The organism is Luteibacter aegosomaticola, assembly GCF_023078475.1.
Classification (GTDB): domain Bacteria; phylum Pseudomonadota; class Gammaproteobacteria; order Xanthomonadales; family Rhodanobacteraceae; genus Luteibacter; species Luteibacter aegosomaticola.
The window spans coordinates 2,641,547-2,754,755 of sequence record NZ_CP095741.1 but is presented as its reverse complement, the minus strand read 5'-3'; the positions used below and the strand labels follow the sequence as shown (position 1 = coordinate 2,754,755).

101 protein-coding genes and 1 pseudogene (2 of these 102 cut by a window edge) are annotated in these 113,209 nt (G+C 64.4%); 47 read left to right on the top strand and 55 right to left on the bottom strand.

Annotated features, from left to right (window positions below; all coding sequences use genetic code 11):
- Positions 1–508, bottom strand: partial view of a response regulator transcription factor gene (locus L2Y96_RS12050; protein ID WP_247325889.1) — the 5' portion only. The gene continues 158 nt to the left of window position 1, outside the view; 508 of the gene's 666 nt are visible here — the first part of the coding sequence; the start codon lies at positions 506–508; its stop codon lies beyond the left edge, outside the window.
- A gap of 237 nt (positions 509–745) precedes the next feature.
- On the opposite strand from L2Y96_RS12050, the gene L2Y96_RS12045 reads away from it, so the two are divergent.
- Positions 746–1,621 carry a hypothetical protein gene (locus tag L2Y96_RS12045; protein ID WP_247325887.1) on the top strand — a complete coding sequence of 292 codons (876 nt, stop codon included), beginning with the start codon at positions 746–748 and terminating at the stop codon, positions 1,619–1,621.
- Between the two features lie 40 nt (positions 1,622–1,661).
- Here L2Y96_RS12045 and L2Y96_RS12040 read toward each other — a convergent pair whose 3' ends face one another.
- Together L2Y96_RS12040 and L2Y96_RS12035 are read right to left on the bottom strand one after the other, a co-directional pair.
- A complete protein-coding gene (locus L2Y96_RS12040; protein ID WP_247325885.1) occupies positions 1,662–2,000 on the bottom strand; it encodes a hypothetical protein in 339 nt (112 codons plus the stop codon).
- Positions 1,997–2,362, bottom strand: coding sequence for a hypothetical protein (locus tag L2Y96_RS12035; protein ID WP_247325882.1), 366 nt, complete (start codon positions 2,360–2,362; stop codon positions 1,997–1,999). The genes L2Y96_RS12040 and L2Y96_RS12035 overlap by 4 nt, the downstream gene beginning before the upstream one ends.
- A 547-nt stretch (positions 2,363–2,909) precedes the next feature.
- Here L2Y96_RS12035 and L2Y96_RS12030 point away from each other — a divergent pair.
- Entirely contained in the window at positions 2,910–3,065 is a 156-nt protein-coding gene (locus L2Y96_RS12030; protein ID WP_247325879.1) for a hypothetical protein, read from the top strand.
- A gap of 42 nt (positions 3,066–3,107) precedes the next feature.
- Here the strand turns inward: L2Y96_RS12030 and L2Y96_RS12025 are convergent, their stop codons facing one another.
- The gene (locus tag L2Y96_RS12025) at positions 3,108–4,073 is read right to left on the bottom strand and encodes an MASE1 domain-containing protein (RefSeq protein WP_247325876.1); all 966 of its coding nucleotides are present in this window, start codon (positions 4,071–4,073) and stop codon (positions 3,108–3,110) included.
- Between the two features lie 253 nt (positions 4,074–4,326).
- Here L2Y96_RS12025 and L2Y96_RS12020 point away from each other — a divergent pair, with 253 nt between their 5' ends.
- Complete coding sequence (locus L2Y96_RS12020) at positions 4,327–5,964, top strand: methyl-accepting chemotaxis protein (RefSeq protein WP_247325873.1); 1,638 nt, start codon at positions 4,327–4,329, stop codon at positions 5,962–5,964.
- Here L2Y96_RS12020 and L2Y96_RS12015 read toward each other — a convergent pair.
- Positions 5,855–6,757 (bottom strand): LysR family transcriptional regulator, encoded by a 903-nt coding sequence (locus L2Y96_RS12015; protein WP_247325871.1) that lies wholly within the window; start codon positions 6,755–6,757, stop codon positions 5,855–5,857. The genes L2Y96_RS12020 and L2Y96_RS12015 overlap by 110 nt on opposite strands.
- Before the next feature lie 98 nt (positions 6,758–6,855).
- On the opposite strand from L2Y96_RS12015, the gene L2Y96_RS12010 reads away from it, so the two are divergent.
- The 7 genes from L2Y96_RS12010 to L2Y96_RS11980 all read left to right on the top strand — a co-directional run bounded on the left by L2Y96_RS12010 (position 6,856) and on the right by L2Y96_RS11980 (position 14,551).
- Entirely contained in the window at positions 6,856–7,578 is a 723-nt protein-coding gene (locus L2Y96_RS12010) for an SDR family oxidoreductase (RefSeq protein ID WP_247325869.1), read from the top strand.
- A gap of 69 nt (positions 7,579–7,647) precedes the next feature.
- Positions 7,648–7,827 carry a hypothetical protein gene (locus tag L2Y96_RS12005; RefSeq protein WP_247325866.1) on the top strand — a complete coding sequence of 60 codons (180 nt, stop codon included), beginning with the start codon at positions 7,648–7,650 and terminating at the stop codon, positions 7,825–7,827.
- A 19-nt stretch (positions 7,828–7,846) separates the two neighbouring features.
- Positions 7,847–9,727 (top strand): esterase/lipase family protein, encoded by a 1,881-nt coding sequence (locus tag L2Y96_RS12000; protein WP_247325863.1) that lies wholly within the window; start codon positions 7,847–7,849, stop codon positions 9,725–9,727.
- 81 nt (positions 9,728–9,808) lie between these two features.
- Complete coding sequence (locus tag L2Y96_RS11995; protein WP_247325861.1) at positions 9,809–10,834, top strand: LacI family DNA-binding transcriptional regulator; 1,026 nt, start codon at positions 9,809–9,811, stop codon at positions 10,832–10,834.
- Between the two features lie 170 nt (positions 10,835–11,004).
- Positions 11,005–11,520, top strand: coding sequence for a sorbitol dehydrogenase family protein (locus tag L2Y96_RS11990; protein ID WP_247325858.1), 516 nt, complete (start codon positions 11,005–11,007; stop codon positions 11,518–11,520).
- A 20-nt stretch (positions 11,521–11,540) separates the two neighbouring features.
- On the top strand, positions 11,541–13,127 hold the full coding sequence (locus L2Y96_RS11985) for a GMC family oxidoreductase (protein ID WP_247325856.1): 1,587 nt from the start codon (positions 11,541–11,543) through the stop codon (positions 13,125–13,127).
- Positions 13,127–14,551: a cytochrome c gene (locus tag L2Y96_RS11980; RefSeq protein WP_247325854.1), complete on the top strand. Its 1,425-nt coding sequence runs from the start codon at positions 13,127–13,129 to the stop codon at positions 14,549–14,551. Before L2Y96_RS11985 ends, L2Y96_RS11980 begins: the two co-directional genes overlap by 1 nt.
- A 56-nt stretch (positions 14,552–14,607) precedes the next feature.
- Here L2Y96_RS11980 and L2Y96_RS11975 read toward each other — a convergent pair whose 3' ends face one another.
- The 5 genes from L2Y96_RS11975 to L2Y96_RS11955 all read right to left on the bottom strand — a co-directional run bounded on the left by L2Y96_RS11975 (position 14,608) and on the right by L2Y96_RS11955 (position 19,124).
- Positions 14,608–15,732, bottom strand: a complete 1,125-nt coding sequence (locus L2Y96_RS11975) for a sulfate/molybdate ABC transporter ATP-binding protein (RefSeq protein WP_247325853.1) — start codon at positions 15,730–15,732, stop codon at positions 14,608–14,610.
- 8 nt (positions 15,733–15,740) lie between these two features.
- Entirely contained in the window at positions 15,741–16,604 is an 864-nt protein-coding gene (gene cysW, locus L2Y96_RS11970) for a sulfate ABC transporter permease subunit CysW (protein ID WP_247325851.1), read from the bottom strand.
- Positions 16,601–17,425 carry a sulfate ABC transporter permease subunit CysT gene (cysT, locus tag L2Y96_RS11965; protein ID WP_247325849.1) on the bottom strand — a complete coding sequence of 275 codons (825 nt, stop codon included), beginning with the start codon at positions 17,423–17,425 and terminating at the stop codon, positions 16,601–16,603. Before cysT ends, cysW begins: the two co-directional genes overlap by 4 nt.
- A gap of 2 nt (positions 17,426–17,427) precedes the next feature.
- The gene (locus L2Y96_RS11960) at positions 17,428–18,429 is read right to left on the bottom strand and encodes a sulfate ABC transporter substrate-binding protein (protein WP_247325847.1); all 1,002 of its coding nucleotides are present in this window, start codon (positions 18,427–18,429) and stop codon (positions 17,428–17,430) included.
- A 146-nt stretch (positions 18,430–18,575) separates the two neighbouring features.
- Complete coding sequence (locus L2Y96_RS11955; RefSeq protein ID WP_247325845.1) at positions 18,576–19,124, bottom strand: hypothetical protein; 549 nt, start codon at positions 19,122–19,124, stop codon at positions 18,576–18,578.
- Between the two features lie 245 nt (positions 19,125–19,369).
- Here L2Y96_RS11955 and L2Y96_RS11950 point away from each other — a divergent pair, with 245 nt between their 5' ends.
- The 4 genes from L2Y96_RS11950 to L2Y96_RS11935 all read left to right on the top strand — a co-directional run bounded on the left by L2Y96_RS11950 (position 19,370) and on the right by L2Y96_RS11935 (position 21,692).
- On the top strand, positions 19,370–19,945 hold the full coding sequence (locus L2Y96_RS11950) for a cytochrome b (RefSeq protein WP_247325844.1): 576 nt from the start codon (positions 19,370–19,372) through the stop codon (positions 19,943–19,945).
- Positions 19,946–19,972: 27 nt separating this feature from the next.
- Positions 19,973–20,527, top strand: a complete 555-nt coding sequence (locus L2Y96_RS11945) for a sigma-70 family RNA polymerase sigma factor (RefSeq protein WP_247325842.1) — start codon at positions 19,973–19,975, stop codon at positions 20,525–20,527.
- Positions 20,517–21,290 (top strand): anti-sigma factor family protein, encoded by a 774-nt coding sequence (locus L2Y96_RS11940; RefSeq protein ID WP_247325841.1) that lies wholly within the window; start codon positions 20,517–20,519, stop codon positions 21,288–21,290. Before L2Y96_RS11945 ends, L2Y96_RS11940 begins: the two co-directional genes overlap by 11 nt.
- A 156-nt stretch (positions 21,291–21,446) precedes the next feature.
- Positions 21,447–21,692, top strand: a complete 246-nt coding sequence (locus L2Y96_RS11935) for a hypothetical protein (protein WP_247325840.1) — start codon at positions 21,447–21,449, stop codon at positions 21,690–21,692.
- 2 nt (positions 21,693–21,694) lie between these two features.
- Here the strand turns inward: L2Y96_RS11935 and L2Y96_RS11930 are convergent, their stop codons facing one another.
- From L2Y96_RS11930 to L2Y96_RS11920, 3 genes are all read right to left on the bottom strand, one after another.
- Positions 21,695–21,937 carry a hypothetical protein gene (locus L2Y96_RS11930; RefSeq protein ID WP_247325838.1) on the bottom strand — a complete coding sequence of 81 codons (243 nt, stop codon included), beginning with the start codon at positions 21,935–21,937 and terminating at the stop codon, positions 21,695–21,697.
- Between the two features lie 85 nt (positions 21,938–22,022).
- Positions 22,023–22,955 (bottom strand): helix-turn-helix domain-containing protein, encoded by a 933-nt coding sequence (locus L2Y96_RS11925; protein WP_247325836.1) that lies wholly within the window; start codon positions 22,953–22,955, stop codon positions 22,023–22,025.
- Positions 22,956–23,039: 84 nt separating this feature from the next.
- Complete coding sequence (locus tag L2Y96_RS11920) at positions 23,040–23,660, bottom strand: response regulator transcription factor (RefSeq protein WP_247325834.1); 621 nt, start codon at positions 23,658–23,660, stop codon at positions 23,040–23,042.
- A 148-nt stretch (positions 23,661–23,808) separates the two neighbouring features.
- On the opposite strand from L2Y96_RS11920, the gene L2Y96_RS11915 reads away from it, so the two are divergent.
- Both L2Y96_RS11915 and L2Y96_RS11910 read left to right on the top strand, forming a co-directional pair.
- Positions 23,809–26,778: a sensor histidine kinase gene (locus L2Y96_RS11915; RefSeq protein ID WP_247325832.1), complete on the top strand. Its 2,970-nt coding sequence runs from the start codon at positions 23,809–23,811 to the stop codon at positions 26,776–26,778.
- A 157-nt stretch (positions 26,779–26,935) separates the two neighbouring features.
- Positions 26,936–27,337 carry a PAS domain-containing protein gene (locus L2Y96_RS11910; RefSeq protein WP_247325830.1) on the top strand — a complete coding sequence of 134 codons (402 nt, stop codon included), beginning with the start codon at positions 26,936–26,938 and terminating at the stop codon, positions 27,335–27,337.
- Here L2Y96_RS11910 and L2Y96_RS11905 read toward each other — a convergent pair.
- Positions 27,334–28,608 (bottom strand): phospholipase D-like domain-containing protein, encoded by a 1,275-nt coding sequence (locus L2Y96_RS11905; RefSeq protein WP_247325829.1) that lies wholly within the window; start codon positions 28,606–28,608, stop codon positions 27,334–27,336. The two genes, L2Y96_RS11910 and L2Y96_RS11905, sit on opposite strands and share 4 nt — an antisense overlap.
- 112 nt (positions 28,609–28,720) lie before the next feature.
- Here L2Y96_RS11905 and L2Y96_RS11900 point away from each other — a divergent pair, with 112 nt between their 5' ends.
- The 7 genes from L2Y96_RS11900 to L2Y96_RS11870 all read left to right on the top strand — a co-directional run bounded on the left by L2Y96_RS11900 (position 28,721) and on the right by L2Y96_RS11870 (position 36,438).
- Complete coding sequence (locus L2Y96_RS11900) at positions 28,721–29,245, top strand: ZrgA family zinc uptake protein (protein ID WP_247325826.1); 525 nt, start codon at positions 28,721–28,723, stop codon at positions 29,243–29,245.
- Positions 29,242–29,943: an ABC transporter ATP-binding protein gene (locus L2Y96_RS11895; protein ID WP_247325824.1), complete on the top strand. Its 702-nt coding sequence runs from the start codon at positions 29,242–29,244 to the stop codon at positions 29,941–29,943. The genes L2Y96_RS11900 and L2Y96_RS11895 overlap by 4 nt, the downstream gene beginning before the upstream one ends.
- 3 nt (positions 29,944–29,946) lie before the next feature.
- Entirely contained in the window at positions 29,947–31,203 is a 1,257-nt protein-coding gene (locus tag L2Y96_RS11890; RefSeq protein WP_247325822.1) for an ABC transporter permease, read from the top strand.
- Positions 31,203–31,925, top strand: a complete 723-nt coding sequence (locus tag L2Y96_RS11885) for a DUF3299 domain-containing protein (RefSeq protein WP_247325819.1) — start codon at positions 31,203–31,205, stop codon at positions 31,923–31,925. The genes L2Y96_RS11890 and L2Y96_RS11885 overlap by 1 nt, the downstream gene beginning before the upstream one ends.
- Entirely contained in the window at positions 31,922–32,671 is a 750-nt protein-coding gene (locus tag L2Y96_RS11880; protein ID WP_247325817.1) for a hypothetical protein, read from the top strand. Before L2Y96_RS11885 ends, L2Y96_RS11880 begins: the two co-directional genes overlap by 4 nt.
- Positions 32,672–32,673: 2 nt before the next feature.
- The gene (locus L2Y96_RS11875; protein ID WP_247325815.1) at positions 32,674–33,417 is read left to right on the top strand and encodes a ZIP family metal transporter; all 744 of its coding nucleotides are present in this window, start codon (positions 32,674–32,676) and stop codon (positions 33,415–33,417) included.
- 183 nt (positions 33,418–33,600) lie between these two features.
- Positions 33,601–36,438, top strand: a complete 2,838-nt coding sequence (locus L2Y96_RS11870; protein ID WP_247325812.1) for a sensor histidine kinase — start codon at positions 33,601–33,603, stop codon at positions 36,436–36,438.
- Here the strand turns inward: L2Y96_RS11870 and L2Y96_RS11865 are convergent.
- Both L2Y96_RS11865 and L2Y96_RS11860 read right to left on the bottom strand, forming a co-directional pair.
- Entirely contained in the window at positions 36,435–37,352 is a 918-nt protein-coding gene (locus L2Y96_RS11865) for a JmjC domain-containing protein (RefSeq protein ID WP_247325809.1), read from the bottom strand. The genes L2Y96_RS11870 and L2Y96_RS11865 overlap by 4 nt on opposite strands.
- Positions 37,353–37,805: 453 nt before the next feature.
- Positions 37,806–39,548 (bottom strand): annotated as a pseudogene (locus tag L2Y96_RS11860) (glycoside hydrolase family 76 protein).
- A 534-nt stretch (positions 39,549–40,082) separates the two neighbouring features.
- On the opposite strand from L2Y96_RS11860, the gene L2Y96_RS11855 reads away from it, so the two are divergent.
- The 4 genes from L2Y96_RS11855 to L2Y96_RS11840 all read left to right on the top strand — a co-directional run bounded on the left by L2Y96_RS11855 (position 40,083) and on the right by L2Y96_RS11840 (position 44,762).
- Positions 40,083–40,433 (top strand): hypothetical protein, encoded by a 351-nt coding sequence (locus L2Y96_RS11855; protein WP_247325806.1) that lies wholly within the window; start codon positions 40,083–40,085, stop codon positions 40,431–40,433.
- Between the two features lie 278 nt (positions 40,434–40,711).
- The gene (locus L2Y96_RS11850; protein WP_247325803.1) at positions 40,712–42,898 is read left to right on the top strand and encodes a TonB-dependent siderophore receptor; all 2,187 of its coding nucleotides are present in this window, start codon (positions 40,712–40,714) and stop codon (positions 42,896–42,898) included.
- Positions 42,899–43,012: 114 nt separating this feature from the next.
- A complete protein-coding gene (locus tag L2Y96_RS11845) occupies positions 43,013–43,243 on the top strand; it encodes an AraC family ligand binding domain-containing protein (RefSeq protein WP_247325800.1) in 231 nt (76 codons plus the stop codon).
- Positions 43,244–43,529: 286 nt separating this feature from the next.
- A complete protein-coding gene (locus tag L2Y96_RS11840) occupies positions 43,530–44,762 on the top strand; it encodes an MFS transporter (protein ID WP_247337024.1) in 1,233 nt (410 codons plus the stop codon).
- Here the strand turns inward: L2Y96_RS11840 and L2Y96_RS11835 are convergent.
- Both L2Y96_RS11835 and L2Y96_RS11830 read right to left on the bottom strand, forming a co-directional pair.
- Positions 44,747–45,082 (bottom strand): hypothetical protein, encoded by a 336-nt coding sequence (locus L2Y96_RS11835; protein WP_247325797.1) that lies wholly within the window; start codon positions 45,080–45,082, stop codon positions 44,747–44,749. The two genes, L2Y96_RS11840 and L2Y96_RS11835, sit on opposite strands and share 16 nt — an antisense overlap.
- Before the next feature lie 130 nt (positions 45,083–45,212).
- Positions 45,213–45,785 (bottom strand): TetR/AcrR family transcriptional regulator, encoded by a 573-nt coding sequence (locus L2Y96_RS11830; protein WP_247325795.1) that lies wholly within the window; start codon positions 45,783–45,785, stop codon positions 45,213–45,215.
- Positions 45,786–45,961: 176 nt separating this feature from the next.
- Between L2Y96_RS11830 and L2Y96_RS11825 the strand changes: the two genes are divergently transcribed.
- Positions 45,962–46,516 (top strand): hypothetical protein, encoded by a 555-nt coding sequence (locus L2Y96_RS11825; RefSeq protein WP_247325793.1) that lies wholly within the window; start codon positions 45,962–45,964, stop codon positions 46,514–46,516.
- A gap of 53 nt (positions 46,517–46,569) precedes the next feature.
- Here the strand turns inward: L2Y96_RS11825 and yidA are convergent, their stop codons facing one another.
- Positions 46,570–47,400: a sugar-phosphatase gene (gene yidA / locus L2Y96_RS11820; RefSeq protein ID WP_247325791.1), complete on the bottom strand. Its 831-nt coding sequence runs from the start codon at positions 47,398–47,400 to the stop codon at positions 46,570–46,572.
- A gap of 103 nt (positions 47,401–47,503) precedes the next feature.
- Between yidA and L2Y96_RS11815 the strand changes: the two genes are divergently transcribed.
- Together L2Y96_RS11815 and L2Y96_RS11810 are read left to right on the top strand one after the other, a co-directional pair.
- Complete coding sequence (locus L2Y96_RS11815) at positions 47,504–48,136, top strand: nucleoside/nucleotide kinase family protein (RefSeq protein WP_247325788.1); 633 nt, start codon at positions 47,504–47,506, stop codon at positions 48,134–48,136.
- Positions 48,133–49,548, top strand: coding sequence for a sugar porter family MFS transporter (locus L2Y96_RS11810; RefSeq protein ID WP_247325786.1), 1,416 nt, complete (start codon positions 48,133–48,135; stop codon positions 49,546–49,548). Before L2Y96_RS11815 ends, L2Y96_RS11810 begins: the two co-directional genes overlap by 4 nt.
- A gap of 52 nt (positions 49,549–49,600) precedes the next feature.
- On the opposite strand, the gene L2Y96_RS11805 is transcribed toward L2Y96_RS11810, so the two are convergent.
- From L2Y96_RS11805 to L2Y96_RS11780, 6 genes are all read right to left on the bottom strand, one after another.
- Positions 49,601–50,593, bottom strand: coding sequence for an alpha/beta fold hydrolase (locus L2Y96_RS11805; protein ID WP_425492419.1), 993 nt, complete (start codon positions 50,591–50,593; stop codon positions 49,601–49,603).
- A gap of 145 nt (positions 50,594–50,738) precedes the next feature.
- Entirely contained in the window at positions 50,739–51,974 is a 1,236-nt protein-coding gene (locus L2Y96_RS11800; RefSeq protein WP_247325784.1) for a histidine-type phosphatase, read from the bottom strand.
- A gap of 12 nt (positions 51,975–51,986) precedes the next feature.
- Positions 51,987–54,473, bottom strand: coding sequence for a TonB-dependent receptor (locus tag L2Y96_RS11795; RefSeq protein WP_247325781.1), 2,487 nt, complete (start codon positions 54,471–54,473; stop codon positions 51,987–51,989).
- A gap of 101 nt (positions 54,474–54,574) precedes the next feature.
- Positions 54,575–55,660 carry a FecR family protein gene (locus tag L2Y96_RS11790; RefSeq protein ID WP_247325778.1) on the bottom strand — a complete coding sequence of 362 codons (1,086 nt, stop codon included), beginning with the start codon at positions 55,658–55,660 and terminating at the stop codon, positions 54,575–54,577.
- A complete protein-coding gene (locus tag L2Y96_RS11785; protein WP_247325775.1) occupies positions 55,653–56,159 on the bottom strand; it encodes an RNA polymerase sigma factor in 507 nt (168 codons plus the stop codon). Before L2Y96_RS11785 ends, L2Y96_RS11790 begins: the two co-directional genes overlap by 8 nt.
- A gap of 80 nt (positions 56,160–56,239) precedes the next feature.
- Positions 56,240–56,992 carry a class I SAM-dependent methyltransferase gene (locus L2Y96_RS11780; protein WP_247325773.1) on the bottom strand — a complete coding sequence of 251 codons (753 nt, stop codon included), beginning with the start codon at positions 56,990–56,992 and terminating at the stop codon, positions 56,240–56,242.
- A gap of 152 nt (positions 56,993–57,144) precedes the next feature.
- Between L2Y96_RS11780 and L2Y96_RS11775 the strand changes: the two genes are divergently transcribed.
- Complete coding sequence (locus L2Y96_RS11775) at positions 57,145–57,843, top strand: alpha/beta fold hydrolase (RefSeq protein WP_247325771.1); 699 nt, start codon at positions 57,145–57,147, stop codon at positions 57,841–57,843.
- On the opposite strand, the gene L2Y96_RS11770 is transcribed toward L2Y96_RS11775, so the two are convergent.
- A complete protein-coding gene (locus tag L2Y96_RS11770) occupies positions 57,821–58,423 on the bottom strand; it encodes a phosphatase PAP2 family protein (protein WP_247325768.1) in 603 nt (200 codons plus the stop codon). The two genes, L2Y96_RS11775 and L2Y96_RS11770, sit on opposite strands and share 23 nt — an antisense overlap.
- A gap of 81 nt (positions 58,424–58,504) precedes the next feature.
- Here L2Y96_RS11770 and L2Y96_RS11765 point away from each other — a divergent pair, with 81 nt between their 5' ends.
- The 4 genes from L2Y96_RS11765 (at position 58,505) to L2Y96_RS11750 (ending at position 62,849) form a co-directional block, all read left to right on the top strand.
- Entirely contained in the window at positions 58,505–58,942 is a 438-nt protein-coding gene (locus L2Y96_RS11765; RefSeq protein WP_247325766.1) for a low molecular weight protein-tyrosine-phosphatase, read from the top strand.
- A gap of 243 nt (positions 58,943–59,185) precedes the next feature.
- Positions 59,186–59,809 carry a YjbF family lipoprotein gene (locus L2Y96_RS11760; RefSeq protein ID WP_247325763.1) on the top strand — a complete coding sequence of 208 codons (624 nt, stop codon included), beginning with the start codon at positions 59,186–59,188 and terminating at the stop codon, positions 59,807–59,809.
- Positions 59,806–60,591, top strand: coding sequence for a capsule biosynthesis GfcC family protein (locus tag L2Y96_RS11755; RefSeq protein WP_247325762.1), 786 nt, complete (start codon positions 59,806–59,808; stop codon positions 60,589–60,591). Before L2Y96_RS11760 ends, L2Y96_RS11755 begins: the two co-directional genes overlap by 4 nt.
- Before the next feature lie 89 nt (positions 60,592–60,680).
- Positions 60,681–62,849, top strand: coding sequence for a YjbH domain-containing protein (locus tag L2Y96_RS11750; RefSeq protein ID WP_343218411.1), 2,169 nt, complete (start codon positions 60,681–60,683; stop codon positions 62,847–62,849).
- Between the two features lie 65 nt (positions 62,850–62,914).
- Here the strand turns inward: L2Y96_RS11750 and L2Y96_RS11745 are convergent, their stop codons facing one another.
- From L2Y96_RS11745 to L2Y96_RS11735, 3 genes are all read right to left on the bottom strand, one after another.
- Complete coding sequence (locus L2Y96_RS11745; RefSeq protein ID WP_247325757.1) at positions 62,915–64,252, bottom strand: UDP-glucose dehydrogenase family protein; 1,338 nt, start codon at positions 64,250–64,252, stop codon at positions 62,915–62,917.
- A gap of 44 nt (positions 64,253–64,296) precedes the next feature.
- Positions 64,297–65,412: a polysaccharide biosynthesis/export family protein gene (locus L2Y96_RS11740; protein WP_247325754.1), complete on the bottom strand. Its 1,116-nt coding sequence runs from the start codon at positions 65,410–65,412 to the stop codon at positions 64,297–64,299.
- A gap of 128 nt (positions 65,413–65,540) precedes the next feature.
- On the bottom strand, positions 65,541–65,870 hold the full coding sequence (locus L2Y96_RS11735; RefSeq protein ID WP_247325752.1) for a hypothetical protein: 330 nt from the start codon (positions 65,868–65,870) through the stop codon (positions 65,541–65,543).
- A 422-nt stretch (positions 65,871–66,292) separates the two neighbouring features.
- On the opposite strand from L2Y96_RS11735, the gene L2Y96_RS11730 reads away from it, so the two are divergent.
- Both L2Y96_RS11730 and galE read left to right on the top strand, forming a co-directional pair.
- Positions 66,293–67,744, top strand: coding sequence for an undecaprenyl-phosphate glucose phosphotransferase (locus L2Y96_RS11730; protein ID WP_247325749.1), 1,452 nt, complete (start codon positions 66,293–66,295; stop codon positions 67,742–67,744).
- A 120-nt stretch (positions 67,745–67,864) separates the two neighbouring features.
- A complete protein-coding gene (gene galE / locus L2Y96_RS11725; protein WP_247325746.1) occupies positions 67,865–68,797 on the top strand; it encodes a UDP-glucose 4-epimerase GalE in 933 nt (310 codons plus the stop codon).
- 5 nt (positions 68,798–68,802) lie between these two features.
- On the opposite strand, the gene L2Y96_RS11720 is transcribed toward galE, so the two are convergent.
- The 18 genes from L2Y96_RS11720 to L2Y96_RS11635 form a co-directional block, all read right to left on the bottom strand.
- A complete protein-coding gene (locus tag L2Y96_RS11720) occupies positions 68,803–70,311 on the bottom strand; it encodes a right-handed parallel beta-helix repeat-containing protein (RefSeq protein WP_247325743.1) in 1,509 nt (502 codons plus the stop codon).
- 68 nt (positions 70,312–70,379) lie between these two features.
- Positions 70,380–71,201, bottom strand: coding sequence for a glycosyltransferase family 2 protein (locus L2Y96_RS11715; RefSeq protein ID WP_247325742.1), 822 nt, complete (start codon positions 71,199–71,201; stop codon positions 70,380–70,382).
- On the bottom strand, positions 71,198–71,710 hold the full coding sequence (locus tag L2Y96_RS11710; RefSeq protein ID WP_247325740.1) for a serine O-acetyltransferase: 513 nt from the start codon (positions 71,708–71,710) through the stop codon (positions 71,198–71,200). The genes L2Y96_RS11715 and L2Y96_RS11710 overlap by 4 nt, the downstream gene beginning before the upstream one ends.
- Positions 71,700–72,929 carry an O-antigen ligase family protein gene (locus L2Y96_RS11705; RefSeq protein WP_247325738.1) on the bottom strand — a complete coding sequence of 410 codons (1,230 nt, stop codon included), beginning with the start codon at positions 72,927–72,929 and terminating at the stop codon, positions 71,700–71,702. The genes L2Y96_RS11710 and L2Y96_RS11705 overlap by 11 nt, the downstream gene beginning before the upstream one ends.
- On the bottom strand, positions 72,929–73,801 hold the full coding sequence (locus tag L2Y96_RS11700; RefSeq protein ID WP_247325737.1) for a glycosyltransferase family 2 protein: 873 nt from the start codon (positions 73,799–73,801) through the stop codon (positions 72,929–72,931). The genes L2Y96_RS11705 and L2Y96_RS11700 overlap by 1 nt, the downstream gene beginning before the upstream one ends.
- Positions 73,802–73,820: 19 nt before the next feature.
- Positions 73,821–75,245, bottom strand: coding sequence for an MOP flippase family protein (locus L2Y96_RS11695; RefSeq protein ID WP_247325736.1), 1,425 nt, complete (start codon positions 75,243–75,245; stop codon positions 73,821–73,823).
- Between the two features lie 12 nt (positions 75,246–75,257).
- A complete protein-coding gene (locus L2Y96_RS11690; protein ID WP_247325732.1) occupies positions 75,258–76,490 on the bottom strand; it encodes a glycosyltransferase in 1,233 nt (410 codons plus the stop codon).
- A 2-nt stretch (positions 76,491–76,492) separates the two neighbouring features.
- Positions 76,493–77,722: a colanic acid biosynthesis pyruvyl transferase WcaK gene (gene wcaK, locus L2Y96_RS11685; RefSeq protein ID WP_247325729.1), complete on the bottom strand. Its 1,230-nt coding sequence runs from the start codon at positions 77,720–77,722 to the stop codon at positions 76,493–76,495.
- 2 nt (positions 77,723–77,724) lie between these two features.
- Positions 77,725–79,896 (bottom strand): polysaccharide biosynthesis tyrosine autokinase, encoded by a 2,172-nt coding sequence (locus L2Y96_RS11680; RefSeq protein WP_247325726.1) that lies wholly within the window; start codon positions 79,894–79,896, stop codon positions 77,725–77,727.
- Positions 79,897–80,438: 542 nt separating this feature from the next.
- Complete coding sequence (locus L2Y96_RS11675) at positions 80,439–81,233, bottom strand: c-type cytochrome (protein ID WP_247325724.1); 795 nt, start codon at positions 81,231–81,233, stop codon at positions 80,439–80,441.
- Positions 81,230–82,855: a b(o/a)3-type cytochrome-c oxidase subunit 1 gene (locus L2Y96_RS11670; protein ID WP_247325722.1), complete on the bottom strand. Its 1,626-nt coding sequence runs from the start codon at positions 82,853–82,855 to the stop codon at positions 81,230–81,232. The genes L2Y96_RS11675 and L2Y96_RS11670 overlap by 4 nt, the downstream gene beginning before the upstream one ends.
- Positions 82,845–83,411 (bottom strand): cupredoxin domain-containing protein, encoded by a 567-nt coding sequence (locus L2Y96_RS11665; RefSeq protein ID WP_247325721.1) that lies wholly within the window; start codon positions 83,409–83,411, stop codon positions 82,845–82,847. Before L2Y96_RS11665 ends, L2Y96_RS11670 begins: the two co-directional genes overlap by 11 nt.
- Positions 83,412–83,421: 10 nt before the next feature.
- Positions 83,422–83,595, bottom strand: coding sequence for a hypothetical protein (locus L2Y96_RS11660; protein WP_247325720.1), 174 nt, complete (start codon positions 83,593–83,595; stop codon positions 83,422–83,424).
- A gap of 11 nt (positions 83,596–83,606) precedes the next feature.
- On the bottom strand, positions 83,607–84,845 hold the full coding sequence (locus L2Y96_RS11655) for a cytochrome c (protein WP_247325719.1): 1,239 nt from the start codon (positions 84,843–84,845) through the stop codon (positions 83,607–83,609).
- Between the two features lie 14 nt (positions 84,846–84,859).
- Positions 84,860–85,612: a c-type cytochrome gene (locus tag L2Y96_RS11650; RefSeq protein ID WP_247325718.1), complete on the bottom strand. Its 753-nt coding sequence runs from the start codon at positions 85,610–85,612 to the stop codon at positions 84,860–84,862.
- 204 nt (positions 85,613–85,816) lie between these two features.
- Positions 85,817–86,833 carry an LLM class flavin-dependent oxidoreductase gene (locus L2Y96_RS11645; protein WP_247325717.1) on the bottom strand — a complete coding sequence of 339 codons (1,017 nt, stop codon included), beginning with the start codon at positions 86,831–86,833 and terminating at the stop codon, positions 85,817–85,819.
- 55 nt (positions 86,834–86,888) lie between these two features.
- A complete protein-coding gene (locus L2Y96_RS11640) occupies positions 86,889–87,545 on the bottom strand; it encodes an HD domain-containing protein (protein WP_247325716.1) in 657 nt (218 codons plus the stop codon).
- On the bottom strand, positions 87,542–87,730 hold the full coding sequence (locus tag L2Y96_RS11635; protein ID WP_247325715.1) for an alpha/beta fold hydrolase: 189 nt from the start codon (positions 87,728–87,730) through the stop codon (positions 87,542–87,544). The genes L2Y96_RS11640 and L2Y96_RS11635 overlap by 4 nt, the downstream gene beginning before the upstream one ends.
- Positions 87,731–87,829: 99 nt before the next feature.
- Between L2Y96_RS11635 and L2Y96_RS11630 the strand changes: the two genes are divergently transcribed.
- On the top strand, positions 87,830–88,732 hold the full coding sequence (locus tag L2Y96_RS11630) for a LysR family transcriptional regulator (protein ID WP_247325713.1): 903 nt from the start codon (positions 87,830–87,832) through the stop codon (positions 88,730–88,732).
- On the opposite strand, the gene L2Y96_RS11625 is transcribed toward L2Y96_RS11630, so the two are convergent.
- Positions 88,719–89,849, bottom strand: coding sequence for an FAD-dependent oxidoreductase (locus L2Y96_RS11625; RefSeq protein WP_247325712.1), 1,131 nt, complete (start codon positions 89,847–89,849; stop codon positions 88,719–88,721). The genes L2Y96_RS11630 and L2Y96_RS11625 overlap by 14 nt on opposite strands.
- A gap of 70 nt (positions 89,850–89,919) precedes the next feature.
- On the opposite strand from L2Y96_RS11625, the gene L2Y96_RS11620 reads away from it, so the two are divergent.
- The 7 genes from L2Y96_RS11620 (at position 89,920) to L2Y96_RS11590 (ending at position 99,379) form a co-directional block, all read left to right on the top strand.
- Positions 89,920–90,588, top strand: a complete 669-nt coding sequence (locus tag L2Y96_RS11620) for a TetR/AcrR family transcriptional regulator (protein WP_247325710.1) — start codon at positions 89,920–89,922, stop codon at positions 90,586–90,588.
- Positions 90,589–90,771: 183 nt separating this feature from the next.
- Complete coding sequence (locus tag L2Y96_RS11615) at positions 90,772–92,166, top strand: thiol-activated cytolysin family protein (RefSeq protein ID WP_247325708.1); 1,395 nt, start codon at positions 90,772–90,774, stop codon at positions 92,164–92,166.
- A gap of 18 nt (positions 92,167–92,184) precedes the next feature.
- Entirely contained in the window at positions 92,185–93,174 is a 990-nt protein-coding gene (locus tag L2Y96_RS11610) for an SGNH/GDSL hydrolase family protein (protein ID WP_247325706.1), read from the top strand.
- An 89-nt stretch (positions 93,175–93,263) separates the two neighbouring features.
- A complete protein-coding gene (locus tag L2Y96_RS11605) occupies positions 93,264–96,692 on the top strand; it encodes a response regulator (RefSeq protein ID WP_247325704.1) in 3,429 nt (1,142 codons plus the stop codon).
- Positions 96,693–96,768: 76 nt separating this feature from the next.
- On the top strand, positions 96,769–97,473 hold the full coding sequence (locus L2Y96_RS11600) for a YkgJ family cysteine cluster protein (RefSeq protein WP_247325702.1): 705 nt from the start codon (positions 96,769–96,771) through the stop codon (positions 97,471–97,473).
- Between the two features lie 69 nt (positions 97,474–97,542).
- Positions 97,543–98,586: a Dyp-type peroxidase gene (locus L2Y96_RS11595; protein ID WP_247325701.1), complete on the top strand. Its 1,044-nt coding sequence runs from the start codon at positions 97,543–97,545 to the stop codon at positions 98,584–98,586.
- The gene (locus L2Y96_RS11590; protein WP_247325699.1) at positions 98,579–99,379 is read left to right on the top strand and encodes a family 1 encapsulin nanocompartment shell protein; all 801 of its coding nucleotides are present in this window, start codon (positions 98,579–98,581) and stop codon (positions 99,377–99,379) included. Before L2Y96_RS11595 ends, L2Y96_RS11590 begins: the two co-directional genes overlap by 8 nt.
- Before the next feature lie 75 nt (positions 99,380–99,454).
- Here L2Y96_RS11590 and L2Y96_RS11585 read toward each other — a convergent pair whose 3' ends face one another.
- The 3 genes from L2Y96_RS11585 to L2Y96_RS11575 all read right to left on the bottom strand — a co-directional run bounded on the left by L2Y96_RS11585 (position 99,455) and on the right by L2Y96_RS11575 (position 104,318).
- Positions 99,455–102,511: an efflux RND transporter permease subunit gene (locus L2Y96_RS11585; RefSeq protein ID WP_247325697.1), complete on the bottom strand. Its 3,057-nt coding sequence runs from the start codon at positions 102,509–102,511 to the stop codon at positions 99,455–99,457.
- A complete protein-coding gene (locus tag L2Y96_RS11580; RefSeq protein WP_247325695.1) occupies positions 102,508–103,602 on the bottom strand; it encodes an efflux RND transporter periplasmic adaptor subunit in 1,095 nt (364 codons plus the stop codon). Before L2Y96_RS11580 ends, L2Y96_RS11585 begins: the two co-directional genes overlap by 4 nt.
- A gap of 113 nt (positions 103,603–103,715) precedes the next feature.
- Entirely contained in the window at positions 103,716–104,318 is a 603-nt protein-coding gene (locus L2Y96_RS11575) for a TetR/AcrR family transcriptional regulator (RefSeq protein WP_247325691.1), read from the bottom strand.
- 141 nt (positions 104,319–104,459) lie between these two features.
- On the opposite strand from L2Y96_RS11575, the gene L2Y96_RS11570 reads away from it, so the two are divergent.
- Entirely contained in the window at positions 104,460–106,004 is a 1,545-nt protein-coding gene (locus L2Y96_RS11570) for a DHA2 family efflux MFS transporter permease subunit (protein ID WP_247325688.1), read from the top strand.
- On the opposite strand, the gene L2Y96_RS11565 is transcribed toward L2Y96_RS11570, so the two are convergent.
- From L2Y96_RS11565 to L2Y96_RS11550, 4 genes are all read right to left on the bottom strand, one after another.
- Positions 105,951–107,267, bottom strand: a complete 1,317-nt coding sequence (locus L2Y96_RS11565; RefSeq protein ID WP_247325685.1) for an acetamidase/formamidase family protein — start codon at positions 107,265–107,267, stop codon at positions 105,951–105,953. The two genes, L2Y96_RS11570 and L2Y96_RS11565, sit on opposite strands and share 54 nt — an antisense overlap.
- Positions 107,268–107,344: 77 nt before the next feature.
- Entirely contained in the window at positions 107,345–110,347 is a 3,003-nt protein-coding gene (locus tag L2Y96_RS11560) for a TonB-dependent receptor (RefSeq protein WP_343218410.1), read from the bottom strand.
- 257 nt (positions 110,348–110,604) lie between these two features.
- Positions 110,605–110,991 carry a TraR/DksA family transcriptional regulator gene (locus tag L2Y96_RS11555; RefSeq protein ID WP_247325682.1) on the bottom strand — a complete coding sequence of 129 codons (387 nt, stop codon included), beginning with the start codon at positions 110,989–110,991 and terminating at the stop codon, positions 110,605–110,607.
- A gap of 139 nt (positions 110,992–111,130) precedes the next feature.
- On the bottom strand, positions 111,131–112,177 hold the full coding sequence (locus tag L2Y96_RS11550; protein WP_247325680.1) for a permease: 1,047 nt from the start codon (positions 112,175–112,177) through the stop codon (positions 111,131–111,133).
- Positions 112,178–112,259: 82 nt separating this feature from the next.
- Here L2Y96_RS11550 and selD point away from each other — a divergent pair, with 82 nt between their 5' ends.
- Positions 112,260–113,209, top strand: partial view of a selenide, water dikinase SelD gene (gene selD, locus L2Y96_RS11545; protein ID WP_247325678.1) — the 5' portion only. The gene runs 91 nt beyond the window's last position; only the first 950 of its 1,041 coding nucleotides appear in the window; the start codon lies at positions 112,260–112,262; its stop codon lies beyond the right edge, outside the window.

The window sequence follows — 113,209 nt, the reverse complement described above, 5'->3', positions numbered from 1 at the left end:
GGCGCAGGATTTCCACCTCGCGGTCGGAAAGCGTCGCGTCGCGAGGCGGTTCCGGTGTGGGCGGTACTTCCGTGGGTAGCAGGGCAAGGATGCGTCGCGCGACGAACGGATCGATGAAGGCGCCGCCGCGCTTGATGCTCTGTAGCGAGAGCAGGAGCTCGGTGTCGTCGCGCTCCTTGAGCAGGTAACCCGCCGCGCCGGATCGCAGCGCGGCAACGACGGTGTCTTCGGCGCCGTACGCCGACACCACGACCGTCGTCACCTGAGGGTGGTGCAGCTGAAGCCAGGCGATCAGCTCGATGCCGTTGCCATCGGGGAGGCCGATGTCCACCAATGCGAGCCCTCCCGTGGAGGCATGGAATTGCGTCTTGGCCTGGGCGATATCTTCTGCCGTGGAGAGGTGAGCGTCGTCGCCGAGCGCCTGCAGGATCAGCTGGGACAGGCGCTCCCTTACCGCGGGGTCGTCATCGACAACCCACGCTCGCTTCTCGTGCACCGACTCGTCCATGTACTGCCGCCCCAATACGCTCTGCCAAGCCGACGACATTATGCGTTGGCCGGACTGTTCATGCCTATGCAGAATCGGGTGATATTGGCATAGGGGCATGATTTGTTGTGGTTTTTTTTCATTACTCCTCTCATTGCCGCGGCACTCCATTCAAGATCGCCGCCTATCGGCCGACAACCTTGGTCTGGCCCGATGCTTGGGTTCAAGGCCCCCGTTTGCCGCCACGCAGGAAGCCCCATGACCCCCGTGCTCGTCGTTCTTGCCGCCTTTGGCTCACTGTTTTTCGCCACGAGTATCTACCTGGGCTGGAGACTGGCACGGATTCGCGATTCGGCCGGCGAATGGCAGGAGCGCTGCGAAGTGGCCGAGCGGCGCAGCGCGCTGTTTGGCCGGCATCTGGCGGGATTGGCTGAAGTCATCCACAACCACGGCGGTGGTGTGGTCAACCGCTACTACGAAACGAGTGCATTGCGTTTCGTCCTCGCCAAGCAGGCGCCGGCGGTGGTGGGCAGGGATTCCAGCGTGCCCCAGTGGCTGCGCTCCCAAGCGGAGTTCTTCCACGCCCTGGCCGATCGCGCCTTCGGGGTTGATGCCAATACCGACGCTCGTAAGCGCATCGATGGTATCCGTGCAGCGCACCCGATCGAGCTTTCTGCCTACGAGAACATGGCGATCAACCCGCCAGTGATCCCGCCCGTTCGCTCGGAGGCCGCCTCCGAGCCCGCCGTGGTCGACGGCCTTCTCGGGGCGGAAAAGGATGCATCGCGTTACCTCGCCCAGCTATCGGCTGCACTCGCGTTTGCCGGGCGCCTTGCGCCCGCGGGGGAAGAGGGCGAGCGTGCCCTGTTTGACCTGATCGCACGCCTGTGCGAAGCCGCGGACGATCTCCTCGAGACGTTCGGGGTATCCGGCATGGAGGAGCGCCGGATCAAGGCGGTCCTCGGTGCCGTCGAGCTCCTGCGCGATGCCATGGCCAGCCCGTTGCTTTCCGGTGCGCAGGCCAAGCGGCCGCTTCCGACGGCCACCCAGGTGGCCGCGTTGCGTACGGTAGCGAGGTCGTCCTCGGTCGACGGTGCGGGGCCAACTCGTCAGGCGTCCAGGCTTGGGGTTTGATCATCCGGGGATGTTGGCGTCGGCCCGACGCGACATAGGTTCAAGGCACCACGCTTTTCACTATCTCAGAGGCGATCACGTAGCCCTGAGCGCGCAAAAGCACCGCGATGACAGCCATCGCCGCCACGAAGAGGGAAGCAAACGCGCCGCCACCCCACAGAGCGAGCTGCAACTTCGTAGGAACGCGATCAAGCGCCTCGTTCACCGCTGCGAATCTGGCGTTCGACTCCTGTGTCATCGCTTCAGATTTTGCGTCGGATCGCAGCATGGTCGCCTCGAACCATGTTTTCGACTCCTGTCTGGCTGCCTTAAGTTCGGCCCTCCACTCCTGAGCCATCGCGTCAGATCGTTGCATGGTCGCGTCGAACCATGCTTTCACTCCTGCGTGGCTGCCTTGAGGTCGGCTTTCGACTCCTGCGTGGCTGCCTTGAGATCAGCCTTCGATTCTTGTGTGGCGGCTTTTAGCTGGCCCGTGAAGTCCTGCGCCATCGCTTCGAACTTTGCATCAGACCGCTGCATCATGGCTTCGAACCGTACGTCGAGTTGCCGGTTCGACGCGTCGATCTTTTCGCTTAGTGCATGGAAGCCACTATCCATCTTGATCTCGAGGCCGTCGATCCGTCCGTCGAGCCTGACGACGGCGCATTCAAGTGAGCCAAGGCGATCCTTTACGTCGCGCATGTCGTCATCGACTTTCGCGAGCGCGTGTTCCACGTTGGTAAGTCGGTAGTTCAAGTTCATCGACGAATCATCGAAGTTGCCCATGCGTGACGCAATGCCGCGCGCACTCGTGTGCTCGGACTTCGGGTGATTTACTTGCGGTGCTATCGCCGTCATAGGTGTTCTTGACGCCTTGCCTGATGAGTTTTTCAAGGATAGGTCGGCTCTCGAAGCGATGTGCCCGCGTCGTTACGTAGGCGTCTCTCGACTCCGGATGTCAGGCTTTCCTGCACCTGGTAGAGCGGCGCCTTGGCGAGCAAATACTCAAGATGCGTGCTGCGCGAAACGACAGGCAATAAAAAGCCCGCGGAGGGGGCCGCGGGCTCGGGGTGGATCCATCGATGCAAAGGCAGCAGGGGAACCGCCGGAGATGCGTGGGACTGGTGCCTCTCGGCAACCTTGGGAATAAATATACTGCCCGGTACATGAATGGCCGTTAAGTCCCGGCCGAAAATAGCCTTCGACGCTCAGGTGATGCACCGATCCGGCAGTTCATCGAGCGCACAGGCGGCGGCTGAGAGCCCTCGGCTAGGCTAAAGACTCCTATCACACATGTAAGGAGTTCGCCATGCGCACGATCTATCAGACCCTCGTTGTCGGCTTCCTGCTGGCCGTTTCGTGCGGTGCGACTGCCGCCGCCAACGCACCGACCCCCACCACCACCGGCACAAAGGCGCTGGATCTTCCGTGCAACCCGCTGGTGTGTTCCGTCAAGGGCCCCTGACGGGCTTAAGGCTTGGGGCGGCAGCCTGCCGCCCCAAGGCCGTCAGGTACGGCTGGCTTGATGGGCGGTGCGGGCCACGGGTGCACGCACGCGCACCAGCAAGGTGCCGGAGATGGCCAGCGCCATGATGGCTTCAACCCGGATGGTGCCGGGTTCGGCGAGCAGGCCAGGCGAAGCGATCGAAGCGACGATGGCAAGAGCCATGCTGGCCACCATGCCGCCAATGGCGGTGCCGTGCCATCCGTGACGCCAGGCCATGCCGAGCACGGGCAGGACGAGTGCCAGGCGTGCGGCCTGGCGCAACGTCTCGTCGTGCGTATTGATAGCCACCCAGGTGGTCGCCGCCAGCATGGGCAATAGCCAGCGCACGGTGTCGAGGAACAATGGGCTCCGCGCGATGAGCTGCAAGTTCAACGGGACGCCGCGGAGGTGTCGAAAGCGCTCACGGAGTGCCAGCACCATCGGGGTCAACGTCAGGGCACCGAGGTAGGCACCGAGCGTGTAGGCCATGAAATAGCCCAGTGGCCCGGTATTCGGATCGGGCCAGCTGCCGTCCGGGCCGTTGAGGATCGCTGCCTCGGCCGTGAGCAGGGTGGCAATGGCGGTCACGACGGAGACGCCCAAAGCGGCCACGAGCACCATGGGGATGCGTACATCGCCGCGGCTGTCGTACAGCGACCAACGCGCCCGTAGCGGCGTCATGATCGCCATCCACAACACCACCATAGGCACCGAAGCCGAGATGGCCCAGCCGATGCCGAGGTCCGGCGCGTTCGCGGCCGAGCTTTCGAGGAGGGGGAGGAATTCACCCAGGGCGAGGGCGGGCCAGTAGCGCCGGGGTAGGAGCAGGAGTGCGGCGAGGCGGAGGCCAGCCGTGAGCATCCACTGGGGGAACGAAAGGTAGCGGGCGATCTCGTAGCACGCGCCGTAAGCGGCGGCGACAGCCAGATGCTGCCCCCACTGCCAGGGCGTGTGATCCATGCGCTGCCCGCGCGCGACTCCGTTCACCGTCTTCCAGCTCCCAGCCCTGTGGTGGTGTTTTCGATGGCTAAAGGATGCCACGTTTTCACCCTTGTGTTAGCTGGGTGAATTTCTTAGGACTTGTTGGGGCGCAATATCTTGCGGCGACATCGGCACGTGTCGGGGGCGTGTTGGCGGGCTGTTCCTAGGAAACAAATTAATCAATTTCGGCAAATATGCCCTTAAGCGGCAAATTAGGTGGCCGATACGGACGGGGAAGCCCTCACTTTGGAAGGACCCCATGAAAATACGTGATCGCATCCTCCTTATGCTCGGCCTCGCGGTGGTAGCCGTGTTGGCGGTAGGCGGAGCCGCCTTGTATGCCTTGCAACAGACCGACGCGCGCCTTGCCGCGATGTACCACACGGCGCTGATGCCGATCGTCGATGTCAACGAGGTGCGTGACCTCTTCAATCAGAATCGTACGGCCCTGAATCGCGCACTGCTCAAGGGCACGCCTGAAGGCGCTGCCGAAGGTATTGCTGCCACGAACGCGCTCGTGGCGAAAATGGATAAGCCCTGGAAAGCGTATTACCCGGCCATGGTCAGCTCGCCGCAGGAGCAGGCCGCCGCGGATCGTTTTATCGCCGCACAACAGAAGGCGCGCGGCCTGAAGTTGAAACTCGAAAAGATGATGACCGATGGCCAGCACGAGGCAGCCGTAGCCTTCATGCTTTCTGAGGTGGGTCCGGCGTTTTCGGCGGAAAGTGCGGCCATCGATACCATCGTGTCGGATAACGTCAAGGAAGCCGCTGATAGCTATGCCACGGCACTGGCGATCCAGCGCGGTACCTACATCGTCATCGGCCTGATGGTCGCTTTGGCGACACTGATCCTCGGTGTTGTCGGATTCATCCTGGCGCGCTCCATCCTTCGCCCGCTGGTGCGCGCACGCGACCTTGCTTCCAGCATTCGTGATGGCGAGCTGGGGCACACGCTGCAGGTGAGTGGGCGTGATGAGTTGAGCGAGACGCTTCGTTCGCTGGGCGCAATGGATGAAAACCTCACGGCGATCGTTCGCCAGGTGCGCCAGAACGCCGAACAGGTCGACCACGCCGCACGTGATATCGCCGCGGGCAACGATGAGCTTTCGTCGCGTACGCAGGAGCAAGCGGCAAGCCTGGAAGAAACAGCAGCGTCGATGGAGCAGATGACAGCTTCGGTTCGCCAGAACGCCGACGGCGCCATTGCTGCGCGGGAACTCACCAGATCGCTCGAAGCCGATGCTGCGTTAGCGCGCAGCATGTCGGGGAATGCGGTACTTGCGATGTCGCGGATCCGCGAGGCGAGCGTCGCCGTCGGTGGCATTGTCGAGCTTATCGACGAATTGTCGTTCCAGACCAACCTGCTTGCGCTCAATGCCGCGGTGGAAGCGGCCCGGGCAGGTGAACAGGGCAGGGGTTTTGCCGTGGTTGCCGCGGAAGTGCGCCGCCTCGCGCAGCGGAGCAAAGAGGCCGCGCACGAAATCAAGACGCTGATTGGCACGACGGAAGAACGCGTGGAAGAGGGGGCGGCGCTTGTGCTTCAGACTGGTGAAGCGCTGGAGGCGATGGAACAGATTGCCACGCAGGCGTCTGCCATCGTCGCGCAGATCGCGCAGGCATCGACAGAACAATCGGCCGGCATTGAGCAGGTGAACAACGCCGTGACCGAGCTCGATGCCGTGACGCAGCAAAACGCGGCGCTCGTCGAAGAAGCCAGCGCCGCGAGCCAGCAGGCCAGCGATCTGGCGGGTGCGTTGCTGGAGCAGGTCGCGTTCTTCCGGATACTTACCGCGACGGCTGCGGAAACGCCTTCACATGATCCACGAGTGCCCGCAGCTTGGGCGCAAGATGACGCCTCCCAGGGTAGTAAAGAAAGAATCCTGGAAACGGTGTAAGCCACGGCTCAAGCAGCGACACCAGTTCGCCGCGGTCGATGTATGGGCGAAACGTATCTTCGGTGCCAAAGGTGATGCCACCGCCCGCCAGGGCGGTGCGCAGCATCAGCCATACATCGTTGGTGGTCATGCCGACGCCTGCGGCGACGTCGAAGGGTTCGCCGTCCGCTTCAAATTCCCAGCGGTACGGTGCGACGTGTGGCGCGGGCCGCCAGCCGATGCAGCGATGCGCGGTCAGGTCGCGCGGATGGGCTGGCGCTGCGTGCCGTTCAAGATAATCGGGGCTCGCGACGGCCACCTGTCGCATGGGCCCGGACACCGGGATCGCGATCATGTCCTGCTCGATCACTTCGCCGAGGCGGACACCGGCGTCGTAGCCCTCGGCAACGATGTCGAACTCCTCGTCGGTTACCGTGACATCAAGCTCGATGCCGGGGTTCGCGAGCATGAAGGCCGCGAGCAGTGGCCCGTCGAGAAAGCGTTCGGCGATGGTGGATACCGCAAGGCGTAACTGACCGCGCGCCATGCCGGCCAGGCTCCCGGTGGCTTCCATGGACGCTGCCAGTTCGGCGAGGTTTGGCGCCACGTCCGCGTACAGCCGCGCACCGGCTTCGGTCAGGCTCACGCTGCGCGTGGTCCGGCGGGCGAGGGCAACGCTCAACTGATCCTCCAGCCGGCGCATGGCCTGGCTGACGGCGGACCGGGTCACGCCAAGGCGATCCGCCGCGGCCCGGAAGTTGCCCGTTTCGGCGACGGCTACGAAAGCCTGGAGCAGGTTGAGGTCTAGGTTCATTGGTTAACCATACTAACCAATGAGTCAATGGTTTGCTGGATTGTCCAGTGGGGAGCCGACTCTTACCGTGATGTCCTCTCTCACCAAGGACATCCACCATGGACAAGACCGTACTGATCACCGGCGCATCGAGCGGCATTGGCGAGGGCATCGCCCGCGAACTGGCGGCCGCCGGGGCGCGGGTCTTCCTCGGCGCCCGCCGGACGGACCGGCTGGAGCGCATCGCGACGGAGATCAACGCCGCCGGGGGCACCGCGCTGTACCGCGCGCTCGACGTCACCTCGCGCACGGACGTGCAGGCCTTCGCGGACGCGGCGCGGGCGGCTTGGGGGCATGTCGATGTCATCATCAACAATGCCGGCGTCATGCCGCTCTCACCGCTTGCGGCCCTGCATGTCGACGAATGGGACCAGATGGTCGACGTCAACATCAAGGGCGTGCTTTACGGCATCGCCGCCGTGCTGCCGCATATGCTCGAGCGCAAGCGCGGCCACGTCATCAACATCGCCTCGATCGGCGCCCTCGCGGTATCGCCGACGGCTGCCGTCTATTGCGCCACGAAATTCGCGGTGCGGGCGATTTCCGATGGCCTGCGCCAGGAGTCCCGCGATATCCGCGTCACCTGCATCCACCCCGGTGTGGTGGAAAGTGAGTTGGCCAGCACGATCACCGATGCGGGCGCGGCAGAGGCGATGAAAGCGTGGCGCGCCGTCGCCCTGCAGCCGGACGCCATCGGGCGTGCCGTCCGCTTTGCGATCGAACAGCCTGGCGACGTGGACGTGAGCGAGATCGTGGTGCGGCCCACGGCTTCGGCGCACTAAGGCGCTGGGCCGGGTTGACGGCTGGCGTGGCCTTGGGAGGACAATGCACCCTCGGCCACTGGGACGCGTATGGATAAGAACGACAGCAAGCCCAAGGGTAAGCGGCCGCATGGGAAGGCACCTGCCGTTCCGCCGACGAGTGATGCGACGCTCCCGAAGGCCGTTGGGCCCGGCGCGGAACAGGGTGGCAAGGTCGCGGCAGCGCCCGTCACCCTGATTCGTCGCGCCCGCCTTCGTTCCGGCCAGTAAACCCGGAGTGGCTTGCCGGATGCTCGTCGAGCGGTGGTTCGTCCGGGCCGTGTTGCTCGGTGCCATCGTGCTTTCCGCCGGTTGCGCCATGGTCACCGTGGGCGATGTGTCCCCGCGCGATTACATCGCCCAGCGCCGGGGCGACATCCTTTCCGGCCGCCATCTCAGCGGCCAGACGGCCGAAACCCTCGCCATGGCCGGCCTCGACGACGAGCCGTGCGAACGCGCGCCGTTGCCGTGTATCGATGCGCTTGCAGCGGTTTCACCCATGGCGGAGGAGCGCAGGCAATCGGCCATCGCGGAACTATGGTTGGCGAGGGCGACGCGTGGCGAGTTCGGTGTGGGTGCGCCGGCTGAGCTCGCGCGGGATCAGGCGTATTTCGAGGTGGCCCGCCACGCCTACGCGTATCTGTTCTTCAGCGAGCGCGATGCGTCCGCGCGCGCGTTCGAGGATCGCCAGACCCAGGTGCGTGACTATTACAACTACGCCGTTCAGCAGTTCGCGATCGACCTGGGACATCGGGCACGTGAGCGCCCCGGCGTCGCGCTGGCGACGGACGTGGGGTCTACCCATGTGGTCGTGGACCTCCATAGCCTGTCGTGGGCGAACGAACGGCCGCGCGAAGTCGTTGCGGCATCGGCATTGCGCTTCAACGGCATCCGCAGCACCTACCGGCGTGACGGCCTGGGCGCGGAACTCGTGGTCGATGTCCGGCCCGAGGACGGCGCGACGACCGATCGCGCTTACCAGGCCATGCCTACGCCTTCAGCCACGGCATTCCTCCGATTCTCCGGCGATACCCTCGACGAGGTACTCCACGCACGCGATGCCGTGCTGGAGGGGCATGACCCGTTCCGTGATGCGACCGTTTCGGTAGGCAACACCACGGTGCCGCTGGCGGGCAATTTCACGGCGGGCTACGGACTCTGGCTGGCGCGTTCCGGCTTTGCGACGCAGTCGCTTGCCACGTTGTTCGGGCGATCGCGCGGTATCAGCCAGCCGCGTATCTACCTGATGCAGCCGTATGACCCCAACCGCCGTGTGATCCTGCTGCTACACGGCCTTGCTTCCAGTCCGGAGGCTTGGGTGAACGTGGCGAATGACATCCTGGGCGACGAGCGACTGCGCAGGCATTTCCAGGTGTGGCAGGTCTACTACCCGACCAACATGCCGCTGCCGCTGAATAACCGGGCGATACGTGATGCCTTCGCTCGGACGCTGGCGCATTTCGACCCGGGTGGGCAGGCGGTCGCGTCACAACACATGGTCATCATCGGGCACAGCATGGGCGGCATCCTGGCACGCCTCATGGTGTCCTCGTCGGGCGACCTGATCGTGAATGACATTACCCAGGGCAATGCACGCAAGAAGGCGTATATCGCGCGGCGCGCCAGGGATATCGATCCCTACCTGCGCTTCACGGCGCTCCCCAACTTCGATGAAGCCATCTTCATCGCGGCCCCGCATCGCGGGACGGACTTCGCGACCAACCGGCTTTCGCGCCTGCTCTCGAACCTGATCCGCTTGCCGGCGGCGGTCGTGACCCGCTTCGGCGGCATGCTCGCCGACCTGGCGGGGGATGACGGCGATGCGCAGGGGAAGAAGGTCGCGTTGGTGCCTAACAGTATCGATAACCTGCGGGCGGATGATGCGTTCGTCCGCGCGGCTGCCAAACTGCCTATCGACCCCACCGTGCGTTACCACTCGATCATTGCCCGTCGCAACCCGGAAGGTCCGTTGGAAGATAGCGATGACGGCCTCGTTCCGTACTGGAGTTCGCACCTCGCTGGTGCAGCCAGTGAGAAGGTGATCGTGTTTGGGCACAGCGTGCAGGAGACGCCGCAGGCCGTGCTGGAGGTGCGCCGGATACTTACCGAAAACCTCGATCGGCAGCGATAACCCGTCGCGCGGGAAAGCAGCAGGAAAGGCATGCGCACACAACAGTGCTAGAATTTGTGCACTGCATCAAATTTTAGCGCCATGCCAAAGCAGAAAGCCCGCATCATCGACCTCGCCGCCGCCGCCCATGTCAGCCCGGCCACGGTCGACCGGGTGCTCAACGGGCGCGGCGGAGTCAGTGAGCGTGCGCAATCGCTGGTGCTCGAAGCGGCCAAGCGGCTCAAGATCAACCGGGTGATCGAGACGCCGCCAGCGCGCTGGCTCAATGTGCCGATCCTCATGCAGTCGCCGACCATCCATTTCTACAAGGAGCTGGCGCTACGCTTCGGCGGCCACGAGGTGGCCATGCACCAGCTCAAGGTGCGTTGCGCCGTGCACACCTTCGATAGCATCGAGCCCGCGGCCATCGCGGAGCAGATCGAGGCGCTGGCGCGTGATGCCGATGCCCTGGTGCTGACCACGCACGATCATCCGGTGGTGCGCGATGCGGTGCGGCGCGTGAGCTCGCAGTGTCCCGTGGTGACGCTGGCGTCCGACATTCCTGGTAGTGGTCGCATGGCGTACGTGGGCACGGATACCGAGGCGGCCGGTCGATTGGCTGGCGAATTGATGGGGCGGTTCCTCGGCCCGCAGGGTGGGCCGGTGCTGATCATCAAGGGCTACCACCATTTCCGCAGCCATGAGCAGCGCGAACGCGGTTTTGCCCAGGTGCTGCGCCAGCACTTCCCGAACGTGCGCATCATCGCGCGCGGTGACAGTCGCGAGGATCCTGGCAGCACGGCCGACATCACCCGCGATGTACTGCGCGCCGTGCCGGGGTTGCGTGGCATCTACAACACCTCCGTGGGCGACGAGGGCGTCGCTGAGGTGCTGATGGCCGAGACGAAGCCCCATGATGTGATCTTCATCGGCCACGACCTGACCAGCAGTAACCGACGCTTGCTGGAGCTGGGCCACATGGATGCCGTGCTCGACCAGAACCTTGCCGGACAGGCCGCACGCGCGCTCCAGCACGTGCTGGCACGCTTTGGTCGAGCGGCGGCGCCGTCGCCGATGCTGCAGCCGACGAGCATCGTGATGCGCGAGAACCTGCCTGACGTGGTTTGACGTAAAACCATCAATTTCCCGCATTGACGGTTTTACCTCAGCACCGCTGTTCATACTTTCAGGGTTCTCCCGCTCCTCAGCCGTCGCAAAAGGAAGCCTCATCCATGTCTAAACCCCATGTTCCATCGGGGGCAGGCGACGCTTTGCCTGAAAACCCAGCACGTCGCCGCGTGCTTGTATCCGCCGGCCTCGTGGCCGCCGCCGGTGCACTTCTTCCCTGGGCCCGCATGGCCTACGCCGCATCGCCCGCGCAGGCTAGTCCGGCCGAACTCGATGCCTTCCTCAAGCTCGGCCAGCGCCTCACGGGCCGCGAGCATCTTCCGTCGGATATCTCAGCGCGCCTCTTCGCGGCGCTGGCACGGGGCGATCGCGCCTTTGGCGAAAAGGTTACCGGCCTGGTCCGTGCGATGGATGCCGCGGGCATCACGGATATGCGCCGCTTCAAGGGTTCGGCTGTCGACAACGACGCCGCGCTTAAGGCGCTCGCGGTCAGCATCGTCAGCGGTTGGTATCTCGGCTACACCGGCACCCCGGTGGGCCTTGCCGTCAAGGACGATACCCAGTTCATCACGTACACCGGTGCGCTCATGTTCGAGCCGACCCGCGATGTCACCGTGATCCCCACCTACGCCCGCGCAGGTACCGACTACTGGGCCGCGGCGCCCGCCAGCATCGCGACCGACTGAGCCGCGCAAGGAACACCACCATGACTACCACTTACGACGCCGATGTTGTCGTGATCGGTTCGGGCGCGCTTGGCAGCAACGCCGCCTACGAACTCGCGAAACAGGGCCGCTCCGTCATCCTGCTTGAAGCCGGCTCGCGCATCCCGCGCTGGAAGATCCTCGAGAACTTCCGCACCTCGTCGCGCAAAGCCAACTTCAACGACCCCTATCCGAACGAGCCCTGGGCGCACACGTCGTACGATCCGGAGTACCTGGAAAACACCGGCTCGTTCGACTTCCGCCCCGGCATGCTGAAGCTGGTCGGCGGCACCACGTGGCACTGGGCCGCGGCGTGCTGGCGCTACCTGCCGAACGACATGAAGCTGAAGACGCTCTATGGCGTGGGCCGCGACTGGCCGATCGATTACGACACGCTCGAGCCGTATTACCAGCGCGCCGAAGAGGCGTTGGGCGTGGCGGGCAACGGTGAGGAAGACCAGAGCGGGCAGGGCGGCAAGGCGTGGCCGCCGCGCTCGAAGGGCTACCCGCTGCCGCCCGATGCCACGACCTACATGAACCAGCAGCTCGTGAAGCGCCTCGCGCCCGAGGGTTATCACTATATCCACGAGCCGAACGGCCGCGTGACCAAGCCCTACGACGGCCGCCCGGCCTGCTGTGGCAACAACAACTGCATGCCGGTGTGCCCGATTGGTGCGATGTACAGCGGCGACATGCATGCCACGCATGCGGAGAACGCAGGCGCGAAGCTGATCACCGAGGCCACCGCGTACAAGCTGGAAAAGGGCGCGGGGAACAAGATCGTCGCGGTGCACTACCGCAAGCCGGACGGCAGCGATGTGCGCCTCACGGCGCGCTACTTCGTGGTTGCCGCGCATGGCCTGGAGACGCCGAAACTGCTGCTGATGTCCGACGTGGCCAACTCGTCGGACCAGGTGGGCCGCAACCTCATGGACCACACCGGTATCGGCCTGCTGATGATCGGCGACGAGCCGCTGTGGCCGGGGCGCGGTGCCGTTCAGCAGGGTGGCATTTTCAACTGGCGCGATGGCGATTTCCGCAAGCAGCATTCCGCGGTGAAGCATTCCATGTCGAATGCCGTGCCGAACCGCACGATCACCGAGCGCTTGCTCAAGCAGGGCGTGATCGGTCCGGAACTGGATGAGCGCATCCGCCACGACGCCGCACGCTGGATCGACGTGGGAACCGTGTTCGAAATGCTGCCCAGCCCGACCAACCGGGTGACGCCGAGCGACAAGAAGGATGCCCTTGGCATCCCCATGCTGCGCGTGAACTACGACGTCGACGACTACGTGAAGGCTGGCAAGGAAGTCGCGAAGAAGGATTACGCCCGCTTCGCGAAGATCTTCAACGCCGAGGTCATCGAGGACGAGTCCGGCTGGCAGAACCGCGACCACATCATGGGCTCGGTGATCATGGGCAGCGATCCGAAGGACTCCGTGGTGAACGGCGATTGCCGCACCCACGACCACGACAACCTGTTCCTGGCGACGACCGGCGTCATTCCTGCTTCGGGCGTGATCAACCCCACGCTTACCGGCGTGGCGTTGTCGATCCGCATTGCCGACACGATCAACAAGGAAATCTGATGCGAGTGAACCTCACGTCACATTGGCTGGGCCGCGCGGCCATCGTGGTGGCCGGTGCGCTGGCGCTGGGCGCCCACGCGCAGGACAGCGACCTGATCGCCCGCGGCAAGATGGTCGCCACGGCGGCTGATTGCGCTGCCTGCCATACCTCGGATGCGTCGCATCAGTACGCGGGCGGCCGCGCCATCGGTTCGCCGATGGGCAATATCTATGCGTCCAACATCACGCCGTCGAACAGCCATGGCATTGGCGGGTACAGTGAAGCGCAGTTCGCCGACGCGCTGCGCAAGGGCATCAATGCCAGGGGCGAACACCTCTATCCGGCCATGCCATACACGGCATACGCCGGCCTGACGGATGACGACGTGCACGCGCTGTATGTCTACTTCACCCAGGGAGTGAAGGCTGACGACAACACGGTCCCGGCAACGAAGCTGCCGTTCCCGTACAGCATGCGTTGGACGATGGCAGGCTGGAACCTACTGTACCTGGGCAACGGGATGCACCCGGCGCAAGGCAGTGAAGACGCCCGCGTCGCGCGTGGCCACTACCTCGTGGATACGCTGGGCCACTGCAGCTCGTGCCACTCGCCGCGTACGTTCCTGATGGCCGAAGATGCCAGCGCTTACCTGTCCGGTGCCAAGGTCGATGGCTGGATCGCGCCGAACATCACGTCCGACGCCGTCAGCGGCATCGGTGCGTGGTCGGAGGACGACATCGCGGCCTACCTGAAGAACGGCCACGTCAAGGGCAAGGGTCAGGCGGGCGGTGGCATGGCCGAGGCGGTGGAACAGAGCCTCAGCCATCTGTCGGACGACGATCTGTACGCGATGGCGGCGTACCTGAAGACCGTGAGGGGCATCCGCGACCCGAACGATACGAAGGCTGCTTTCGAGTACGCCGGTGCGCGTGCGATCCCCGCGCTGGGCGAGCGCGAGCCGGTGCGTCCGGATGGTGCGGTGGATCCCGAGGCCCTGCGCGTGGCAACCACCACGGATGGCGCGACGCTCTATGCCGGTGCGTGTGCCAGCTGCCATCAGCCTGATGGCCTGGGTACGCAGAACCAGTACTTCCCGTCGCTGAGCCATAACCGTGCAGTGGGTATGTCGGCACCGGATAACCTGGTCATGGCGATCCTGCATGGCATCGACCGCAAGGGCGCTGACCTGCATGTGGCCATGCCGGCGTTTGCCCGTGACCTAAGCGATGCGCAGGTGGCGGCTGTCGCCACCTATGTAGAGCAGCACTTCGGTAACCCGGATGTGCAGGTGAGTGCGGATACCGTCGCGGGTATTCGGGCCGGTGGGCCGAAACCACTCCTGCTTCGCCTTACGCCGTTCCTGGTGCCTGGCGGTGTACTTGTGGTTGCGCTCGTGCTTTGGCTCGTCGTGGCCATGACGCGGCGGCGGAAGCGTAAGGCCTGATCGCAGTGCGGCGCCGGTGTCTTGTCACCGGCGCCGCGTGGCGGAAGGTGGGACCGTCAGCTCCTCGAATCAATGGCTAACGCGGCGCCCCAGCGTTCGCTGATCACAGGTGCGTCGCTCTGTTCGTCGTCCAGGGGAAAGGCGACAAACCGGGTGGGAGCAACGCGAAGCGCAGCGCCCTGCACGAGTGCCAGGCGGCCAAGATCTTCGCTCGCGACGTCGACTTCGAGCGTCTGGTCAATGTCGGCCACGTGGATGTCGAGATGCGCCACGCTGCCCGCGAGGTAGATGTGCCGTAGCCGTGCCTGCCATGCGGGCTGTCCTTCCGGCACCGTCAGGGCGAGATGCTCGGGCCGGATATAGGCCACGGCCGACGCAAAGCGGCCGCCCGTGGTGCCGGCCGGCGTGGACCATGCGCCCGCCGCCCAGGTGTGGCCCTCGCGCCGCAAGGCAATGCGATTGGTGCGGCCGACGAACTCGCACACGAACGGCGTGGCGGGCTCGTGGTAGATCGCCTCCGGCGTGCCCACCTGTTCGATCCGGCCACGGTTCATGACGACGATCCGGTCGGCGAGTTCAAGCGCCTCTTCCTGGTCGTGCGTGACGAAGACCGTGGTGAGCTTCAGTTCTTCGTGGAGCTCGCGGAGCCAGCGGCGCAGCGCTGTTCGCACCTGTGCATCCAACGCGCCGAACGGCTCGTCGAGCAGCAGTACCTCGGGCTCGACGGCCAACGCACGGGCAAGGGCCACGCGCTGTCGTTGGCCCCCGGAGAGCTGGCTCGGATAACGCTTGGCCAGATCCGATAGCTGCACGCGTGCCAGTAGCGCCTCGACACGCGTACGGATGTCGGCTCGTGAAGGCCGACGCTTGCGTGGACGCACGCGAAGGCCGAAGGCCACGTTCTCGCTGACGGTGAGGTGGCGAAACAAGGCGTAGTGCTGAAAGACGAGGCCGACATTCCGTTCGCGGGCGGTGGCGGCGAGGAAGTCGTCGCCGTTCTGGGTGACGCGCCCCGCGTCGGGGTAGTCGAGCCCGGCGAGGATGCGTAGCAGCGTGGTCTTGCCCGAGCCCGAGGGCCCGACGAGTGCGACGAATTCGCCCGGCGCGATGTCCAGGCTGACATCGTCGAGCGCCGCGGTATCGGTGAATCGGCGGGACAGATGCTTGAGTGCCAGGGTCATGGAGGTTCTCAGCGGCGCTGGCGGGGTGCGCTGTTCGCGTCCCCGTGGTAACGCCACTCCAGGGCGGCTTTCACCGCGAGCGTGAGCAGGGCCAGAAGGGCGAGTAGCGCGGCGATGGCGAAGGCGCCCACGTAGTTGTACTCGTTGTAACGCATCTCGACTTCGAGCGGCATGGTGGTCGTGAGCCCCCGGATATGCCCGGAAACGACCGACACCGCGCCGAACTCGCCCATGGCGCGGGCGTTACAGAGAAGTACGCCGTAGAGGAGCGCCCAGCGGATGTTGGGCAAGGTGACCCGGAAGAACGTCTGCAAGCCACTTGCCCCCAGCACGCGCGCCGCCTCTTCCTCTTCACTGCCCTGGGCTTGCATCAGCGGGATGAGTTCGCGCGCGACGAAGGGCAGGGTGATGAACAGGGTCGCGAGAATAAGCCCCGGCACTGCGAAGATCACCGTTACCCCGTGCGCCGAGAGCCATGGGCCGAACCATCCCTGCGCACCGAACATCAGAACGAAGAGAAGGCCTGAGACCACGGGTGAGACAGAGAGCGGCAGGTCGATGAGCGCGCCGAGCAACGCCTTTCCCCGGAAGGTGAAGCGGGTCATGGCCCACGCGGCGGCTACGCCGAACACGACGTTAAGTGGCACGGTGATCGCGGCGACCAACAAGGTGAGCCGGATCGCCGCCAGGGCGTCGGGGTCGTCGATGCTTTCAAGGAAGGCGTGGGCGCCCTGGCGGAAAGCTTCAACGAACACCGAAGCCAGCGGCACCACCAGGAACAGGCAGAGGAAAGCGCACGCGATGAGGATGAGCATCGCGCGGCCCATGCGCCGCCGGATGCTGATGCCGCGCCCTGTGTGGAAGGTCGTCATGCAGGCACCTCCGCCCATCGGCGCGTCCAGCGCTGCCATGCGGAAAGGGCGACGAGCAAGGTAAGCGAGAAGGCAAGCATGACCACGCCCAGCGCCGCCGCGGTGGCATAGTCGAACTCCTCCAGCCGCTGCACGATGAGGAGGGGTGCGATTTCCGACCGGAGGGGGATATTGCCGGCAATGAAGATCACCGAGCCGTACTCGCCGACGGCGCGCGCCAGTGCCAGGGCGAAGCCTGTGAGCAGCGTGGGCAGCAGTGGCGGCAGGATGACGCGCAGGAACGTCTGGCCGGGTGTCGCGCCGAGGCTCTCGGCGGCGTCTTCGACGTCACGCTCGAGCGACTGCAGTACCGGCTGCAAGGTGCGTACGACGAATGGGAAACCTACGAACACCATCGCGAGAAGCACGCCGAGCGGTGTATACGCGACCTTGATGCCCAGCGGTGCCAACCATTGGCCGATCCACCCATTGGGTGCGTAGATCGCGGTCAGCGCGATGCCCGCCACGGCGGTGGGCAGGGCGAAAGGAAGGTCGATGAGCGCATCGAGGATCCGGCGGCCGGGGAAGCGACAACGTACGAGGGCCCAGGTGACGATAAGACCCATGAAAACGTTGGCAAGGGCGGCCAGGAATGCGCCGCCAAAGCTGAGCTTCAGGGCCGCGAGGGTGCGGGGCGACGTGAATAGCTTGAGGACGCCCGCCGTGCCGATATCCGACGCTTTCCATGCGAGGGCCGCCAGCGGAAGAAGCACCACCAGCCCCAGCCACGTCACGGTATAGCCCAGGCTGAGGCCGAAGCCTGGCAAGACCCTCCGGCGCATACCTAGTTGCCCGGTCCGATCTGGTCGAAAACCGCGCCCTCGGCGAAGAACTTAGCCTGCGCCTTGCGCCAGTCGCCAAAGACCTCGGCGAGCGTGAACGTCTTCACGTCGGGGAACTGCGCGGCATATTTGGCGGCAACATCCGCGGAACGCGGGCGGTAGAAATTACGCGCTTCGATGTCCTGAGCCTGTGGCGTGTACAGGAACTTGAGGTATGCGTCCGCTACTTCTCGTGTCCCGTGGTCGGTAGCGTTCTTGTCGACGACAGCGACGGGGGGCTCCGCGAGGATAGTTACGGAAGGTGTGACGATATCGAACTGGTCGCCACCGGGCTCGCGCTTGGCGAGCAAAGCCTCGTTCTCCCATGCGACCAGCACATCGCCGATACCGCGCTGGGTGAACGTGTTCGTGGCACCGCGTGCGCCGGTGTCGAGCACGGGCACGTGCTGGTAGAGGCTTTTCACAAAGGCCCGGGCCTTGTCGTCGTTGCCGCCGGGCTGTTTGAGGGCATAGCCCCAGGCCGCGAGGAAATTCCAGCGTGCGCCGCCGGATGTCTTCGGGTTCGGCGTAACGACCTGTATCCCGTTTCGGACGAGATCGCCCCAATCGTGGATGCCCTTGGGGTTGCCCTTGCGGACGAGGAAGACGATGGCTGAGGTATAGGGTGAAGCGTTTTCCGGCAATCGGGTCTGCCAGTCCTTGCCGGTCAGGCCCCGGTCGGCGATGGCATCGATGTCGTACGCCAGGGCCAACGTCACCACGTCAGCGGGAAGTCCATCAACGACGGCACGCGCCTGTTTGCCCGAACCCCCGTGCGACATGCGGATCGTGACCGTATCCCCGTGCTTCGCCTTCCAGTCGGCAGCAAAGGCGCTATTGAGCGACTTGTACAGTTCGCGCGTCGGGTCATAGGAGACATTGAGCAGCGTGACGTCCTTTGCGACGACAGGCAGCGACATTGTCGCGGCGGAAAGCGCGAGGAGCGCGATGCGGATCTTCATCATGATGCTCCCTGGCATGCGATCTGGCGCAACGGAATGGTTGCGATGACGATGCCCGCGGTGCGCAGGCAAAGTCAATAAAGACCCATCGCTTGCACGTCTACACGACACATGCGTTGACATCGTCTTAACGTCGCGCGGCGGCATCCCTACTTTCCGCGGAACGTGTCGATAACGTCGGGGGTAAACGTTTCGCCGTGTTGCCGGTAGATCGCCGAGGCCAACCCCATGGCGCCGGACGCGAGTGCAGAAAGCATGATGAAGCCCCAAAGAAATACCTGTAGCTTGGTAGCGCACTGGTCGATACGTTGGGTCAAGAGCGCATTCATGCCGGTGATCTTGTCCGAAAGGCGATCAAAGCCAGCATCCATGCTCTTCTGCATCACGTCCATACGCGTCTCCATCGCGATGAATCGAACGTCGAAAGTTTCACGCAGATCGCTAATGGCCTTTTCCACGGAAGCGAAGCGGACATCAGTGTTCCTCTCCATCGTGGTGAGCCGGCCGTCAGTGCTCTTCTCCATCGTGGTGAGTCGGACATCTAGGCTCTCGCGTAGACCTTTAGTCTCTACGGACACGCTGTTCAATCGTTCGGCTATCGTCAATTCCAACACCGTCACTCGAGTCTCCAGGCGCTGATGATCGACTTGCCGGACCGGTGATGCAAACGATGCGCTTGCTGTTTTGCGTTGGCGCAAGGTTTTGTCTTCTCGAAAAGTTGCTGTCATGAGCCGGAGCGCCGCGTTTGTTGGGGTCATTCGATGCTAAAGCTGTGCGCTTGGCGAAGGGCCCGCGTCTTCTTGTAGGCTTCGGCTGAAAACGATGTAGGCCTACTTTGGCGCCAGATAAATCGGAGAGGGGCAGGGCGGGAATAAAACATGGCCGCGGATGATCTAGGTCTGCATGGGCACCCTGTCGGTGCCGTGCACCCGAGGTCCTTGCCATGTCCACGCCAGCCCAGATCTTGCCCAGCATCGTGACCACTCGGTCGACGTCCTATTCCAGGGTCGCTATCGCGATGCACTGGAGCATCGCCCTGTTGATCTTTCTCAACATCGGCCTGGGATTCTTCATGGAGACGTTCCCGAAGACCGCGCCGGGCCATGACCAGGTGCTTTTCTACCATGCCTCGTTCGGCACTCTGATTTTCGGCCTGGCCGTATTCCGGCTGTTCTGGCGTGCGACGCACCAGCCGCCGGCGCTCCCTGCATCCATTCCCTCCTGGCAGCGACGGGCTGCCCACGGCCTGCATTGGCTGCTTTACACGCTGATGTTCGTCGTGCCGTTGACCGGTTACCTGCATCGGATGGCGGGAGGGCACCCGGTCAGCTTCTTCGGGCTGGGGAACCTTCCTGTGCTGATCGGCAAGGACGAGCCTTTGCGCCTGCTTACCGATACCCTCCATGTCACCCTGGTCTGGGTGCTTTGCATCCTCGTCGTCGGCCATATCGGGGCGGCGTTGAAGCACCGGTTTATCGACCGTGACGGGGTTATCCAGCGGATGCTGGGCGGCGTATAACGGGGTGGCCATGGGAATCCAGCACACATGATGGCGACGGGCAACCGCGCGGTGGTCGACGATCTGGCATTACGCCATCTCGATGCTGCCTACAACCTGGGCCGTTGGCTGCTAGGTAACGAGCAGGATGCGGCGGACGCTGTGCATGACGCCTACCTCCGTGCCGCCCGTGCCTGCGATACCTATGCCGGTGGCAACGCGCGGGCATGGTGGCTGGCCATCGTCCGGAACTGCTGCCTCGCTCGTCTGGCGTTGCGCAACAAGGAAAAGGCCAACGTTGCGATTGATGACAATCCCGTTGCTGCCGAGCGGCTCATGCCGCACGACGAGAGCGGTGGGGTCGAAGACCAGGTGGATGGAGCGATTCGCCGGCGCCAGATGGCGATGCACCTGGATCGCCTGCCGGCCATGTTTCGAGAGGTACTCATCTTGCGTGAAATCGAAGAACTGTCCTATCGCGAGATCGCGGACGTTCTGGAAGCGCCCATCGGCACGGTCATGTCCCGACTCGCGCGTGGGCGCGCGCTGCTGCAGAAAGCGCTGACTGACGATGGCACCGTGGAGGCACCGCATGGACTGTAAGACGGCTGCGGAGCTCGTGCCGCTGTACTTCGATGGGGAACTGGATCGCGCGACAAGCCGCGAGGTGGAGGCGCATCTGGATACGTGCGCGGATTGCCAGGCGGCGCTCATCGAACTCGATGCATTACGCCGGGCGCTTCGCCACGATGTGCCGCGATTCAGCGCGCCCGACACGCTTCGGCGGCGGGTCGCCGAGAGCGCCACCGTCGCGATGCCGCCGTCGAGTGATCGCCGTGGGTCGTCCAGGCGGCGGACCTGGCTGGCCCTGGCCGCCTCATGGGTGCTGGCGTTCACGGCGGGTGGCTTCACGCTGGGTATGTGGAATCAGGTCGCCTCATCCGGCCATGCCGAATCCCAGCTGGATCGTGACCTTTTCGCCAGCCACTGGCGTGCATTGGCTGCGGCATCGCCCATCGATGTCGTGTCGACTGACCAGCACACCGTGAAACCCTGGTTCGCCGGCAAGGTAGCAACGGCGCCCGTCGTGCGCGATTTTGCTGCACAGGGATACGCACTCATGGGGGGGCGGGTGGATTACGTGGGCAATGAACGCGTTCCCGTCCTGGTCTATCGCCACGGGAAACACCTGATCGATGTCTTTGTACTACCCGGACCGGTAACACATGAGGGTCATGAGGCCGTGCAAATGCAGGGATATTCCCTCGAAAACGCTAACCTTGGCGGGCAAAAGGCCATCATCGTGTCCGATATGGATCGTGATGAATTGCTGCATTTCCGCGATCTGCTGAATTCGGTGACGTAAGCCCCATTAGGTGACAGAGCCCGCAAATTCGGCATATTGGTTCCGGTACGATCAGCCCATGTTCAAGTCAACTCCCATGCAAAACATGGCCGCTAGCTTGTGACAACGCGGTCGCCGTCCCGAGTCAGGCAGTTAGGTGCGTTATTGATTGCCTTGATGGGTATCAATCTCGCGGCAGTGGCGCCGACCCGCCCCAACGTCATGGTGATGCTGGGCATGCTTCTGATGTGCTGGAATCTTGCATTCACGCCCGGGGCACCGATCGGCTTGCGGCTGGTTGAGGTGTACGCCATGGCCAAGCGCGGAGAGCTGCGTACCTCGCTCACATCCAAATTGGTGGTGCTCGCAGGCATGGTGCTTGTGGTGGCGGGCGTCTACGGGAACATCATGGCCGGCTTTTGACTTCAGGCCAGTTCACCGTGCGATGCGCGATCCATCCAGTGCGCGGGCCGTTGCATCGCCCACTCGATCTCGCGGGCCAGCGGATCGGAGATCGTTGCGCCGGTGCGGATATCGTCCAGCACGCCAGGGTCGATGCCTAAGGCCTGGGCCAGGGCTTTCCATTGCGTGATGCCGTCCGCCCTTAACTCCGCGACGAGAAGACGAAGGTTTCGGCGTCGAATGACTTGTACGGCGTCGACCGGCATTGCGCTCGTTCCCAAGGGGTCCCGGCACAGCTTTTCCAACCTGCGACGCCGCGGATGCGCAAATTCGGTAGAGGGCAAGCGGCCGTCATGCGGCGGCTTCTTCGACGGGGCCGCGTGCCACCTGGCGGCGCCACGCGCCAGGGCTAACACCGACGTGTTTGCCGAATACCCGGGTGAAGTGCGCCTGGTCGGCAAAACCGGTCGCGACGGCGATATCCGCCAGCGGCCGGTCGGTACCCCGGATGAGCTCCATGGCCAGTTCGATCCGTCGCGTGGAGAGCCAACGGTGCGGGCTGGTGCCCATGGTCGTGGTAAACGCGCGTAATAGGCCGCTTTCGGACAGGCAGCATTCGCGCGCGAGGTCCTTGAGGCTGATGCCGTCGCTGATGTGCGCGTGGAGCAGTTCCTGGGCCCGCCGCCTTTGCCAGGGCGCAAGGCCCAGCCGCGTGCGCGGCTGGATGAGTTGCCCGCCGCCGTAGCGGACGGCCACGTGCGCACGAAGCGCGAGGAGGGCATGGTCTACCAGTAGGCGGTCGTCAGCGTAGCCATCGATCAGCTGGCGATGCATGCATTCTGCGATGGCGCGTGTCACGTGATCAGCGACGAATACCTCGCCCGGGGGAACGAGACGCGTGATGGGCTCGCGGCAGGCTTCATCGCTGAACTCGCGTAGAGCCTCTCGCGGAATGAAGAAATGCATCGCTTCAAACGGATCGGCGAAGTACGCCTGGGGATGCGCAGTGAGATCGACCAGGCAGGTACTGCCGGCCTCGATGGCGCCTGCGTAAATCGTTTGGCCGTCCATCCGTAGCTCATGCCGGGCCAGCGCCCTGAGCTGCACGACCACCATGAACGCATCGGCTGCTGCGTGCGGCTCGCTGAGGCCGAAGCCATGTTGTTCGTGGCGCAGCGACGTCGCTGCCAGCGTATGGCCGCCATGGGTGGTGCTCGCGCGAAACAGGGCGGCGGGTTGCCCGTAGGCGCGGCCGAGAAGCGGCCCATAGACACCGGATGGCATGGCTCGGCTCCCATGGCGAAGCACGTCGGCAGCCAAGCCTAGGGGGCACTTCAGCGGGGGCCAACTACCCGAACGGGTGAATCGTCAGAGGTCGATGAAGCCGTGTTCCATACCGATGCGCACGGCGTGGGCACGATCCTTCGCGGAGAGCTTCTCAAGGATGCGCTTCATGCGTGATTTGATGGCGTCCTCGGAGACATAGAGGGCTTGCGCGATCTCGCGGTTGGTCATGCCTTGGGCAACATGGCGCAGGACACGTGCTTCACGCTCGGTCAGCGGCTCCCGCTGCGTAGCGGTTGGGGTGCCGGTCACCATGGTGCCGGTAGCCATCGCGCGGACGGCTGCGATGATGTCGTCCAGGGGCGCGGATTTAAGCAGGTACGCGGAAGCACCGGCCGCCATCGCGCGTGCGCGGTGGCCATCGCCTTCGAAGGTGGTGAGCACGATGAGCGCCGCGGCCGGTGCGCGGGCGCGCAGTTGCGTGAGCGCCGCGAGGCCATCGGTGCCCGGCATTTGCAGGTCGAGAAGCGTGACATCCGGCGCCAGTGCTTCGTGCAAGCGGAGGCATTCGGCGCCGTCGCAGGCCTCGCCGACGACATCGATATCGGGTTCCCGGTGGAAAGCGGCGCGCAGCCCTTCGCGCATCGCCGGATGGTCATCGGCGATCAGGACGCGGGTGGCGAGCGTGGTGCGGGAGGCATCCATGGCCGCGATGGTCGCATGGGTCCTTGCGCAGGAAAAGGTTCGAGTCTCAAAGAACGCTATTTTCAGGCAAGATCTTTGCGTACCCTTTGCGGTGTCCTATGAAGGGTGGCGCCGCCCGGCGATGGCGGATGGTTTACGGGCGGAGCGCATGCGTTTGAAATCCTGGGTGGCCGGTTGGGTGTTGGTGGCCTCCGCGTGGGCGGCTGGCGCCATGGCGGGGCCTATCCCGCTGTCCCGCTTCGAACATACGGCCTTCACCCGTCGCGACGGCGCGCCGACGGAAGTGGATGGCATCGCCCAGACCCGTGATGGCTATCTCTGGTTCGGCAGCGACCGTGGCCTGTTCTTTTTCGATGGCGTACGGTTCAGGCAGTTCATCCCCGCAAAGGGCGAGCACCTCCTGGCCATCTCGACGAACCGGCTTTTCGCCCGGCCGGATGGGAGCCTCGTCATCGACTATGCCGCGGACCGGCTGTCTATCCTCAAAGATGGCCACCTGACGCATGTCGATGCGTTGCCGGGGTTGCGTGAGGCGGTGACGTCGCAGCTTGCGGCCGGCAAGGGGTCGGATGTCTGGCTTGCGGACCGGCGTGCCCTGGCGGTGCTGCGCGGCACGCAATCCCGGATCGTGTTCCGCTTCACTGGTGGTGCGCCGTTGGATGCGTTCACGGTCGACCGCGATAGCGGCGATGTCTGGATAGCCCGCGCCGGGCGGCTCTGGGTCCTGCGGGCTGGCGAGGGAGAGCCCGTGGACATCGCGCCGGCACCGGCGGAGACCTTCGGGCTGGCCTTGATCCGGCCGGGTTGGTTGTTTGTTCGCGCGCGCGACAAGAAGATCTGGCGCTTTCGCATGGACGGCCCGCACCTGGTGCCGCTCGGTCCGGTCGATGGTTTCGCGGGCGATGTGATCCCCGATCGGTATGGCGGTATATGGCTGCCTGACCTTGGCGATGGCGTGCACCGGCTGGAGGCACCTGACGTGCCGGGGGCGAACGAGGAAACCTTCGGCTCGCGCGACGGCTTCAGTGGCGACTATGCCTATCGCGGCATGGAAGATAGCGAAGGCAACGTCTGGATCTGTACGCAAAGCGGCGTCGACCGGTTCCGTGTCACGCCGTTTGCGCCGCTGCCTGTGCCGCGGGGTGCCCACTCCCTGAGCATCATGCCGGGGCAAGGTCGCGATGTCTGGATAGGCAGCGAGAACAACCCGCTCCTGCGCTGGGATGGCCGGCAACTCTTGCCGACGCCCGCACCACGCTTTGCCATGTCCATGTTCTGGGATGGAAAGGCGGCCTGGACGGCCACGCGCGGTGAGCTGTGGCGGATGGATGGCGAAGGCGCCGTACGCGCCGGCGGACTGGATGGCGGCTTGTTCCCCATCGCCATGGCACGCGAAACCTCCGGGCGCACGTGGTTCGTGGTGCTGAAGGGCAAGGCGTCGGTACAGGTGCTGGATGGCGGTGTTCTGGCGCCGGCTGATCTGTCGATGAAGGCGGCCGCCGTGGCGCTTGCACCGGATGGCGCGATCTGGGTGGGTGGCGCGAACAATGCGCTGGTGCGGATCGATGGCCAGGTGCACCGCGCGTTCGGCGTGGCCGATGGCCTCGCGATCGGCACGGTCCGCGCCCTGGCCTGGCGCGATGGCGAATTGTGGATCGCGGGCCTGGGGGGTGTTCAAGTCCTGCGGCAGGGCCGCTTCCGGACGTTGACCGTGGCGGGCGCTGTGTTGAGCGACGCGACGGGGATCGCGTTCGACGCGGGTGGCAACCTCTGGGTGCATGGGCTGAATGGCCTGGTGCGGCTTTCGCCGCGCCTTCTGGGGCCGCTTGCAAACACGCCGCTCCCGGGCGACATCCGGACATTCGATGCACTCGATGGCGTCGAGGGGCTGCCATCCGATGTTCGCTCGCTACCGTCGTTGAAGGTAGGTGGGGATGGCCGGCTTTGGGTGCAGAACCTTAGTAACGCTGCCAGCATCGATCCCATGCATTTGCCTGCCGAGATGCTTCCGCCGCCCGCGCGGATCCTGTCGGTGCATTCGAAAGGGAGTGATGCCGTGGCCAACGGTGCCGCGAACCTCGGCCCGGGCATGCGCGATCTCGAAATCATGTACACCTCGCCCGTCCTCGGCGTTCCCGAGCGCGCGCGTTTCCGTTATCGCCTGGATGGGTTCGATGACGCCTGGCAGGATGCAGCGAGTCGCCGGGCGGCGTACTACACCAACCTGCCGCCGGGTGAATACACCTTCCACGTGCAGGCGGGTAACGACGCTGGCGATTGGAACACCCGCAGCGCCAGCTTCCATGTGAGCGTGGCGCCCGCCTGGTACCAGACAGGATGGTTCGCGTTGCTCGTTGTCCTGGCCGTGGCCATCGTCGTCTATACCTTGCACCGTTGGCGCGTCGGCCAGGTGGCGCGGCAGTGGCGTATTCGTCTCGATGAGCGGACGGCCGTGGCGCGCGACCTGCACGACACGATCCTGCAGGGCGCGCAGGGTACGGCACTGCAACTGCAGGCGATGGCCGGTGATGTCGCGGACGCTACCTTGCGGGCGCGCCTGGTGCGCGTCGCGGAACTTGCACGCGAGACGGCCAGTGAGAGCCGTGCGCGGCTCGATGACCTGCGCGCCCATGGTGAGGATGACCGGTTTCCGGCTGCTGCGCTCATTGATCTTGGCCAGCGGCTCTCGCGCCAGGAAACGATCGCGTTCGTGTCGTCGGTGAGCGGTACGGTGGTCGAGATGGAAGGTGGCGCGGGTCGCGAAGTTCGTTCCGCGATCGCCGAGATGCTGATCAACGCTTTCACCCATGCGCAGGGAACCCGGGTTGAACTGGCGATCGACTACGGGCGGCGATTCCATGCATCCGTGGCCGATAACGGCGTAGGCATGAAAGATGCCGTGGCGGCCGCGGGGCAGCGTGACGGCCACTTCGGCCTGCCTGGATTACGCGAGCGCACCAGGCGCCTTGGTGGGCGGTTGTCGTGGGTACGGCCCGAGGGCGGAGGTACGCGGGTGTCGCTTTCGGTTCCGCGGCGGCGCCTGTACGCGCGCTCCACCGTTCTGGCGCCCGTCGTGGCGTGGCTAAAACGGTGGGCCGGGGCGTTGCGGCGCCCGTGATCGGCGCAGAATCGGCAACGCCAAACGATCCCGGCGACGTGCCTTGTTATCTTCGCGAGAACGTCAGGGCGCTCGTTCCTGCAATGGTCACGCAGCGCTGACGCCGGCCGGGGTCAGATGACCTGGACAGCGCGACGTGAGGGCGGGATGCATGGGTATGAGCGACACGAAGGCATTCGATGTGGAAGTGGCGGACCTGATTCGCCTGGCGGGACCCTGCGCTCAGCGCGAAGGGGTGGTCATTGCCGATGCGTCAGGCGAGATCGTTTACGCCTGCGAACAGGCGATCGCCATCCTGGGTATCGTGCGTATCGGTGCGGGCGTTGACGACTACAGCGTCATGCATGGCATCTTCACCGAGGAAGGGCGTCCCTACCCATCCTCGGATCTGCCGCTCGCGCGCGCCATCCTCTATCGAAAGACGACGCGCGACGAGCGAATGCTCTTGCGACGGCCCGACGGCATGATCCACCTGATGGGGGTCTCCGCGCGACCGCTCTTCGATGATGCGAGGAAGCAGGTCGGTGCCGCCGCGTTCGTACGCATCCTCGCGCGTTAGCCGCCGGTGTTGGCTGGCGGTACGAACGCGCTTAGTGGCTTGACGTACGGGCCGCTCCAGTCGGTATCGAAGATGCGGCCCAGCGGCTTTGCGAGGGGCCCGTGGATGAAGAGCGACGCGTCGACCGTGCTTTCGAAATAGCTCCAGCTCCAGTTACCGGTGCCGACGAAGCCCAGCTCGTCGTCGACGATGGCGTATTTGGCGTGCTCCACGCGCGCATAGGGGATAGGGCCGGAGGCTGCCTGCGGGACGGTCGAGTACCGCACCTCGATCCCCGGCATCACCGCGAGGCTCCGCAGGTAGGCCAGGTCGTTGCCGCGTAGCGCCCAGTCGGCGACGATGATCTGCACCTTTACGCCACGTGCCGCCGCGGCGCGAATCGCGAGATCAAGCGTGCCCCAGTAGCCCTTTGGTCCAAAGTCCTTGAGCGCGGAAAGCGTCATCACCTGGATGCGGATACGGTCGTGCGCCTGGTCCAGCATTTTGGCGAGTGCGGGCGCTTCGGTGGTTAGCCACGCAGGTTGCATGGCGGCGGGGCTGAAGGCGGGAAAGACGGTGCTCGGCGCGTCGCCGGTGTTGATCACCACCGGAGCCAGCTCCGTCGCGGGCACAAAGGCCGGTGGCGGGACCCGCGGGGCGGCGATGCGCGCATCGGACGGTTTCGCCGCCAGCGCCCAGAGGTGTTCGAATTCCGCCTGGAACGTCGCGCCCATGCGCGGCTCCGTGATGCGCACGCCCACTTCGTGGATGTGCTGGATCGCTCGCCAGTCCCAGTTCTGGCTGCCGACGAAGACGTCGCGCCCATCGACTTCCATGAACTTCACGTGCAGCACGCCACCGGTGATGTCCTTCACCGGCATCTGCCGGATCGTGATGCCTTGCGCGTCTTTCAGCGCATCGATGGCGGGCTGGCTCTCGTGCATGAAGCTGCTGTCGACGAGCAGGTTCACCTTGATGCCTTGCTTTGCCCGTGCGACGAGTGCATCGATGACGGGGGCGAGCGCGCCGCCGGGCGGATTGCTCAGGTAGAACGCGGCGATATCGATATGGTCTTTCGCATCGTGGATCATCGATAGCCACGTGGGTGCCGTGCGTGCGGTATCGGGGAGCCCGTAGTTCGTGCCCTCGGGAACGCTTTCGACCCAGGTGAACGGCGCGGGCGTCACCGGCGTCTTTGCCGCGCTGCCGAGGGGTAGCAGGCTGGCGAGGAGGGCGAATCCAAGTGCTAGCGAGCGTGCGTGCACGTGGGGGCGGGCGAAAAACGAATGCATGGTGCGGATCCTGGCGGATAGGCGTTGAACGCAAGAAAAAACGGGACTAGCAGCGGTCGGTAGGTGTCATGTAACTTATGTTATAACATAACATCAAGACGTCCCCTCCCTGATGAAAGCGCTTCCCCTGGTGTTCCCCTTCCTCCTTGCCGCGCTGCCCATTGCAGCCCACGCCGAAGCCCGGCAACTCGGCCCGCATGTCCACGGCCAGGCCAGCGTCAACATCGCCGTGGAGGCGAGCACGATGGATGTCCAGGTGAGCCTGCCCGGGCACGATGCCGTCGGCTTCGAGCATCCGCCGGGAACGCCGGCAGAGCAAGCAGCGGTGGATAAGGCAACGGCGTCGCTCAACGCGGCTGCCTGGCTGGTGCCTGCGCCCGCGGCGGATTGCACGCTCGCCCTGGCCCGCGTTTCCCCGCACGGGTTCGGCGGTGCGACCGAGGCGGGTGGCCACGCCGATTTCGATGCGAGCTATCACTTTACCTGCCGCCGGATGGATCGGCTCGACCAGCTGGATGTCCGGCTCGCGTCGGCGTTTCCGTCGGTGGCGAAGGTGGTGGTGAGCCTCATCACGGCGGCAGGAAGTAGCCAGCAGGTGCTCGAGGGTGGCGTGAGTCACGTGGGTGTGCCGCAATGAAGAGCGCAGCGGTATCGCCGCTCGTCCGGGTTCGCTCCGCGTCGCATGCCTGGCCGGGTGCCGGCGCGGCGATAGCGCTCCATGACTTCGAGCTGGCCGCCGGTGAGCGCGTGTTCCTGTGCGGGCCGAGCGGGAGTGGCAAAAGCACGGTGCTCGGCATGCTTTCGGGCGTGCTTGCGCCAGCGACCGGTGATGTCAGCATCCTGGGTACGTCGTTCACCGGCATGGGCGCGCGGGCACGCGACCGCTTCCGTGCGAGGCATCTGGGCTACATCTTCCAGCAGTTCAATCTCTTGCCGTTTCTCTCGCCGGTGGAGAATGTCCTGCTTGGTTGCGCATGGTCCGCCGAACGCAGCCGACGTGCCGGCGCCACGCGCACGCTCATGACGGAGGAGGCGATGCGTCTCCTAGGGGCGCTCGGCCTCGGCGAAAAGACCGTGTCGCGTGCGCGTACGGGCGACCTCAGCGTTGGCCAGCAGCAACGTGTGGCTGCCGCGCGCGCGCTTATCGGCGGCCCTGAGCTGTTGCTTGCCGACGAGCCGACCTCGGCGCTTGATGCAGGCAACCGTGACGGCTTTCTTCGCCTGCTCCTGGCAGAGTGCGCGCGGCATGGTACGGGCGTGGTGTTCGTCAGCCATGACCTCGCGCTCGCCGCACATTTCGAGCGAAGCATCACGCTCGGCGCGGTGGAGGCCTGAGCCATGAAGCTGCTCTCCCTCACACTGAAAAGCCTGCGGCAGCGGAAGGCAGGCGTCGCGCTCACGGTATTCACCGTGGCGCTGAGCGTCTTCCTGTTGCTGGGGGTGGAGCGCGTACGCACCGACGCGCGCCAGGGTTTCGCCAGTACCGTCTCTGGCACGGACCTGCTCGTGGGTGCGCGTAGCGGTCCGGTGACGCTGCTGCTGTATTCGATCTTCCACGTGGGCGAAGCCACCAACAACATCACATGGAAAAGCTACCAGGCCATTCGTGCCATGCCGGAGGTGGCCTGGACGGTGCCGCTTTCGTTGGGTGATTCGCATCGTGGCTTCCGCGTAACCGGTACCACGGCGGACTTCTTTACGCATTACCACTACGGGCGTGGCAATGCGCTCGCGTTTACTTCGGGCAAGCCCTTCGCGGATCTCTACGATGCCGTGATCGGCGCTGAGGTGGCGCGGCAGCTCCACTACAAGGTGGGTGACCGCATCGTGCTTTCCCATGGCCTGGGTGGGCCGAATCTCGCTTCGCATGCCGACAAGCCGTTCCGCATCAGTGGGGTCGTGGCGCCCACCGGAACCCCGGTGGACGCGACCATTGCGGTCAGCCTGGAGGCGATCGAAGCGATTCACGTGGACTGGCGCTCCGGTATGCGGCTCCCTGGACTGGAGGCGTCGGCGGACGAGGCGCGGCGCATGGATTTGACGCCGAAGGCCATTACGGCGGCGCTCGTCGGTTTGCATTCGCGACTTTCCGCGTTCGCGGTGCAGGGTGCGATCAATGACTACGACGAGGAGCCGTTGCTGGCCGTGCTGCCCGGCGTGGCACTGGGCGAGTTGTGGCACCTCATTGGTACTGCTGAGAACGCCTTGCGCGTGGTGAGTGGCATGGTGTTGCTGGTGGGCATGTCAGGCATGTTGACGGCGTTGCTGGGCATGCTCGGCGAGCGGCGGCGCGAGATGGCCGTGCTGCGTGCGCTCGGCGCATCGACGCGTACGGTGTTTTCGTTACTGGTGATGGAAAGCACGCTCTTGACGATCGCGGGCATGCTGGCCGGCGTGATCCTGCTGGATGCGACGACGGCGCTGGCCCACGACTACCTGTTGGCGGTGGCCGGGCTGGTGATCGATGAAACGCCGGCGCCTGGTGAAGGGGTGTTGCTCCTTGTGGTGCTCGCGCTGGGTTCCCTCGCTGGTTGCATTCCTGGCTGGGTGGCGTACCGGCGGTCGCTTGCCGACGGCTTGCAGGTGCGGCTGTGATGATCGTCCGCAACGTCATCATCGCGGTGGTCGTCGTTACCCTTGTGGCATGCGGCCAGTCACCCGGGGCACCCGATGCCGCGCCGGCGGCAAGTGCCACAACGGCCCTCGCCAGTGCCCAGGCGAAGGCCGATGCGACCCGCGCGGCGCGTGCGAAAGCGCAGGCCGATGGCATCGTCGCAGCACGTGCGTTCGCTGCGGCGCATGGCTCGCCCAAGGCCGCGGCGCCCAAGGGGGCCGGGTTGCTCGGTGCTGCCGACGCGGACGGCTATGCTGATCTCGACTGGAGCCACATGATGCCCCCTGAGGACATCAAGCTGCTCCGGGATGCGCCCCCCGTGCTGCACGTTGGCAACCAGCGCATGAAGCAGATCGGTACGTTGCATACGGTCGCCGCGCTGGATAACCAGAAAGTCAAACTTTCCGGTTACGTCGTGCCCCTGGAATCCGATAACGACGGCAAGATGATCGAGTTCTTCTTCGTGCCGTTCTACGGGGCGTGCATCCACGTGCCGCCACCGCCGCCGAACATGTTGATCCATGTCAGGCTGGCGCATGGCATCGACACACCCAGCCTCTACGACCCGCTGACGCTGAAGGGTGTGCTGCACACCGAGGTGACGCAGAACGCGATGGCATCATCCGCTTACGCGATGGACGATGCCGCGCTCGGTGCTTACAAGGATCCGGATACGGACCGGCTCCGGCAGGCGTTCGAATGAAGCGCGGGAGGGTATGGGTCGTGCTGGCCGTTGTCGTGGGTGCTGCCGTCTGGTTGGTTGTCGGCATGCGCGCGCCATCGGATCCGGTGACAGCGCCTGCCGCGCGTGTCGATGCGCCGTCGCTTTTGCCGTCGCCGGCTTCGTCCACCGTGCTGGCGTCTGGCGCCGAAGCGCTCCGGCTCGGCCAGCGCATGCGCGATGATGAAGGCGTCGCCAACGATGTCGTCTTCCTCTTCGTGGCAGCGCTTCGTGGGCGCTGCGAGCCGGCGCGTGCCCACGATCTTCCGCGCATGGCCGTGCTGGCGCACGTTCCCGCGCTGTCGGCCGGTGGTGGCGAAGGTGCGTCACCTGGCTTTCGCCGCGATGTGTCACATGTCGTCAACGATCTCGCGCATCGCGCGCCGTGTAGCGGTGCGCTCGTGATCCAGGTGGGCGGCTATACGGTGTCGCTGGTGCCAGCGACGTATGCCGAGGCGTTTCCTGATAGCTACTTCGACCCTGGTCTTTCCCTGGTGCCGCCTGAGTTCAACGGCGCTTCGCTGGCGGATCGCGTCACCGATGCCTGCACCAGTGTCGCTTATGCAGCCTTGCCGCTCGATGCAGCGCGTGCATGGCAATGCGCGGGGCTTCGCGCGGGTGCCCGCAACCACATCCTTGCCGTCTGCCGCAGCGAAGGGGCCAGCCCCGATAAGGCGGCAGCCGATATCCAGCATCTTCTGGGCAGCCTGCCTGCCACGTGCCAGTAATCATGCCCTCCCTGACTCTTGATCTGATCTTTTCCTCCCTTGCGCTGGCGGCGACGTCGCTGTCGTCGCGTGCGGTCGTCTGGTTGCCCTCGGAAGGCCGACAGCGGTGGCTGCCGTGGTTCCAGGCCCTCGCCGTAGGGCTCCTGCTCGGTGACGCCTTCCAGCATGTGCTGCCGCATGCGCTCGAGGGCGGTGGCGAGGTGGAGCGCGCTCTTATGGTGACGGGGCTTGGCGTTGTGAGCCTCCTGCTCGTTGAGTTCGCCATGCGCTCGACCGCGGGAGATCTTTCGCCAGGCCTGCCGGTGGCGCGGGTGACGTTGCTGGGTGATTTCATCCACCACGCCGTGGACGGCATGATCCTGGCGGGAGCGTTCGCGGCGGGCGCCGCACCGGGTTATGCGGCGCTGGTGGCGATCGCTTTGCACGAGGTGCCGCGAGAAATGAGCAGTGCCGGCGTGCTGGTGGCGATGGGGTATACGCCCGCGCGAGCTTTCATGCTTTCGGTGGCCATGGCCGCCGCCGTTCCGTTGGCGGCGCTGGGCGTGATGGCTCTTTCGCTCGATGCTCGCGCATCGTCGCTGGTATCCGCTTTCTCCGCGGGCACCATTATCTACGTCGCACTGGCCGATATCCTTCCAGGCGTGTGGGCCCGCGCGGCGGGCAGGGCGCGCATCGCGCCCGTGCTGGGCGCCTTGGGTGGCATGCTCTTCATGGCCTTGCTTGCGCAGGGCGAGCACCACCACTGACTTGACTGAAACTATCAGGATCGTGCCCTGCATTGACTGATCCTGCGCAGCCTGCAGCGTATTTGTGCAAAACGCTTCGCAGCCGACAGGCGATTTGCTTTACTGCACGCTGAGGTGGCAGGACAGAATTCAGGCGTGGTCAAAGGTTTGGTTTTTCGGTGCGTACCGTTCGTGGCCCTGGTCATGGCGGGACGCCTGCTCGCATCGGGCGCGCCCGTGGAGCCCATCGGTCTTTCCCAATGGCACCATTCGGTGGTCATGCCGGGAGGCGAGCCGGTGGGCTATATCTCGGCGCTGGCGCAGGATCGCGATGGCTTTCTCTGGCTGTCGACCATCGGTGGCAGGCTGCTTCGCTTCGACGGCCAGGAGCTTAACGAGCCCTTCGCCGAGCAACTCAAGCCATTCCAGGCACCCGTGCTGGTCCTGTTGGGGCCGCACGGCGAAAGCTCCGATATATGGGTGGGGCACCGGCGTGGTGGCGCCACGCATATCGTCAATGGCGTCGCGACCCACTACGAGGGAGGCGCGCTCCCCGCCGGCTCGGTGTTCGTCCTGCAGCGTGATCGTCGCGGTGTGGTGTGGGCGGTCACGCCGTTGGGCGTCGCACGTTTCGTAGACGGAAGTTGGCAGCCGCTTCCGGCCTCGTTCGGCTGGAGCAAGCCGCACCCGGAAAGCCTGGTGATCGAATCGGCGACGGGCGATGTGTACGTCAAGGATGCCGAGCAGGGCGCGCTCGTGTCACGCCGCGGGGAGGCGCCATTCCAGCCGGTGTCGCGCAGCGATTTTGACCGTGCGAACGCCGGCCTGCCGCCGGGCGTGCCGTGGAGCCTGGCGCCGGAGGATGATGGCCCGGGCCGGTTCGCCCCTGATGGTGCGTTCTGGTATGGGCCCACCGAAGGCATCGATCACTATCGCTGGTCCACCGGGACGCCAGCGGGGGTGCCGGATATCCGCGAGCACATGGGGTTCGCGGATGGCCTGTCGGGCGTGCAGGTGATGGATATCCTCGCCGATCGCGAGGGCGATGTGTGGCTGGCCACCGAGAAGGGACTCGATCGGTTCCGGCGTACGCACTTCACGCCGGTAGCGTTCGATAGTCCGATGGGCGGTGCGATCCTCCTGCCAATGCCTGATGGCTCGGTGTGGGTCGCGAACAAGCGGCAGCCTCCGTATCTGTACGCCCATGGCAAGCTGACGCGGGTCGATGCGCTGAAGGATGGCGTATCGGCGGTAACCCTGATGTCGGACGGCTCGGTGATGTTTGCCGGGATGAATGGCTTGCGCCGCTGGCATGGCGGCGAGGTGACGTTCCTGCCGGTGCCACCGCTGCTTGAGCACGCTGGTACACGTTTCAAGCAGGTCCTGGAGGACAGTGACGGTAGCCTGTGGATCACCGTGGCGACCTTCGGGCTGTATCACGTGAGCGACGGCAAGTGGGTGCGCATGAACGGCAGCGATGGCTTGCCCGATGCGTCGCCCCTGCTGATGCAGCGCTTGCCGGGTGGGCACGTTGGCTTCGCGTTTGCCGATGGGCAGTTGCTATCGATGGTTGATGGACGCGCCCGGCCCATGCCTGGTAGCGGCCATCTGGATGTCGGCGCGCCGCTCGTTTGGTTGATCGACGGCGAGGATATGTGGCTCGGCGGTAGCAGCGGGCTGGCGCATATCAGCCACGGCGTTCCGCGTATCTTGAGGCGTGCCGGCCAGGCGTCCTACAACGGCGTCACCGGGCTCGCCCGCGACGCGACGGGTTCCGTGTGGGTGTTCGACCACGATGGCGTGGACCGGGTCGTGGCCAGTGCGGATCCCGCGGCGGACGGGCGCAGCCTCCTGCATATCGCGCCGGGCGAGGGCATCAGCGAGAACTCCGGCGTATCGGCGTCGTCGTCACTCGTGCTCGATCGCTCTGGCATGGTGTGGGTCGCGAGCAGTGATAGCGTCGCCACGCTCGATCCTTCGCATCCGGTGACGAATGCCATCAAGCCCAGGGTAGTCGTCGAAGGCTTGTCGACCGATCAGCAGATGCACCCCGTCGGGCCGCATGACGTGGTGCCGGCACTGACCCACACGGTACGCATTGACTACACCGCGGCCATGTTGCGCTGGCCCGAGCGTACCCGCTTCGAGTACTGGATGAGCGGCGTCGATGACACCTGGCAGCGGGCGGGCACGCGACGGAGTGCCTACTACACCAACCTCTCGCCAGGCCGTTATACCTTCCGCGTCCGCGCGTTCAATGAGGATGGCGTAGGAAGCGAGATCGATGCCGTATACGCATTCCGCGTCGCGCCTGCCTGGTATCAGATGGCGTTGTTCCGCGGCCTGGCGGTGCTGCTCATCGTGGCGCTCGCATGGTTCGCTTACGTTTACCGCGTGCGTGAGCTCACGCGTCGCATGCGCATCCGTACCGATGAGAGGGAGCGGATCGCCCGTGATCTGCATGACACCTTACTGCAGGGCTTCCAGGGGCTGGTCCTGCGTTTCCAGGCGATACGTCAGCACGTTGAGTCCGAGAAGGCGCGCGACATGATCGATCGCGCGTTGGCGCGGGCGGACGATGTGCTGATTGAAGGTCGCGACAAGGTGACGGCATTGCGCGGTACCGGCGATGCCTTCGGCTCAAGGGATCTTGTCGAGGCGCTGGAGGCGGTGGGTGCGGAGCGCGCCGACCTGAGTACGGCGGCTTTCCGTGTCGTTCGCTTCGGTCGGGCGCGCGAACTTTCGGCCGATGCGCTTGAGAACGTGCTAGCCATCGGGCGCGAGGCTGCGCTCAACGCGTTCCAGCATGCTGCGGCCAGCACGGTCACGGTCGAAGTGCGTTACGGCTTCACCTCGCTCGCGGTTCGCGTCGTAGATAACGGGCACGGATTCGATCCCGCCAGCGAACGGGATGGCCACTGGGGCCTGCGCGGCATGGGCGAGCGTGCACGTGGCCTGGGTGCCGAGTTCTTCATCCGCTCGGCGCCGGGTGAGGGCGCCGAGGTGAGCGTGCGCGTGAAGGCGGCCCGCGCCTATCTCTAATCGTCGACTGCGTACGCATGGGCGTGTTTCAGCGAGGGACAGGCCGGCGGGTGCCCGCCGGGGCCGCCGCATGCGATCAGTGCGGACGACGCCATCCATGCCGCGGTGTCGAACGCGGTGTGCGAGCCGACGGGTGGCGATTTCAAGCCCATGCGCCGTAACGCATCGCGCAGCACATGGATGCGGCCCATCCGGCGGGTGGCCGTCGTGTTGTACGTGAAGCTGACCGTCCTGGAAGCTTCCTGGCTCGTCTCCACCATGTGTGGGCTGGTCAGCGGCATGTAGACGCCCGTGCCCGGTTTGAGGTGGAACACATGAGCGCGCTCGCGGAAGGCCTCCTGCCAGTGCGCCCGGCTCAGGTCGTGGCGTGCGTGGAAATCATCGCGGACCAGGTCGTCCAGCGTGGCGCGGTCCGTGGGATCCCACACGTAGACGGTTTTCGTGCCGTGGACCTGCAGTAGCAGGACGTGGCTGCGGTCGATATGAAACGGTGTACACGTGTTGGGCGACGCAGAAAAGATCCATCCCGCCCGGTAGTACACGCCGGGATCCACGCGCTCGATCCGGTCGATGATCGGTTCGAACGCCTGATCGACCAGTGTGCGGTACATGGGGTCGGCCTGGATGTGGCGGAGCAGTACCCACGATTTCGCGTCTTCAATGGCGCCGAGTGATGCCACGGCCGACTGGCCCGAGGGATACATGGCCGCGGCGGTATCGAAATCCGTGCCCGGCTGCACGCCGCTGGCAAAGCTGTACCAGCGGTTGGTTCCGCGGCATCGTCGGCCCAGTTCGACCAGCGCGTCGCGTTGCAGGAGCGGATGGTCCGTGAAGGTATGCGTGAGTGGCGTGACACGCATGGGGTCGAACTCATCCCACGCGAGCGAGATCAGTGGAGCATTGGCGGATGTCATGGGCGGTCACCGTTCGGGGCTACGCAACGTGTGCGTATGCACTACCTGCCGAGGACGGTTATACGCTCGGGTTTTGCCGGGAAACGGTCTGCCGTATGGCTTAGGGCGAATGGCTTAAATCGTTGGTGCAGGCCGTGCCTGGCGTCATTACCGTAAGTTCTTTCGATCTATGCCGATGCTGCGAAATGAATTCGTGGAGACTCGCGCGTGCATGCATCGGAATGCCGCTAACAATCATTTCCACCTTGATGATTTGGCGCGGGTTCCGCGGATTCAGCGTGTCGCATAAGCTCACGGCGTCCATCAAATTATTGATGGACGGCCAAATGCCCAGGGCGTGGGATGTGCGACGGGATAGGCCGGACGCACAGGGGGAAAATGTGCCGTTACGAGTGCCGGTGATGTCTTCGCCCCCCCCCCCCCCGGTGAGCGAGGGCGAAGACATCGGCAGGTTTACTCCGTGATGGTCGCCGTCACGTGGTAGACGCGTCCGCCCCAACCATCATTGGGGAAGGAGTCGGATACTTTCAGGTAGACCGGCTTCGAACCATCCGCTGCCGTGCTCAGGAACGGCGTTAGGTCGATCGTCCGATCGGCCTTGTTCGAGCCATCCGTCACAGGGTTGGTTTCCTGTAGCACCGTGGTCCAGGTCTGGTTGTCGGAGCTCACCTGCACCAGGAACTCGGCGTCGATGGTGAGCGTAACCGTCGCGGCCTTGGTATCCGCCGGGAACGGGAAGCGGTACGTGAAGTGCGCATTGCCATCGGCGAAGCGATTCTGCACGCCATTGCTCTGCGAGTTGGCAGGGTCGAACAGCCACGGATTCTCATCGACGGTGCCGGTATCGAAGTTGATCGCGTGGGCGATCAGCACGTCTGCCTGCGTCGTGAAGCGAAGCCCCGCAGCGGTCAGGTTCACGGTCACCATGTGATGGCCGTCCGCGGCCGTCGCCGGTACGGTGACCTTCAACGGAAGCGTCTTGCTCACGGGGTTGGCGTTGCCGCGCGGCTGCAGGGGCAGCAGGCTGGTTCGTGGCGTTGCCGTCCACCCAGCAGGCACATCCACGGCGGTGAGGGCGAGTAGCGGGAAGAAGCCCGTTGCCGAGGCGCTGACCGTGACCGGGATGGTCGTGGTGCCGGTGGCGGCAGGCATCACCACCGGCTGCGCCGGCGACAGGCTGGCGCCGAGCGAAGCCAGCGGGGTGAACTTCGGAACGTCGCCGATGAGGGCGCTAAGTGCGCTGGCCTGGGTGCGCCAGTCGAACACGTTCGGATGGTCGTCGCTGGTGGCGCCCGACCAACGCGTACCAAGCCTTCCAGCCGCATCGCGGTCGTTGGCCCAGATGCCTTCGGCCTGATCTTCCAGGAAGGCGGCGTATTTCGCGTCGTGCGTGGTATCGACCAGGTCGGTCCAGTAGCGCATGAACACGCCCTTGAACTGCTTGGCGTTGTCGTCGCAACTCTGGTCCGTGCTGTCGCAGGTTTCGGAGAGGACGCCGTTGGTCACCAGGGCGTTCGGCCCGATCGCCGCGTCTGCCAGGCGCTTCACGGTGGCGAGGATCTGCGGATCTCGCGTGGCGCGGAACAGTTCCAGGCCGCCGCCGATGGCGAGGCCCTGGTTTTAGCTCCACACGTTCTGGCCATTATTGGTGCACGCGTTGGTCAGGCCGTCGTTCACCAGGCCGTTGGCGTTCACCATGCCGCTGTTCTGGAACCATGTCCACGCGGTCTTGGAGCGGCCGAGCCACAGCGTGTCGCCATGGATGCGGTTGTGCAGTTCAGCGGTCAGGCGAATCCACAGGCCGTTGGTCACGGCGTTCTTATAGGTGCGCTCGCCATCCCACCATACGCCGCCGCCGCAGGTACTGGTGTCCCAGTAGCCGTTGACGTAGTTGGCGATGGTCACCGCCATGTCGAGGTACTTGGGGTTGCCGGTCAGGTCGTAGGCCTGCACCCAGGTGAGGCCCCACCATTCGGAGTCGTCGATGGCCCGGCTGGTGAAGTTACCCAGCAGGGGGTCGCCGGACAGCACGCCGGCAGGGAAGACGCCCTTGTCTTTCTCAAAGGTGTTGTCGAGCTGCCCCACGTAGCGGCGATCGCCCGTCCGCTGCATGTAGTCGCCGATGGTCTGCAGGGCCACGGCGGAGTTCCACCAACTGGCCGGGAACCAGGCCTTGGTGGGGTCGTACGAACTCATCAGTACGTCCGCGGCGACCCGGGCACGCGCCATGGCCGTCGGGCCATCGGCGTACTGTGGGGAAGGGTGGTTTTGTTGCGTCGCGGCGGAAGGGAAGGTGGCCGCGAGGGCCGTCAGGCTGGCGACGGCCAGCAGTGTTTTGATGCGCATGCGTAATGCACAAAGCTTCATGATTGAAGCGCTCCTCTGGGATACCCACGATGGGGGTGGAGACACCGTCTCTTCCCCGCCACTCCCCGGCTGGACCGTGGGCGATGATCCGGCCTGGCACAGTGTGCGCACGCTAAATTTAGACGTCTAAATTCCCCATTTAGATCGTGCGAATTCGCCGAGTGTTGCAGAGCTCGCGGGCCCAAGTGTGAGAACTATGTCAACGCATTTGTCGCCCGAGGCGCCCTGGCTGAATGAATGGCCATCGGCGAAAAATGGGCCGTCAACACGGCGTGGGCTCGGGTCGTTATCCGGGCTGCGTGAATCGCGGCCTGCGGGAGGGCCGGGTTCGACGCATGCTCACTTCCCAGAGGAAAGAACCCCATGAATGCAAAGTCGAAGATGGTCCTGCTTGGCCTGGTGATCGGAGGGGCCGCGGTTTCCGGGCAGGCCATGGCGCAGGCGGCGCCGCAAACGGATGTGCCGGGTCATCCGCGCGTCAACGAAGTGAATAACCGTCTCGATAACCAGCAGAACCGCATCAGCAATGGCGTGGCCAATGGCACGATGACCCAGAAGCAGGCCGCCCGCGATGAAACGCATGACGCGAACATCGCCCGCCGCGAAAGCGTCGACGAGGCCAAGCACAACGGCCACCTGACCAAGGCGGAGCAGAACCACCTCAACCACGCGGAAAATCGCGACAGCAAGCATATCTACAAGCAGAAGCATTAAGCCCGGCGCCCCGGGGGCGCGCCCGAAACTGGCGCGCCCCTACAGGTCTGCAGTTGCTATGGTGGTCGTCGGCTAATCGTTGGTTCGGCGGAAGATATTGATTTTGCGCAGGTTGGGCGTCGCCGACCACGCGCGCGGCACTGCACAAGAAAGTTCTCAACCTGTTAAGATTGGCTTACAAAGCGATGAGCCAGCCTCCAGGCAAGCCCAAGTCGTGACACAGACACGGGCTCCCCGCCGGGGCGCCCAGGGCTTCAACTACCTGGGGTTTTTCCAGCATGACTCACCGTATGCACGGGCGTCCGCGCCTCTCGCTTCTTTGCCTCGCGCTTGCCGCCGCCTTGCCGGCCATGGCCCATGCCCAGCCGGGCCCGAGCGCTGATGATGCCGATAACGACACCAAGGCCAAGAAGGCCACCACCCTCGATGCGGTGAATGTCCAGGGGCAGGCGGTGTCTGCGTATACGACCGACCAGTCCGCGTCCACGACGCGCCTGCCGCTGACGCTGCAGGACACGCCGCAGTCGGTCAGTGTGATCACCGAGCAGCGCATCAAGGACCAGAACCTCACGGACCTGCGTGCCGTGCTGGATAACACCACCGGCATCTGGTCGACGGCCTACGATTCCGAGCGCGTTGTGTTCTGGTCGCGTGGCTTCCAGATCGAGAACATGTCGTACGACGGCGTGCCCATCGCTTCCAGCCTCAACATCAGCTCGGCGGACTCCTCGCTCGATCCGTCCATCTACGAGCGCATTGAAGTGATCCGTGGCGCCACCGGTCTGCTCAGCGGTGCCGGCAGCCCGTCGGCCAACATCAACTTCGTGCGCAAGCATGCGGATAGCCGCACGCCCGAGGCGGACGTATCGGTGAGCTACGGCTCCTGGCATACCCAGCGCGAAACCGTGGATGCATCGACGCCGTTGAACGCGTCGGGCAGCATCCGTGGCCGTTTTGTCGCCGCGCACGAGGACGGCGATTCCTACATCGACCGCTACCACAATCAAAAGAACGTGGCCTATGGCGTGATCGACGCCGACCTCGACGACAACACGACCCTGAGCCTCGGTTACGACTGGCAGAAGACGCGTCCGACCGGTGTGACCTGGGGTTCGTACCCGGTACTCGACCAGGATGGCGCGTTCATCAAGTGGCCGCGGGGGTTCTCCTCTGCCGCGGACTGGACGCACTGGAACAACACCACGCAGACCGCCTTCGCCGACCTGAAGCACAGCTTCGACAATGGCTGGCAGTTGCATGCCATGGCGAGCCACCGCAAGACCGATGCGGATTCCGCCTTGTTCTATGTGTACGGCGCCCCGGACCGCACGACCGGTGAGGGCCTTATCCCGTACGCATACAAGAGCTTCCAGCGCGGTAGCCAGAACAATCTTGACGTCTTCGCTTCGGGCCCGTTCCAGGCCTGGGGGCGTGAACACGAACTCGTCGTGGGCCTCACCGATTCGCACTACCGCACGGACTACTTCGAGTATCCGCACGGTGACTTCCTGCCGGACATCGGCAACTTCCTGCAGTGGAACGGCGATTACCCGTATCCCGATTTCTCCTCGACGGCAGATCGCGTGTCGATCGCGCGGACGGAGCAGAGCGGTGCGTACGCCGCCGCGCGTCTGCAGCTGGCCGATCCGCTGAAGCTCATCGTGGGTGCGCGCTATTCGCGCTGGAAGAACGACACCAACGACAGCACGGCGGGCATCTACCACGAGACCGCCAGCAAGACGATCCCGTACGCGGGACTCATCTACGACATCACCCCGAACTATTCGGCCTTCGCGAGCTACACGCAGATCTTCGATCCGCAGAACAACCGCAAGGAAGATGGTAGCTACCTCGAGCCGGTGCTGGGCACGAGCCGCGAGGTCGGTATCAAGGGCCGTCACTTCGATGGTGCGCTGAACACCTCGCTGGTGTTCTTCGAAACCAAGCAGGACCATGTCGCGGATGCGTTGCCGGGTGTGTACCTTCCGGATGGCATCACCCAGGCCTATCGCTCGGTGGATGGCACGACGTCGCGCGGTTATGAGTTCGAAGCGCAGGGCGCGCTGTCGAGCAACTGGAATGCTACGTTCGGCTGGTCGCACTTCAACGTGAAATCGCCGGATGGCGGCGCACTGCGTCCGTCGCTGCCGCGCACGTTGGTGCGTGTGTTCACCACGTATACGCTACCGGGTGAGTGGAGCGGCCTGACCGTGGGCGGTGGCGTCAACTGGCAGGGCCCGTCGAAGGCGGATATCGATGATGGTTACGGCGTCGTCCGCCTGTACCAGTCGTCGCAGACGCTGGTCAGTGCCATGGCCCGCTACGCGTTCAACGACCATGCCTCGGTCCAGTTCAACGGCGACAACCTGCTGAACCGGAAGTACTTCGTCCTGGATGACTCGAGCGACCTGTACTACGCCCCCGGTTCCACCTGGACGCTCTCCTTCAACTACAAGTTCTTCTAAGCGCCCTTGTAGGAGCGCGCTTGCGCGCGACATCTTTCGCCCCAACGCAACAGGCCCTGTTGCTCCTCGCGAACGGTGTCGCGCGCAAGCGCGCTCCTGCAGTAGTCTTCGGGTATGTCTAAGGCGGCGTCCCCTGCAGGCAACTGGCTCACTATCTATCGCGATGGTGAGACCGGTATCGAGAGTGTGCAGGCACATTTCAGTGGGCATGCCTACGATGCGCATTCCCACGACGAAGTGCTGATCGGCGTGACGCTGGATGGCGTGCAGCGCTTTCGCTGCAACCGCTTCACGCATACCAGCACGCGAGGGCGGATCATCCTGATCGAGTCGACAAGGCCTTGAAGGGCCTGACCCTCCACCGCTGACGAAGCCCCTGTAGGAGCGCGCTTGCGCGCGACATCTTTCGCCCCTGCGCTACAGGCCCTGTTGCTCTTCCGCGAACGGCGTCGCGCCCAAGCGCGCTCCTACAGGTCTGCGGCAGTTGCGGAGGTTTGGCGGGCGATGCTAGCCTTTCACTGCCGCCGCGACGGGGCCGTAAGCGTTTACGTCAGCCAACGCGCATCCTGGACAGTCCGTTTCCTCCCGAATTCGGGGCGGCTGTTCGCTGCGCGGAGTTTGCGACGTGGACATGTTTACCGAGAGCTTCAAAGGGAACCTGCGGTTCCTTTCCTTCCTGCAACGGCCGGCATCGATCGCCGTTCTCCTGTTCTTCTTCGTAGGTATCGCCGACGGCGCCATGCTGCCGTTCTTCGCCCTGTGGGCGCAGCACGATGCCGGCATTCCCGTGGGCTGGATTGGCGTGCTGTTTGGTTGCTACGCCGGGGGCGAGATCCTGGCGACGCCTTTCATCGGCGGGATCGCCGACCGCAAGGGGCGCAGGCCTGTCCTGCTGTGTTCGACGCTGGGCGTTGGCCTTGGTTTTCTGCTGCTGTATTTCGCCCATGGCGTGTGGCAGGCGGCTTGCGTGCTGTTGCTGATCGGCATCAGCGAAAGCGTGCTGCATCCGACGATCATGACGGTGATCGCTGATTCGGTCCCGCACGAGCGGATGCGCTCGCAGGCGGCCCTGGCGCGTACGCTGTCCAGCCTGGGGCGTGCGGCGGGGCCGGCGCTTGGCGCGATCCTGGTCCTTCACTCGCTTGGCAGCGTGTTCCTCGCGTCGTCGGCCGCGATCCTGGTGTGCACGGTGATCGTGGCCTGTTGCCTGCCCGAGACGATGATAGGTGAGGGCGAAGAGGACGACGACGAGGAAGGCCTTTCGTCGCTGCTTCCGGCTTTGCGCGACGGGCGCCTGGCGAGGCTGCTGCTATGGGTCATCCTGCTGGAGATGTGCGGAAGCTGGATCGAGGCCGCGCTGCCGCTCTATGCGCACACGATGGGGACGCTGAGCGCATCCGGCGTGGGTGCGTTGTTTTCGTACGGCGCGCTGCTGGTCGCCGTGCTGCAGTTCCCGCTGACGCACCTGACCCGGCGTGTGTCCGAGGCGAAACTCGTGCTGGCGAGCGGCGCCGTGCTGGTGGCGTCGTTCGCTGCCTTGCTCGTGTCGCCTGGCGTACCTTCGCTCGTGATGGCGATGAGCGGCTTCGCACTGGCCGACATGCTGTTCGGTCCGTTGATTCCTGCGGCGGTGAATGCCCTTGCGTCGTCGTCGAAACGTGCGACCTACATGGCGGCCGTGTCGGTCACTAACGACATCAAGGATACGCTCGGCCCCGCAACGGGCACGGCGCTGTTCGCGCTATCGCTGCAGTTGCCGTGGGTGGCCGGGATCGGTCTGGCCGCGGGTGCGGCCGTGGGCCTTGCGGCAGCTATCGCGCGAGCTCCGCGACAGCGCACGGCGGCGGATCACGGCGCGGCGTGAATGCCGGTCGCGCCACCGTACGGAAGGATGCTCGCCGATGACGCCATGGCCACCTGGTGCATCACGCCGTAAGGCGGGATCGCTTCCGTGGTGGTCGTGGCGGCGGCATTCATCGCGCCATAGGGCAGGATGGCCGCAGTCGCGGGTGCCGCCACGTGGTTCATTGCGCCGTACGGCAGGATGCCCTTGGCGCTATCGGCTGCAACGACCTGCGCGGCAGGGGCGGTGGCGCTAAGGGCGGCGGCGTGAGTATCGGACATGGCCCAGGTGGCGGTGCCGACGAGGGCAAGGCCGAGGGCGATCAGGGCGGCGGTCTTCATGGGGCAGGGCTCTAGGCATTACACCAGATGGTGTCCTAGCCATGATGCACCGCATCATTCTTGTTATCCAATTGTTAATTGCTATGGGCGCGATAGCCTGGGCCAATAACAAAAAGCCGCGTTGAATCGGTTACTTGGGTGCGACAAGCCGCCGAATCCCGCCTTCGGCCACCTCGGCGAACTTCGCGGGGTCGCCGAAGGCGCGGGCCGTCAGCATCGCCCCGTACACGATCGCGATAAAGGCCTCCGCTTCGGCACTGGCGGCGCCACGGAGCTGGAATGCGCCGGACTGCGCGCCCTTGGTCAGGATGATTTCCAGCCAGCGGGAAAGGTCGCGGAAGTGCGCGCGGACATCAGCGGCAAGGCTCTCCGGGAGTGACGGCAGTTCCGCGGCAAGCATGCCAGCCACGCAGAACGGTGCGCTGGCGTCGGTGATGCACTTTTCCCAGTAGCCCACGTAGAAATGGAGCTTTTCGAGCGGGTCGAACGGGCCGTCGGCGAGCAGTTGGGTCTGCGCCACGATACCGGCCCGCGACTGCTCGACGACGGCGTGCGCCAGGTCGGCCTTGGTGGGGAAGTGATGGTGGATGCTGGCCTTGCGGACCTGGACCTCGTCGGCCACATCGGCGTAGCTGAAGCCGTTGTAGCCGCGGGTCTGGATGAGGTAGCGGGCGGAATCGATCAGCTTTTGCTGGGTGCTCATGGTGGGTAGCCTACTACTTGGTAGGCTCAGCGGCAACGCTTCTGTAGGAGCGCGCTTGCGCGCGATGGGGGCTCAGGGCACCGCCGATCGCGCGCAAGCGCGCTCCTACAGGAGGTGGCGTTGACTTGCAGGCCTACCTACTAGTAGGCTGATTGCACCCCTTCAGGATTTCCCCCATGACCTCCCTCCGCCAGTTCTACTACCTCCGTGCCGGCGTCGCCTTCGCCTGGGTTGCCCTCGTTGTCGTCCTTTCGAAGATGGGTGCGCCCGCTGCGGTCGCCTACACGCTGCTCGTCCTCTATCCCCTGTGGGACGCGCTCGCCAACATCATCGATGTCCGCCATAGCGGTGGCCTGCGGGCTAACCCGGGACAGCAGTTCAACGCAGCGGTAAGCATCGCTACCGCCGTCGCCCTGGTGATCGCCCTGATTGCCGCGGGGACCAAGGGCGCCTTGTTCGTCTTCGGGGTGTGGGCCCTGTTGTCGGGCGTGCTGCAGCTGGCGGTCGGTATCCAGCGTCGGAAGCTGGGTGGCCAGGTTTTCATGATGATCAGCGGAGCGCAGTCGGCGCTGGCGGGCGTCATCATGGGCATTCGTGCTTTTGGCGATCCGCGCAGCATCGCGGAACTTGCGCCATATGCGGCATTTGGCGGCTTTTACTTCCTGCTGTCGGCCTTGCGGCTGACGTTCAAGAAGCCGGTGGTTGATCCGTACAGCCGCGCGGCGCGCTAATTTGCGTGGCATGAGCGGCGACGCGATGCGCGGCCGCTCATGCCTGCATCGGCTCAGGCCAGCACGAACATCTCGATGGCCTTGGCTACGCCATCTTCCGCATTGGTCGCTGTTTCATAACGAGCCGCCTGCTTCACGGCGGGGATGGCATTGCCCATCGCCACGCTGGTGCCAGCGAACTCAAGCATGGCGATATCGTTCTCGTGATCGCCGAGCGCCATGACCGCATCCCGGTGGATGCCCAGCTGATCCGCCAGGGTCTTGAGACTCGGGCCCTTGCCCGCGCGCTTGTCGAAGATATCCAGGAAGGTCGCGGAACTCTTCAGGGTGGCGAAGCGCGCCGACATTTCCACGGGCAGCCGCGCGATCGCCGCGTCCAGCACGTCGGCCTGGTCGATCATCATCAGCTTGGGAAAGCGCAGGCCGGCCGGCATGTCCGTCACCGGACGGTAGCTCAACGGCGTATGGGTCAGGTGCGAATCCGACACCGTATAGACGCTGATGTCGCGATCCGGCGTGTACATGCGCTCGCCATCGAGGCCCTGGAAGTGCACGCCCAGTTCGCGGGCCACATCCGCGCAGTAGAGGTAATCCTCCAGCCCCAGGGTGAACTCGACGACACGCTCGCCAGTGCCGATGTTCTGCACCACGGCGCCGTTGAAGGCGATGCAGTAGTCGTCCTTGCCGTGCAGGCCCAGTTCGTTGAGGTAGGGCACCAGGCCGGCGACGGGGCGGCCACTGGCCAGCACCAGCTTGACGCCACGGGCCATGGCGGCGCCGATGGCGGCTTTGACGCGGGGCGAAATGGTGTGGTTGGGGCTGAGGAGCGTGCCGTCCATGTCGATGGCAATGAGCTCAATGGGGCGGCGTCGTTCGATATCCATCAGTGTGCGTGTACCCGGGTTTACATTACTGATCGAATTGTACGACATTACGTAACTGTCACGTTCATCAAATCCTTACACCTGCGCCGGTAGCCTCCGACCGATGATCGAATCCAACGTACGTGCACGGCTCGACGCACTCCTGGCAGGCGGCGGCCGGCACATCCTCGGTATCGCCGGTTCACCGGGCTCGGGGAAGTCAACGTTGGCGGCCCAGATCCTTGCGATCTGCGGCGATACGGCGGTTAACGTACCGATGGATGGCTTCCATCTCGCCAATGCGGAGCTGAAGCGGCTTGGCCGCGCTTCGCGCAAGGGCGCGCCCGATACCTTCGATGCCGCGGGCTACGTGGCCTTGCTGCGGCGCCTGCGTGCGCCCGTGGAAGGCGAGACGGTCTACGCGCCGGCGTTCCATCGTGAGATCGAGGAGCCCATCGCAGGCGAGATCGCGGTGCCCGCGAGTGCGCGGCTCGTTATCACCGAAGGTAACTATCTGCTCATGCAGGAAGGCGCGTGGAGCGGCGTTCGCCCGTTGCTCGATGAGGTGTGGTTCGTCGATGTGGATGACGAGCAGCGCCGCAGGCAATTGCTGGAACGGCACATGCGCTTCGGTCGGTCGCGCGAAGATGCCTTGCACTGGATTGAAACCACCGACGAACCGAATGCCCGGCGTATCGACGCCACGGCACATCTCGCGGATTTCCGCGCGCGCACCCTTCCGATGGAGTCAGCATGAGCGTTGTGTCCTCTTCCTCTGTGCCCGTGGCCGGGGAGGCCACGCCAAAGACCGCCCTGGTCGTAGGCATCGCCGTCATCGCGGCGCTGGGTGGCCTGCTTTTCGGCTACGACACGGGCGTGATCGGCGTCGCGTTGCTCGGTCTCGGCCGCCAGTTCGCGCTGGATGACACCACGAAACAATTGGTGACCGGCGCGATTATCTTCGGTGCGCTGTTCGGCTGCCTGGCGACGGGCCCGTTCTCCGATCGTCTCGGCCGTCGGCGCATGGTGATCTTCGTCGGCGTGCTGTTTGCCGCGGGTTCGATTGCATCGGCCTTCGCGCCGTCGGTCGGCTGGCTGATCGCCGCGCGCTTCCTGCTGGGTCTTTCGGCCGGTAGTTCCACGCAGATCATCCCGGTGTATATCGCCGAAGTATCGCCCTCGAAGCATCGCGGCAAGATGGTGACGCTGTTCCAGTTCATGGTGGTGTTCGGCATCACCGTGGCGTATTTCACCGGCTTCGTGTTGGGTGAGCACTGGCGCTGGATGTTCGGCCTGGGTGTCGTACCCGCAATCATCCTGCTGGGCGGCATGGCCTATCTGCCAGAGAGCCCGCGCTGGCTCGTGGCGGAAAAGCGTATCGACGAAGCGATGAAAGTGCTCGAGCGCGTGCGTGGCAGTGCCGCGGCGGCGCGGGCTGAGATTGCCGAGATCGAGACCGTCGCCGAGCAGGAGCCGACCGGTAGCTGGAAGGACATCACCAAGCCGTGGATCCGGCCTGCCGTGGTCGTGGGCGCGGGTATTTCGATGTTCTCGCAGATCACCGGCAACAACGCACTGATCTATTACGCACCGACCATCCTGACGAAGGCTGGCTTTTCGGATGAAGCGGCGGTGCTTGGCACCGGTGCGAGCACGGTGCTCGTCGTGATCATGACCGTGATCGGCAGCTTCCTGGTCGACCGGTTCGGCCGCCGTACGTACCTGCTGTGGATGATCCCGGGTTCGATCGTGGCGCTCGTGGTCATGGGCTTCATGTTCCTGGGTGCGGGTCCGCAGAACGATTTCAGCCGCTGGCTTGCCGTGGCCTGCCTTGCGGCCTACATGATGTTGAACTGCGGCAGTTTTGGCGTCTGCATCTGGCTGATCAATTCCGAGGTCTACCCGCTGTTCGTTCGCGGTAAGGGCGCGAGTGTGGGCGCCTTCAGCCATTGGACGTTCGATCTTCTCGTGACCCTGTCGACACTGTCGCTGGTCACCTGGCTGGGTGCGGCGCATACCTTCTGGCTGTACGCGGTGATCTCCGTGTTTGCCTTGGCTTTCGTCTACTTCCTGGTGCCCGAGACCGCCGGCAAGAGCCTGGAGGAGATCGAGCACGAGCTGCGCGAACATCGCTTCTATCCGTTCCAGAAGAAGCGGCTGGAGCATTAAGCCATAGCAAAAAGGCCCGCCAGCGCGTCACCGCGCTGGCGGGCCTTTTTTATCAGCTCTTGATGAACTCGAGGATGTCTTTGTTGAGCTCATCGGCGTGCACGGTCAGCATGCCGTGCGGGTAGCCCTTGTAGATCTTGAGCTTCGCGCCCGGGATCAGCTTGGCCGAGAGCACACCGGCGTCCTGGTACGGCACGATCTGATCGTCGTCGCCGTGCAGGACGAGGGTCGGCACCTTGATCTTCTTCAGGTCTTCGGTGAAGTCGGTTTCCGAGAAGGCCTTGATACAGTCGTAGTGCGCCTGGATGCCGCCGTTCATGCCCTGGCGCCACCAGTTGTCGACCGTGCCGTCGAGGGTCTTCACGCCCGGGCGGTTGAAGCCGTAGAACGGGATCGGCACCTCGCGGTAGAACTGTGCGCGGTTGGCGGCTAGCGACTTGCGCAGGCCGTCGAACACCGAGATGTCGAGTCCACCCGGGTTCGCCGGGGTCTTGACCATGATCGGCGGTACGGCGCTGACCAGGATGGCCTTGGCCACGCGGCCTTCGCCATGCTGGGCGACGTAGCGCGCCACTTCGCCACCACCGGTGGAGTGGCCGATGTGGATGGCGTTCTTCAGGTCGAGGTGACGGACCAGCTCGGCAACATCGGACGCGTACGTGTCCATGTCGTTGCCGGTCGAGGTCTGGGTCGAGCGGCCATGGCCACGGCGGTCATGGGCGATGACGCGGTAGCCCTGCGAGAGGAAGAACCACATCTGGGCGTCCCAGTCATCCGAGGACAGCGGCCAGCCGTGGTGGAAGACGATGGGCTGGCCAGTGCCCCAATCCTTGTAATAGATCTGCACGCCTTCCTTGGTGGTGAAGATCGCCGACTCGGCGTTCTTCTTGCCAGCGCCGGCCTTGGCCGGCGCAGCGGAACCCTTGGCACCTTCAGCCGCCAGCGCGCTGCCGGCGACCATGGCGCCAGCGGCAAGCCCAGCAGTGGCGACGAACTTGCGGCGGGGGGCGTCATGCGACGTGGTGGTATCGTCCGGGTGCTTCATGGGGCATCTCCTGTTTAGGTGATGCCACTATCGGCGACAGCGCGACTTTCGAATTGAAAGGAAGTGCGCGGAACGTGCGGATTCCATCCCTTTTTTGCACAAGCATGCCTTCGCTCGTGTAGGAGCGCGCAAGCGCGCTCCTACATTACTTCGATGACGCGTTGGGCTCATTGCCGGCGCTTGCGGCAGCAGTTCCGACGGCGGTTCGAGCCGACGTGATGAATGTGCCCAGCGGACAGGATGCCTTCTTGCCACAGTTAGCCTGGGTTAGACGCTTACGGATCACGGCTTCGTCGGCTTCCATGCGCCCCGCACGTAGCGCCGCGAGTGTCGGCATGGCGATCGAAAGGCGCACGGCTTTGCCCTCGGACGTGCCCACGAGGTCATAGATCAAGGCCCCGCCGGGCGGGAAGTCGTCACCCTTCGTGGCGACATGCCAGTCGAGGCCGAGCAGGCCGGCCTGCGCGGCGAGGTCTGTGTCGTGGCCGATCAGGATGATGACGCGCGTGCCGGGTGGCGCGAGCGGATTCACCGTGGTGGTTTGCCCGGCTGCCTGGGCGAGGGTGGCGGTGATGTGCGCGAGCATGTTGCCACCGCGGCCGCGCGAGGCCTCAGGCGTGGCATGGGCGAGTTTGAACGAGGTGTTGTGAAGCGTGATGATTCGGGCCACGCCTGCCGCGTCGAGGCGGCCCCATCCGTAGCGTGCCTCGGGCATCCCTTCGGCGTAGGCCAGCATGATGTTCTCGGCGAGCGAGCCTGCCGTCTTGAGTGCCTTGGCGACGTCGCCGCCGAGCAGTACCTGCTTTCCATCAGCTTGCGCCTTTTTCAGGCACGCGTCGTCGTGGCAGCCGAGAAGTACCTGTTGCAGAGCCGCCAGCGTGCTTCGGGTGGTGGTGTCGACCGCCGCTGCGTCGATACCACCCTTATCGTCGTCTTCACCGCCTACGCCACGAAAAAGCGGGTCGTCCTGTCCGGCGGGGAATGCCTGATATTTCGCTGCGCATTGCGGGGAGAGGCCTGAAAGTAGTGCCTCGGCACTCGCCCGGTTTCGCGGCGTGCTGTCCGCGATCACGCGAACCTCGCCGCCACAGGCATCGCCTGGCAAGCCTGCGGCGGTGAGATCCTTACCCATGCGCTGACCAAGCGAGCGCAGGGTGGCGATGCCATGCGGCGTGAGCTGGCCGGGTGCCACGGGCCACGAAGGCCAGGGTTCCGCGGCGTACTTCGCTAGGTCGGCGGGTGCCTTGGTAGGCGAACGGATCCCGTGGCGGATCAGGATGATCCGCGCCAGCACCTGTTCATGGCTATTCGCTTCGGCGGCGGACGCTACAGGCGCCGCCAGGGCAAGGACAACGCCAAGCCAGATTCCGCGCATCGTCATCGTGCCCACTCCTTACAGCTTCAGCGAAAGGTCGAGGAACACGCCGCGACCGGGCAGGCCCCAGTAAAGAGCATCGCCGCTTACGTTTTGCGTGCCGGCGTAGCCGATGAGTTTGTGCACGTTGAACACGTTGTTGACGTCCATGCTGACCGACCAACCCTTGCCGGTTGGGCCGCCGTCGGCACTGCGGTAGCCAATCGCCGCATCGGTCGAGACGTAACCGCCGAGGCGGTTGTCATTGACGAAGATCGTCTGGCCCGCGTCGTCGGTGGTGTTGTCGCTACCGTACTGCTTGCCGATGAACTTGGTCATCACGGAGCCGTAGTAACCCAGCGGGCTGCTGTAAAGCAGGCCAAGGGCGGCCGTCAGCTTGGGCGTGCCAGCGATCTGCGTGCTGGAGTTCTTGTACGTCGCCTTGTTGTAAGTGGCGTTTCCGTAGAGGCTAAGCGAGGGCGTCATCGCCCAGGTGCCTTCCACCTCGGCGCCCTTGTAAATTGCGCCGCCCGTGTTCAGGTACGTCGATTCCTGGCCCTCGGGGGTGTTCACCAGCGTGCTGGCCAGGTAATTCTTGAAATCGATGTAGTAGACGTCGGCGCCAAACGTGAGCTGGCGGTCCGCATAGGCCGTACCAATCTGGTAGTTCGTCGTGGTTTCCGGATCCAGCTTCTTGGAGCCGACCAGCTCGATGACATCGATGGGCGGTGCGAGGAAACCCTTGGCTACCTGGGCGTAGCCCGTCCACTGGTCGCTGAAGCTATCGTGCAGGCTCAGCGAGGGCAGGGCGGCGTTGTAGTTTGCCGAGTTGTACTGCGAAGCCTGGGCGTTTTCCTTGCTGATCGGCGCGTTCATCTGGCGCGTTACGGTGCTGTAGCGCACGCCAGGGCTCAGTGTCAGGGCGTCGGTGATCGCCCAGTCGTACTGGACATACGGCTGGAACGTGTCGGTCCGATCGCGCAGGATGTAGTTGTACTTCGAGCCATATTTGGTGTTCGTGTCCGCCCCCGTCGTGAGGTCGAGCGGGTACTGGTAGCGCGCATCCTGGCTACGCTCGATCCACGCACCGGTCTGCAGTTGGCCCGGGCCGAGTTCGCGCTCGAAGCGGAGGACATCGCCGAACGAATGGAATCTCGAGCTTGCGAGCTTGCCCGGCACGTCGTTTTTCAGTGTCGAGACCTTCTTGCCGGCGGCGTTGTACAGCGTCACGCCGTTATCCGCCGGGTCGTTATCCGACGCGTCGGTGGTCTTGCGCGCCCAGTGGTCGAAGCTGTTGTAGTACGCCTTGTTGTCCACGCTCCAGTCGCCGAGCTGCGTGGTGAGGCCGATGTAGGTGAAGCTCGAGTAGTAGGCGGCGTTGTTGTAGCCCTTATAGCTCTGCAGCGTGGGGTCGTTGCCCAGGCCGTAGCGCCAGCCGAACTCGTCCATCTCCTGCTTCGTCGCACCCTGCACGGTGTTCTGGTGTTCGCGGTTGTAGCTGCTCACGAAGGTCAGTGTCGTGTCCGGCGAAAGGCTCGTGATGGTCTTGATGAACGCGTGCTCGCGTTTGTCATCGGTGCCCTTCAGGTACGTGTCGCTCTTTTCCTTCGACAGATCCGCGAAGACGCGTGTGTTGCCGATCGTCTCGTCAGCGCTAACGCCGCCAGCCACCGTGTTCCAGCTGCCGACCGTGGTGTACAGCGTGATGCCGTCCACCGCGCTGGGATCGCGTGACCGAAGGCCGACCGTGCCACCAAACGTAGCATTGCCGACCGTTGATCCACCGCCTGGGCCACGATCGATCTCTGCCTGGCCAAGCACGTGATTGTTGAAGTAAGCCGAGGTCGTGTGGTGCAGATCGCTGGCATCGCCAAAAGGAATGCCGTCGAACGTGATGTTGAACTGGCCATCCTGGAAGCCGCGGATGCTGATGCCTTCGTTCTTGCCCATGCCCGGGCCTTCCGGCGATGTCACCGTCACGCTCGGCGCGTACTTGATGATGTCGTCGAAGTTTGAATTGAAGCGCAAGCCATCGCGGATGAAGCGCTCATCGATCACCGATGTGGGCTGGGTGGCCTCGAGGGGCGGGGCGCTCGGGGCGAGCGTGTCGACCATGTTGGCCTGGACGCTTACCGGGGCGAGATCACGCGGGGCGCCCTGGGCCTCGTTGATGGGCGGGAGGTTCCCTGCGCGGCTGGATGCCGCCGTGCTTTTGTCGGCCTTGCCTGCGGGCACCAGGGTGATGGTGCCATCGTTGACGAACGTGTAATCGAGGCCGGTGCCCTGCAGAAGGGCGTGGAGCTGCCCCTTCGGCGGCAGGCCAGCCGGGACGGCTTTGCTGCGCAGGTCGTGCACTGCGGCCGGCGTGTAGACCACCTGCAGGCCGGTCTGGCGCGCGAAGGTATCGAGGGCCTGGTCGAGCGGCATGGCAGCGATCGGTGCGTCTTCGGTGCCCTGCGCCGCGATGGCGGTCAGCGGCAAGGTGCCCAGCAGCAGGGCGAGATGGAAGGCGAGCTTGTTGCGCATGGGTAGGGACTCGTGAAGGAGGACAGGGCGCAAGCGATGCGCATGTCACGTACGAGTCGGCGGGACCGCCACCGGGTACCGTTTTTTCCGTGAATTTTTTCTTACAGCCGCCTTAGCTTCGTCGGCACGCTCCGGCGAACGACATGGATGCCTTGTGCATCGCGGTGGATCTGCACGTCCGGCAGGGTCTGCAGATAGGCGACGAAGCCTGCCGGGTCGCGTGCATGGAATCGGCCGCTGATGCGCGTGTTGGCCACGGTTTCGTCTTCGATCAGCAGGGGTGCCTGACCATAATCATTGAAGCGACGTGCCACTTCGCTGATGGGCGTGTCGTGGAAATCGATGTCTGCGGGAAGCCAGGCAAGATCCTGCGAGAAATCGGTGCGTGAGGCGATATGCGAGAGGCTGCCATCACTAGCCACGCTGGCGCGCTCGCCGCCTTCGAGGTGAGCTACTACGTGTTTGTCTGCCATGACATCCACGCGGCCGCTCAGGACGGCGACATCGCCACCGTTCGGTCTTGCGCTGACCTGGAAGACGGTGCCGATGTCACGAAGAACGGTGCGGCCAAGCGTCACGCTGAGCGGGGCTGGCGAGTCGTGGCCCACGTCGATCAGCATCGTGCCGCTCAACACCGCGATGGCACGCTGGCTGGTATCGAACTGCACGCGGATCGACGTGCCGCGATCGAGTTGAATGCGGCTTCCGTCATCGAGTTGCAGGCTGCGTGTCGCATCAGCTGGCGCACTATAGACAACGCCGGGAGGGGTGCCGGGCCCTCTCGGTGCGAGCGTGTACGTCGCCACGGCCACGGCCACGGCCACGGCGGCACATGCCGCGGCCGCGCCGACAAGCCAGCGCGACCGGTGTGACGCTCTTGCGGGCTGTGCCGACGCGTGCCGCGACGGTGCGGGCGCTCGCGTACGAAGCGGCACGACGGCAGGCTCACGCGCCGCGCGTTCGATGAGTTCGTGGGCTGGCGTGGCATTGGACGGTGCGGCTTCACGCACCTCCTGCTCCCATTGCACGATGGCCATGTATTCCGCTACGTGCGCCGGGGAATGGCGCAGCCACGCCATGAATGCGGCGCGCGACGACGCGTCCAGTCCTTCGCGGTTGGCCAGCAGCCACTGCGCGGCTTCCTCGGTGATGCGTCGTGCGGCCGCCTGGCCCATCAGGTCATTCATAACGCCCCATCCCTTGCCGGCACGCGGCCAGTCCCTTGACGATGTACTTCTTGACCATGTGTACGGAAATATCGAGCTGGTCGGCGATCTCGCGATAGCTGAGGTCATCGCGGTAGTGCAACACCATGACCGCGCGGCACTTGGGTGATAGTCGCCCCATGAGCTCTTGCAGCCGCTGGCTTCGGCGCTCCTGGTCGACACCCGATGCGGCCTCGCAGGGTGTCGCCAGCCGTTCGAAGACGTCGTCGAGCCCGCTGTCTTCACGGCCGCCGGTCAGTCGGCCGCCGGCGCGTTGCCGGAGCAGGTTGGTCGCCACGGTGAACAGGTAGGCTTCCGGATTCTGGATGGACTCCGGGTCGGCTGATAGCAGCCGGAGGTAAGTCTCCTGCACAAGATCCTGCGCATCCCACGCATGGCCCGCGCGGCGATGGATATAGCGTTGCAGCAGGCCGTCCTGTTCGAGCAGGACGGTGGCAAGGCCGGCGGAAGGATCGGGCATGAGGGCCCCTTGGAACCCGAAAGGGGCGGATGCTAGGTGTGGTTTGTGACTGGCGTGTTACGCAGGGCGGTTGCTGCTGGTCACAGGGTTCCGAGCCGCATGTTGATGGGCCAGCGGAAATGGCGCCTCGTTTCGGGCGATCCCCATGCGGCACCCAGATCCCTCGCGAAGTCTTCAAGCAGGGCTTGCTGCCCCGCGTCTCTGGCGCGCTTTACGGCCGACCACGTCGATATGTAGCCAAGCATCTCGGCGAGGTCCCAGTGGCGCTCGATGAAGAGCTCGGGTTTCGGCAGGGCTCGGAAGGGGAAGTCGATGGTGGCGTAGCCGCTGTCGACGAGCTCGCGTTCCGGTGGCCAGTAAGGACCGATCTGCTCGCTATAGAACGTCTGGTAGCAGGACTGGATCGCGGCGTCGAGCACGGGCACGCCATAGCTGATCAGTGCGACGACAGCGCCGGTCTCGCCAATGCGGCGAGCTTCAGCGTAGAACGCGGGAAGGTCGAACCAATGCGCAGCCTGCGCGGCGGTGATCAAGGAAACGGAGTGATCGTCAGCGGGCAGCGCTTCCGCAGGTGCGCTCCGGTAGCGTACGCGTTCATGCTGCCGTGCGCTCGCGATCTGGCCTGCACTAGGGTCGAGGCCAATCACCGCGTCGAAATGCTCCGCCAGTTGGGTGGTCAGCTGACCCGTGCCACAGCCCACGTCGACCGCCAGCCGGGTCGACGGCGACACGCTGGCCAGGAAGGATGCCAACGTATCCGGATAATCAGGTCGGAACCTTGCATAAGCTTCTCCGCCCTGGTTGAACCAGTTCTGCCGCGTCTCGTTGCTCATCGCTGCTCCCTGAGAAGTGGTGTACGGATTTTGCGCGCATGACGTCATCGACGCCAGTGTGCCGTCATCGATGGCGCAGCGCGAAAGCTCCGTGCGGAATCAAGTGAGCCGTAACGCGTATAATCTGCGGGTTCCCTTCGTAAGGCAGCAGCATGTCCCACGGTCCCGACGTCGTCTTCCTTCCCGGCTTCATGCTCGATGGCTCGCTCTGGGACGATATGCAGCCGTACCTGCCAGCTGACAGGATCGTTCACCGGGGGCGGTTGGAGGGTTCAACCATCGAGGCCATGGCGGCGAACGTGCTGGCCGAAGCGCCGGATACCTTCATCCTGGTGGGCTTTTCATTAGGCGGGTTCGTGGCGAGGCAAGTGGCCGGCATGGCACCCGATCGCGTGCGTGGCCTGGCCCTGGTGGCCAGTTCGGCGCGCGATGATGCACCGGAACGTCTCGAGGCCAAGCGTGTGGCATTGCGCTCGCTGAATAGCACGACGTTCAACGGCCTCGGCATCCGTTCCATCGCACCTTCGGTGCACCCGAGTCGTGCGCAGGATATGCCCTTGCTGCAGCGCCTTCGCGCGATGAGCGTGAGCCTGGGTTACGAGGCGTTCGTCCATCAGTCGCTGCTTGATCGAAGCCACATTCCCACACAGTTCGCGTGCCCCACGTTGGTCGTCGCGGCTAGTGACGATGCGTTGCGGTCGATGGAAGAGGCCGAGGAACTGAGGGGGCTGATTGCCGGCTCGGAATTCGCAGTCGTCGAGGAGACGGGGCACATGATTCCGATGGAGAAGCCCCGCGAACTCGCGGAGCTTCTTGCCGGCTGGGTCGCTACCCGTGTGGGCGACGCGTAAAGACGTGCGAGTGGCCGCTCACCCACATCGCGATGTCTTTCAGCAGGTGCTGTGAAGGAAAGACGCGGCCGTAGAACACGAGCCAGATCACCACGGTACCCGCGCCGAGTAGCCACGCCTGCGTCGTGGGTACGTCACGTCCGCGCCGAAGCCCGTGGATGAACCACGCGGCCACGACGGCGCCTAGCGTCGCGCCCATGATCACTTCGGAAACGCTGTGCACTTCGAGCGCAAGGCGCGATATGCCCACGGCGATGCCGAGGCACGCGCCTGCGGCGATGGCTATCCACGCCAGTGACCCCTGCATGCGCCTGACGAGCAGGGCCGCAAGGCTGGGCCAGGTCAGCACCGACAAAGCCGTGTGCCCGCTGAATCCGGTGTAATCGAGCCCGGGTGGCCCGATGCCCCAGGCCATGAACATCAACTTGGACAACGCCACGGCTCCGCCACACGCGATGGCAGCGAAGACCCAGCGGAAAGCATCCCGGCGCTGCGTGGGTAACGCGAGCACGAGGGTCATCCACGCGATCAGGGGAAGCAGCAGCGCGCTATCGCCAAAACTCGTAATGGCATGCCACATCACAAGCACTCGGTGATCGTGGCTATCATGGAGATGTTACGCATCGTGCCTCGTTGTCAGTGTCCAGGAGTGTCGCGCCACATGTTCCAGAACGTCCTTGTTGTCTGCATTGGCAATATCTGCCGCAGCCCCACTGCCGAATTGCTGTTCCGCCACCGGCTGGGCGAAGGGAGCAAGGTCACGGTTTCCAGTGCCGGGCTCGGGGCCATGGTAGGGCATGGCATCGACCGCACGGCCCTCGATCTTCTCAGCGAACACGGTATCGATGGCAGCGCCCACCGAGCCCGCCAGCTTGACCGCTCGCTCATTCGCAGTGCCGACCTCGTGCTGGCCATGGAGCGGGACCATGTCGGTTCCGTGACACGGATGGCGCCGGAGGCCAGTGGCAAGGTGTTCCTGCTGGATCGATGGCTGGACGGCCAGGGCATCCCGGATCCTTATCGGCAAAGCCGGCCCGCTTTCGAGCATGTCTACACGCTTATCAATAACAGCGTAAACAGCTGGATGAAGTATCTCTAGTCGTAAGACGCGACGCCAGTCAGTTTTCAGTCCGGTTTGCTCGTGTACTGTCACTAAGACGTGCCGAGTGTGGAGGGCGCCATCGCTCCCTCCAGTCAGTGCAGTCCATGCGGGCCTCCCGTCTCACGACATAGCGAGGCCCACCGAATTCACTTACCGGACCTACCGCTGATTTTGTCTTGGCCTGATGCCCGACAACGCGCGCTGGGCGCGCTACGCCTGATTGCCCTCGCTGGCCTTGCCATGGTGCTTTTCGTGCTGGCGGCATGCTCAGCCGTATCGAGTGGCAGTGTGCAGGCCATCCGTCTCGCCGTGCACGGAGAAAGCGTGCACCCCACGGCCGAATCCGTGGCCGCTTCGCCGTACTTCCAGCTACAGGCCAATGGTCCTGACGGTGAGGCCATCCTTGTCCTGGGCAAGGTGGAAGACGGCAAACTCGGTTGGTACGGGCAGGGCGATGACATTCTCTTCACGCGTGATGGCGTGCTGGTCAAGACGGTGGGCTTGCCGCAAAACCTTGGCGCCATGGCACTCAGTGGTGCCGCTGATCCCTTTGCGACCGGGCTGCAGCATGTCGATGCGCCCCTGAGCTATACGCGCACGGTGGACTGGTCACCCGGATACCGCTACGGCGTTGTGATGCAGGTCACGCTCACGCCGGAAAGCACGGATAACGTCGAGATCCTCGGCACGATGCATCGCCTTCGCCGCTATGACGAGCACCTCAGTGGGCCATCGGGCAGCTATACCAACCGTTACTGGGTCGACCCCGCCGATGGTTTCATCTGGAAGAGTCGCCAATACGTGGCGCCCGGCTTCCCGATTGAGTTGATCGCGTTGCGGCCGTACATGGGGAAGGCCTCGTGAGGCGCGCGGCGTGGGCGATCATCGGGCTGGCCGCGTCTGGCCTGGCCATGGGGCAGGAAGGTTCGCTCCATGCCAGTGCGTCTGGCGAAGTGCGCCAGCCGGGTTCGGCCGTCTATCCGTCCGGAGCGAGGCTGTCGCAGGTTGCGCTGGCAGCGAAGGTGAACCCCGATGCGTATCTTCCCGGCGCCGCGTGGCTCAGGCCGTCGCTTAAGGAAGTCCAGCTCCGCCTGAAAACGGGCGTGGTCTTTGAGCTCGGCGTTATCCGCATGGCAGCAATCAGTGATGGCCATGAAGCGCTCGGTGTTTCGGCGGCAGCGTTCCAGGCGTGGATAGCGTCCTTGCCGGTGACTGGCCGACGCACCAGTGTGGTGCTTGATCCCGATCAGCTCGAAGTGTCGCCACCCGATAACTGGCCGATCAAAGAAGGGGATGCGCTGTTCTATCCTCGTAGACCGGCAGGTATCCGTATCGTCGGCGCAGTGGAAAAGCCCTGCAGCGTGCCCCTTGAGGCACTTCAGGACGCCCGCCGGTACCTCGCGGCGTGCCCGTCGTCGAAGGCAGCCGATCCAGACATGGTGTTCGTTATCCAGCCGGACGGCACCGTCTTTCCGCAGAACATCGCATTGTGGAACCGGGACCCTGCACGCGTGCTCGCGCCAGGCGCCTGGATCTATGTGCCATTCAACCGCAAGGCCATTGCTACGTCGACGGATGGCCGCTTCAACGAGGATGCCGCCGCTTTCATTTCGACCCAGTTGCTTGATACGGCGGGTGCGCCTTGAGGCGGCGCCTGGTTCGCCGCGCCCCGCCCGGATTCCGCAAAGCGGCGTGGCGGGGCTGCTGCGCGGGCATGGTGCTATGGGCGGGCGGCGTGGCGACCGTTCACGCGCAGGAGTACTACACGCAGAGCGATTTCGGCGGTGTGGGTCTCTTGCAGACCCCGACCGCCCGTATGGCCCAGGAGGGGGAATTCAGCTTTGTGTTGAGCCGTACCACGCCCTACACGAACTACAACGTCTCGATGCAGCCGATTCCCTGGCTCGAAGGCAGCTTCCGCTATACGAACGTGAGCAACCGGCTGTACGGCCCCACCTCGCTTAGCGGCAGCCAGACCTACAAGGACAAATCGATCGACGTCAAGGCGCGGCTCTGGCAAGAGACGCGCTGGATACCCGCGGTGGCCTTTGGCGTTCGCGACGTCGGTGGTACGGGCCTGTTCGGCAGCGAATACTTTGTCGCCAGCAAGCGGGCGGGGCGGTTTGATTTCAGTCTTGGCCTTGGCTGGGGCTACATCGGCAATCGAGGCGATATCGCCAACCCGCTCGACATCATCAGCGACCGGTTCAAGACGCGCCCGGCCAGCGGCACGGGCGCCACCGGCGCACTCAGCATCAACAAGTTCCTGCGTGGCCGCCCTGGCTTTTTTGGCGGCGTGGAGTACCACTCGCCGTGGGACTGGCTGGTGTTGAAGGCCGAGCTCGATGGCAACGACTACAAGCACCAGCCGCAAAGCAACAACCAGCGGCAGCGTTCGCCGATCAACCTGGGCGCGGTGTTCCGCCTGAACAAGAACGTCGATCTGACCCTGGGCTACGAGCGCGGCACCATTGCCACGGCTGCGCTCAACCTGCATGCCAACCTGGCGACGCATGTTGGCCCCGAGAAGTCGTTCGATCCTCCGCCGGAGCCTGTGTCGTTCACGAGCACACCGGTCACGAGCATGCCGACCGGCCCCTCGCAGGGTACCGGGCAGGCGGCGAGCGACGTGGCGGGCGCCGCGGTGGCAATGGCGGCACCCACGGGCGCCGCCCTCCCGGACCGCAAGCCGCCGGAGCAGGTCGACTGGGCCCAGGTGGCAAAAACACTGCGCGCCAACGCCGGCATCAACGTCAGCAGCATTCGCCGTCGCGGCTCCGAGCTCGTGATCCAGGGCGAGCAGGATCGCTTCTTCTACACCGCGGAGGGTGCGGGACGCGCCACCCGCATCGTCGATAACCGGGTCGACAACAGCATTGACTGGGTCACGGTGACCAGCGAGCGCAACGGCATGAGCATGGTGGATACCAGCGTGCACCGGCCGCGCTTCATCGAGTTGTTGAACCATGAGATCGACCTGCCCACGTTCCGCCGTAGCGTCGAGCAGGATCCGGTGACGGCGCGGGATGAAGAGGTGCTCTACAACGCGCCCTTGAAGCGCTTCACTGGCGGCACGTCCATCGGCTACCAGCAGAACGTGGGCGGCCCCGATGCGTTCATTCTTTACCAGGTGTACGGCGCGGGCTACGGCACGTTCAATTTCAGCCGCCATCTCTGGCTCGATGGCGTGCTTGCGGTCAATCTTGCAAACAACTACGACAAATTCCGTTACGACGCGCCCAGCAACCTCCCGCGCGTCCGCACCGACGTACGTAAGTACGTCACCAGCTCCGACGTCACCATGCCCAATTTCCAGCTCACCGGAACGAAGAAGCTGGGTGAGGATCTGTACGGCATGGCCTATGCGGGGGCGCTTGAGAGCATGTACGCCGGCGTGGGCGGTGAAGTGCTGTATCGCCCGTTCGGCGAGCACTGGGCCGTCGGTGGCGACATCAATTGGGTGAAGCAGCGCGGGTTCGACCAGGACTTCTCGCTGCGGAAGTACCACGTGGTTACCGGCCAGGCGACGGGGTATCTCGACACCGGCTTCCACAACGTGACCCTGGCGGTCAGCGTGGGCCGTTACCTGGCGGGCGACTGGGGCACGACCGTCGACGTTTCGCGTCAGTTCGCGAACGGCACCCGCATGGGCGCCTACTTCACGGTAACCGACAAGTCCGGCAATTCCGGCTATGGCGAAGGCAGCTTCGACAAGGGCATTTATGTGTCGATTCCGTTCGATGCGTTGCTGCCGAGCTCGTCGCGCAACCGCGCCACCCTGATGTGGCAGCCCCTGGTGCGCGATGGCGGTGCCCGCCTCAATAAGCGCTATACCCTATACACGCTGACCAACGATCTCGATACCGATCTGTTCGACAAGAACCTCGGCAAGATCAGTCAGTAACCAGGGCAGGGGACTACCAGGCATAAAAAAAGGCGCGCCGTGAGGCGCGCCTGGGTCGGAACACATCAGCGTTGCAGGGATCTGCCGCGACCGATGCCGTAGTAAGCGAGGCCCGCGTCTTCCACCGTCGCCGGGTCGTACAGATTGCGGCCGTCGAATAGCGCGGGCTCTTTCAGGGCCGCCTTGATCCGGGCGAAATCCGGGCTACGGAAGGCCTTCCACTCGGTGACCAGGGCTAGCACGTCTGCACCTTCCAGCGCGTCGTATGGTTTCTCGCAGAGGACAAGGTCGTCGCGCTGGCCGTAGATGCGCGTGGTCTCTTCGCTGGCCTCCGGGTCATAGGCACGTACGCGGGCGCCGGCCTCCCACAGCGCTTCGATCAGGCGGCGGCTCGGCGCCTCGCGCATGTCATCGGTGTTCGGCTTGAACGCCAGCCCCCACAGGGCGATGGTCTTGCCAGCGATGTCGCCATTGAAATGGCGGAGGATCTGCGCAAACACGCGGGTCTTCTGCGTGTGGTTCACTGCCTCGACGGCGGTCAGCAGGCGCGCATCGTAGTTATGCGTGCGAGCAATGCGCTCCAGGGCCTGCACATCCTTGGGGAAGCACGAGCCACCGTAGCCTGCGCCTGGGTAGATGAAGTGGTAACCGATGCGCGGGTCGGAGCCAATGCCCTGGCGCACGAGTTCGACGTCCGCGCCGACCCGCTCGGCGATGTTGGCGATCTCGTTCATGAAGCTGATCTTCGTCGCAAGCATGGCGTTAGCCGCGTACTTTGTTAGCTCGGCGGAGCGCTCATCCATGACCACCATGCGATCGTGGTTGCGGTTGAACGGTGCGTAGAGCTTGCGCAGGCGGCTCACCGCGCGCTCGCTCGATGCGCCGACCACGATCCGATCAGGCCGCAGGCAATCCTCGACGGCATCGCCCTCCTTCAGGAACTCAGGATTCGATACCACGTCGAATTCAACGTTGGCGCCGCGTCCGCTGAGCACTTCCGCGATGGCGCCACGAACTCTATCGGCCGTGCCCACGGGTACCGTGGACTTGTTCACGACCACCGCATAGCGATCGAGATGCGTGCCGATGGTGCGGGCGACGCTCAGGACGTACTTGAGATCGGCGCTGCCATCCTCATCCGGTGGGGTGCCGACAGCAATGAAGATGATTTCGCCGTGGCTGATGGCCGACGCTGGATCCGTCGTGAAATCGATCTGTCCGGCAGCGTAGTTGCGCTTGACGATCGGTTCCAGGCCGGGTTCATAGATCGGGATGATGCCTTTCTTGAGGCCCTCTACCTTGGCTTCGTCGATGTCTACGCAGACGACGTGATTGCCCATTTCCGCGAGACAGGCGCCGGTGACCAGACCTACATAACCGGTACCAAAGATTGTGACCTTCATTCAAATCGCCTGTAGTGCGGAGAAACGGTATCCAACATCCTCCATCACAGCTGGCTGTCGCGATCCAGGTTGTACTGGGCGGTAGCCGCGTTGTTGATCAAGCCCGAAAGCGGAAGGAGCTGGCTGATAAAGCGGTTCCAGCGGGTGATGCCGGCCGGGCCGACATACACGACATCGCCGGGTTCGACAGCGAACTGGCCGGCGATCGCGTACGCGGCGGGCGAGTTGTTGTCGAGCTGGTAGATGGTGGCAGGGGCCTTTTCCATGTTCTCGACGCCGCGTATCACGTAGACGGACTTGCCGCGCGCACTGGTCTGGTTGAGGCCGCCCGAGCGGCCGAGGGCCTGGGTGAGACTGAGGTCGCTCGTCTTGAAGGAGATGGCCTGCGGGCGCAGCACCTCACCAAGCACGTAGACCTCGTGGTTATCGTTATAGGGCATGTAGATGCTATCGCCGCCCTTGAGATAGATGTCCTGGCCGCCCTGCAGCGTATGCGAGAGCTTGTCGAGGTCCAGGTGGTATTCCTGGTTGTCGCGACGTAACACGACGTTCGACAGGTCAGCGATCTGTGCATTCACGCCCGCGGCGCCCACGGCCTGCGATAGCGTAAGCGGCGCCACCGTGATGTTCTGGGGTGAAGTATTCGTGAAGGCGCCACCCATGGTGACGCGTTGGCTTGCGAATCCGACGATGCTGATATCGACCTGGGGCTTCGCGATGTACTTGGTGAGCCGGTTGGAGATTTCGGTGCGCAGCTGCTCGATAGTCAGGCCCGCAGCGTTGATCTGGCCTACATAGGGATAAAACAGCGTGCCATCCGGCCGGACAAGGCGGCCATTCGCGGCCGTCTGTTGCTGGGAGCCGGCGGGCGAGGTGAGTTCAGGATGCTCCCAAACGGTGATGTACAGCGAATCGCCGGGGCCGATGTGATAGTCGTCGGGTTTGTAGGCAGTAAGCGATGGATCAAGGCTGGCCGGGGAGGCGGATGCCTTGTCCATCGCGATGAGCTTCGGGGTGATGGGAACAAGCTGGTATCGCGCGCCAGTGGCGCTCTGCTTGTCATTCAGCTCACTGGTATTCATGTGCTGGCCGGGGGCCAGGACGCAGGCATGCAGGAGCAGGCTGCATCCGGCCACACCGAGGGTCGGCAGTAACTTCATCGTGCGCGGATTCCTTGGATGGAACGACAGCCCGGAATTCGGACGGCTCCCTACTAAAACCGACCCTGCATTAACCGATCGGGAACATGATGGACGTTTGGACGTCCATTCATGAACACAGCACCAGTTTAGTGCGTTCCGCCGGTTCCGCCCGTGCCACCCGTACCGCCGGTGCCACCTGTTCCACCCGTACCGCCGGTGCCGTCATTGCCGGTGCCCGTAGCGGAGTTTGCCGTTGCGCCAGTGGCCGCGGCCATCGCGGCAGTGCCTGCACCAACGCGTGCGGGCGCTACAGCGCCTTGCGATGCCTGGCGAGCCTGGCTCGGCGTCGCGACGCGCGGCGCCTGTGCAGCGCTGTTGTCGCCGTTTGCGGCGGGTTGCGGCGTAGCGCGCTGGGTCTGCGCCCACAGCGGTGCTGCGACGGCGAAGATGGCGCATGCGATTAGCAGACGTTTCATGTCTGATCTCCTGCGGTGTGTGAATTACTTAGGAATGTTTCTGAATAAAAGTGCGCACATCATTCTGCACACACATTCATGAACGGAGATGCGCGACGAATGCGCGTGTGTCATTCACCGCTATCCATGTGTCAACAAGCAAGTCGTTCTGCTGAACGCCAAAATTCAGCGAGTGTTTCTGTGAAACGTGTCAGGTTTTAGCACATGCCTCATTGCCGTGAATTTCGTGGCGATGCAGCATCCACTCATATTCACCGTGTTGCGCGAGTGGTGAGCGAACCGAAGCCGGTGCTCCGCGGATTCGGGTAATAGCGTGTTGAACCGTTACGAGATCCTGGATGGATGCTCGTCGGTTCTACAGGGGGCACGTACCTTGGCGCGCCGGCATGGCCGGTGGCGTCTCTTGGCAGAAGGTACTTGTCATGCAACTGAAAAAAATCAACGCTTTAGTTGATCTGGAGCTTCGCGTCGGTGACCTGATGAGTGCGGTCACCGCGGCCCACGTGGCCTATCTGGCTCGCTTTCAAGGCGATGCCATGGATAGGACGTATGCGGCCGCCATGGTCATCCTTGTGCTGTTCACATTGGTGGGCTCCATGCTCTTCCGTGTGTACGAACAGCCATTGGGTGAGCGCCCGATCAGCCAATTCTTGCGCATTGCAACATCATGGTGCATTGCCTTTGCGGGCCTCATGGTGATGGGTTATCTGCTGAAGATCGGCGATTCCTTCTCGCGTGGCTGGGTGTTGCTGACACTTCCGTTCGGTCTCATTGGATTTGGTTTGGTGAGACTGATCGCGCTTGTTGCGTTGCGTCGCCTGCGTACGCGCGGCGAAGGCATTGCGCGTTGCCTTCTTGTCGGCGCGACCGATTCAGGTTTGCACATGCTCGAGCAGGTGCGCGGCAATCCTGCGCTGGGCATGGATATCACGGGGTACGTCAAGACGAGCTACGACCACGGCGTACCGGAAGGCGTGCCGAAAGTGGGTTCGCTCCTTGAGCTTGAAGACATCCTGGAGCGCGGTGAATGGGACGAGGTGCTTCTCGCGCTACCGGTTAGTGCAAATCGCGCCATTACGTACGCCATGGACCGCATGGAGCAGCATGTGGTCACGGTGAAGTTCGTACCTGACCTGTTGGGGCGCCAGCTCATCAATCACCAGATGGAAGATTGCGCGGGCGTACCTATCGTCACGCTTCGTTCCAGCCCGCTCGAAGGCCATGCCTGGCTGGTGAAGAACATCGAAGATCGGCTGCTCGCCGGCGCGATTCTCCTGATGATCTCGCCGATCATGCTCATGCTTGCCGTCGGCGTGAAGCTTTCCAGCCCTGGACCGGTGCTCTACCGCCAGCGCCGCATCGGTCTCGATGGCAAGGAATTCGAGATGATGAAGTTCCGCTCCATGCCGGTGGATATGGAGAAAAGCGGGAAGGTCGCGTGGGGTGGTGCACAGAACAAGACCACGACGCGCTTTGGCAAATTCATCCGCCAGACCAGCCTGGACGAGCTACCGCAGTTCCTGAACGTGCTCCGTGGCGACATGTCCATCGTGGGGCCGCGGCCGGAGCGGCCGATGTTCGTGGAGCAGTTCAAGGGCGAGATCGATGGATACATGCACAAGCACCTGGTGAAGGCCGGTATCACTGGTTGGGCCCAGGTCAACGGATGGCGCGGTGATACCGACCTGACGCGGCGTATCGAGCACGACCTGTACTACATCAACCATTGGTCGCTCGCGTTCGACCTGAGGATCATTTTCCTCACCATCTTCAAAGGCTTCGTGCATAGCGAGAACCAATCGTCCTCACGCACGGGTGTCACGGCTACCGCGGGAGCGCAGCCGGCTGAGTCCGCGATCGAGGAGACGCCTTAAATCGCCGGTCGCAGGGCAGGCGCCCATGTGGGCGCCATCGCGCGCAAGCGCGCTCCTACATAGAAAGGGCTTTGCTTGAAAGTATTGATTTGTGGCGGCGCGGGTTACGTGGGATCGCACATGGTGCGGTATCTGCTCGAGATGTCGCACGAGGTTGTGGTCTACGACAACCTGTCGACCGGACATCGTGAATCGGTGCCCGCGGGCACCGCGTTCGTCCATGGTGATATCGGCGATGCGGGGAAACTCGCACGCGTGTTCGCGGAACACCGTTTTGATGCGGTGATGCATTTCTGCGCTCGTTCCCTGGTCGGCGAGTCCGTGATCGATCCTTACGCCTACTATGAAAACAACGTGGGCAACACGATCTCGCTGCTCGACGCGATGCGCCACGCAGGCGTTGATCGGCTCGTGTTTTCGTCGACGGCAGCCGTGTTCGGGCACCCGGTGTCAGAAACGATTGATGAGAGCCATCCCACCGCGCCCATTAATCCGTATGGCCAGAGCAAGCTGATGATCGAGCAGGTGCTCTCGGATGCCGCACGTGCCTACGGCCTGCGTTCCGTGGCATTGCGCTATTTCAATGCCGCGGGCGCCTCGGCCTGTGGCTCGATTGGCGAGGCGCACGATCCCGAGACCCACCTGATCCCCAATGTGCTGAAGGCGGTCCTGGGGCAGGGTAAGGGTCTCAAGGTATTTGGCACCGATTACGATACGCGCGACGGTACGTGCGTACGCGACTACGTGCATGTGAACGACCTGGCCTCAGCGCATCTGCTCGCCATCGAATACATGGAGAAGAACGAAGGTGCATTTACCTTCAACCTCGGCAACGGCGAGGGCTTTACGGTGCGCGAAGTCATCGCGGCCGCAGAGAAGGTGACCGGGCGCACGGTCCCGCACGAGTTCGCGGAGCGTCGGGCGGGCGATCCGGCCGTGCTTGTCGCATCCAGCCAGCAGGCTCGCGATGAGTTGGGCTGGCGGCCCGCCATGGCGAGGATGGAAGACATCCTCGCTTCGGCCTGGCAGTGGCACCTCGAACCGAAGTTCTGACGCCGCTAGCCGGCGGCAAGCTGACCGATCAGCTGCATGGCGTTCGGCACCGGCTTGCCGTCGGCAAAACATGCTTTGACCAGGGTGTTGACCTGGGCGAGGGTGGGGCGTGTGGTGCGGAAGCGGTCCAGCATGGCGTGATCCTGCGCTGACGCTGGCTGCGCACCCTGCGCCTTCGCCGCGCCGCCTGCCGTGGCGAACATCCGGTTCTCACCCAGCCGCGTAGCCGTGGCGAGTTGCATATCGATGCCGGGTGACTGCGGCGAAACGACGATATTGTCGTGGATGGCGATGTCACTGGGGACACCTTTCCACTTGGTCGCCTTGAACACCGTCACTTCCGCGCCCGCGAGCGGCTTGTCCGGAATGATGATGATGTTGTTGTAGATCTGGCTTCCGTTGACCGGGCCCGAGATGCGCAGGCTCGCGCTGTCCGTCTTGCGCAGGGCATCGTTGATGCTGACGTTATAGCGGACGATGGTGCCGGTGTTGCCAATATCCCCGCCGCTGCGTCCGTCGTTGCAGACCAGGGCCATGCCGCCGACGTTGTCGTGGCTGTAGTTGTACTGGATCAGCGTATTACGGCAGCGGAAGTCGGAATCGAAGCCCTGGCCATCGGCATATGCCTTGTGGTCGCTGACTTCGTTGTACTGGACCGTGGTGTTATCGCAGTCGAACGGCCAGATGCCGGCAGCCGCTTCACCGCGCGGTAGCGGGCCGCACTTGCTGATGGTGTTGTGCTCCATGACGGCGCCATCGCACCCGCGCACAAGGATGCCATCGCCCGGGACGCCAGTAAGGCGATTGCCGCGCACGGCCACGCCTTTCGCCAGGCCACCGGTGCGGTCACCCGCGGCGAGGAACAGGATGCCATCGCGCTGGGTGTTCTCCAGGACGTTGTCGGCAATGAGGAGGCCATCGTAGCGGGTCGGCTTGTTCTTGCCCTTCGCCTCCACGAGGATGCCACTGCCGCCGCCGGCTTGTTTGACGGGCAGGCCGTTGACGTCCCGCACGTGGAGGCCCTGCAGGGTGATGCCATGTGCCACGCCATAATCCTGGTGGAACAGATGGACGCCCGTGCGCTTCGCAGCCGGTTGGGGGCCCTGGTTCGAAATCTCGAGATTCCGCACCGTCCAGTACTCGATGTTCTGCAGGCGTAGCGTCGAGGGCGACTGGCCATCGGCATGCAGGTGCGGTAACGCGCCCTGGCCGTAGGCATCGACGGTTACCGGCGCGCCGGCGCTGCCCGAGCCCTTCGGCAGGAAGGCGCCTGGATAGTCACCGCCGCGCTTGAAGAGGATCCGGTCGCCCGGGCCGAAGGTCACTTTGTTCAGCCGGTCGAGGCTGCGGAATGCCTGCGCTTCGCTCGTTCCCGCATGGCTGTCACTGCCTGCGGTTGCGTCGATGTACCACGTCCGCCCGCCTGTCGCGGCTGCCGAGACGCGGGTCAGGGGTAGTGCGGCGGCCGTGGCGACCGCGAGTGCCGAATAACGAAGGAAATCCCGCCGAATCATGTTCTACCTCCAGGAGCGCCCGTGTAGGAGCGCGCTTGCGCGCGAAACCACGCGACGAAAGCCGCCGGCTATCGACGCTCGCTAAGCGAATACCGAAATACCCCGCCATGCTTCTTCAGCATGTAAGCGAACCCCGCCAGGTGCTTGATCGTCAGCCTGGAGAACTTTCGCGTCCGGCGCTTGTAGTCATGGACGATCGAGATGCGCCGTGAGTAGTAGTTGCGCAAGCCCATCTTCCGCGTCCGCACGCAGAACTCCGCGTCTTCCGGGCCGAAGAAGATCCGGTCGTCGTAGCCCATCAGGAGCGCAGCGGTCTTCTTGGTGAACGTCTGGTTCGCGCCGAGCACGTAGTCCACTTCCATCGGATCGGTCTCATTCTCGAACACGGTGTCGGTCATGAGGTGGCGGTCGAGTTCCCTCTGGACGAAGCCGAGCTTGCGCGTGGCAGCCACGCGCGCGGCGATCGGCTGGTAGAAACGCGGGAAGCGGCGCGTGGAATCCTGCCGCGTCCGGTCGACGTTGAGCAGCTCGAAGCCAACGACCCCGGCATCCGGGTGGGCTTCGAAGAAGGTCTCCACGATGCTACCCGGGTCGTTGGTGAGGAAGATGGTGTCGTTATCGAGCGTCATGCAGTATCGGCCGCGCGCGAGGAACAGCCCGCGATTGCGCGCCGGCCCGACACCGAGGTTGCTCTCCAGTGGGAAGTACCTGATCTGCGGCAGCGTCGCCACGAACTCGGCGCTGCCGTCTTTGGAGCCGTTATCCACCACGATGACCTCGTCCTGGCTGAAATCCACCTTGTCCACGAGGGAAAGCAGGCAGCGTTCCAGGTTGGCCAGTTCGTTCCAGGTGATGATGATGATCGATAAGCGCTTCTCGGCCTCGCTCATGACGATGCTCCTAGGGGGTCGTGGTTTTTGAGGGAAGAAGCGGGGCTGCCATCACGCAGCGAGGAAGGGGTGATGACCGCATTGGCCTTCACCACGTAATTGTCCGGGATGACTACGGGGCCGAAGATGCACGCGCCGGTGCCAATGGTGACGTTGTCGCCGATGATGGGTGTGCCATCGCCGGGGAACCGGTTGCCGATGCACACGCGCGCGTAGAGGGTGCAGTTGCGGCCGATGGTGGTCTTGCCGTTGATGATGACGCCGAACGCGTGGAAGATCACGAGCCCCGGGCCGATCGTCGCCGTCGTGGGCAGGTAGCTCTTGAAGACGAACTCCGCGAACTTCTCCAGGATGCGCAACGGCGTGTGGAACACGGTGCCGCGCGCGCTGGCGATGATCCGGTAGGTCAGGATCACCCAGAACGACTGATCCAGCATCCACCAGACCATGCCCCGCCAGCCGGGCATGGCGGCGAGCCGTTGCTTGTCCGCACGGAAGTCATTGAGCATGGATCGGCTCCGGTCGGGGAAGAGGTGCCTTGCTGCGCAGGAAAGCCCTGCGCGCTTTCACGTGTGCCTCGGCTTCGGCGACGAGCTTGCGGTGGCGTACCTGTTGCCTGGCGTAGAACATGCCCACGAAGAACCAGAAGTACGCCTCGTATCCACTGAACTCGATGAACGCCAGCATGAGATACAGGAGGAGGAACGCCTTCACGTTGGTGTTCTGGCCCTCGGTCTTCGAGAACAGGATATGCGCGCACATCGCGAGGAACAGCAGGGCCGACTGGGCGCCGCCTTCGAGGAAGAACTGCAGGTAGATGTTGTGGACGTTGTTTTCCACGAACGTCAGGCCGGAAATCTGCTCCATGATCGGCACGCCGTTGCCGACGCCGTAGCCAAGCCAGTTCTGCTTAAGGGCGATGCCTGCGTTGGTCCACAAGGCCAGGCGGCCGACGTTCTTGTGCTCGAGCTGCGTCTCGGCCTGGAGGTTGAAGCGATCCAGGACCGGCACGTCGATGACCTGCGACAGGATCAGGCCAACCACCAGGATGACCATGGCGACGCAGAAGAACGTGTAGAAGTAATAGTGGCGGGTCTTCCGCATGCGCCATGCGGCAATGAAGATGGACACCGCGGCGCCGATCAGGCCTGCGCGCGACAGCATGGTCGCGCTGGTGAGGAACGCGATGCCGGCGGCGATCGGGTAGGCCCGCGTGCCGATCAGCAGGATGGAAAGCAGGGCCAGCAGGCTGGCCTCGATGTTGCGGCCGCCGGTCGACATGTACAGCACGCTGGAGGCGCTTTCGCTGCGCGTATAGATCGACCCGAGCGCATTGGCGTAGGCGATATCGCGCAGGATGATGAACACGATGCAGCAGCCGAGCATCCAGATGAAGATCTTGCGCAGCTCGAATTCGGCCAGCTTGTGGCCGAACACCAGCCCCAGAAAGTACGAGGAGGCGACAAAGACGATCAGGGTGGAGCGGAGGCCGCCACCATAGGTCGCGGCAGCCGCCAGCGAGGTGGCGGTCAGTACACCGATGAATGCGGTGGCCGGGTTGAGCTTCAGGTAGCGCGCTGCGGGAAGGTAGAGCACCGGCATCATCAGGAGGAGCAGGTGGTACACGTTCACGTGGGTTTTGCTGGCCGAGCTGTGACCCAGCGGGATCTGGACGAAGATCATCGCCATCAGGGTGATCGCCATCGCCCGGGTCTTGTTGATCACCATCAGCCGAGCGCCACGCCGAAGAACTTGTGGATCAGGACTTTCAGGGTCGACTTGTAGCCACCCAGCGACACGTTGCGCGCGATATCGCCCAGCGGCGGGCGTTCCCGGTTCATCACGTACTGGATGTTGCGGTGGTTGCGGCGCTGGTCGGGGCTCATCAGGCTCGCGTGCTTCGCCATGAATCGCTGGCTCCCTTCCGCGCGCTTGTTCGAATTGCGGATCCGCGCGCGGCTACGGTCGTCGTCCACGAACGAGAGCAGGTGCGGGGACCGCACGGCGGGCCCGAAGCGGTCTGCCAGGCGGATCCACATGTCGTAATCCTGCCAGCTCGGCATCGCTTCATCGAAACCGCCCAGCTCACGCATGCGCGAGAGTTCCGTCAGGACCTGGTTGCCTGCGTGGTTCGCGTACAGCATCCCGGGCAATGTCAGGGGTTCGGCCTTCGCAAGCTCCGCCGCGGAGAACGTGCGATCACGCATCGGCTCGACCTGCGGCAGGGTCTGGAAGTACTTGAAGCGCGTGCAGGCGAAGGATGGCGAATGCGCCTGGTACAGGTCGACGAGGCACTCGACGCGCTGCGGGTGGAAGAAGTCGTCGTCGTCGAGGCCGGTGACGTAGGTGCCGCGCGCATGTTCCATGCAGCGGTTGCGCGCGCGGCAGGCGCCTTGTGGCGTCTCGTTGCGCAGATACGTGAACTTGCCGGGGTAGCGCGCGACGTAGTCGGCCATCACCTCCGGCGTGTCATCGTCCGATGCTTCATCACAGACGACGATCTCGATCTCGGCGTAAGTCTGCGCAAGCACGGAATCGATGGCACGGCGTAGCAACGCGGAGCGGTTACGCGTGGGGATATAGACGCTTACCAGGGACATAGCGTGTTCGCTCCTCATCTCAGGCTCCCACCGGCGCCGCATGGCGCGAGAGCAACACGGCGCGATGACGCCAGGCCAGCCATGCCAGCGGGGGCACGGCAAACACGAAGCGGATGGCGCAGGCCTTCCAGTCATCCGCGGGGTAAATGGCGACGGCGAGCATCAGCAGGGCATAGGGGACGAAGCTTTCGAGCGTCCAGGCGCTGAAGAAGTCGCGCGGGGTGATGTCGATGATCTTCGAGGAGAAGAAGTAGTAGGAGAGGATGGTCGAGAGCACCTGGCTAAAGGCCAGGGCGATCGCCATGATTTCGAGCGAGCGTGACAAGGCGCCGGCCACGCTGACCGCGAGGGTGATCCCGCAGATCTTGAGGTTCCAGCCGAACTCGATATCCGAACGGCCAAGGCTCTGGCTAAGGGCGCCGATCAGCGAGCCCAGGGGGCGCAGCATGCCAAACAGCAGCATGAGCGGGATCAGGTGGGCGACGCCGTCGTAACGGTGGCCATAGAGGATGGTGACGGCTAGCGGCGCCGCCACGGCGAGCATGATGAAAACCGTGGCGCTGAAGATCGATACGCCACGCAGGCCGAGCAGGTAGATCCGGCGCAATGCGGCGGGATCGTCCTGCAAGGTCGCCAGGCGCGGCAGGGCCAGGCGGGCCGCCACCGGCATGATCAGCTTGGTCGGCTGCAGCACCAGTTCCTTCGCCAGGGAGTACACGCCCAGCGCGGCAAGGCCAAGGAACTTGCCCAGGATGACCTGGTCGGCCTGGCTGCGGAGCTGGTTGATTACCTGCGAGCCGAACTGGAACGCACCGTAACGAAAGGCTTCGCGGATGATCTTGCGGTCGAACGAGCGGCCCGGGTGCCAGTCGCGGTCCGAGCTGGCGACGAACAGGGCGAGCCGCACGAAACTGTTGACGACCATCGCCCAGACCGCCGCCTCGATCGAGGCGTGGAAGCCCAGCACCATGATCACCAGGGTGGCCAGGCCCGACAGCCTGCCGATCATCTCGATGCGCGCCAGCTTGGGAATCTGGAACGCCTTGATCAGGCTCGCCTGGTATTGCGCGGCGACGCCAAGCATCAGGAAGTTCAGCGTGGACAAGCGGAGCAGGCCGCCGAGAACTTCTGACTGGTAGAAGTCCGCTATGCCATATGAGGCGACGAAGAGGACGACAGCCGATACCGCGCCGAGTCCGGCGCTGATCAGGAACAGCGAGGTGCGTTCGGGCTTGCTGATGTCCTGCCGGTGGATCAGGTAGCTCGAAAGGCCCATGTCCTGCAGCATCGTCGCCACCGCGTTCACCACGTTGACGATGGCGAGGGCGCCGAGCAGGTGGGCATCCACGTGGTGGGCGAGCAGGGCGATCTGCAGTAGCTGGCTGAGGGCGCTGACCACCGTAGAGCTGGCGGTCCAGATTGCATCGCGTCGTACGGAAGCCATCGTCTGCCTCCGTCAGGCCAGTTGGGCGGCCAGCTGATCGTGCAGCCGGTGCTGGTTGAAGCGGCTTTCGACGGTATCCCGTGCCTGCCGCGCGACCGCGTCGAGGTTGTACTCGCCGCGTTGGATCGCGGTGAGCGTTTGCGCCAGGGCCGCGGCGTCGCGCTCGGGAACGAGCCAGCCGCTGCGGCCATTCTCGATAAGCTCCGGGATGCCGCTATGCAGGGTCGAGAGGCAGGGGACCCCGGCGGCCATGGCCTCCATCAGGGAGACCGGGATGCCTTCCTGGTCGCCATCCGCCGCCGTGACACTGGGCAGGGCGAAGACATCGGCCGAGCGCAGCGCGGACTGGATGTAGGCCTTCTCGCGGCGGCCGCGCAGGTGGATATGCGCCGCCATGCCGCGCTCGGCAACGAGCGCCTTCAGTTCGTCCTGCAGGGGGCCATCGCCGATGATCTCGAGATCGATGGGTACCCCTTGCGATACCGCGTGCGCCACTGCTTCACAAAGGTATCTCACCCCTTTTTTCTCAACGAGGCGAGCCACGCTCACCACGCGCAGCGTGCGTTCCGGTGAAAGCCTGTCGCCCTGGCGCTGGCGGAAGGGGAAGCTATCCAGGTCGACACCCATGCGATGCACGCGGATCTTCCCGGGGTCGCAGCCGAGTGATTCGAGCTTGTGCTGCCAGCGGGTGCTAATCGGCAGCATGTGCTCCCCGTCGGCAAACAGCCTGGGGTAATCGTTGGCGTGGCGAGCCAGTACGCTGTGTTGCGACAGGTCGTAGCCGTGGAACACCGTATAAACCGGGCCTTCGATGAGCCCCAGCGAGCGCAGGTGCACGGCGAGAACGCCGGTAGGGCCGAAGTGCGCGATGATCGCGTCGGCCTTGATCGGATGGGTGATCCGCCGCACCGCACCGGCCAGGGTCAGGCTGCGGGCGACGTGGCCGTAGCGCCGGGCGGAGAGCGCACGCCGGACGCGCGCCTGGCCCAGGGCAGGCGCCACCTGCTTCACGCGGTCGAGCAGGCGTTGCCAGCCCGGCACCGCAGCGCCGGATTCGTTGAAGATAAACGTGGCACGCTCCATCAACCCGCGCTGCTCGACCAGGTCACCTGGCGTGGGGCTGCTGCCCCGGCTTACCGCGAGGATGCGCACATCGAACCCGCGATCCAGCAGGCCGATGATCTGATCGATCACGAACGTCTCCGAATACTTCGGAAACTCCGGGAGGACGAAGAGCACCACCATGCTCACGACCCGACGCCCAGCGTGGCGAGCACGGATTCGCGTGCAAAGGCTTTTTCACGTGCCACGGCCGCGGCAACGCGCGGACGCAGGGTCTCATCCTGCAGCAGGCCTAATACCTTGGCTCTGAGCGTGCCGTCCAGCAGCGACTTCACCGGCATCGAGAGCTCCGAGGTGCCGAGGCGCTTCATCACGCCTTCGCTCTTGTGCTCGTACGCCAGGGCGACGGCGGGTGTGCCGAAGTTCATGGACATGATCGCGCTATGCAGGCGCGTACCGATCGTGAGCACGCATTGGGCAAAGCGGTGGCCAAGCTGGACATCGTTCAGTTCGTCCATTTCGACATGCATGGCATCGGCGCGGCGCATGCGGCTGCGTACGCGCAACGCGATCATGCGGTCGTCTTTCGGATACCCATCGATCGCCGTGCAGGTCGACAGCGCTTGCAGGCGGTAGCCAGCGTCGGCGACGGCGTCGAGCAGCTCAGCGAACGCGGTTTCATACGTGTCCTGGCTGATGCCGAGGCGCTTGTCGAACGGCGCAAGCTCACGGAAGGTCACGGCGACGGCAGGCTGCTCCGCCGCGTAAGCCGGGTCGCCGGTCGAGACGAGCCACGCGGTGTCCGCCGCGGCACGCACCCTGGTCTGCGGGATCGCGCCGTCGGCCATGTGTTTCAGGCTGACCTCCTCGCGGAGGGCCAGGGCGTCCACGCGCGACATGACGTCCTGCGAGATCTTGCGGAAAAGCGGGTGTTCGAAGGGGCCAACGCTGTGGCCGATGAAGAAGATGGGGCGGCCCGCCAGCAGGGCGCAGAGTGCATGGTCGTACTGGGTTGGGCCGTACAGATCGACGAAGAACGACCCGCCTACCTGGATCACCAGGTCGTACGCGCCGAGGGAGGCGATGTAATCCCTGTGGCGCTGTGGCAGGCCAATCAAACGCGACCAGGCGTTCTTCATCATGTGGGCATGGAGTAGCCACGGAATGAAGCGACGCAACAGCTTCGCCTTGATCGAGCCGAAGCGCTGCTTGCCCGCTTCGATGTAGTAGCTGTTGAGGGTATCCCGTTCCAGCCGGCGCCCCAGCAGCCATGCCGAGCTGGTGGGGAAGCGGCTGAGGATATCGATCCGGCTGCCTGGGATGGCGCCTTCCAGGCACTCGAGGAGGCCGCGGAGGATGGCGCCGTCGCCACGGTTGCCGCAGGTATGGTTGCCGACGATAAGAATGCGGGTCATGGTTACGTCGGCTCGGTCTGGTACTTGTAGTAGGCGTATGCGGAGTAGCCCGCGGTGCGGCGCTCGACCGCGTTGAAGATGGCGCCCTTCAGCTCGACGCCGTTCTGTTCGAATCGTTGCTGTGCAAGCGCTAGCTCACGCGCCTTGTTCAGGCCGAAGCGGGCGACGAGCAGGCTGGTGCCGGCATGGTGGCCAATCACGGCGGCGTCGGTCACGGCCAGGATGGGTGGCGTATCCACGATGACCAGGTCGTACTGCGGCACCATCGCGTTGATGAACTGGCTGAAGTGTTCATGCATCAGCAGTTCCGAAGGATTGGGTGGCACGCGGCCGCGGGTGATGAAATCGACGTTCGGCACGATGTTCTTGTGCATGACCGTGTCGATTTCGTGCGAGCCGACGAGGACGTCCGAAAGTCCCTCGCCTGCGCGGATGCCCAGGTGCTGGTGCAGCGTGCCGCGTCGCATGTCGCCATCGATCAGCAACACGCGTTGGCCTGCCTGGGCGATGACCGCCGCGAGGTTGGCGGACACAAAGGTCTTGCCGGCGAACGGGCTGGCACCCGTGATCATCAGGACGTTGTTCTTGGCTTCGAGGCGAGCGAAATGCAGGCTCGTGCGCAGGCTGCGGAAGGCTTCGACGGCCAGATCCGCCGGGTCGGCGATGGCCAGCAGTTGCTTCTTTCGGCTGCGGCTTGTCGTGGTCTGGCCGCGGCTCAGCGGTACCGATGCGTATACAGGCAGGCCAAGATCTTCGATGGCCGCGGGATCCTCGACGCCCCGGTTAAGGATCTGCTTCAGGAAGACGAAGGCCAGGGCGAGGAAGCCGCCGAGGAAGGTGGCGACGACGATAACGAGCGCCTTGCGCGGTTGCACTGGCTGGGTTATGTCGACCAGCGAGCGATCGACGATGCGAACGTTGCCGACGGTGCCAGCGCGGGCGATATCGAGCTGCTGCGCCTGGTTGAGCAGGCTGGTGTAAGTATTGGAACTTACCTGCACATCACGGTTGAGCTTCAGGAGTTCCTGCTGCGTATCGGGCAGGCCGCCGACCTGTTTCTCCATCGCAGCCTTCTGCGCCTCCAGCGTGCCCATTTGCTGTTGCAGCGCCTGGTAGGCCGGGTGGTCGTGGGTGAAGCGGCGGTCGATGTCGGCCTGCTGCATGTGCAGCTGCTGGATACTGTTCTCCACGCCGACGATCTGATCGAGAAGGCCCTTGGTCTGCATGCTGATATCGACGGCATGCGACTTGGTCTGGAAGGCGTTGAGCGCCGACTGCGCCGCATCGAGCTCGTTGCGCACCTTGGGTAGCTGGTCCTTCACGAACTGCAGCTGGCTGGCGGCTTCGGCCGAATTGCGCTCGACGTTTTGACGCACATAAGCACGCGTGATGTGCTCCATGGTCTGCTGCGCGAGCACCGGATCAGCGTTGTTGTAGGTGAGATCGATGATGCCCGAGTCAGTACCTTGCTCGAGCGCGACGATGTCCGTCTGCAACTTGTTGATCGTCGTCAGCGGTGGCTGCTCGACCACATCGAAGCGCGTGCCGGGGTTCGCAAGAAGCTGGCGGATCTGCACGGTGACGTCGCCGGCTTTGACCAGCTGGCCGACCGCACCCTGCGCGATGGTCTTGCCATTGTCGTCAAGCAGTGTGAACTGGTGGTTCTCGCCAGCGCGCAGTTCGAGCTTGTGGTTCATCAGCGCATCGGGGAGGTCGAGCTTGAAAATGTCGACGATTTCGCCACCCCAGCCGTACCGGCTCAGGCCAAAGCGAACGGGGCCGAGATTGCCGGGTTTGCGGCCTCGTGAGAGGTAATCGCCGACGATCGGCATGCGTTGCGGGTCGACCTGCACGTTCAGCTTCAGCTCGTCGACGGCTTGCCCGATGACGAGGCGCGACGTGATGAGTGCGATTTCCGTGGTGGCCTGTGATGCCGTGGTGCCAAGGGATTGAGTGAGGTCACTCAAGCCGGGAATCGAAGGCGTTTTCTGCTCGACCTGAACCACCGAGGTGGCCTGGTAGATGGGTGTGGCGAACACGGTGTAGAGCACGCCGATGAGAAGGAATGCGCCGGTGACACTCGCTATCACCCACTTATGATCTAAAAGCGTGCCGAATAGCGCGTTTAGGTCGAGGGTGTCGTTGTCACGCGCCTGATCTGTTGAGTTCATCATGCGTGGGCAGGTTGTCCCAAGGTGAAATGGCCGTCCGAACGGTTATAACGAGGTTTTGATGAACGACTCACTAAGCACATGAATCTCACGCTCAGCTTCGACACGAAATCGCAATAACCAAGGTGCATCGCGGTGATGCACCGCGATGGGGATAGCAGTAAACGTGAAGCACGGGGGACATGGAGCCGATGTTGTCGGACAAATGCCGTCGCGATCCGTCGACTCACGTGCTACGTGTTCGAGCTTAGACGCGCACGGCGTGCGTCCGGTAGCGATGCGCGAGTGTTCTGCGACACGCATCAATAAAATACATATCCGTAGTCGGATATAAGCGATATACGTGATGATTCAGTGAGTGTGCATCTTCATGCTGTGCACGCATGCATAACGATCGATTCATGCCCGAGTTGGTTTCGTTGCGTCGCACATGATCGCGATCCCCGTTGTTGCGGGATGATGGCCGTTGCTTTGTCGCAGCGCGTTAGGAGATCAAGCTGAACGCGATTAACGACCTGTTAACTCATCCGGCCGGGGTAGCATGCTTACGGCCGGATGCCAGCGTAGTAATCCGCAGCAGCATCCATTTCCGCCTCGGTCATGTTCCTCGCCACGTTACGCATTTGCCCGCTGATATCGTTCTGGCGTGTGCCATGGGCGAATGCCGCAAGTTGCGCCTTCAGGTAGGCGCGCGGTTGTGCATCAAGTCCTGGCGTGCCGAGCTTCGTGGTCATCGCGCCGTGGCATGCTCCGCATGGCGGGATGTTTCGCATGGGCGCACCCACGGCGATGATATCCGGTGCCGACGCAAGGTCGCGCGAGGCCGGTGCGGGTAGCGACGCGTAAAATGCGGAAAGGTCGCGCATATCCTGGTCGCTGAGGTCCATCACCAGTGGGCGCATGACGGCACTGATGCGGATACCTGCCTGAAAGTCCTTCAGCTGCTTGAAGACCGCGGCGGCACCTTCACCGGCGAGGCTCGGTATGTCTGCTGAACTGACGCCTCGCGTGCCATGGCACATGGTGCACTTGAGCGCGAGCGTGCCGCCGCGGCCCACGCTGCCGTCCGCAGCACGGTTGTCGAGGTCGGGCGTAAGGACCACGGCGGAGGTCGGGTGCGATGGGGGCGGTGGCGGTGCCGTAGGCACGAGCCAGCCCTTCGGGACGCCCGCAGCCCCGCAAAAGGCGTTCCACAGTCCCTTGAACAGCGCATCATTTTGCGCGGACGGCAGCCATACGAAGCCAACGAAGACGGAGAACACGAGGAGCGCGAACGTCCCGCCGACGCTTACGGTAAACCACCGGCTCCGCAGCAGCGCGCGACGTGAACCCGGGCTCATGGCTTGCCTCCCACGTACACCGCGGGCACCTGAGCCTCATGCAAGCGCATGAGCTGGGCGATGGGGAAGCCGTAGTTGGTGAGGGTCAGTGCGATCATCAGGCCCACCCACAAACCCAGGCCGTTCAATGCCCAGGGCAGGTTGGCTGGCTCGTGGACGGGCTTGCTGAAGGTGTAAGGCTCGGGCGCGATCTGCGGCGCGCGGTGGTTGCGCCAAAGCACGGTAAGGAAGATCGCGGCGGAGACGACGAGAATGGCGCCGCCCACGACGGACATGATTACGGTCAGCGCTTCCGTATCGCCGCCAGGTGCCGTGTAGTCGTAGAACGCCATGCGCCGCGGCATGCCGAGCAGGCCCGCATAGTGCCAGGGGAAGGTCAGGACGATCATGCCGATGAACCACAGCCAGAGTTGCGTGCGGATCAGGCGCAGGCTGCCCATGGCCCTGCCAGTGAGGTGCGGCCACAGATCGTAGGCAATGGCGAAGTACATGATCACGATCGCGCCGGCAAAGATCAGGTGGAAATGCGCGGTGACCCATTGCGTGTTGTGGATGGTGGAGTTGAGCTGGTAGCTCATGTTGATCAAGCCACCGGCACCGCCGAAGCCGAGCATCACGAACGACAATGCCAACGCCAGCATCTGGGGGTTATCCCAGGGCAGGGCCTTTACCCAGCCGAACGCGCCCTTGCCGCCGCGCAGGCGCGAGGCGATCTCGACCGACGCGCAGATGGTGAAGACCGTCAATAACGTCGGCACGGACACCATCGCCGTGAATACCGAATGCAGGAACTTGAAACCGGCGCCCACCTGCGGGTCGGCAAACAGGTGGTGGATGCCGATCGGCATGGCGAATACCAGGAACAGAGCGAATGAAATTCGCGCCATGGTGTCGCTGTACAGGCGCCCGCCAATCGCGCGGGGGACGATCGTGTAAAACGCGATATAGGCCGGCATCAGCCAGAAGTAGACGATGGCGTGCAACGTCCATGAAAACAGCACGCGTGCGAGGCCGGCATTGATGCTTGACGACCAGCCGAGCGCCACCGGAATCAGCTGGAACAGCAATTCGAGCGCGGCGCCCACGGCCGTCCACGCCCACAGGTACGCCCCGGCTACGGTGGCGAACATGGCCAGGGGGACGGGAGCCCCTCGGTGCGCGCGCTTCCAGGCGTAGAGGTTGACGCCCATCAGCGCCACCCAGATCCACGAGCCCACCACCACCAGTACGACGCCGATGTAATAGGACGCGTGTCCCACCATGGGTGGATAGAACGTATACAGCACGGAATCGAGGCCGAGCCCCACCGGTATGGCGGCGCCCAACGTGCCGACGATGATCAGGTAGAAGCCCGCCCATGCCCATCGCGTACCGATCAGCGGCTGCCTCAGCGCCAGCTCGCTGAAGGCATAACCGAAGCCCATGGCGACCAGGGTGGGGAACACGTAGCCCATGACGGTGCCGTGCGCCGTCACCGAACGGTAGTAGAGGTCGGCATTGCGCAGCCAGCCGTGCAAGGGGCTGCGAATGAACATCTGCCACTCGCCCAGCAGGATCGCCGCGCCGAAGACCGCGAAGGCGAGCCAGAAATGGGCGAGGACGAGGCGCTTGTTATAGATCACAGGTTGCCCTCCTTGCGTGGCTGGTCAACCGGGTGAAGGCGTTCTTGTCGACGACCCTGACGTTGGCCCACATGCCTTCGTGTCCCGTGCCGCAGAATTCGTGGCAGGGCATCAGGTGGTCGCCCGGCGCGTCGAACGAGGTCTTGAAGGTCGCGATGAAGCCGGGCTCCACCATGGCGTTGATATTGGTGCCCGTGACCAGCATGCCGTGGATCACGTCGGCGCTGGTGACCCGGAACGTGACGGGTGTTTCGGCGGGCACCACGATGCATTGCGGTGTGAACGAGTACTGCTGGCCGATCACGTGGACAGTCACCGAGCCATCTGGCTCATAGACGCTTCCCAGGTTGGCTTCGGCGAACTCACCAGAGACGTGAAGCGTGGTGGGGTCGATCGTCTCGACACGGGAGGGCGGCATCATGGCGGTGCTTAAGCCCATGAAGATGGTAATTGCCACGAGCACGCTGACGATGCCCAGCATGGCGAATCCCCAGCGCCGCTCTATGCGCGCGGCGACGTCGGCGGAACCGTGCAACTCGGAGGCGGGTTGGACCATGGGGCACCGTTTAGTGGATGACGCCGCGGGGGAGGAAGGCCAGGAAATAGAAGAGGAACCACATGGCGATGACGATGGCCACGGCGATGCCGGCGACCGCGAGCGCGCCTTTCGGCCCGCTACGCACGATCTCGTCGACGCGCTGGTCTTCCTCGGTGGGTGGGCTGGGTTCGTGGTTGGCCATGGCGTGTACCGTTAATCGAGCGGTGCGGAGCGCAGCTTGTTCACATCACGATCCGTCACGGGCGTGCCGCGGTTGTCCCAGGCGGTGCGGATGTACGTGACGACGGCGGCGACTTCGACGTCGGAGAGTTCCTGCGCGAAGGGCGGCATGCCGTAGGGGCGCGGGTTGCGTTGCGTGCCCGGCGGGTAGCCGCCGTTCAGCACCATGCGTATCGGGTTCACCGGTGAGTCCATGGCGATGGATGGGTTGCCGGCCAATGGTGGGAAGTCGCTGCCCCGTCCCTCACCGTGCGCCCCGTGGCATACGGCGCACTGTTCGCCGTAAATCTTCTTGCCGAGTGGCGCCAGGCGCAGCGTGGCGGCGTCCTGGGCATGGGATGGCGGCGGTGCAGTGTTGTTGTTTCCAGCCGTGGATGGCAGGTCCTTCAGGTAGACGGCCATTGCACGGATATCCGCGTCAGAGAGGTATTGCAGGCTGTTGTGCACGACCTCGGCCATCGGGCCGTAGACGGCGCCGCGCGTCGACACGCCGGACTGGAGAAGGTCGGAGATTTCACCCAGGCTCCACTCGCCCAGCCCGGCCTCGCGATTCGAGGTGAGCGACGGGGCGTACCAGTCTTGCATGGGGATCAGGCCACCCTGGTAGGCGGCGTCTTTCGAACTGCCACCCAGCGAGTTGATGGGCGTATGGCACAGGGAGCAGTGGCCAGGGCCCTCGACGAGGTACGCACCGCGGTTCCACTCCACGGACTTCGCGGTATTGGGCTTGTACTCGCCCTCGTCGAAATACAGGGTTCGCCAGCCCAGCAGGAGTTTGCGATCGTTATAGGGAAACCGCAGCGCCTGCGCGGGACTCGGCTTGCGTACCGGGGGTACCGAACGCAGGTACGCATAGATGGCGTCGACGTCCGCGCGCGTCATCCGTGTATACGCGGCGAATGGCATGGCGGGGTAGAGCAGTTCGCCAGTCCGCGAGCGACCCGTGTGCATCATTTTGTAGAAATCGTCCGCACTCCAGGTGCCGATGCCTGTGTCACGGTCGGGGGAAATGTTCGGCGAATACAGCGTGCCGAACGGGGTGAGCATGGGCCGGCCGCCCGCGAACGGCTTGCCGCCGGGGTCGGTATGGCACGCGATGCAGTCCGATGCGCGGGCAAGGTACTCGCCGCGTGCGAGGGTCGCTGCATCTTGTGCGTGGCACGGCAGCGCGGCCACCAGCAGCGATAGGGCCAGCCAGGCTAAGCGAGTCACCGAGCCCATCCTCTTCATCGCGCGTGCCCCTGTTCGCAGGTCAGCGCGAGCGGGAGCGAGCCCTCGGTCGCGGGCGCCGGGTTGAGCGGAGCCGGCTGCGCAGAGAGCCATGCGGCTACCGCAGTGATGTCGGCATCGGAGAGCCGGACGGTGATCTTCTGCATGCAATTGGGGCTGTCGGTCACGCGCGCACCAAAGCGTGAGGCGCCCAGCTGCGCGCTGATGTACTTCGCATGCAGCCCGAGCAAGCCGGGAATATCCGGCGAGATGCCCGTCAGCGAGGCACCGTGGCACGCCGTGCAAGCGGGGATGTTCCTCGAAGCATCGCCTTTCAGCGCGAGTGTCTCACCGAGTGCCAGTACCTGGGGCGTGACGTTCGGCCTGGGCAGGTTGGGGAAGGGCGTTCGCTGGGTCGCAAAGTACTGCGCCATCTCCTGCAGGTAAGCGTCCGGCAGGTACTCCAGCAGGTAATTCATGGGCGCGTATTTACGCTTACCATCGCGAAAAGCGACGAGCTGGTTGTACAGGTAACCGGCGGGCTTGCCCGCCAGCCTGGGGAAGTAATCGTCCTTGCTACCTTCGCCCTGCTTCCCGTGGCAACTGCTGCAGGCGAGCACGCGCGAAGCGGTGCTGTCGGGAAGTGTCACCGTACTCGCCGTCTGCGCGGCGAGCGGCATGGATGCTGCACCCAGCACGATGGCCAGCAGGCAGGCAGTGACCCGGCGGCCCACGCGTGGCAGGCCCATGGCACGGCAGCTTGAATTCATCAGTCAGACCACATCGTCCAGACGACCCGGACAGGCACTCGGCCTGTCCTCCCCATGACAACCCTAGTTGTACGTTTCGACTCTGTGGGCGGTCTTGCGTGTAACGATCGTGCGCGATGACATTACCGCGCTTTCGTTGCCCCTTGCGTAAGTAGAATTACTGCAAGGGGCAATGTGGTCTGGCGAACCTGCGCGAGATCAGATTCAGCGCCAGCCGAGTGCCGGCGCGACGTGCTTGAGGATCGATTCGATCAGGTGCACGTTGTAATCGACGCCCAGCTGGTTGGGCACCGCGAGCAGGAGTGTGTCGGCGTCGGCGATCGCCTGGTCGGCCGCCAGCTCGGCAACGAGTTGCTCGGGTTCGGCGGCATACGTCCGTCCGAACACGGCCTCCATGTTGTCGATGAAGCCCACCTGGTCGTTGCTCTTGCTACGGCCGAAGTAAGCGCGGTCCGTATCGTTCATGAGCGGGAAGATCGAACGTAGCACCGAGATACGCGGTTCGCGCGCGTGGCCGGCTTCCGCCCAGGCGTCCCGGTACACGCGCATCTGCTTCGCCTGCTGCACATGCAGCGGCTCGTTCGTTTCGTTGGCCTTGAGCGTGGAGCTTTGCAGGTTCATGCCCATCTTCGCGGCCCATGCCGCGGTGGCATTGGAGGCCGAACCCCACCAGATGCGATCTCGCAGGCCGGGCGCATGCGGCTCAGGCCGGAGCAGGCCGGGCGGGTTGGGAAACATGGGATGGGGGTTCGGCTGTGCGAAACCGTTGCCCTCGAGCAATTGCAGGAACACCTCCGCGTGGCGGCGGCCCAGGTCGGCGTCCGTTTCACCATCGGCAGGCGCGTAGCCGAAGTGCCGCCAGCCCTCGATCACTTGTTCCGGCGAGCCCCGGCTGATGCCCAACTGCAAGCGGCCGCCGCTGATGAGGTCGGCCGCGCCTGCCGTCTCCAGCATGTAATGCGGGTTCTCGTAGCGCATATCGATCACGCCGGTACCGATCTCGATGCGCCTGGTCAGTGCGCCGATCGCGGACAATAACGGGAACGGCGACGAAAGCTGGTTCGCAAAGTGGTGGACCCGGAAATACGCACCGTCCGCGCCGACCTCTTCCGCGGCCACGGCCAGGTCGATGGATTGCTGCAAGACATCCGTGGCAGTGCGCGTGGCGGAATGCGGCGAGTCGGTCCAATGGCCGAAGGAAAGGAAACCAATGCGTTTCATGGGGCAGGCCTCTGCTCAACAGAGGCCATGATAACGCCGCGTTGCGGGTGCCCGGCTAAGCGTGGACGTGCCTCGTTTCGAACACAGTGTTCTCCAGAAGGTCACAGCCATTGGGTAGTGTGAAGCCAGGTACATGCCGGTGGCCGATATCAACCAGTCCCGTACCGGCGGCCAGCATGGGCTTCTTGCGGACCACCTCGGCCAGTGCCGCCTGGAACGCGGCGGGGAAGCCCACGCGCGGGTACAGCTGCAAGGTATCGTCGATCACCTGGGGCGTAAGTTCGTCGTAATGGAAGCCCAGCACATCCAGGTGCGAACCCATGTGGACCAGGGCAATCTCGGGCTCTTTGTATCCGGCGATGCCGATGCTCGAGTGGAGCGCGATAGCATCCCACACGGTCTGGGCGCGCGTTTCGGCGTAGCCATCCGCCAGGAGGATCCCGCGCGCGGCGTCCGCGCCGTCCACCTCGAAACGCTTGTCCGCGGCATACGCTTCGGTAAGGCCGAGGTCGTGCATGATCGCCGCGAGATACACCACCTCCCGATCGTATTTCAGGCCACGCTTTCGCCCCAGGAATTCAGCAAACCACCAGGAGCGATGCACGTGGTTGAGCATCTCGCGGTTGTGGACGCGCGCGACAAGATCGGCCGCCTTGCGCGTGTGGGCGGAATCGGGTGCCGTGATGCCCGCAAGGGTGATAGGTACGTTCATGCGCTGATCCTCGATCCGTGCTGGATAGCCAGCCACGCTGCGATGTGCGCCGCCACATCCGCGGGCGCCTCGAGCGGCAACAGGTGGCCGCGTCCCGGCAGGACCTTGAGCTTGGCGGCGGGCAGCTCCGCGGCTGCCTGTTTCAGCGCATGGAGCATTGGGCGTAGCTGGGTTGGGTTCGACATGGAGGACTGTCCCGGCGGAAAGGTTCTCCTATGCTATGGACGGCACGCCGCTACGATTAGTGGCATCACGTGACCGAGACTCGGTCGAGAAGGGACGGAATGGATCGCTTGACTTGCATGGCCGTGTTCGAGGCCGCAGCGCGGACCGGCAGCATCGCCGGCGCGGCGCGCCTCCACGAGATGACGCCGTCGCACGCCAGCAAGCACCTGGCGGCGCTTGAATCGGCCCTGGGCGTGTCCCTGTTGCGGCGATCGACGCGGCAACTGGCGTTGACCCCGGAAGGTGAGCGCTACCTCGAGCGCTGCCGACGCATCCTTGGCGAGGTGCGCGAGGCGGACGATGAGGCGCGGGCGCATACCGATGTGATTTCCGGCACCTTGCGGGTGACGGCGCCGGTGACGTTCGGCGCCTTGCACATGGGGCCGGTCGTGGCCTCGTTCCTTGCCCGTTATCCCGGTGTGGCGTTGCAGGTCAGCCTCGACGACCGTTACCAGGATGTGCGCAGCGACACCGTGGATATCGCTATCCGGATCGGCAAGCTGGCGAATTCGTCGTTGGTCGCGCGCCGTCTTGGCGCATGCCGCATGGTGTTGTGCGCGGCGCCACGGTTTCTTGCCACACAGGGGGCTATCAGTACGCCCGCCGATCTCACCGGCCTGCCGATGCTGGCCTTCAGCGAAGCCGTATCGCCGGCTGACTGGACGCTGCGCGATGCCGATGGCACGGCACATCGCATCGAAGGTGTGACACGCCTGGCGGCAGACAACGTGCAGATGCTCGCCGCCGCGGCTGTCGCCGGCGCAGGTCTCGTCTTCGGTCCGAGCTTCATCCTTGGCCCGGCGGTCCAGCGTGGCGAACTCGTCACGCTACTGCCTGGTTACGCGGCGGATAGCCTGGATATCAGCCTAGTCTATGCCACGCGCGCCTACCTGCCGCGGACCGTGCGGGCCTTCGTCGATCATCTCGTCGCCGCGCTGACCGAGCCATTCAGTTGGGACTGAACGCGCTGAACATGCCGATCAGGCTTTGCGGCGAGTCCGGCCCGAAGAGTGTGCGGAGCAGCTGGTCGGCATCGGTGGCCGCGGCGGCACTGCGCTGGAACATGGTTTCCTCGTAGGCCGCGATCGCCGCTTCGACATCACCGGAGTGGCTGGCGAGCGCGAGTGCGAGCTCGGCGCCGTCGATCATCGCGAGGTTGGCACCCTCGCCCGACGGAGGCATCAGGTGTGCCGCGTCACCGACTAGGGTGACGCCAGGCGTGCGAGGCCAGCGGCTGCCAGGCGGAAGGGCGTGGATCGGGCGGAGGATGGGGGTACCCTGGCTTGCTGTAATCAGTGCGAGCAGGCTTTCGTGCCAGCCTTCGAACTCCGCTGCCACGCGTGTCCGCGCGGCCGCCGTATCCGCAAAGTCGATCGCTTCGAACCACGCCTCGGGGCGTTGCAGCGCGATGTAAGCGTGCAGCACGCTATCGGGCTCACGGTGGGCCATGATGCCTTTGCCCGGGGCCACCGCAAACATGCCACCACCACCCACGGCATGCGCGCTCGCCGGCTGGCGTGCATCGGCGTCGTGCAGGTAAGTCTCGACGAACGCGAGCCCGGCATAGGCTGGCCGTGCTTCTGAAAGCAGCGGACGCACTTTCGACCACGCACCATCCGCGCCGACGAGCAGCGCGACGTCTGCCTGCGTCCCGTCGGTGAACGTCACGGTGTGCCGGCCATGGCCTTGTGGCGACGCGCTCACGAGCTTCTTGCCCCAGGCGATGGTGCCAGCGGGAAGTGCGTCGATGAGCATGTCACGCAACGCGCCGCGCGGGACTTCGGGGCGCCCACCGGTGCCGTCATCGGCCTGGGCGAACAGCAGGTTGCCCGCCATGTCGAGGACGCGCGTCGCTTCGCCGCCGGGGTGGATCAGCTTCAGGAAGGGCTCGTAAAGGCCCGCAGCCTTGAGCGCCACTTGCCCGTCGCGCTCGTGGATATCGAGCATGCCACCCTGGGGGCGGGCCGAGGCGGAGGCATCCGCTTCGTAGACGGTCGCGGGAATGCCGTGCACGTGCAAGACGCGGGCAAGCATCAAGCCGCCAAGGCCGGCGCCGATGATGGCGATCGGTGGGGTCATGAGTGGGGCTCTTGTGGAATGGCGTTCCATTGATCTTGGAACGGCGTTCCACTTGTGTCAATATGCCGCCATGCCCAAGCCCACCCGCACCCCCGTACGCCGGGAAGACTCACTGACGCGTGAGCGGATCATCGAGGCCGCCACGGCGCTGCTGGATGCCAGTGGTGAGGCGGGGCTCACCTTCCGTGCGCTCTCCGAGCGGCTTGCCACGGGTGCGGGCGCCATTTACTGGCATGTGAAAGACAAGCAGGACCTACTATCCGCGGCGAGCGACGCCGTGGTCGCCGCCGCTCTGGAGAACGGGGCATCCGGCAAGACGCCGGAAAGCCGTATCCGCGCCATGGCCCTTGGCTTGTTCGACACCATGGATGAGCATCCATGGGTCGGCGCCGTCCTGGCGCGTGCACCGGGTGACATGCCTACCGTGCGTATCTTCGAGCGCATCGGCCAGCAGGTCACGGCACTCGGTGTGCCGTCGAAGGCGCGCTGGGGCTCCGCGAATGCATTGTTGAGCTACATCCTCGGTGTGGGCGGGCAGAACGCTGCCAATCGCCACTACGCCGTGGCGCACGAACTCGACAGGGAGGCGTTTCTCGGCGGTATGGCCGAGGCGTGGGAGCAACTGGATGCCGACACGTTTCCCTTCGCACGCAGCGTGGCCGGCCAGCTCGCCACGCACGACGACCGCGCTGACTTCCTCGCGGGTATCGACCTGATCCTCAAGGGGATGCGCGGCTAGAGCGTACGGGTCGGGAATCCAGACCCTGAAAATCGGGATTTTCCCGATACGGTGAATCCATCGCGATCGCGATAGTGCCTACCAGGGCGCGCAGAGCGCACCTGTATCCGTTCATTGGGGAAACGGCCGCAAGGGGCAGGACACCCAGTGGACTTCTATCCGCGCAACGTCAAGGAATTCCCCATGAGTATCGGTGACTATATCGCCGGCCTTTCGTACGACCCCAGGGTGCTGCTGAGTGTCGTGGCCGATGGCGCCACGCAGGCCGTGCCGCTCAAAGAGCGCACCACGCAGTCGAATGCGGTGGTGATCTGCACCAAGACGAAGACGAGCCTGAAGAAGAACCTGTCCGAGGTCGCGATCCTCAGCCCCTCCGCTGGCGTGATCTTTCCCGGCGCGCTCGTGCTTGCCGATGAAGACTTGATGGAAGGCCACCCGACGCCGCTGGCGCTGGCGCGCAACAGCTGCGTGCTGTCGATCGACCTGCCTGGCTTGCCCAACGCACACAAGACCGTGGTACCTACGGGCTCAGCTGTTCAGGACTACGTCAACGCCGCGCTGGAGGAGTGGAACCAGGGCGCCAGCCGCGAGGGCTACGTCAATGCGGCGCGCTCGTTCATGCAGATCACGCAGTCGTTCTCGTCGCAGCAGACTGCGCTCGACCTCGGCTTCAGCGCGAAATGGGCGGGTGGCAACGTCTCGTCGCAGCTCAACACCACCAGCAATATCGAGCGCTCGGTCGTGGTCGCCTATTTCAAGCAGGTGTTCTACACCGTGACGATGGACGTCCCGGCCTCGGCGGCCGGGGTCTTCGCCGAAGCGGTGTCCGAGAACGAAGCACGCCAGGCCTTCGATGGCGCGCACCCGCCGGCGTACGTGCGCAGCGTCGATTACGGCCGCCTGCTCATGATCAAGATGGAGACGTCCTCCGTCGATACGTCGTCGAACCTCAAGGGCGCCTTCGAGCAGGCGACGTCGAGCGGCGTCACCGCGGGCGGCAGCTTGTCCGGCAAGTACGCCGAGATCATCAAGAACTCGACCTTCAGCGTCGTTGCCATCGGTGGTGGCGCTGAAACCGCCATCGAGGTGTTCAAAGGTGGTGCCGAGGATGCCATCAACGGTCTGCGCGCTTATATCCAGAAGGGCGCGACGTACCGCCGTGACAATCCGGGCCTGCCCGTCGCTTATCAGGTTGCCTTCCTGAAGGACAACCGCTTCGCCACGATGGGTTTCCCCACCGATTACACCGAGACCCAGTGCGTTCGCTATCCCAACGGCTTCGTGCGCTTCGAACACAGTGGCGGCTACGTCGCGAAGGCCGAGGTGACGTGGAAGGAAGGCGACGCGAACGGCAACCTCGTCGATCGCAAGTGGGAGTCGGGGCAGAAGACGGCCGGCTGGTCGTACACCCTCGATGTGCCTGGCGATGCACAGAACCTGCGCCTGAAGGCCTGGGCCAAGACAGGCCTGGTGTGGGACCCGTGGGGTGAAATTCTGAACGTCGCGCTGGAAGGTCCGAACAACAAGACCTACGTGTTCCGGGGCACCACCCTTAACCGCAAGTTCGATGTGAAGTAGTGCGTGGGAGGCATCGGTATGACAACCAATATCAAGCGACTCATCATCTTCGGCGATAGCCTGTCGGATATCGGCGTGAAGCGTAATACGGCCACTGGCGCGTTTGCCGCGTTGTTTGGCCTGATGCGCACGAACCAGGTGAACCGGTATAGCGACAACCGCAACTGGACCGACTTCATCTGGGAGTGGGCCGGCGGCCAGCCGCTGATCGTCACGGACAAGGCCACCTCGGATGCGGCGGCGCTGCCGCACCTGAGCTGGAGCAGGAACAGCCGGCAGGGTACGCCGGATAGCGCCCCGGTCTATTACGTGAACTACGCCGAGGGCGGCGCGATGGGCGGTTCCGATCGCTATGGCGTGGGCCTGGGGACGTTCCGGGAGCAGTTCGAGCGTTACAAGGCCGACCTGAAGAAGTATGGACCGGAGCCGGGCGTCAGCCTCTACCTGATCTGGTTCGGTCTCAACGACCTGGTGACCAACGAGCGTAAGTCGACGGACATGAAGCCCGTGGCGGACCAGATCAGCGCGATCTGCCAGGAGATCATCAAGCTCGATCCCAATGCGGCGTTCCTGTTTGGCAACCTGCCGGACCCGCAGGATGCGGTGCGCTTCATGGGTAAGGAAGCCACCGACAAGATCGTGGATTTCTCGAAGGGCTCGTTCGAGTTCGGCCACGAGCTGGCGAAGGAAATCGAGGCCCACTTTCCGAAAACCAATCCGGCGGCGGTGGTCGATCTGTTCACGCCCATGTACCACGTGTGCAAGAACCTTGGTGCCTATGGCTTCACCAAGGGAGCGCAGCCGAAGGGTATCGAGGTGCGTTACGGGGCGGCACCGAAGAACGCGGCAGCCGCGTTCCTCACCACGACCAGCGACGAGGCCCACCCGACCGAAGAGGTGTACAAGGTCATCGCTCAGATCTGGGCGAGCGAGATCCGCAAGCACTTCGAACTGGGCACGTTGAGCCAGAAGCCTGACGCCGCCTTCACGGTGAAGGGCAACAACTAGTTCCATGGCGCAAACGCCGGTGGCACGCGCTGTAGCGTGCCACCGGTCGCGTGGTAGCCTAAGGAGTTGCCACCACACTCCGAGCCACGATGACGCTCCCGCCGAAGTCCCGACGTCCCACGAAGCGCGCCGGGGCAGATGCCCGGATGTGGCTGGCCCTGGCCCTGGTCATTGTTTTCTTCGTTTGCAGCGGCCTGGTCGCCGGGGCAAATATCCGCACCATCCGTAACGACAACGCCCTGGTCATCCGCTCGCAGGAGACCGTGGCCGGGCTCGCCGAGATCCTCTCCAGCATCCAGGATGCGGAAACCGGCCAGCGCGGCTATCTGCTCACGGGCAACGACAGCTACCTCGACCCTTACCGCAACGCCCTCGGCATGATTCCGGCGCGTCTGGAATCGATTCGCGGCTCGCTCGGAGCCGACGCGGGCCAGCAGGCACGCTTGCGCGAACTGGGCGTGCGCATCAACGACAAGCTGGCCGAGCTGCGGGAAACGATCGAGCTTCGCCGTGATCGTGGTCTCGAGGCCGCGCTACCGGTCGTCAACTCCGATCGCGGCAAGGCCTCGATGGACGACATCCGTGCACGCCTTGCCGCGATGCGCGCCGTCGAGTTCGACCTGCGCGCCAAGCGCCTGGCTGAAATGGAAGCCGCTTACGGTACGGCGCTGACCAGCGGCGCCGCCAGCGCCGCGCTTGGCGTTGCCTTGACCATCTTCATCGCCGTTCTGATCCGCAGGAACGCGGCCGCCCGAGAGCGCGAGGCGTGGCTGCAAGCGGGTCGCCTTGAGCTCGCGGGCGTGATGGCGGGCGATAAGGATGCTGCGGAACTCGGCAAGGCGATCCTCGGTTTCCTCGCGGGGTTCGTTGGCGCCGAAGCGGGTGCGTTATTTATTGCGAACCACGGCCGCTTTGAACGCGTAGGGGCGGTGGGGCTGGCTGCGCATGGCGAAGGCGATACCCTGCGCTCTGCAGGCAGCCTCCTTGGCCGCGCCGTGGACGAGAGCCGCGTCATCGTGGTCACCGATGTTCCCGAAGGCTATTTCACGATTGGCTCCGGCCTGGGGCAGGGCGCGCCGCGTCACCTCGTCGTCGCGCCCGGTATCTCCGATGGCATGGCGCAGGGCGTCGTGGAGCTCGGCTTCTTCCAGCCGGTCGATGACGATGTGGTGACCCTGCTTGAACAGGCTTCGGCCGCCATCGCGATCGCCTTGCGTTCCGCCGCCTACCGCGCCGAACTGACCCGCCTTCTCGAGGAAACCCAGCGCCAGTCGGAAGCCTTGCAGACCCAGCAGGAGGAGTTGCGGGTCTCGAACGAGGAGCTGGAAGAGCAAAGCCGTGCCCTGCGCGAGTCGCAGCACGAGCTGGAAGAACAGCAGGCCGAGCTCGAACAGACCAACGCGCACCTGTCGGAGCAGTCGCAGCAGCTGGAGGGCCAGCGTGACGCGCTGCGCGCCGCGAACCTTGCCACCGAGCACAAGGCGCGCGAAGTCGAGCGGGCCAGCAAGTACAAGTCCGAGTTCCTTGCCAACATGTCGCACGAGCTGCGCACGCCGCTCAACTCGGCGCTCATCCTCTCCAAGCTGCTCTCGGACAATACGGGTGGCAACCTCACCGAGGAGCAGGTGAAGTTCGCCCGCACGATCCACACCTCGGGCACCGATCTGCTCTCGCTCATCAACGACATCCTCGACCTGTCGAAGATCGAAGCGGGCCATGTCGAGGTGCGCAGCGAGCCCGTCCGCACCGAGGCGCTCCTCGATGACCTGTCGGCCCTGCTATCGCCGATCGCGTCGGAGAAGGGCTTGTCGTTCCGCGTGAAGATGGAGCCGGGCACCCCACCGATCATCGAGACGGATCGCCAGCGCATCGAGCAGGTCCTGAAGAACCTGCTTTCTAACGCGCTGAAGTTCACCGAGGCCGGCGGCGTGGTCCTGGGCGTGCGTGCCGATCGCGGTGGCCAGGTGGCATTCACCGTGGCGGATACCGGCATTGGTATCGCACCCGACCAGCAGGCGCGGATCTTCGAGGCGTTCCAGCAGGCCGATGGATCGATCAGCCGCCGCTACGGTGGTACCGGTCTCGGGTTGTCGATTTCGCTTGAGCTCGCGCGCCGCCTGGGTGGCGATATTACCGTGCATAGCGAGCCGGGCAAGGGCAGCACCTTTATCCTGACCGTGGCCACGAAGCTCGTGGGCACGTCGGTGCCGTTGCCGCCGGCGCCGATGCCTGCACCACTCGCGCCACGCGCACCGCTACCGCCGCGCCCCGTGGCGACGCCATCGCCCTCGCCAGCGAGCGTCGTCACGCCGATGGGCGACAAGGGGCGTCTCATCCTCGTGATCGAAGACGATCCGACCTTCGCCGAGATCGTGAGTGGCCAGGCGGTCGACATGGGCTTCCGCGCGCTCATCGCCCGTACGGCCCAGGACGCCCTGAGCATGGCCCGGGAGCAGCTTCCGCACGCGATCATCCTGGACGTGGGCTTGCCCGATCAGTCGGGCCTCTACGTGCTCGATATCCTTAAGCACGATGTCCGCACGCGACATATCCCTATCCATGTGGTCTCCGCGGCCGATCATTCGCGCACGGCCCTTTCGCTGGGCGCCGTGGGCTACCTGGTCAAGCCGGTGACGCGCGATGCGCTGACGGGGGCGCTCGATTCCCTTGAAGCTCGTCTTTCGCAGCGGCCGCGCCGGGTGCTGGTGGTTGAGGACGATGCGGTGCAGCTGGATGCGATCCGGCACCTGCTTGCGACGGCGGATGTTGAAACCGTCGGTGCGCGGACGGCTGCCGAGTGTGTCGCGGCCCTTCAGGCGCAAGCCTTCGATTGCATGGTGCTCGACCTGTCGTTGCCGGATGCGTCCGGTTTCGAACTGCTCGAGACGCTGAGTGCCAAGGAGGGCCACGCCTTCCCGCCGGTGATCGTTTACACCGGGCGCGTGCTGTCGCCCGTGGAAGAGGACCGCCTGCGGCGCTATTCGAGCTCGATCATCATCAAGGGAGCGAAGTCGCCGGAGCGCCTGCTCGACGAAGTCTCGCTGTTCCTGCACCAGGTGGTGAGTGAGCTGCCCGAGCCGCAACAAGGCATGATCCGCGCCGCATTGCATCGCGATGCAGTCCTCGAAGGCCGCCGGATCCTCCTTGTCGAGGATGATGTGCGGAATGTCTTCGCGCTGATGAATGTGCTGGAGCCGCATGGTTGTCTCGTCACCATCGCTCGCAACGGCCAGGAGGCGCTGGATCTTCTGGCCACCTCGGGCCGGGACGGGCAGGGCGCCTTCGAGCTGGTGCTCATGGACATCATGATGCCGGTGATGGATGGCATCACCGCGATGCAGCGGATTCGCCAGGATGCCCGCTGGGACAAGTTGCCGATCATTGCGCTGACCGCGAAGGCCATGCCTGACGACCAGCAGCAGGTGATGCAGGCCGGCGCGAGCGACTATGTGGCGAAGCCGCTGGATGTCGACAAGCTGCTTTCGCTGATCCGTGTCTGGCTGACGGACAAGGGCTGAGCGGCAGGCCATGACGCTGCATTTTTCCTGCACGATGTGTGGCCGGTGTTGCCACGGGTTACGCCTGCCGCTCAGCATGGCGGAAGCAGCGGCCTGGCTGGATGACGGCGGGGATGTCGAGGTGTTTTGCGAGGCGATCCCATGGCCCGAGGATCCGCCAGCCGAGAATGGCCCGGCGTGGCACAAGCGCAGGCGATCGTTCCTGGCGCAAAGCGGCCACCTGCCGGTCAGGGTCATCGTCAGCCTGGTCGCGACGTTTGCCGGAGCGTGCCCCAACCTGCGGGATGACATGGGCTGCGGCATCTACGAACGCCGGCCGACGGCGTGCCGGGTCTACCCTGCCGAAGTGAACCCCTTCATTCCCGTCGATCGGTCGCTGAAGCTTTGCCCGCCCGAGGCGTGGCAGGCCAGCGCGGTCCTGCAGGATGAAGAGGGGCATTGGGTGGACCCGGAGGTGGCTGGTGCCGTCGTGCGCCGCCGTGCGGATGACTATGCCGAAGCGAGCGCCCGGGCCCGGTTGTGCACCTTGCTTGGCATTCGCGAAGCCGGCCTGTCCAACGAGGGGTTGCTGGCGTGGTCGCCCGGGCGGGTTCGTTTGCGCGAGGTTCTGCAAGCGGTGGCGGAAACGTCCAATCCGCCGACGGATGATGGCGATTGGGTGCTCGTTTCCCATCGCCTGCGCACCATGTGGCTGTTGGAATCCGCCGGCGCGCGAGCGCAACAAGCGGTGGATCTCGCAGGCGCCGATCGCCGTTTCGTGAGCCTGGTGGGCGAGGAATAGCCCGTAGCACTTGCCACGCACGGTAGCCGTGGCGGATGCTCTCGGCTTGCGCGATGAAGGAGCGAACTCGTGGTAAATGCTGTTCCGCAGCCGGTGGTGGCGACGCTTTCGCGATCGGCCATGTTCCTGACGCTGACGGTGAATCCGGGCTCGGTGGCTGCCGACGCGGTGCGTGGCCTGTGTGGCGACCTGGCTGGTTTATTGCGTGCGGTCGGTTTCCGTGATCTGGAGGGCCAGCTGTCCTGTGTCATGGGCTTTGGCTCCGAGGCTTGGGATCGCCTGTTTTCGGGCCCGCGTCCCGCGGAGCTCCATCCGTTCCGCGAGATCATTGGCGTGCACCGCGCGCCGTCCACGCCTGGCGACGTGCTACTGCATATTCGCGCCAGGCGGATGGATCTGTGCTTTGAACTGGCTACCCAGATCCTGGCGAAGCTGGACGGGGCTGTATCGGTCGTGGACGAAGTCCATGGCTTCAAGTACTTCGATGATCGCGACCTGATCGGCTTCGTCGACGGCACCGAGAATCCCACCGGTTTCGAAGCGATCGAAGCCGCGGTCATCGCGGATGAAGATGCCGACTTCACCGGCGGCAGCTATGTGATCGTGCAGAAGTACCTGCACGACCTGAAGCGCTGGAACGAGGTGCCGGTCGAGGCGCAGGAGAAGATCATCGGAAGGCACAAGCTTTCCGATATCGAACTCGATGACGCGGCCAAGCCGTCGTATGCACACAACGTCCTCACCAGTATCGAGGAGGATGGCCAGGAGCTGGATATCGTTCGCGACAACATGCCCTTTGGTGATGTGGGCAAGGGCGAGTTCGGTACCTATTTCATCGGCTACGCGCGCTCGCCGTCGCGTACCGAAAAAATGCTCAACAACATGTTCGTCGGGTTGCCGCCCGGTAACTACGACCGATTGCTCGATTTCAGCGTGGCGACCACCGGCTGCCTGTTCTTCGTACCCTCGGCCAGTTTCCTCGGCAACATCCCCGAGGCCCCGCAGGTCACGGGCTCGGCGTCGGGCACGAGCGCTCTTCCCGATGCCGCGACACCGTCAGGTGACGGTTCACTCGGCATCGGTGCGATCACATTGGAGAACCACCATGGGTAACCTGTTTCGCGAACTCGCCCCGGTCAGCGGCGGCGCCTGGAAGCAGATCGACGAAGAAGCCACGCGCACGCTGAAGGAATACATGGCCGCGCGCCGCCTCGTCGATGTGATTGGCCCGCGTGGCTACGATCATGGCGGCGTGCCAACCGGCCATGTGCGCGAGATTGCCGCGCCGGACCAGGGCGTTCGCGCGTTGCAGCGGCAGGTCGCGCCGCTGGTCGAATTGCGCGTGCCCTTCGTGTTGTCGCGCGAGGAAATCGACGGCGTGGCCCGCGGCTCGAACGATCCCGACCTACAGCCGCTGAAGGATGCGGCGCGCAAGCTGGCGTTCGCGGAGGACCGCGCGGTGATCGACGGCTATGCGGACGCCGGCATCACGGGCATCCGCCAGGCGACGGACAACAAAAAGATCGCGTTGCCGGCCGATATCGCGGCATATCCGCGTGCCGTGGCCAAGGCCCTGAGCGAGCTACGCCTCGCCGGTGTGAACGGCCCGTACCGCCTGGCGCTGGGCGCGAAGGCCTATGCAGCGATGAACGGGGCTACCGACGAAGGCTACCCCGTCTATCGCGAACTCTACGGCATGCTCAATGGCGCCATCGTCTGGGCGCCGGCCATTGAAGGCGGCTTGCTCATCTCCGCCCGAGGCGGCGACTACGAGCTACACCTCGGCCAGGATGTCTCCATCGGCTACGACTCCCACGATGCGAAGTCCGTCACGCTGTACCTGCAGGAGACCTTCACCTTCCTCTCGCTCACCGCCGAGGCCTCGGTAAACCTCGTCGCCGGTTAAGTTCCGCGCCGTTGTAGGAGCGAGCTTGATCGCGATGGGCCTTGCCGCAAGCACCCATCGCGCGCAAGCGCGCTCCTACATGGCCGCTGGCTTGATGCGGTACCAGAGCGCATACAGCGCCGGCAGGAACAGCAGCGTCAGCACCGTGCCACCGATGGTGCCGCCGATCAGGGTGAAGGCCAGCGAGCCCCAGAACACCGAGAACGTGAGCGGGATGAAGGCTAGGACCGCCGCCAGCGCCGTCAGGATCACCGGCCGCGAGCGCTGCACCGTTGCCTCCACCACGGCGTGATAAGGGTCGAGCCCTTCGCGCTGGTTGGTGTGGATCTGGCCGATCAGGATCAGCGTATTGCGCATGATGATGCCGGCCAGGCCAATCAGGCCGAGGATGGCGTTGAACCCGAACGGCTGGTGGAACAGCAGCAGCGTGGGCACGACACCCACGAGGGCGAGCGGTGCGGTGGCCAGTATCATCAGCATGCCCGAGATTGAACGCACCTCGAAGACGATCACGATCATCATCAGGAGCAGCATCAGCGGGAACACGGCGGCGAGCGCCTTGTTCGCCTTGCCCGCTTCTTCCAGCGCGCCCGCCGTGTCGATCGCGTAGCCTGCCGGCAACGCATCCATCAGCGGCTTCAGCTGCGCGATGACCTGCATGGAAATGTCGGGCGGCTGGAACCGTTCATCGATATCGCCGCGCACCGTGATAGTGGGCATACGGTCGCGCCGGCGCAGGATGGGATCCTCCATGCGCGTTTCGGCGTGGCCGAGCTGGTCGAGCGGTACGCGCTGGCCAGCGCTGCCGACGAGCGTGAATGCACCCAGGTGGGCAGGGTCCAGTCGCGTGGGGCCGGCGCTGCGGGCGACGACGTCCACGGAGCGGATATCTTCGCGCACGCTGGTCACGGTGATGCCGGTCAGCAGGAACTGCATCTGGTTCGCTGCGTCGTGGGTGGTCAGGCCGATGGCCTGCAGGCGGTCCTGGTCCAGCACGAAGTGCACGGTCGGCACACGTTCGTCCCAATCGGTGTTTACCGTGCGCATCGCGCTGTTCTTCTGCATCACGTCGCGAACCTGACCGGCCAGTTCACGGACCTTGCTTTCGTCCGGGCCGGAGACGCGGAACGCCACGGGGAACGGGGAGGGCGGTCCGAACACGATCTGGGTGGCGCGCACCCGCGCCTCGGGGGCCAGGCCATCCTGCACCGCCTGGCGGACGCGTAGCTTCAGCGCTTCGCGCGCCTTTTCGTCCTTCGTCAGCACGACGATCTTGGCGAAAGACGGATCCGGCAGCTCCGGCGCCATCGCCAGGAAGAAGCGTGGCGCGCCCTGGCCGATGTAGGTGGTGACGATTTTCGCTTCCGGCTGCTTGCGCAGCCAGGTCTCCACCTTGGCCGTGGCTTTCGTGGTGGCGTCGATCGCAGTGCCTTCCGGCATCTGCACCTCCACCAGCACCTCGGGGCGATCGGAGATCGGGAAGAACTGCTGCCGCACGAAACCCATGCCGAACACGGCGACCACGAAGAGCCCGATGACGGCCAGGGCGACGGCCAGCTTGCGCCGGACGACGAACGCGATAAGCCTGCGGAACGCCTGATAGCGCGGCGTGCCGTAAATGGCCGCATGGCCGCCTGCCACGGGGGCGATCTTCGGCAGCATCTTCACGCCAAGGTACGGGGTGAAGATGACGGCGACGAACCACGAGGTGAGCAGCGAGAACATCACCACCCAGAAGATATTTCCCGCGTACTCACCCGCAGTGGACTGCGCAAAGCCGACGGGCATGAGGCCGATCGCCGTGACGAGGGTACCGGCGAGCATCGGTGCCGCCGTGTGGCCCCACGAATAGGTGGCCGCCGTGACGCGATCCTTGCCTTCCTCCATCTTCACGACAATCGTTTCGATCACGATGATCGCGTCGTCGACCAGGAGGCCTAGCGACAGGATGAGTGCGCCCAGGGTGATGCGGTCGAAGTCGCGCCCGGTGACCAGCATGATGATGAACACGCCGGCGAGCGTCAGCGGTACGGCTGCCGCTACCACCAAGCCGACGCGGAACCCCAGGCTGACGAGGCTGACAGCGATGACGACCGCAAGCGCCACGAAGAACTTCAGCATGAATTCGTCATAGGCCTCCGCGATGTTCACGGCTTGGTCGGTGACCTTGGTGAACGAGAGGCCGAGCGGCAGGTCGTGGGAGATCGTCGCCGCTTCCTTTTCGAGTGACTTGCCGAGCTCCAGGCCGTTGTAGCGTTCGCGCATCACCACGCCAAGCAGCAGCGAGGGTTCGCCGTCGTTGCGGACCAGGAAAGTCGCCGGGTCTTCGTAGCCGCGGCGTACCGTGGCGATGTCCGCGAGACGGAGGGTCTTGCCGTTGGCGATGACCGGGGTTTGCTCGATGGCCTTCAGGTCGTCGAAGGCGCCATCGAGGCGAATCACCACCTGTGGCCCAGCCGTGTCGATCGAGCCGGCCGCCGTGAGGACGTTTTGTTTGTTCAGGGCATCGAAGACCGTGGTGGGCGCAATGCCCAGCGTCGCGAGCCGCTCGTGCGAGAACTCGACGAAGATCTTCTCCGGCCGTTCCCCGATGATGTTCACCTTCTTCACGCCGGGCACGTGCAGCAGTTGCTGGCGAAGCGATTCGGCTTCGCGCACGAGCAGGCGCTGCGGCTCGCCGCGGGCCTTTAGTGCGTAAAGCGCGAAGGTGACATCGGCGTACTCGTCGTTGATCAGCGGCCCGATGACGCCAGGGGGCAGCTTCGCCGCTTCATCGCCGAGCTTCTTGCGCGCCTGGTAGAACTCCTCGGGTACTTCCCGTGGCGGGGTGTCGTCACGCAGCGTCAGCGTGGTCAGCGCCACGCCGGGACGGGTGAACGTCTCGCTGCGGTCGTACCACGTGAGTTCCTGCAGGCGTTTTTCGAGGGGCTCCGCCACCTGGTCCTGCATCTCCTGCGCGGTCGCGCCAGGCCACACGGTCGTGATGGTCATCACCTTGATCGTGAAGGCCGGGTCCTCGGCGCGGCCCAGGTGCACGAAGGCAAACAGGCCGGCGAACGACACGGCGATGATGAGGAACAGTGTGACGGCGCGCTCGCGGACCGCGAGTGCGGAAAGATTGAACCCGCTCATGGCTGCACTCCCGCCGGCAGGCTCGTACGCACCTGCTCGCCGTCGTGCAGCTGATGGGCACCCAGGGCGACAAAGCGCTCGCCGGGCAGGAGGCCGCCGGTGATCGCCACCGTTTCATCGCCGACGGCACCGAGGGTGACCGCGTGCCACGCGACCGTGGATCCACCTGCCTGGATCACCCAGACGCCAGGACCCTTGCCGCGATCGAAAACGGCGGCGAGCGGTATGGAAGCGGGAGCGGCGCCGGGTGTCGGCACGTGGATGACCACGGTGGCGCCAAGCGGCGCGCCGGCGGCATCGCCATCCAGCGTATAGCGGGCTTCGAACGTTCGCGTGAGCGGATCGGCAGCATCCGAGAGCAGGCGGAGATGGGCTGCGACGTGGGCGCCATCGTTGCCGTACAGCGTGGCTTGCGCCGTCGAACCCAGCGCGGGGCGGAGCGTCTCGGGAAGCGATACCAGTGCTTCCCGCGGCCCAGCGTGGGCGAGGCGCACTACCACCTGGCCCGCGGTGACCACCTGGCCCGGTTCGGCCAGGGTGTCGACGACGGTGCCGTCGGCATCGGCAAGGAGGACCGAATAGCCGGCTTCGTTGGCGGTCACGGCGGCCTGGGCCTGTGCGGCGCGCAGGCGTGCTGCCGCCGCGTCGGAGGCGGCCTTGGCCTGGTCGTAGGCGGATGCGGAGACGGCGCCGCGGCCGACCAGGCCACGGAAGCGCTTCTCGTCGGCCGCCGTCTGGATCGCCTGGGCGCGGGCCGCCTCGAGCTGGCTCACCGAGGCTGTGTCGGCAAGGGCGAGGTCCGTGCGGTCGATGCGCATGAGCGCCTGGCCCTTGGTGACGGTCTGGCCGGCGTCCACAAGACGTTCGACGATCTTCCCCGGAACGCGGAAGCCGAGATTGCTTTGCACGCGGGCGGAGACGACGCCTGAGAAGCTGCTTTCTCCAGCTTGCGTAGCCTGGAGCGTGGCCGTGCGGACGAGTGGTGCGGTGCTGCGGGGATCGGCCTCGCTGCGGGAGCAGGCACTTAGCGCTAGGGCAAGCGCCGTGCCGCCGACGAGGGCCAGGGTGAGCGGGAGAGTGCGGGCATGCATGACGGCTTTCCGGAGCGGGGAAAACCACATCGTGGTGTCGAGTGACCAAAATGGCAAGTGGTCACTCGAAGATTATTTTTCGACCGTCCCGGCCAGGCGGCAGGGAGCTTGCGTTAGGGAGCGAGGCTGCGGAGGATCAGGCTGGTGACGGCTGGCAGGCCGTCTTCGACGAGGTCCAGGTTGTGCTGGAGCATGACCGGGTCGGCCAGTGGGAGCGCGGCCAGCCAGATGCCGCGGCACACCTCTTCCAGCGGTGTCTTCCGCTCGAACGCGCCTTGGGTGCGCCCCTCCTGAATAACATTCGAAAGCAAATCATAGACTTGCGCGATATGCTTCTCAGAGCTTGTCCAGCCTTCGGCGCGGGAATGCGCCACGATGTCGTAGAGCTGCCGGTCGTTGAAGAACTGCGCCAGGCATACCTCGACGGCCGTGCGCAGCAGGGCCCGCACCTTCTCGTTGGGTGTGGGAGCCGCTTCGACCGCCTTGGCGATCGCGGTGTACTGAGATGCTAAGGTTTTACTGCAGATAGCTTCGCCAATGGCTTGTTTCGAGTCAAAGAACTTGTACAGGTAAGCTTTCGAAAAACCGATGGCCCGGGCGAGATCGGCCATGGTCGTCTTGGCATAGCCATAGCGGCTGAAATGGGCGTCGGCGGCATCGATGATCTGGTCGCGGATGCCGGGGGTCTGGGTTTCGGTCGCAAGTACGTCGTTCATCATCCACCTATACAGGAGGAGCGGTTGAGGGGCAAATAAGTGACTGATCTGTACATGGGTCACTTAAGGCTTACTCACAAGCGCTCCGGGTGGGTGCGTCACGTCCAAGGCGGCGCGTAGCCGTGGTACTAAGCTCGGCGGATGACGACAGCTCCCTCGATCGAACCTGGCGATGTCGCCGAGGCGTGCAGCGAAGGCGCGCGGCGTTGGACCCTGGTAGCGGCCATCCTTGGGTCGGGCATGGCCTTTGCCGACGGCACCATCGTGAACGTCGCGCTGCCTGCCATCCAGCGCGCCATGAGCGCCACCGCGGCGGACGGACAATGGGTCATCGAGTCCTACGCATTGCTGGTATCGGCACTGCTGCTCGTGGGTGGGGTGCTTGGCGACCGCTTCGGCCGTCGCCGCGCGTTCGCCATGGGTGCGGTCATTTTCACGCTGGCATCGTTGGCGTGCGCCGCCGCACCGGGAATCGCTACGTTGATCGTTGCACGTGGCGTGCAAGGGCTGGGTGCCGCGCTGCTCGTGCCGGGCAGTCTTTCGCTTATTACGTCTGCGTATCCGAAGTCGAGTCGCGGCCGGGCGATCGGGACGTGGTCGGCCTTCAGTGGCGTGACGGCCGCGATCGGTCCCGTGCTGGGTGGGTTCCTCGTCGAACACCTGTCCTGGCATTGGGCCTTCCTGATCAACCTGCCGTTAGGCGTGGCGCTGGTCGTGATCTGTCAGTGGCGCGTGCCGGAAAGCCGGGGCGCGGACGCGGGGCGTATCGATGTGGCAGGTGCCGTGCTGGCGACGCTCGGACTAGCCGGCGTGGTGTACGCGCTGATCGAGGCGCCGTTGCTTGGCTGGGGCGCGCTCGCGGTGTTGGTGGCGGGCATCGGCGGGCTTTGTGCGCTGGTCGTCTTCCTCGTCATCGAGCGTCGCGCCGCGGCGCCCATGTTGCCGCTGGAACACTTTCGGGATCGGAACTTCACGGGCGCCAACCTGCTGACCTTCCTGCTCTATGCCTCGCTGGGTGGCAGCATGTTCTTCGTGCCGCTGAACCTGATCCAGGTGCAGGGCTATGGCGCGACGGCGGCGGGTGCGTCGCTGCTCCCCTTCGTCGCCATCATGTTCGCGCTATCGCGGTTCGCTGGCCGCCTGGTTGATGTGGTGGGTGCGCGCCTGCCGCTCGTGGTCGGGCCGGCGGTGGCGGCGGCTGGCTTCGCGTTATACGCGCTGCCGGGCGTAGGTGGTTCGTACTGGGCCACTTTCTTCCCGGCGTCCGTGGTGCTCGGTTTTGGCATGAGCATCACCATCGCGCCGCTCACGACGACGGTGATGAATGCGCTCGATCCCGCGCATGCGGGCACGGCCTCGGGCGTCAACAATGCCGTGTCACGCGTGGCCGGTCTCATTGCAATCGCGGTCTTCGGCGTCGTGCTCACGCATGGTTTCGATGTGGCGCTTCAGGCCCGTCTGGCCAGCATGCATCTGCCGCGTGCCTCCGTTGAGGCCATCCTCGCCCAGCGGGCGAGGCTTGCCGGCATCGAACTGCCGCCTGGGGCAGAGGCGGCGCGGCAGGTCGTCGATGCGTCCTTCGTTGCGGGTTTTCGCGAGGTCATGCTCCTCTCGGCAGCACTGGCGATCCTTTCATCCGTCGTCGCGGGCGTCATGATTCGTGATGCGCCGAGGCGGCAGGAGTGATTTGCTGATGCGCGCGGCTACACCGACGCTTCGGCCGGCGAGGTTGGGTACGCTGTAACGCATGGCCGTGCCCAGCACCTGCGCCGCCTGCGAAAGCGTGAGGCCATAATCCTGCTGCAACCACTGGATCATGCCGCCGCTAGCCGCCTTTAGTGCTTCATCCAGGGAGCCTGCCTGACCGAGCACCATAAGCTCATCGGGTGATTCCACGCGTGGCATCGTGATGCTTCTCCCCTTGATGACGTCGACCGTCAGCGTGACATCCATGGATGTCTCCAGCGCGTACTGGGAGGTTTCACCATCACCCTGGAGGGCGTGGGCATCGCCGAAGTAGAGCAGGGCGCCAGGCTGTTGTACGGGCAGATAGACCGTATTTCCTGCAACGACTTCATTGAAATCCATGTTGCCGCCGTTGCGGCCTGTGTCGCCCGTGGAGATCGGTGGCATGCCGAAACCCGGTGCCACGGCGAGGCCGCCGAGCATGGGCTTCATCGGTACGCTGTAGTGAGCCAAAGCACCCGTTGCGCCTTCCGGCCTTGCGCGGAAGGTCTTGCGGTCAAGTATCCAGCGCACAGGCTTACCCAGGGATTCCGCCTGCGCCACGAGCGGCGTAGTCAGTGCGCGGCCGACGATCGTATCGAGGCTGTCAGCGTAATGACGGTTTGGCATGAGGCGTCGGATGTGGACGACTAGCGTATCGCCCGGCACCGCACCGGCGATGAAGAACGGCCCGGTCTGCGGGTTGCCGAACAGCGCGCGCGTTTTGCCGTGCTCGTCGACGCCGCCGGAGTCGAGCGTCGTCGTGTGGATCGTATCGCCCGGCCAGACGACGAGCACCGCGGGCCGATCTGCGTTCCATGTGTTGGAGTAATCGACGGGGGTGTAGTTGACGATTTGCGCGCCGCCGCGCCGGTCGGGCACGCGCCAGGCGGTCACGTTGTGCCTTGCCAGGACTGAGGCGTTGTTCGGGTCAGGCAGATCCGCGGTGCCAGCGAATTTCCCGGCCACCGTTCTCACGGCGTAGCGTGAAACATGGCCTTGCGCGTCGGTGGCAGCGAGTTGCCAGTCGGCGCCCTTGGCAGAGCCTTCAACGCGATCGCCGTCGATGTCGCCGCGAATGTGGGTGCCATCGATAGCCAGCGTGGCCGTCGCGAACGCGGGATTTCCCCAGAGGTCGGTGCGGATAATCCACGTTTCCGCGGCATCCGCTGATCCGGTGGCCGCGATGAGGCAGAGCGCCCCCAGTAAGCATCGAAGTGACACGGCGCGACCTGCTGGCTGACTACAAGTGTAGGCAATCTATCGACTGACGACACGTGTAGTCAACCATGACCTTCGGCTTAGAAGTCGTAACTGACCCCGAAGCGCGCATAGCGCGGAAGCTGCCGGACCTGGGCCTGGCCGTACTGCGGATCGGCCACGCCAGGGTCCGTCTGCGAGTATGGGTAGATGTTGAGTGGCCGCTGCTCGTTGGCGAGGTTGAAGATGCTGGCGGTGAAGGCGAGCTTGCCGTCGGCGAAGGCCGGGCGGTACGTCGTGCCGACATCGAGCTGGCGAACCCAGGGCAGGCGGCCATGCGAGCCCGGCGGTGAAGCCTTGCCATCGCAGTAGTGGTACGCGCTGCCATAACCCGCCGGGTCCGTGAGGTCCGGGCCATAGAAGCCCAGGCAGGTCTTGGGGGCGCCAGACACGAGGCTCAGGTTGGCGGACACCAGCCACTCCGGTGTGATCTGGTAGTAGCCGTAGAGCTTGAGCTGGTGGCGGTGGTCGTTGTTCGTCGGCCCGTTGGTGTTCTCCATGATGTAGCTGTTATCCCAGTCTTCGCTGGTGGAGGCGGCCGTCTGCTGCAGGTCCGAACGCAGCTGGCCCTCGGTGTTGCCGTAGCTGCGCGAAAACACGTAGTCCAGCTTGGCGTACCACGTGCCGTCGAACGGGTGCTCGAGGAAGCCTTCCAGTGAGTAGTAGCGGCGTTTGAGGCCCTGGAAGCCGATTTCCTGGTTGCTGAGCGGCACGCTCACGACGTTGCCGCTCGTATCGATCAGGTTGAATGTGTTCGCCCGGCCCGGGTTGAACAGATAGCAGCTGTTGGTCGATGTGACGTCGTAGCCCAGTGCCGCGGCCTTCGCCGTGATCCTGCCGACATCGCAGTAGTCGTCGATCGCGCTGCGCAGGATGCGCTGGGTGGCCTTGGCACCGTAAACCCAGTTGGCGCCGGCGGTCTTCTGGAAGCCGAGGATGAACTCGTCCTGGTATTCGGATTTGAGGTTCTTTGCGGTGACCGTGCGTGCGTCAGGTAGCACGCCGTAGTAATTATTCGACGACACCGGGGCGGAGAAGGCGGTGAGGCCCGTTGGCAGGCCCTGTGAATCGATACCGCCGTAGGTGAAGTACTGCGATGTGCTCAGCGAGGCGCCGGCAGCGTTCAGGCCCGGGTTGAGCGGCAGGCCGAGATAGTAGCGGCCGGCATTGCCGTACACCTTGAAGCTCGCGTCGCCATTCACGTCCCAGCTGAACCCGAGGCGCGGCGCCCACTGCGGTCGGTGCTGGCTCACGTAGGATTCGCCATCGCGGTTGAAGTTCTCGAACTGGTCGTTGCGCAAGCCGAGCGAGAGCAGCCACTGGTCGCTGACCTGCCACTTGTCTTCCACGTACTGCGCACGCTGCGTGGCGCGCACGCTGGCCAGTGAGCTTACGACATGGCGGACCACGTAGTAGCCTTGCTGGCCGTTGACGATGCCGCCGGTCGCCGGCACGCCGAGGCCGGTGGAAATGGGCACGTTCGGATCGGCTTTGCCGTAACTCCAGTAATAACCGTCCGCCGAGGCGGTAGAGCCCTGGTCCAGCGCCTGCGTGGTCTGGTTGTCGATGCCCGCGCTCAGCGTGTGATCGCCGAGGACGTAGGTGATATCCAGGCGTGTGTTGTTACTGCGCGTGCTTCGGCCTGGGTTGTAGACGGTCTGCACCGTCTGGTTGTTGCCTATGGGCGTGCCGCGATTGAGGGCTGGGTTCTGGTTGATCAGCCCATCGGCGTAGGTGAGCGAACCATCGTACGCGCCGGGCTGGTCGTACTGGTCGAGCTTCATTTTGCCGTACAGCGCCGAGACCGTCAGGTTGTCGGTGATGTAACCGGTGTACTTCGCCGACCACAGGTCGCCGCCGGTCTTGATGTCGTCGCTGCTGCCGATGCGTTCGCCGCGTTGCAGTGCGTTGTAGTCATAGTCGTAGACCGTGCCCTGGGTTTCCCGCTTGCTGGAGGCGCCGGTGACTTCGATGATGTTGCTGTCGGTGATGTTCCAGTCCACCTTGCCGTACCAGCGCGGCGAATCGTAACGGGAATGGACGTCGGGGCTCACGTTATCGACGGCATTGTGCGTATCCGCCTGCTCGCGCTCGAATTCACCTGCGAGGAAGAAGAACAGCTTGTCCTTGATCAGCGGGCCGCCGACGTAGCTGCTGACGGTCGTGACCCAGTCGCGGTTCTGTCGGTTCGGCTTGTACAGCGAGCCAGCGACGGGCGACGCGGGAAGGCCATTGGTGTAGAACGTGTTGACGCTGTCGGCGCGGGCGAAGTCGGGTTCCCACAAGATCTGGGCGCCGTAATGCCACTCGTTGGAGCCGCGTTTGCCTACCTGGTTGATGACGCCGCCATCCGATCGGCCGTACTGCGCGCTGTAACCGCCCGTATACACTTCCTGCTGGTCGATCGCGCCGTAGGGCAGGGAGATGCCGCCCATGCCGCGCTGCGGGTCGGTGACGTTATAGCCGTTGATGTAATACGCATTTTCGCTGGCCGCCGAGCCGCCGAAGCTATTCAGGCGCTGGCCCGTGGGGCCGGTGTAGCCACCGCCATTGCCAACCACGCCGGGGGCGAGGCGCGCGACTTCGTCGGCATTCCGGGCGAGCGGCAGCTTGGCGAGCTGGTCGGCGGTGATGACGCTCCGGGAGTCGACCGCGGTGACGTCGATGGAGGGCAATGCATTTTGCGTTACGGTGACCGAATCGAGTGTCTGTGCTGCCTGGGCGGCGAATGAGATATCCACCGCGGCGCCTACGCGCAGGGTCACGCCGCTGCGCTTCTGCACATCGTTGCCCGCTTTTCGGAGCGTGACCGTATACGTGCCGAGCGGGAGCTGGCCTGCGACATAACGGCCCTTGTCATCGACGGGTACCTCGCGGCTGAGGCCCGAGTCGCCCTGGATCAGCACGGTTTCACCGGCATCCACGGGTGCCTGTCCCGTGATCGAGCCCGTCGTTGACTGCGCGTTAGCGTGGGTGGCGCCAAGGATAGTTACCACCGCAACGAACAGGCGGCTGCGGGCGGACAGGACGGCATATGGCTTCAAAACAACTTCCCCTTGGTATCCAGGATGGCGCGGGTGAGGGCATCGCTCATGTTGCGATGCGTCAGGCGTCACCAAGGAATATCGAATAGACGTCTATATGTCTAGACGTGCATACGAGAAGTATTCGCCACGATGGAAACATAGCGTTTCCCGTGGCGAACACTGAATGGCCAAAAGGGGTTCCCATAGGCCGGGATACGGCCTATGGTTGGGGGTTTGCCCTGGGGTTGCCCCAGGTTTACCCGGTTTGAGGGGCGTTACAGGCCGCGGCGTGCGTTCAGCTCGCGGGCTTCGCTTTCGTCGATCGTGTAGATGCTCTCCGGGACCGCTTCGAGGCGGGCGCGGGGGATGGGCTCATCGCTTTCGTCGGAGAAGCCGTAGGTGCCTTCCTGGATTTTTTCGAGGGCGCGATCGATCGCCGCGACACGGCCTTCGCTGTGGCTCAGGACGGCCTCGTCGTTCTCCTGCTGGGCGAACCGCTGGCCGTCGTCGCCCTCATCCTGCGGCTCGCCGCCGGCGGCGCCTTGCCAGGTTTGCTCATCGCGACCGACGGCGTTTCCGACCGAAACCAGCTGGGCGCGCAGCGTGACGAGGCGGGCTTTCTGGTGGGCGATGAAATCGGCGTCGAGGTGGGTGCTGGACATGGCTCTCTCCGTGAAAGGTAGCGTTGGGAAAGCGCGTGGTTTAACAGGCGCAGCCCCGTCGGGCTTGTGAAATCGTACGCCGGGCCGCGTGAGGCCCTTGTAGGAGCGCGCTTGCGCGCGATCGCGCGCAAGCGCGCTCCTACAGGTGCAGGGCCAGGGCCAGCGCTGCGGCGGTGATGCCGAAGGCCACCACGGCCAGGGCCAGTGCGACGAGTAGCCGCCATGGCAGCGAACGCCCCAGCATGGCCAGCGACGGCAGGCTCACCGGCGGGAGTGTCACGAGCAAGGCGGCGGCGGGGCCGATGCCCAGACCCAGCGAAAGCATGGCCTGCACGATGGGCACTTCGCCCGCGGTGGGAATGACGAACAGCATGCCCGCGACCGCCAGGGCCGCGATCCAGTACCACTGGTTACCGATATCCGCGCCAACATGCGGAAACAGCCACGCGCGCGCGGCGCCCAGCGCCAGCACGATCACGATGTATTCGGGGATCAGCCGCACGGTCATCTGCAGGAAAAGGGTGAGCCAGCGCAGCGCGATGTCCGCCGCCGAGCGCGACTCGGACGGTTCGATGGCCTCCATGGGCACGGCAGCCGCTGGGCCGGCCATGCGGTTGGCCAGCCAGCCGAGGCCGAAGACCATGGGAATGGCGACGGCGATACGCAGGCCCGTCCACTGCCACCCCAGCACGAAGCCGGTGAACACCAGCGTGGCGGGGTTGAGCATGGTGTTGCTCAGCCAGAACGCGACCGATGCGCCTGGCGCTGCCTGTTGCCTGCGCAGGCCGGCGACGACGGGCGCAGCGCAGCACGTGCACATCATGCCGGGCACGCCGAGTAGCGCTCCCGCCACGGTGCCGCCGATTCCCGTGCTTCCGAGGAGGCGCTGGATCGCATTCGATGGCAGGAGTGCCTGGATCGCGGAGCCCAGGAGCAGGCCAAGCACCATGGCCTTCCAGATCGCCTTGCCATAGGCGAAGGCGTAGCCGAGCGCGGCATCCCATGAGGGCGCGGGCGGGGATGCCGCGTCGCCCATCAGGATGGAGTGGCCGATGCTGTGGTTGGTGGCCGCGTCGAAAGCGCGACCGTAGTAGGGATACCACTTCACGTAGAGCAGGCCGCCGATGACCAGCAGCGCGAAGACAGCCCAACGGATACCGTTGTTTCTATGCGATGCGACGTCCAAGGCTTTCCCCTCTCCGGCGACCATCGCTATGCTGCACCACACCGCATCGTCCGCGCTATCGCTGATTTGTAGGGATATGCCCATGAATGCTCCTCGTTTGACGGAACTTGCCCATGGTGGCGGTTGTGGCTGCAAGCTGGCTCCTGCCGTCCTGCAGGATTTGCTGGCCCGCAAGGCGCCCTCCATGCCGTTCGCTCAGCTCCTGGTGGGCAACGAATCCAGCGATGACGCGGCGGTGTGGCAGGTCGATGAGCGCACGTGCGTCATCGCCACCACCGATTTCTTCATGCCGATCGTGGACGACCCCTACCAGTTCGGCCGGATCGCCGCCGCCAACGCGCTTTCCGACGTCTATGCAATGGGCGGCAAGCCGATCATGGCGCTGGCGATCCTGGGCATGCCGCTGGGCAAGCTCGATGTCGATGCGGTTCGCCAGATCCTTGCAGGGGGTGAATCGATCTGCGCGGAGGCGGGCATTCCCGTGGCGGGCGGTCATTCCATTGACTCCGCGGAGCCTATCTACGGACTTGCAGCGATCGGTCTTAGCGCGCCGGGCGAAGTGCGCCGTAACGCGGGCGCTCGCCCGGGCGATGCGCTGATCCTGACCAAGGGCATCGGCGTGGGCATCTACTCGGCGGCATTCAAGAAGAGCGCGCTCCCGGTAGAGGCCTATGATGAAATGATCGCCTCGACGACGCTGCTCAATCGTGTCGGTCACGAACTCGCGCAGGATGCCGATGTGCACGCCATCACGGACGTGACCGGCTTCGGTCTTCTCGGCCATGCGATGGAAATGGCTCGTGCCAGCGGCGCCAGCCTGCACATCGAGGCATCACGCGTACCCCTGCTCGTGCAGGCGGAGGCCCTGGTTCGGACGGGCTTCGTTACGGGTGCATCGAAGCGCAACTGGGCGAGCTACGGCGAGGGCGTGGTGTTGCCAGAAGGCTTCCCCGAGTGGCGCCGGGACCTGCTCGCCGATCCGCAGACCTCCGGCGGCTTGCTGGTGTCGTGCAAGGCCGATCGCGCGGAAGC

Excerpts from the sequence above, each read along its gene's own strand:
- cysW (WP_247325851.1), bottom strand. The coding sequence starts at position 16,604 with ATGACGACCTTCCACACAGGGCGCGGCATCAGCATCCGGCGGCGCATG.
- L2Y96_RS11700 (WP_247325737.1), bottom strand. The coding sequence starts at position 73,801 with ATGTCCCTGGTAAGCGTCTATATCCCCACGCGTAACCGCTCCGCGTTG.
- L2Y96_RS12020 (WP_247325873.1), top strand. The coding sequence starts at position 4,327 with ATGAAAATACGTGATCGCATCCTCCTTATGCTCGGCCTCGCGGTGGTA.
- L2Y96_RS11995 (WP_247325861.1), top strand. The coding sequence starts at position 9,809 with ATGCCAAAGCAGAAAGCCCGCATCATCGACCTCGCCGCCGCCGCCCAT.
- L2Y96_RS11910 (WP_247325830.1), top strand. The coding sequence starts at position 26,936 with ATGAGCGACACGAAGGCATTCGATGTGGAAGTGGCGGACCTGATTCGC.
- L2Y96_RS11840 (WP_247337024.1), top strand. The coding sequence starts at position 43,530 with ATGTTTACCGAGAGCTTCAAAGGGAACCTGCGGTTCCTTTCCTTCCTG.
- L2Y96_RS11745 (WP_247325757.1), bottom strand. The coding sequence starts at position 64,252 with ATGAAGGTCACAATCTTTGGTACCGGTTATGTAGGTCTGGTCACCGGC.
- galE (WP_247325746.1), top strand. The coding sequence starts at position 67,865 with ATGGTGCGGTATCTGCTCGAGATGTCGCACGAGGTTGTGGTCTACGAC.
- L2Y96_RS12015 (WP_247325871.1), bottom strand. The coding sequence starts at position 6,757 with ATGAACCTAGACCTCAACCTGCTCCAGGCTTTCGTAGCCGTCGCCGAA.
- L2Y96_RS11815 (WP_247325788.1), top strand. The coding sequence starts at position 47,504 with ATGATCGAATCCAACGTACGTGCACGGCTCGACGCACTCCTGGCAGGC.
- L2Y96_RS11735 (WP_247325752.1), bottom strand. The coding sequence starts at position 65,870 with ATGAAACGTCTGCTAATCGCATGCGCCATCTTCGCCGTCGCAGCACCG.
- L2Y96_RS11635 (WP_247325715.1), bottom strand. The coding sequence starts at position 87,730 with ATGTCGAACCCAACCCAGCTACGCCCAATGCTCCATGCGCTGAAACAG.
- L2Y96_RS11625 (WP_247325712.1), bottom strand. The coding sequence starts at position 89,849 with ATGACCCCACCGATCGCCATCATCGGCGCCGGCCTTGGCGGCTTGATG.
- L2Y96_RS11875 (WP_247325815.1), top strand. The coding sequence starts at position 32,674 with ATGCCCTCCCTGACTCTTGATCTGATCTTTTCCTCCCTTGCGCTGGCG.
- L2Y96_RS11975 (WP_247325853.1), bottom strand. The coding sequence starts at position 15,732 with ATGACCCTGGCACTCAAGCATCTGTCCCGCCGATTCACCGATACCGCG.
- L2Y96_RS11895 (WP_247325824.1), top strand. The coding sequence starts at position 29,242 with ATGAAGAGCGCAGCGGTATCGCCGCTCGTCCGGGTTCGCTCCGCGTCG.
- L2Y96_RS11680 (WP_247325726.1), bottom strand. The coding sequence starts at position 79,896 with ATGATGAACTCAACAGATCAGGCGCGTGACAACGACACCCTCGACCTA.
- L2Y96_RS11730 (WP_247325749.1), top strand. The coding sequence starts at position 66,293 with ATGCAACTGAAAAAAATCAACGCTTTAGTTGATCTGGAGCTTCGCGTC.
- L2Y96_RS11985 (WP_247325856.1), top strand. The coding sequence starts at position 11,541 with ATGACTACCACTTACGACGCCGATGTTGTCGTGATCGGTTCGGGCGCG.
- wcaK (WP_247325729.1), bottom strand. The coding sequence starts at position 77,722 with ATGACCCGCATTCTTATCGTCGGCAACCATACCTGCGGCAACCGTGGC.
- L2Y96_RS12030 (WP_247325879.1), top strand. The coding sequence starts at position 2,910 with ATGCGCACGATCTATCAGACCCTCGTTGTCGGCTTCCTGCTGGCCGTT.
- L2Y96_RS11940 (WP_247325841.1), top strand. The coding sequence starts at position 20,517 with ATGGACTGTAAGACGGCTGCGGAGCTCGTGCCGCTGTACTTCGATGGG.
- L2Y96_RS11810 (WP_247325786.1), top strand. The coding sequence starts at position 48,133 with ATGAGCGTTGTGTCCTCTTCCTCTGTGCCCGTGGCCGGGGAGGCCACG.
- L2Y96_RS11575 (WP_247325691.1), bottom strand. The coding sequence starts at position 104,318 with ATGAACGACGTACTTGCGACCGAAACCCAGACCCCCGGCATCCGCGAC.
- L2Y96_RS11855 (WP_247325806.1), top strand. The coding sequence starts at position 40,083 with ATGAATGCAAAGTCGAAGATGGTCCTGCTTGGCCTGGTGATCGGAGGG.
- L2Y96_RS11555 (WP_247325682.1), bottom strand. The coding sequence starts at position 110,991 with ATGTCCAGCACCCACCTCGACGCCGATTTCATCGCCCACCAGAAAGCC.
- L2Y96_RS11930 (WP_247325838.1), bottom strand. The coding sequence starts at position 21,937 with ATGCCGGTCGACGCCGTACAAGTCATTCGACGCCGAAACCTTCGTCTT.
- L2Y96_RS11590 (WP_247325699.1), top strand. The coding sequence starts at position 98,579 with ATGGGTAACCTGTTTCGCGAACTCGCCCCGGTCAGCGGCGGCGCCTGG.
- L2Y96_RS11800 (WP_247325784.1), bottom strand. The coding sequence starts at position 51,974 with ATGACGATGCGCGGAATCTGGCTTGGCGTTGTCCTTGCCCTGGCGGCG.
- L2Y96_RS11705 (WP_247325738.1), bottom strand. The coding sequence starts at position 72,929 with ATGGTGATCAACAAGACCCGGGCGATGGCGATCACCCTGATGGCGATG.
- L2Y96_RS11900 (WP_247325826.1), top strand. The coding sequence starts at position 28,721 with ATGAAAGCGCTTCCCCTGGTGTTCCCCTTCCTCCTTGCCGCGCTGCCC.
- L2Y96_RS11870 (WP_247325812.1), top strand. The coding sequence starts at position 33,601 with ATGGCGGGACGCCTGCTCGCATCGGGCGCGCCCGTGGAGCCCATCGGT.
- L2Y96_RS11710 (WP_247325740.1), bottom strand. The coding sequence starts at position 71,710 with ATGCTCAATGACTTCCGTGCGGACAAGCAACGGCTCGCCGCCATGCCC.
- L2Y96_RS11620 (WP_247325710.1), top strand. The coding sequence starts at position 89,920 with ATGCCCAAGCCCACCCGCACCCCCGTACGCCGGGAAGACTCACTGACG.
- L2Y96_RS12045 (WP_247325887.1), top strand. The coding sequence starts at position 746 with ATGACCCCCGTGCTCGTCGTTCTTGCCGCCTTTGGCTCACTGTTTTTC.
- L2Y96_RS11920 (WP_247325834.1), bottom strand. The coding sequence starts at position 23,660 with ATGGATGCCTCCCGCACCACGCTCGCCACCCGCGTCCTGATCGCCGAT.
- L2Y96_RS12005 (WP_247325866.1), top strand. The coding sequence starts at position 7,648 with ATGGATAAGAACGACAGCAAGCCCAAGGGTAAGCGGCCGCATGGGAAG.
- L2Y96_RS12035 (WP_247325882.1), bottom strand. The coding sequence starts at position 2,362 with ATGAACTTGAACTACCGACTTACCAACGTGGAACACGCGCTCGCGAAA.
- L2Y96_RS11905 (WP_247325829.1), bottom strand. The coding sequence starts at position 28,608 with ATGCATTCGTTTTTCGCCCGCCCCCACGTGCACGCACGCTCGCTAGCA.
- L2Y96_RS11690 (WP_247325732.1), bottom strand. The coding sequence starts at position 76,490 with ATGGTGGTGCTCTTCGTCCTCCCGGAGTTTCCGAAGTATTCGGAGACG.
- L2Y96_RS11715 (WP_247325742.1), bottom strand. The coding sequence starts at position 71,201 with ATGAGCGAGGCCGAGAAGCGCTTATCGATCATCATCATCACCTGGAAC.
- L2Y96_RS11775 (WP_247325771.1), top strand. The coding sequence starts at position 57,145 with ATGTCCCACGGTCCCGACGTCGTCTTCCTTCCCGGCTTCATGCTCGAT.
- L2Y96_RS11645 (WP_247325717.1), bottom strand. The coding sequence starts at position 86,833 with ATGAAACGCATTGGTTTCCTTTCCTTCGGCCATTGGACCGACTCGCCG.
- L2Y96_RS11720 (WP_247325743.1), bottom strand. The coding sequence starts at position 70,311 with ATGATTCGGCGGGATTTCCTTCGTTATTCGGCACTCGCGGTCGCCACG.
- L2Y96_RS11585 (WP_247325697.1), bottom strand. The coding sequence starts at position 102,511 with ATGAGCGGGTTCAATCTTTCCGCACTCGCGGTCCGCGAGCGCGCCGTC.
- L2Y96_RS11795 (WP_247325781.1), bottom strand. The coding sequence starts at position 54,473 with ATGCGCAACAAGCTCGCCTTCCATCTCGCCCTGCTGCTGGGCACCTTG.
- L2Y96_RS11640 (WP_247325716.1), bottom strand. The coding sequence starts at position 87,545 with ATGAACGTACCTATCACCCTTGCGGGCATCACGGCACCCGATTCCGCC.
- L2Y96_RS11675 (WP_247325724.1), bottom strand. The coding sequence starts at position 81,233 with ATGAGCCCGGGTTCACGTCGCGCGCTGCTGCGGAGCCGGTGGTTTACC.
- L2Y96_RS11960 (WP_247325847.1), bottom strand. The coding sequence starts at position 18,429 with ATGATGAAGATCCGCATCGCGCTCCTCGCGCTTTCCGCCGCGACAATG.
- L2Y96_RS11785 (WP_247325775.1), bottom strand. The coding sequence starts at position 56,159 with ATGCCCGATCCTTCCGCCGGCCTTGCCACCGTCCTGCTCGAACAGGAC.
- L2Y96_RS11605 (WP_247325704.1), top strand. The coding sequence starts at position 93,264 with ATGACGCTCCCGCCGAAGTCCCGACGTCCCACGAAGCGCGCCGGGGCA.
- L2Y96_RS11765 (WP_247325766.1), top strand. The coding sequence starts at position 58,505 with ATGTTCCAGAACGTCCTTGTTGTCTGCATTGGCAATATCTGCCGCAGC.
- L2Y96_RS11630 (WP_247325713.1), top strand. The coding sequence starts at position 87,830 with ATGGATCGCTTGACTTGCATGGCCGTGTTCGAGGCCGCAGCGCGGACC.
- yidA (WP_247325791.1), bottom strand. The coding sequence starts at position 47,400 with ATGGATATCGAACGACGCCGCCCCATTGAGCTCATTGCCATCGACATG.
- L2Y96_RS11570 (WP_247325688.1), top strand. The coding sequence starts at position 104,460 with ATGACGACAGCTCCCTCGATCGAACCTGGCGATGTCGCCGAGGCGTGC.
- L2Y96_RS11615 (WP_247325708.1), top strand. The coding sequence starts at position 90,772 with ATGAGTATCGGTGACTATATCGCCGGCCTTTCGTACGACCCCAGGGTG.
- L2Y96_RS11915 (WP_247325832.1), top strand. The coding sequence starts at position 23,809 with ATGCGTTTGAAATCCTGGGTGGCCGGTTGGGTGTTGGTGGCCTCCGCG.
- L2Y96_RS11600 (WP_247325702.1), top strand. The coding sequence starts at position 96,769 with ATGGCGGAAGCAGCGGCCTGGCTGGATGACGGCGGGGATGTCGAGGTG.
- L2Y96_RS11770 (WP_247325768.1), bottom strand. The coding sequence starts at position 58,423 with ATGTGGCATGCCATTACGAGTTTTGGCGATAGCGCGCTGCTGCTTCCC.
- L2Y96_RS11950 (WP_247325844.1), top strand. The coding sequence starts at position 19,370 with ATGTCCACGCCAGCCCAGATCTTGCCCAGCATCGTGACCACTCGGTCG.
- L2Y96_RS12010 (WP_247325869.1), top strand. The coding sequence starts at position 6,856 with ATGGACAAGACCGTACTGATCACCGGCGCATCGAGCGGCATTGGCGAG.
- L2Y96_RS11880 (WP_247325817.1), top strand. The coding sequence starts at position 31,922 with ATGAAGCGCGGGAGGGTATGGGTCGTGCTGGCCGTTGTCGTGGGTGCT.
- L2Y96_RS11760 (WP_247325763.1), top strand. The coding sequence starts at position 59,186 with ATGGTGCTTTTCGTGCTGGCGGCATGCTCAGCCGTATCGAGTGGCAGT.
- cysT (WP_247325849.1), bottom strand. The coding sequence starts at position 17,425 with ATGCGCCGGAGGGTCTTGCCAGGCTTCGGCCTCAGCCTGGGCTATACC.
- L2Y96_RS11790 (WP_247325778.1), bottom strand. The coding sequence starts at position 55,660 with ATGAATGACCTGATGGGCCAGGCGGCCGCACGACGCATCACCGAGGAA.
- L2Y96_RS11935 (WP_247325840.1), top strand. The coding sequence starts at position 21,447 with ATGGGTATCAATCTCGCGGCAGTGGCGCCGACCCGCCCCAACGTCATG.
- L2Y96_RS11580 (WP_247325695.1), bottom strand. The coding sequence starts at position 103,602 with ATGCATGCCCGCACTCTCCCGCTCACCCTGGCCCTCGTCGGCGGCACG.
- L2Y96_RS11650 (WP_247325718.1), bottom strand. The coding sequence starts at position 85,612 with ATGAATTCAAGCTGCCGTGCCATGGGCCTGCCACGCGTGGGCCGCCGG.
- L2Y96_RS11850 (WP_247325803.1), top strand. The coding sequence starts at position 40,712 with ATGACTCACCGTATGCACGGGCGTCCGCGCCTCTCGCTTCTTTGCCTC.
- L2Y96_RS11885 (WP_247325819.1), top strand. The coding sequence starts at position 31,203 with ATGATCGTCCGCAACGTCATCATCGCGGTGGTCGTCGTTACCCTTGTG.
- L2Y96_RS11805 (WP_425492419.1), bottom strand. The coding sequence starts at position 50,593 with ATGAAGCACCCGGACGATACCACCACGTCGCATGACGCCCCCCGCCGC.
- L2Y96_RS11825 (WP_247325793.1), top strand. The coding sequence starts at position 45,962 with ATGACCTCCCTCCGCCAGTTCTACTACCTCCGTGCCGGCGTCGCCTTC.
- L2Y96_RS11780 (WP_247325773.1), bottom strand. The coding sequence starts at position 56,992 with ATGAGCAACGAGACGCGGCAGAACTGGTTCAACCAGGGCGGAGAAGCT.
- L2Y96_RS11740 (WP_247325754.1), bottom strand. The coding sequence starts at position 65,412 with ATGAAGTTACTGCCGACCCTCGGTGTGGCCGGATGCAGCCTGCTCCTG.
- L2Y96_RS11945 (WP_247325842.1), top strand. The coding sequence starts at position 19,973 with ATGATGGCGACGGGCAACCGCGCGGTGGTCGACGATCTGGCATTACGC.
- L2Y96_RS11845 (WP_247325800.1), top strand. The coding sequence starts at position 43,013 with ATGTCTAAGGCGGCGTCCCCTGCAGGCAACTGGCTCACTATCTATCGC.
- L2Y96_RS11830 (WP_247325795.1), bottom strand. The coding sequence starts at position 45,785 with ATGAGCACCCAGCAAAAGCTGATCGATTCCGCCCGCTACCTCATCCAG.
- L2Y96_RS11865 (WP_247325809.1), bottom strand. The coding sequence starts at position 37,352 with ATGACATCCGCCAATGCTCCACTGATCTCGCTCGCGTGGGATGAGTTC.
- L2Y96_RS11660 (WP_247325720.1), bottom strand. The coding sequence starts at position 83,595 with ATGGCCAACCACGAACCCAGCCCACCCACCGAGGAAGACCAGCGCGTC.
- L2Y96_RS11610 (WP_247325706.1), top strand. The coding sequence starts at position 92,185 with ATGACAACCAATATCAAGCGACTCATCATCTTCGGCGATAGCCTGTCG.
- L2Y96_RS11665 (WP_247325721.1), bottom strand. The coding sequence starts at position 83,411 with ATGGTCCAACCCGCCTCCGAGTTGCACGGTTCCGCCGACGTCGCCGCG.
- L2Y96_RS12000 (WP_247325863.1), top strand. The coding sequence starts at position 7,847 with ATGCTCGTCGAGCGGTGGTTCGTCCGGGCCGTGTTGCTCGGTGCCATC.
- L2Y96_RS11980 (WP_247325854.1), top strand. The coding sequence starts at position 13,127 with ATGCGAGTGAACCTCACGTCACATTGGCTGGGCCGCGCGGCCATCGTG.
- L2Y96_RS11925 (WP_247325836.1), bottom strand. The coding sequence starts at position 22,955 with ATGCCATCCGGTGTCTATGGGCCGCTTCTCGGCCGCGCCTACGGGCAA.
- L2Y96_RS11835 (WP_247325797.1), bottom strand. The coding sequence starts at position 45,082 with ATGAAGACCGCCGCCCTGATCGCCCTCGGCCTTGCCCTCGTCGGCACC.
- L2Y96_RS11695 (WP_247325736.1), bottom strand. The coding sequence starts at position 75,245 with ATGGCTTCCGTACGACGCGATGCAATCTGGACCGCCAGCTCTACGGTG.
- L2Y96_RS11890 (WP_247325822.1), top strand. The coding sequence starts at position 29,947 with ATGAAGCTGCTCTCCCTCACACTGAAAAGCCTGCGGCAGCGGAAGGCA.